We start from the raw sequence: 115,343 nt of genomic DNA, 5'->3' as shown, positions 1-115,343 counted from the left end.
ATGTTGGAAAATGCAAAGGAAAACTTAAAAAATAAAACCATTTTAGGAAATTTAAGCGCTAATTTGAAATTACCTTTTGGCTTTACTTATGACGTAAATATTTCTTATCAGAATAATCAAAACGTATACGGTGCATTTTACAACAGCATTTACACCTCAAGATATAATAACGTTAGAAATACACCAGACCCACCTGCAAACCCAACATTTGTATCACTGGTTGGCCAGAATGGTGTTGCCATCAGAAACGCTTATCAAAACACCAACAAAATTTTAGAAACCTACCTTACCTGGAATAAAAAATTCGGCGATCACGATATTAATGCCGTGGTAGGTTATTCCTATCAGCAATCACTAAATAATGATGGTTTTCAGTCTACCTCGACAAACTTTCCGGTTAATGATGTAGGCTACAATAACCTTAGTTTAGGAAACCCATATGCAGTGAGCGATTTTAGAGTGGATTTTAATCCGGGCGTTACTTATCAGGAAATTTTGATGATTTCTGATTTCGCAAGGGTAAATTATAATTATAAAAACAAATACCTCATTCAGGGATCGATCAGAAGAGATGGATCTAATGTATTTGGCAGAAACGAACAATGGGGTTATTTCCCATCAGTTGGTGCAGGCTGGAATATTGACCAGGAAAACTTCCTGAAAAATCAAAATGTGATTAGAACTTTAAAACTACGTGGAAGTTATGGTATTGCAGGAAACTCACTCGGTTTTGCACCTTTAACTACGAAGTTAATTTACGGACAGGTTGGTCAGTTTTATTACAATGGCTCGCCAAGAGAGGGCGCTTATGGTGCCATACAAAATGAAAACCCAGATTTACGCTGGGAGAAAACAGCAACTACCAATGTCGGCATTGATTTTGGTTTGTTAAATGGCAGATTAAGTGGATCGGTTGATTGGTATGATAAAAGAACTACAGACCTGATTATTGGTTTCGACGTAGATCAGGCGCTTTATCCATCAGGTTCGCTTACTGCAAATGTTGGAAAACTAAGTAACAGAGGTCTTGAATTTGTATTGAATGGTAGCGCGGTAATTACTGAAAACTTTAGCTGGACAACAGGCATCAACCTTGCTCATAATGTGAACAAAGTCATTACACTTTCAGACAGTCAGTTTAACATTGATAACAGGTTGACTATAACACCAGATGGTGCCGGACAAAGTGGTGCATCATTACAAATTTTAGCACCTGGCCAGGCAATAGGTACATTCTTTACATTTAAGTATGCAGGTAAAGATGCAAATGGTGTATCTCAATATTATGATGCCGCAGGTAATATTAAAACCCAGGGATTGTTAAACAGAACAGATTACTACATTCTTGGAAATGCACAGCCTAAGGCTTTAATCGGATGGTCAAACAACATCAGATACAAGAATTTTGACCTAAGTATTTTTATGAGAGCGGTATTAGGGAGCAAAATTATGAACGTAACCCGTGCTGATTTGTTCCGCCCGAATACGGCCCAATTCACCAATATTCCTGTAGAAGTTGAAAACGAATCTCCGAATGACTTTAACTCGTATAAATATTCAAGCAGATTTATCGAAAACGGAAGCTACCTGCGCCTGGATAATGCTACGCTGGGTTACACTTTTAAGAAGGGAATCATTCCTGGGGTAAATTCGTTACGCTTATACACAACAGCAAACAATTTATTTGTAATTACAGGTTACAAAGGCATCGACCCGGAGATCAACCAGGGCGGTACTGCCCCAGGTGTGGATACCAATAACTTTTACCCTAAAACCAGAACATTTTTATTCGGTTTAAACGTATCATTTAATTAAAAACTAACAAGATGAAAAATCTTATTCAATATATCGCAGGAGCAGCACTGACATTAGGTGTATTAACATCCTGCCATAAGCTGGATTTAAAAGTGGAAACACAGTTAACACCAGAAACATTTCCTCAAACCGCACAACATTTCGTTCAGTTAACTGGCCAGGTGTATGTACAATTACGCCAGGGATGGAGCACCGATTACTTTTTTATGCAAACTTTGAGTACTGATGAAGCGATTATGCCGGCCAGGGGCGGTAACTGGTATGACGGTGGTACCTACGAAGCACATCACAAGCACACTTGGAATAAAGATAACGGACATGTGAATAGTGGCTGGTCGTGGCTTTCGGGCGTAATTAGTAAAGCAAACCAAAGTTTATTTTTACTAAAAAATGCACCTGATTCTCCAGCAAAAACTACGGCTATAGCAGAACTACGGGCAACCAGAGCCCTGGCATTTTATATGATGATGGATCTTTGGGGAAACATTCCTGTTGTAACTACATTCGGAGAAACTACCTCACCAGAAACAAAGTCAAGAACAGAGGTATTTAATTTTATTGAAGCCGAACTTAAAGAGATATTGCCAGACCTGAGCATCACCACCGGAACTGCTATCTATGGCAGACCAAACAAATACACTGCTTACGCAATACTAGCAAAAATGTATCTCAATTCAGAAGTTTATACTGGTACTGCCCGTTACAATGAAGCCGTTGCCATGTGCGATGCCATTACCACAGCAACAGGCACACCTTATAGCTTAGAATCCGATTTCAAAAAAATGTTTTTTATTGATAATGGTCCTCAGATAAAGGAATTTATATTTGCCATTCCGTATGATCCGGGATATAGTAACGGATTTATGATTTATTCGAGATACTCGCTACCTAGATCTTTACAGCAAAAATATAGTTTAAAACATACTCCGAGTGCGCCGATGAGCACCTTGCCAGAATTTTATGCAAATTTTAATGATCCTAATGATAAAAGAAATGCGCAATGGATTAAGGGGTTACAGACTTTGAATGATGGCAGACCAGTAACAGTTGCAACAACCAAAAAAGGATATGATCAGTTTTATACAGGAGCTGATGCTTCGAATGCAATCACTTACCAGGTAGATATTACACCAAATGTAACACTTAGAGATGCATCAAGACCTTTTGATGCTGGAAATGATGAAATTGCCTGGAATATGGGGTATCGCAATAACAAATTTTATTGTGACAGCACATCATCAAACAGAAATCAGAATAATGATGTGCCGATATTTCGATTATCAGATATATTGTTAATGAAGGCTGAAGCGATACTTAGAGGTGCATCACCTACATTAGGTCAGACTGCATTGTCTTTGGTTAATCAACTAAGAGCGGTTCGTACCACCTCACCAGCCTGGACATCAGTAACGCTGGAAGATTTATATAAAGAACGCTGCAGAGAAATGTCGTGGGAATGCTGGCACCGGAACGATATGATTCGCTTTGGGAAATATGAAGACAAATGGGGCTTTAAAACCGATGCACAAACCTTCCATCGTTTGATGCCCATTCCAGCATCAGCTATGATCTTAAACCCTAAACTGAAACAAAATCCTGGTTACAACTAAAATTTAATTTTTGATAAAGAACTTTCTCTGAAAACTATTTAGAGAAAGTTCTTCTTCATTACAGCTTATCTCAGAAAAATTACCCAAATTCATCTCTATGATTAAACGATTACTTTTCTTTTTCCCACTACTTGCCCCTGCCTTATTGCAGGCACAGGTTTTAACAAAATCTCCGGCAGAAATCAATATCACAACCAAATCATTAATTAAAGAACCTGCTGCCTTAAACTTTATTGCCATGGGCGATTGGGGTCGTAATGGCGCCGATCATCAAAAACAGGTTGCTAAACAGATGGGTATGACCGCGGCTGATGTAAAAGCACAGTTTATCATCTCTACAGGTGATAATTTCTATCCCAGTGGTGTGATTAGTTCGCAGGATCCATCTTTTAAGTATTCATTTGAAGATATTTATACTGATTTTTCATTACAGTGGGACTGGTATGTAATTTTAGGTAATCATGATTATAAATCTAATCCGGACGCGCAGGTAGCTTATTCAAAAATCAGCCGGAGATGGAAAATGCCCGCCCGTTACTTTGCCAAAAAATTCCCAATTAATGGCGACCTCAACAGCCAGGTTTTAGTTGCGTTTATAGATACCAATCCCCTTATTCCGGAATTTTATAAAAACGCTGAGTATGGTCCTAATGTAAAAGGTCAGGATACCACTGCGCAAAAACGCTGGCTGGCTAAAACCCTGGAAGATAAAGATCCTTCTATTAAATGGAAAATAGTGGTTGGCCATCACCCCATGTATACCGGTGGTAGCAGGACAGATGGATATGACACCAAAGCCATCAGAAGTTCGCTTAAACCGATGTTGGATCGTTATGGCGTAGATGTTTATCTTACCGGTCATGAACATAGCTTGCAATACCTCAAACCAGAAGGCAAAACACATCACTTTATATCTGGTGCAGCATCTGAAAAAACTCCGGTAAAACTAATTCCAGATGCACAAATGGTGGCTTCAGAATATGGCTTCATGTTATTTTCGGTTACCAATAACCAATTACGGGTACAAGTAATTAACGATGAAGGTTATATCATCTACAATACCCTCATCAAGAAATAATAAATGGACACTTTACCAATCACCACAGCAGTATTACCTGATCAGAAAAGCAAACGGTTAATTTCACTGGATGCATTAAGGGGTTTTGACATGTTCTGGATTGTAAGTGGCGAAGGCATTTTTCATGGATTGGCAAATGGTGTAAAAGAAAAATACGCATTGGTGCAAAACCCTAAAGATTGGACCATCGCTACAAATGAGCACCTGTCTATGTTGGAGCGGATCTTAATTAATATCAGCAATCAGTTACACCATTCACCCTGGAATGGCTTTACCTTTTATGACCTTATTTTCCCGCTTTTTATTTTTATCTCGGGGGTATCCATGCCATTCTCTTATCAGAAATATTTTGACCAGAAGAAAGCAGGAAATCATTCATCAAAAGCCATCTACAAAGCTTTAATAAAGCGAACTCTGATTTTAATTTTATTGGGTATCATTGTAAATGGCCTATTTAAATGGAATGGATATGAAAATACCAGGTTTGCCAGTGTACTGGCCAGAATTGGCCTATCAACATTTTTTGCAGCATTAATTTACCTCAATTTTTCACTACCTAAGCAAATCATCTGGTTTTTTTCTATTCTTATAGCCTACTATTTGATTATGGTTTACGTGCCTGTACCGCATTTTGGCGGTGGCATTTTAACCCCAGAAGGTAATCTCTCCGCCTATATAGACAGGTTATTATTACCGGGTAAATTGCACCGGGTGGTTTATGATCCTGAAGGTTTGCTCAGTACCATCCCTGCAATCTGTTCTGCAATGATGGGTATTTTTGTTGGTACTTTTATCAAGTCTGCCTCTCCTCTTTTAAATACCTCCAAAAAGCTGGCAGGTTTATTTATTGCCGGTACTTTATGTTTAATTGCTGGCTTAGTCTGGGGATTATTCTTCCCTGTCAACAAAACCATGTGGACCAGTTCTTTTGTCCTTTTTGCAGGCGGTTGGAGTATTTTACTTTTCACCATTTTCTATTACATCATTGATGTAAAGTCACTAAAAACATGGAGTATGCCTTTTGTTTGGATAGGTACCAATTCCATTCTCATTTATATCTCTGCACATGGCCTTTTCAATTTTGAATCTACATCACAATTTCTTTTCGGAGGACTCATCAGCGATATACCAATGGCCTGGCAACAAGCGGGCTTATGGACAGGTGTTTTGCTTGTACAATTATTACTGTTAAAATTTCTTTACGATAAAAAGTGGTTCCTAAAAATCTAACATGAAATTAAAATTTATATTCGCTGCCTTACTTTTCATTCTGACTTCCCGCCAAGGTTGGTCGCAAAATGATGTTGAATCTGCTAAGCACTTAATTCAACGGGTACTACCTAAATTACAAAATTCCTTTATTACTGAAAGTATAGCTGCTAAGAACGGAATGGATGTTTTCGAAATAGAAAGCAGAAATAAGAAGATTATTTTAAGGGGAAGCAGTGGTGTAGCCCTGGCTTCTGCCTTTTATAATTACCTCACCGAATATGCACATTGCCAGATTACCTGGAATGGCACCAATATGAATATGCCCAAAACGCTTCCGATGGTTGCAAAAAAAGTAAGAAAAGAAACGCCTTACGAATATCGGTATTATTTGAACTACTGCACTTTTAATTACAGTATGAGCTGGTGGGATTGGGAAAGATGGGAAAAAGAAATTGACTGGATGGCCTTACACGGCATTAATATGCCATTGGCGATTACGGGTGAGGAATACACCTGGTATTTACTTTACAAAGAAATGGGATTTTCCGATGAAGAACTTAAAGGCTTTTTCACCGGGCCAGCTTATTTTTCGTGGTTTTGGATGGGTAATATAGATGGCTGGGGCGGTCCGCTTCCGGTATCGTGGATGAAGAGCCACTTCGAATTGCAAAAGAAAATTTTAAACAGAGAACGTTCATTGGGAATGAAACCTGTATTACCGGCATTTACCGGTCATGTACCAGCGGCGTTTAAAAATAAGTTCCCTAATGCTAAACTAAAGGCTACCAACTGGACCAATGGATTTGCTGACACGTACATTCTGGATTCGGAAGATCCGATGTTTGCGATGATTGGAAAAAAATTCCTGCAAAAACAAACAGAAATGTTAGGTACCGATCACCTCTACTCTGCAGATACTTTCAATGAAAATGAACCGCCATCTGCCGAACCTGAATTTTTGAGTAAGCTAAGCGCCAGAATATATGATGGCATGTCGGCAGCAGATCCGAAAGCTGTTTGGGTAATGCAGGGATGGCTTTTTTACAGTGATAGAAAATTTTGGAAAGAGGCACAAACAGAAGCACTCTTAAAAGCTGTTCCAAATGACAAGATGATTCTGCTTGATCTGGCAACAGAAATAGAACCGGTTTGGAAACGCACAGCAGGGTTTTATGGCAAGCCCTGGATCTGGAATATGCTCCATAATTTTGGTGGAAACACTAACCTGTTTGGTAGAATGGATGTAGTGGCCACTGCTCCGGCCCAGGCCCTAAATGATCCAAAGAGTGGAAAGATGAAGGGAATTGGCCTAACGATGGAAGGCATTGAGCAAAACCCTGTCCTGTATGAACTGATGATGGAAAATACCTGGCAATCCACTCCTATTGATTTGAATACCTGGTTACCAAAATTCGTGTTCAATAGATACGGAAACAAAAACCCCAATGCCTTAAAAGCCTGGGGAATTTTAAGAAAAACAGTATATACCGTTCCTGAAAATAAATACATCAGGGATGGTGCGGAATCCATTATCCAGGCCAGGCCGACTTTTGATTCACTTACGCGCTGGGCCAAAACCACACTCAATTATAATGAGCGTGATTTATTACCAGCCTGGGATGAGTTTGTAAAAGCAGCACCAACATGTAAACAAAGCGATGGTTTTCAATATGATATTGTGGATGTAACCCGCCAGGTAATGGCCAATTATGCTCTTTCAGTTCAAAGAAAAGTGGTTGATGCCTACCAGAACAAAGACCTTAAAAAGTTTAATGCGGAAAGCCAAAACTTTCTTCAGCTTATTACAGATATGGATAAACTACTCGCCACCAGAAAGGATTTCCTGCTTGGACCATGGGTAAGCGAAGCCAGAAAATGGGGTGCGAATCCGGAAGAAAAGGCACGGTATGAATTCAACGCTAAAGACTTGATCACGCTTTGGGGCGATAAGAAAAGTCCGCTTAATGAATACGCCTGCAGGCAATGGAGCGGATTATTAAAAGATTTCTATAAACCACGATGGGAACTTTTCTTTAACCGTACAGTAAAATCATTAAATGAAAAAACTACTTTAGACCTTAAAAAATTTAACGAAGAGGTAAGTGATTGGGAATGGAAATGGGTAAACCAGAGAAAAGATTATTCCGTTCAACCTATCGGTAACCCGGTAAATACTTCAATTGAAATGTACCAGAAATACCGTAAGTTAATGGCTATAGCACATCAATAACTTCATTTTCCTTTGTAACTTAACCCATTAAAAAAAGATACCGTATTGAATACCATGATAAAAAAACATCGCACTAAATACGGTATCAATATCCTTTTAATAGTTTTCTTACAGGTTATCTTGTTGAGCTATTTCTCTTATAGCCAAACGCCATCTCTTGTAAAGTATGTACAACCATTTTCAGGTACTTCAGCCAGTACCACATTGGCCAGTCAACATATCGAAGATAAAACGGAAAGGTTAGCGAATACCATACCCGCGGTTGCTCCTCCATTCGCCATGACCCAGTGGACGCCGCAAACACAGCTTACAGAAACCAAATGCCTTGCACCCTATTATTATAACAACAGGAAAATTTATGGATTCAGGGCTACACACTGGATTAGTGGTTCCTGTACACAAGATTATGGAAGTTTCACGATCATGCCCACCTCAGGCCGACTAAAAACCAGGTGGAATGAGGTGGCTGATAATTACAGCCATCAAAATGAAGTGGCTAGTCCTGATTATTACAGCATTATTTTGCCAAAACATCAGCTTAAAACCGAAATTACAGCTACGCTTCGCAGTGGCGTAATTAGGATTACCGCACTAAAAACTGACAGTGTTTATATTTTAATCAGCCCGAACAGTGATCAACATAAAGGATTTATTAAAATTGATCAGAAAAAAGGTGAAATCTCAGGTTATAATCCGGTGCACCGGATTTATCAGGGTTGGGGACAACCCGCCGGCTTCAGTGGATATTTCTTTATTCAGATTAAAAGGGCATTCACAGTAAGTGGTACCTATACTGAAGGAGCGGTTTCAAATCAGCCATCCATCGGCAATAAAAAAGATATTGGCGTATTCGCCGGGTTTAAACTTCAAAAGGGCGAAGAACTCTTAATCTATTCAGGAACCTCATTTACCGGCATTGCAGCGGCAAAGGCAAACCTCCAAAAAGAAATCAATTCTGCTGATTTTGAAGCAGTAAAAACAAACACCAAAGCAGTTTGGGAAAAATCTTTAGCGCAAGTTAAAATCAATGACAGCAATGAAAAAAAGAAGAGAATCTTTTATACGGCTTTGTATCATGCCCAGCAACATCCAAGGCTTTTTAATGATGTTGATGGCACCTATCCTCGCTTTGCAGGCAACTATCAGACAGAACAGCTAAATAAAGGCAGCTACTACGATGACTTTTCCATGTGGGATATTTACCGGGCACAATTACCGCTGGTTGAATTGCTCCATCCCGAACAGGCCAATTCTTTTGTCAATTCATTAATATTGAAGGGAAGTCAAGGCGGATGGCTTCCTATTTTTCCCTGCTGGAATAGCTATACTGCCGCCATGATCGGCGATCATAGCACGGCCTTTATTGCTTCGGCTTATCAAAAAGGGATCAGGGATTATGATGTAAAGGAAGCCTATCGTTTAATGCGGAAAAATGCTTTTGAAATGCCGGATTCTGCCGATTACCTGAATGGTAAAGGCCGACGCGGTATCAACAGCTATCTAAAATATGACTACATTCCAATGGAAGACAGTATTCCCCATGCTTTTCACAAAAAGGAGCAAGTAAGCAGAACACTGGAATATGCTTATAATGATTATGCACTTGCCACAATAGCGAAAGACTTAGGAAAGGTAAATGATTATAATTTACTGGCCAAAAGATCATTAAACTATCAAAATATTTTTGATAATAAGGTTGGAATGGTGAGAGGTAAATACAGTGATGGCAATTGGTACAAACCCTATCTTCCCGATCACCGTGAACCTTATATTACAGAAGGAACACCCAGGCAATACACCTTTTATGTACCTCATGATATGCCCGGATTAATCTCGCTGATGGGTGGCAAAAAAAGTTTAGAAAACGAACTGGATTCTATTTTTTTAAAGAAAGAATACTGGCACGGAAATGAACCCGGACATCAGATTCCGTTTTTATATAACTATACCTCTAGTCCCTGGAAAACACAGAAACAGGTGTCCAGGATTTTGGATGAAGAATATGATGAAGGTGCAGGCGGTTTAAGTGGAAATGATGATGCAGGACAAATGTCTGCATGGTATGTATTTGCATCATTGGGATTTTACCCTGTGGATCCGGTTTCCGGGATGTATCAAATCACCAGTCCTTCTTTTAATCAAATGATCATTTCCTTCGATACAGGTAAAAAATTAAATATTAAAACGGTAAGATCAACCCAAAATGCCATTTACATTTCGAAGATTATGTTAAATGGAAAAATCCTGCGCAAAAATGAGATCACGCATCAACAATTAGTAAGTGGAGGTCTCCTGACTTTTTACCTCCGGGAAAAGCCAACATTGTCGAAATAACGGATCAGTATTATTTATGGAATCAGGTGAATGAAATATTATGATCAGGTGCGATTATATTTCCAAAATCATTACTTTTGCAAAAAATACCCGAAATGAGTATAGGATTATCAGAACAAGAAATATTACGACGTGAATCATTAAAACAATTACGTCAGTTAGGTATAGAGCCTTATCCGGCAGAGGCTTACGACATTAATGTAACTGCCGCAGATATTTTAGCAAACTACGAAAAAGATAAAACTGCTTACAAGACGGTAAGTTTAGCTGGCCGGATTATGGGCCGTAATATCATGGGTGCCGCATCCTTCGCTGAAATACAGGATTCAACGGGCCGTATTCAGGTTTATTTAAAAAGAGACGAACTTTGTCCGGATGAGGATAAAACCTTATATAATACCGTATTTAAAAAGTTATTGGATATTGGAGATTTTATCGGTGTAAAAGGCTATGTGTTTACCACCCAAACCGGAGAAATTTCTATACACGTGACCGAATTTAAGGTTTTAGCTAAATCCTTGCGCCCATTACCGATTGTAAAACGTGATGATGCCGGAAACGTATACGATGGTTTCACCAATCCTGAATTACGTTACCGCATGCGCTACGTCGATTTAACGGTAAACCCGGATTACAAACAAATCTTCATCAAACGCAGCAAGGTGATTAACTCGATGCGTAATTATTTCGATAATCAAGGCTGGATGGAAGTGGAAACACCTATTTTACAGCCCATTCACGGTGGTGCTGCCGCACGTCCTTTTGCCACACACCACAATACTTTGGATATGCCGCTCTATTTGCGTATTGCAAATGAATTGTATTTAAAGAGATTAATTGTTGCTGGTTTTGATGGTGTTTATGAATTCGGGAAAATGTTCCGTAATGAAGGAATGGACCGCACACACAATCCAGAGTATACTTCTATGGAAATTTATGTAGCCTATAAGGATTATATCTGGATGATGGCTATGGTAGAAGAATGTTTAGAAAAAGTAGCTATTGCTACCAACGGATCTGCTATGGTTAAAGTGGGCGAAAATGACATCAACTTTGAAGGCCCATACGAGAAGCTTACCATGTATGAATCCATTCAGAAATATACCGGTATAGATGTTTCTGCCATGACGGAACATGAACTTATTCAAACCTGCAAAGATTTAGACATTGAAACTGATTCTACTATGGGTAGAGGCAAGTTAGTCGATGAAATTTTCAGTGCTAAGGTTGAGGCCAATTTAATTCAGCCAACCTTCATTACTGATTATCCTATTGAGATGACCCCGTTGGCTAAAAAACACCGTTCAGCTGAAGGTTTGGTAGAGCGTTTTGAGATATTTGTAAATGGTAAAGAAATTGGCAATGCCTATTCGGAATTAAATGATCCCATTGATCAGAGAGAACGTTTTGAGGATCAGTTAACACTTGCTGATCGTGGTGATGCTGAAGCCATGGCCATGGATGATGATTTTGTTCGTGCACTGGAATATGGGATGCCCCCTACCTCAGGTTTAGGTTTTGGTATCGATCGTATTGTGATGTTAATGACCAATCAGAGTACCATTCAGGAAGTATTGTTCTTCCCGCAAATGCGTCCGGAGAAAAAGAAAATTGAGATGACTGCTGAGGAAACAGAACTTTACTCACTGATCAATGAAGATGAGCAACATCTTTTAACAGATATTAAAAGTAAGTTAGCCGACTGGAGCAACAAGAAATGGGATACTACTTTAAAAGCATTAACTTCAAAAGGTATTTTAAAAGTGACTAAAACAGATGATGGTTTATTCCTTTCACATAAATAAACGTATACCATGAGGTAATGCATCTTAACAAAAACATAACATAAAATTAAAAGGCTTGCTAACAACTGTTTAGCAGGCCTTTTATATATTTACGGCAATTGATAACTAAATCACTGCCATATGAATACTTCAAGTTTAGAAATTAACGAAAGAGAATATTGCATCAAACTAAGTAAAGATGCATTTGATCTAACTTTGGTACGCCAACTGATCAAAAGAATCCAGGCTGAAGCCTTATTTTTCTCCAGAACACAGCATGACGATGACGATATCTTAAGCAAAAGATCTCAAAGAGAAGAGCTGGAAGGCTATGATAATCTAGATGATAAATAAGTTAAAGGTTTCGGGTTACAAGTTCTGGTTAAAATCTCAAAACATGAGCAGAACCTGAACGTGCACCTTTTAACCTTTAACTGTTAATGATTTTAGTTTTAGTCGATATCTAAAGATCCTTCTACTGAATCATCCATTGTTTTTCCGGTTACTACAGAGGCTGCCATTTTTAAGAAAGCAACAGCAGCACCGTTTTTCGTATCCCAATAATAACCTTCAGAAGGAATAACTTTGATCAGGGTAATATTTGGATCTTCTTTTCCACCCTGAAACCAGGTTTTGAGTAGCGGAGTCCATAACTCATCTATTTTCGCCTGGTCTCTGCTGATCTCTGAAATTCCGTAAATATTCACGAAGCCAGAATGTGCGCCAGCCTGAAATAAAAGGTGCGTAAACGGATCAGATGAAATTTCATCATTTTTATGACTATCCTTTAAACTCATGAACCAAAGGTTGCCTTCGTCGTCAACCTGTTGAATGGCCATAGGCCTTACTGATAAAGGCACCCCCGTTTTGATATTGGTACAGAAAAAACAACTCTCTGCCTTCTCTGCGAGGTTTTTAAGTTTTTCAACAGCTTCTTTTCCCCCTAAATCCTGAATGTTATCTTCTTCCTGAGTATGATTAGTACTTCCTTCTTGTGATGTTGCCATAGGTATATATTTTCTATAGACTACAAAATATTTTTTGATTTGGTTTTAACTATTTCAGAAATGAACTCGAATCAAAATCTTTTACATCCCCTCGCCCGTCCTCCTCATCTGGATTCAGAATCTTTTATCCGAAGGACATGTATACTCCTTTTAAAGAACAAGTAATTGCAGCAATCCGGGGATTTAGTGCCGTGAGTGAACGAGCATCCAAATCCCACAGGTTAGAGATACTTCATAACAGCAAACTTGTGCTAACAAGCTTTATGATATGAAATTGCAAATAGAATCTCAAATCCTTAACATCAAACACACTAAACCTCTTCCACAGAAAGCACTCTCTTAGCCAGTTTACCCACCGTTAAACCTTGCACAATAATAGAGAATACTACTACGAAATAAGTTATCCCTACCAACAAAGGCTTATACGGGCCTTCATCCATAGATAAAACCAAAGCAATGGAAACCCCTCCTCGCAAACCTCCCCAAACCAAAACCTTAATGGTACCGCTGCTAAATTTATTTTTAAACGGAATAAGCACCACCGGAATATAAATAGATAAGAACCTGGAAAACAACACAATGATGATACAACATAAACCAATTAACCAATAGTTGGTAATGTTATGAATAATCAGCAGTTCGAATCCGATAAACAGGAATAAAATGGCATTCAAAATCTCATCGATCAGTTCCCAGAATTTGTTCAGGTAATCTTTTGTAACGGCAGACATGGCGGTTCTCTTTCCATAGTTACCAATTACAATCCCAGCGGCAACCATGGTTAAAGGCCCTGAAATATGAATGGAATGGGCAATGAGGTAACCACCCATCACCACTGAAAGGGTGATTAATACCGAAACTTTATAATCATCAATTTTCCGCATGGCATTGGAAGCCCCTAAACCTAAAATAGTTCCTAAAGCAAAACCGCCCAAGGCTTCCTTAATTAATAACCATGAAATATTGGTTGCGCTGATATCAATATCACTGCCCTGTGCCAGTTGAAGGATTACAGCAAAAATCACTACAGCCACCCCGTCATTAAATAAAGATTCTCCAGCAACTTTTGTTTCCAGTGACTTACGTACATTGGCATCTTTAAGCACGCCCATTACGGCAATAGGATCAGTTGGGGAAATAAGCGCACCAAACAATAAGGAATAAATAAAAGGAATTTTAAAACCGAAGAATGGCGCAATATAAAAAACCAAAGCACCGACAGCAAAGGTTGAAATCACAACACTTACCGTTGAGAATATAATCACCGGTGCCCTTTGCTCCCTTAAATCAACCAGGTTAATATGAATGGCACCGGCAAATAGCAAAAAGTTTAACATTGCTCCCATTAACACCTCCGTGAAGTCAACATCCTGAAGCAATGTAGAAAAATGATCGAAAGTTTTTGGAAATAAACTACCTGTTAAAACCAATACAATTGAACTGATCATCGCAATGATCATAATTCCGATGGTAGATGGAAGTTTGAGGTATCGGAGATTTAGATAAGAAAAAAATGATGCTAAAACAATAAGCACCGAAAAGGAGTAATATAATTCCATAATTTGATTGAGTACCGGTAAAACCCCAAAATATTAAATAATTTCGACTCGTCTAAAATTATTTTTAGATTATGACATCAATAAGCCGTTTATAGACATAAAAAAAGGAGCCAAATACATTTGGCTCCCTTAATCTTGATATAATATCAATTAGCGATAACGAACTTGTTGTTGTTTGTCCATCATGCCCATCTGATCTTTCATTTGTTTAATCTGATCGGCCAATAACTTATTCTTATCAGCCTTTTTAGCTTCAGCAAGATAAAGTGTTGCTTCACGTTTATTACGTTTAGCCATCGCAATTCCGGCCAGGCTCAATTTAGCCAATGCAATGTTGTGATCCATCTGCATTCCTAAGCTTAAAGCTGTTTTAAAGTATTTTTCAGATTTCATTGGTGATGTTCTGCTTTCAATTAAACCCACCAATAAATTGTAATATCCATGCTGAACTTTAATTAACTGCCTTTCATAATTGGTAATCCGATCCAAAAACATTTTTGCTTTAGGCATATTGTCTTTTCTTAAAAACCATTGTGCCAATAACATGTTTTCATTAAAGAAATAAGTTACCAATACGATTAGGCCTAATAAAATAGAAACGATGCCCCAAGGCCAGAAACCGAAAACAAATAAAGCTACTGCGCCACCCAGTAAAGCAAACCCCGCAATTAATCTGATAATATTTGGCATAAATTTTATTCTAATTATTTTTTTTGCAAATATCGTTTTTAAATGGCAGAAATTAGTTTTTAAAATAATAATTTCATTAAAAATTTCACTCATACAACAATTCTCCTCTTTAACATGAAAAAACTCTTCACTATTATATTAATCGTATCCGCTATGAATATTTCCGCACAAGAAATAAATAAAAAAATACATGATCAGGTTCACAATAAAGATATTCTGATTAATGCCTGCACCCGGGATGGCATGGCTACGTTTCCGGAATTTAAAGAGATGTACGAACCATTGTATGCAGCATATACCCCAGACGCTGCTACCATGATTGAATTAAAAAAGCTGGTTAAAAAGGAAAAAATAAAAATCGTTTTTGGTACCTGGTGTGGAGACAGTAAAGTAAATGTTCCAAACTTTTTGAAGATCATGGATGCGTTACATGTTAAAGAAAAGAATATTGAATTTATTGCGGTTGACGGAAATAAGAAAGCTGAAAATGGAATCATAGATGGTTTGGATATTAAAATGGTTCCTACATTTATTATTTATGATCAAAAAGGAATAGAATTGGGCAGAATTGTTGAAGGTCCGAAAACAACACTCGAAGGAGATTTATTGGCTATTTACAAAAAGAAATCATAAACTATTTCAATCTGATTGGAGTTAATATCTTACTTAGATCAGCCTAAATTTAATTAATATATACATTATGTCTGCTGCATTAGAAACCGGTTGGTTAGCTGTTTTAGATCAAGAGTTTGAGAAAGATTACATGAAAAATCTAAAATCTTTTTTAAAGGAAGAAAAGGAAAAAGGTACAACGGTTTACCCAAAAGGTCAGGATATTTTTAGGGCCATGAATACCACTCCTTTTGACCAGGTTAAAGTGGTTATCTTAGGCCAGGATCCCTATCATGGAGTTGGTCAGGCGCACGGCCTCTCATTTTCTGTACAACGCGGCATGACCATCCCACCTTCTCTAAAAAACATTTACAAAGAATTAGAAACTGATATTGAAGGTTTTAAATCACCACCACACGGAAACTTAATGCATTGGGCAGAACAAGGTGTATTGCTCTTAAATGCCACACTGACTGTTCGTGCCGCCGAAGCCGGTTCACATCAGAATCGCGGATGGGAGATCTTTACCGATGAGATTATAAAATCCCTTTCTGAAAAGCGTGAACATCTTGTTTTTTTACTTTGGGGAAAATATGCGCAGCAAAAAGCTTCCTTAATCGATCAGAAAAAACACTATGTGCTCACTGCGGCTCACCCTTCTCCTTTTTCTGCTTATAATGGTTTCTTTGGGTCAAAACATTTTTCAAAGGCAAATCAGTTGCTGATCCAAAATAACTTAACACCTATTGACTGGAAATTGCCGGCTTAATGAACGCTTATCTTATTAGTGGTTTAGGTGCCGATAAAAGAATTTTCTCCAAAATTAAACTTGATGAACGGATTCATATCATTCATGTAGATTGGATCGTGCCATTAAAAAGAGAATCACTTCCAGATTATGCAAAACGATTGAGTGAAATTATAGACATCTCATCACCATTTATATTGGTTGGCGTTTCATTTGGAGGAATGATCGCTGTTGAAATTTCAAAGATTTTAAAGCCTTTAATGACAATAGCCATATCAAGTACAATATTAAGTAATGAATTACCTTTTCTTTACAGATTGGCTGGCAAACTCCATTTGATAAGATTAATTCCACCAAACTTAATGAAGTCGTCAAACAAGTTCAGTCAAAACTTCTTTTTTGGTATTAAATCTACTGAAGAAAAAAACTTATTAACCAAAATTATACAAGATACCGACCCTGTATTTTTAAAATGGGCAATCGCCAGTATTATAACCTGGAAAAACGATATTAGACCAGATAATCTGATTCAAATTCATGGTAATCATGATCGAATTTTGTATTCTAAAAGTGCCGCGGTTGATTTCACAATTGAATATGGAACACATTTTATGGTTTATCAAAACGCGAAGGAAATTTCAGAAATTATTGATGAATTAATCTCGGAGTTCCTTTAATTGATTTTGTCAATAAGAGGAGGAACGACGAAGATATTTGTTTTCAAGAATTAGATTGCTTCACTCCATTACTAAGTCCTACCCTTCGGTCCGCAATGACAAATCCACGAGATGATCGTCTTTGCGGGGAGGAACGACAGCCTGCCCCGACATTTCGGGGAAGCAATCTCTTTTCACGAATCAGATTGCTTCATTCCATTTGCTAAGCCATACCCTTCGGTTCGCAATGAAGACCAGCCATATTTAAGTTGCTTCGCTTAATGATTTGCAATTAAGTTTTTGGAGTTAATATTCCAAAGGCACAATAGGTTCCTTCTTTGTAGTCGACATGATCATCATCGTTTGAAAAGTTTTAACTACAGAAATTTTACTAATCTTCTCCATAATTAAACGCTCATACGATTTAATATCCTTCACATAAACTTTCAAAAGAAAATCTGCCTGCCCGGTAACGTGATGGCATTCCGTAATTTCCTTAATCTGATTCACTTCATCCAAAAAGATTTGAATCGTATTATTTTTATGAAAATCCAGTTGGATCTGAATAAAAGTTTTAATACCTAAACCAAGTTTCTCTTCATCTACCAGGGCATGATAGCTTTTGATAAAACCAGCCGTTTCCAATTTACGAACGCGTTCTAGTGTTGGCGCTGGAGACAATCCGATTTCCTGAGATAGTAGCAAATTCGTAATGCGGCCGTTCTCTTGTAAAATTCTTAAAATTTTAAAATCAATTTTATCTAATTCTGATGCCATATAAATTCAAAGGTATTGAGAACACAAACATAACCAAATTAAATTCTAAATTTTAACATAATTTATCTAATAAATTTTAATAAATTATTTTTAGATTTACCTAAAAATATAATTAGATAAATATAAATGCAAAGTTTCACTGAGGAGAATTACTTAAAGATAATTTACCACTTAGCAGAAAAAACCGGTAATGTTCAAACCAATGCCATTGCAGAGCAGATGCAAACCAAACCTGCATCTGTAACTGATATGATTAAGAAGTTAGCTGAAAAAGGCTTTGTAGATTACATCAAGTATCAGGGGGTTACCCTTACCGAAAAAGGAAAAAATGCTGCCATCGAGATTGTGCGCAAACACCGTTTATGGGAAGTTTTTTTAGTGGATAAGCTTAATTTTAAATGGGATGAAGTACATGATGTTGCTGAAGAACTTGAACATATTAAATCTACTGCGCTGATAGAAAGGCTTGATGAATTTTTAGGTTTTCCAAAGTCAGATCCACATGGCGATCCTATTCCAGATAAGAACGGACGCTTTGCGATAACACAATTTATCAAACTGATCGATTTAAAAGTTGGTGATCAAGGCACAATTACCGGCGTAAGTCAGCACAGTTCTGCTTTTTTAAAGCACCTGGAAAAATTGGGCTTAACCCTCGGCAAACAAATTGAGATCAGTGATGTTACCGATTTCGATGGTTCAGTAGAAATCCTGATCGCCGGGAAGCAAATCAACATCAGTAGAGAAGTAGCAAAACACATTTTAACAAGCAGTAATGGCAAAAACTGAATCGCTTAGCGAAGTACATCAGAGTGTAAATACCAGTAAAAGAAAAGGTTGGCGGCGAATTTTAGCATTTATTGGTCCTGCCTATCTAATTAGTGTTGGTTACATGGATCCTGGAAACTGGGCAACCGATCTGGCCGGAGGAAGTAAATTTGGTTACCAACTGATCTGGGTATTACTGATGTCCAATCTGATTGCGCTATTGCTTCAGTCACTCAGTGCAAGATTAGGCATTGTTAGGGGTTTGGATCTGGCACAGGCCTCTAAACAGGCTTATCCCCGCTGGGCAAATATTCCGCTATTTGGTTTGGCACAAACGGCCATCATTGCATGTGATTTAGCAGAAATCATCGGCATGGCTATCGGCCTACAATTGCTCTTCGGTCTGCCTTTAATCTGGGGAATTTCAATCACAATTTTTGACACCATATTACTATTATTCTTACTAAATAAAGGTATGCGGGCCATGGAAGGTTTTATCGTATCCATGGTTTTTATTGTGGGCATCTCTTTCCTGGTGGAAATGTTTATTGTAGAGCCTTCTTTAAAAGAAATTGCAAAAGGATTTGAACCTTCTGTCCTCAACGGAGATGCACTGTATATCGCCATCGGCATTATCGGGGCAACCGTTATGCCACATAATCTTTATTTACATTCCTCACTGGTTCAAACCAGAAAAATTGAGCGCAGTAATAAGGGCATTAAAGAAGCTTTGAAATTTAACCTGATTGATACGACCGTTGCCCTAAATCTGGCGTTCTTTGTAAATGCAGCCATCTTAATACTGGCAGCCGCCGCCTTTTATAAAAATGGATTACATGAGGTGGCAGAGATTCAGGATGCACATAAACTGCTTTCCAATATCTTCGGAAATATAGCCCCAACCCTGTTTGCAATTGCATTAATTGCCGCCGGACAAAGCTCAACTGTTACAGGTACACTGGCAGGTCAGATCATTATGGAAGGCCACATCAATCTTCGTATTCAGCCCTGGTTACGCAGATTGATTACCCGTTTATTGGCCATCATTCCGGCATTTTTTACCATTTTACATTATGGCGATGATGCACTTGGAGGCTTACTCGTATTAAGTCAGGTGGTGCTGAGTTTACAATTAGGTTTTGCCGTTATTCCTTTAATCCATTTCAATTCAGATAAAAAGCTGATGAAGGATTTCGCGATCAAAACCTGGGTAAAAGTTCTAGCCTGGGCCAGTGCGATAACCATTATTGCATTAAACGTAAAATTAGTTATAGAAGAAATAAGTGGTTGGGCAAAGAACGCAAACAACTGGTGGATTTATGTTATTGTCGTACCTGCATTAATTTTTATCGTATTTCTGCTTTTGTATGTATTCTTCCATCCTCTGATTGAAAAGAAAAATCGCGACAGGCAAATGGTGCCTCATGGCAATGCCCTTGACATTGGTAAAATTGAAAAAATCAGTTATAACAGAATTGGTATCGCCGTAGATTTTTCTAAAAATGATGGCAATACGATCAGGCATGCACTTATTCAGGGTGGTAAAGATGCACATTATTACCTGATCCATGTGGTGGAAACTGCTGCTGCCCGTTATCATGGCCAGGATGTGATGGATCATGAAACAGAGAGTGATGCCAGAAATCTGGAAAAATACAGGGTTAATCTGGAAGATTTGGGATTTGATTCCACACCGTTTATTGGCTTTGGAAGCACAGCAAAAGCCATTGCAGAAATCAGCAATAAAAATGAGCTGGAACTTTTAGTAATGGGTGCTCATGGACACAAGGGCCTGAAAGACCTGATTTTCGGAACCACGGTTGATTCAGTCAGACACAAAGTTAACATCCCTGTACTCATCATCAGATAAGGTTATTTATTAATTTCTTTCATGATTTTTTTAATGCCACCGTCACCAGCGTTATAAACCAATAATTTATTGGCAGGTGAATACAGGTACATGGCAGGATACATCTTAGGAAGAAATGCCGGAATAAACATATGGTTTTTATCCTGCATCACGGTAACATTGGGTTTCTTGTTTAATCCTTTTGCATAAGTATCAAAAAACTGAGGAATAATATAGGCTTCATCCAGGGTAATGAGATAAATGTTAGCCTTCTGGAACAGTTTATAATTGGCATTTAATGACTTCATTTCCCGCTGGCAATGCTCACATGTACAGTCAAAAAGAATAAATAAATTTTGCTTGCCCTGTTTTAAATCTTTATTAGAAAATGACTTACCATCTAATTTAAAGAAGGTAAACTGAGGCAGCAAAGTAGGCTGTTGCGCTTTAACCTGACAGGTAATGGCTATAAGAAGAACTAGAAGGAAGCTTTTAACTTTCATTTTTAACATTTAAATCCAAACTTAATTGATTTATGAGCAAGATAATCAAATTCCTTTCAGCTTTTACAAACAGATGAACATTCTAATTGTTAATTTAGCCGTTGACGAAATGGAATAATATCAAAATATCACATCAATTTTTAAGATATTTGCAACCCGGCAAATGAGTCTGGATAAATGTAGCGCCATTTGCTGCAAAAATTAATAACAATATCAGCTTTGAAAAACGACATTAATATAAAAAATAAAAGAGCCTATTTCGATTACAATTTACTGGATAAATATGTAGCCGGAATTGCACTTCTTGGAACTGAAATAAAAGCCATCAGGCAAGGTAAAGCCAATATGACTGATGCATTTTGCATGTTTATTGGTGGAAACCTTTATGTACGAAACCTCCATGTTTCTGAATATAGCCACAGCTCATTTTATCATCACGACATTAAAAGAGACCGTGCCTTGCTGCTGCAAAAAAAGGAAATCCGGAAGCTAAAATTAAAGGGCGAAGAAAAAGGCTATACGATTGTACCCCTTCGTATTTTTGTTAATGAACGGGGCTTCGCGAAAATCGAAATCGCTTTGGCACAGGGCAAAAAAGAATTTGACAAACGTGACAGCATTAAAGACAGAGATACCAAACGTGAACTGGACCGGGCGATGAAAAGATAGTTAGTTTTCAGTCTGGAGTCTTTAGTCCTGAGTCCAAATTGACTTAATACTGAGGGCTTTGGACTAAAGACTCAACTACTACCACGCCTGGTCGCCTACTAAAGGTACAAACCTGAAGGTATCCAGTACTATTTTTTCGTAATCTGTTTCGCTTACCCTGATTACCGTAACCATTTTTTGGGTTTTTTCATCACCTACCGGAATAACCAGAATCCCGCCGATTTTAAGTTGCTTTAACAAAATTTCAGGAACCAGTGGCGCTCCTGCGGTTACAATAATCTTATCATAAGGCGCATGTTCTGCCACTCCTTTTGAGCCGTCGCCACAACAAAAAACTGGTTTATAGCCCATGCCCGGCAAAACCCTAATGGTACGGTTATATATGTTTTGTTGCCTTTCTATCGTAACTACATTGGCCCCAAGTTCCATTAAAACACAAGTTTGGTAGCCAGAACCTGTTCCTATTTCTAATACCTGATCGCCTTTTTTAATGTGTAGCAATTCACTTTGATAAGCCACGGTGTAAGGCTGTGAAATGGTCTGCCCATCTCCTATCGGAAAGGCAATATCTTTATAAGCCTGGTTCCAGAACGTTTCATCAAAAAAGAAATGACGGGGAACCTTGCCCATTGCTCTTAATACATACTCATCCTCTATTCCGCGGGATCTTAACAGTTCTACCAGTTTCTTTCTCGCACCACGCTCTCGGTAATTATCAACAAATTTATAGGCCATGAAGTCTCAAAATTAACTTTTTTATATGGTGATGCAAGATAAAGAAATCCACATTAGCCTAAGTTGCAGAAAATCAAAAGCTAAATATACCATTGATAAGTTTGCTTGAATCATCATACTGAAGTGCGGAATTATTTCTACTTTTGGAATCAACAAATTTTAAAGAAAATCAGTATCATTATATCATATATGAAGAAAATCTTACTTAGTTTATTCGCACTGTTTATCTCCATCACCTCATTTGCACAAACAGGAGCAGATTATAATTATACCATAGGCTTCCGTGCCTTTAGTTTAATGCAACTGCCTAAAATATTAAATCAAACCAATACACAGGATTACACCAAGGCTTATGCAAATGGTGCTATGCTTAAGTTCAATGATAACCAGATCAGTTACCGGGTGAGCGGTTCCTATTACCGCAATGATATTCAGTTTGATAATACCTGTGCAACCTGTGAAATCGCTTATGGAAAGGTAACCGATTATTCTTTTAAAGTTGGTTTTGAAAAAAACTTTAACTATTCCAGGGTTCAGCCTTATTTTGGATTCGATCTAGGTTATCGTTCAAACCGCTTTACCGGAACCATAGCACAGCGAAACCAACAAACAAACAGTGTTACACAAACGGCTGATGCCAGTAAAAATGGTTTGGTTCTTACCCCATTAATCGGTTTAAAAGTAAACATCATTTCACAGCTAAACTTCTTTGCAGAAAGCAATCTGGATTTTTATTATTCTTACGAAAAGCAGGATATTACTGGAACTGGTGGTGTAGCCAGAACAGTTACCACCTATAAAAAATGGGAGTTTTTATTAAATCCGGTTTCCCTAGGCTTACAGTTTAGTTTAAATGGGAAAAACTAATAAGGATCTACATCAATCTGCATAAAAATACCTTTAAATTCTTTCGTGGCATTAAATTGTGTAAGGGTCTCGCGTAAAGCATCTTTAACCTTTTGAATGGCGGTATGTTTATCGGCCTTTATAATGATTTGCCTGATATAGAGATTCCGCACCCGGCTTACCAATGGTTGCTCCGGACCGAGTACACGTTTTCCAAATTTTGCTTTTAAAATATTGGCCAGCGAAAGAGCGGCATGATCAAGCACATGTGCATCTTTATGTTTGATGTAAAGAAATATCATTCTTGAAAACGGTGGGTACAGGAACCTCTCCCGTTCTGCAATTTCATCATGATACATACCCTCATAATCATTCTCCACCACCTGTTTAATAATCCGGTTTCCGGCATCGTAGGTTTGGATACATACACTTCCCTGGTCAGCTCTCCTGCCGGCCCTACCTGCTACCTGCGCGAGTAACTGGTAGCTTCTTTCATAAGCCCTGAAATCAGGATAACCTAACAATGTATCTGCATTAATTACGCCAATCAGGTTTAAATTATCAAAATCTAATCCTTTGGCTACCATTTGAGTGCCAATTAAGATATCTGTTTTCTTATCCTGAAAATCGTTCAAAATTTGTTGCAATCCGTTTTTTGTTCTGGTACTATCCATATCCAGCCTGGCAATGGAAATATCGGGATATAATAATTTTAACTCCTCTTCTATCCTTTCGGTACCGAAACCCTTTTGCTCAACATGTACTGAGCCACAAGCCGGACAAATATTTACACTGCTTTGCTGGTAGCCACAATAATGGCAATGTAGTTTGCCACTGCTTTTATGATAAGTTAAACTCACATCGCAATTCACACACTTTGGTGTATATCCGCACGTTGCACAAATCAGAATGGTTGCATATCCTCTTCTGTTTTGGAAGAGAACAATTTGCTCCTTTTTAGAAAGTGCCAGGTCAATATCTTTAATTAACACACTGGAGAAATAGGAAACCATAGTTTTTTTCTTGGTTTCTTCAGAAATACTCACCACCTGTTGGTTAGGCAATTGCACACCACCAAACCGCTCCTTCATTTCTACCAGGCCATATTTGCCTTGCAAAGCATTATAATAACTTTCAAGAGATGGAGTAGCTGACCCAAGGATAACCTTGGCCTGATGCAGGTGTGCCAGGTAAATAGAAGCATCCCTCGCCTGGTATCTCGGTGCCGGATCATATTGCTTGTATGAAGGCTCATGCTCTTCATCCACGACTATCAATTTCAAGTTTTGAAAGGGAAGAAAAACGGCAGAACGTGCGCCAAGAACAACCTTATAAGCACCTGTTCTAACCTTATTCCAGATTTCTACTCTTTCACTATTATTAAATTTTGAGTGGTAAACGCCAATAGCATTTCCAAAATAACGCTTAATTCGCTCAACAATCTGTGTGGTAAGGGCAATTTCCGGCAATAGAAATAGTACCTGACCATTTGTATTCTGAATAATTTTTTCAATCAGTTTAATATAAACCTGGGTTTTGCCAGATGCCGTAACGCCATGCAGCAATACCACATCTTTTTCCTTAAAGTGGCCGTTAATCTTCGAAAGTGCAAGTTCTTGGGCTTCGTTAAGCTTAAAATTTACACTAAATTCCTCATCATGTGCAGCCAAACGACTTACTGGTCGTTTAGTAATCACGAAAATATCTTTATCGGTGAGTGCTTTTAAAGCGCCTGCTCCGCAATTGCTCTCTTCTAAAAGTTGCTCCTTTGAAATTGGCAGATTTGTTTTTTGAAGCTTCAGATAAGCCAGCAAGGCATCCAGTTGTTTAGGCGCACGCTCCAAAACATTAAAAAGTTGTTTTAAATTTTCCTGGTCGCTGTAAAAATCGTTTAACTGAATGAACGATTTAAGTAATGGTTTATATTTCTGTACCACTTCTTCTGCCACCAGTATCAGGTCTTTTTCCAACAAATTATTAATAATGGGGTAAATTGTTTTCTGCCCCAGCAGTTTGGAAACTTCATTAACGGTTAACTTTCCCTGCCCTTTAAGCGCAGTAATGATCATTTCTTCTTTTTCATTGAGCACTACGTCCTCACTAAAACCTTCCGTAAGCATCAGGATGGTTTCACTGGCCAGCTTTAAGCTGGCTGGCAATGCCGCGGTCATAACATCGCCCTCATTACACATGTAATAGTTGGTCATCCAGGTCCAGAACTTGAGTTGCGTGGGCGTTACAACCGGTTCTGCATCAATCACATCAATGATATATTTAGCTTCGTAAGCTGCAGGTGGATTTTTAGATACGGCGCAAATTAATGCAGAATAAATTTTGTGCTTCCCGAACTGAACCACTACCCTTTTTCCTATCGCCACCTGATCATTCAAATCGAAAGGAATTCTGTAGGTGTAGTTTATCGCCAAAGATAAAGGCAAAATCACTTCCACAAAAAGTGTTTCTCTCTCTGTAAAAATATCGTTCTCAAAAATTTCCATTATTTATCTTTAAAGGCAGCAAAAAACAGCATGATCCAACCGAGTACAAATAATAATCCTCCGATGGGTGTTAAAGGGCCAATTAAATTTACAAAATCCAGTTGTAAAATACTTCGCGTAGCGAGTAAATAAAGCGAACCCGAAAACAGGATAATGCCGAAGGTAAAACAAAAATAAGCAATGTTGATGAGCTTATTCCTGTAGCGGGCGAAGGTTGATAAATATAACAGTGCAAAGGTATGATAGAACTGGTAACTCACACCTTTCTGCCAGATTTCCAGAGCTGACGCATCAACCAAAGCTTTTAATGCATGCGCACCGAATGCCCCTAGTAAAACAGCAACTAATCCAAAAAAAGACGCAGTAAGTATTATTCGTTTATTCATAGGTATTTTGCCCTAAGCAGTGGCTAAATTAATAAATTGGTCAAGAACTTCTCACTAATCAATGTAATAAATTAAATTTGTTGCCTAACAGATGAGAAAAATCATAATTTTAGTAAGCGTATTGTTATTGGGTGTGGCATCAATGTCCTATTTATACTTTTCTAAATTAGGGATTGAAAATGATGCCAAAGACCTGGCCCTCCAATCTGCAACCAACAATGCGGCCATCCTTTTTTCCTTTCAGAATGATAAAGCCTTTTATGAAATTATGGCAGGACAAGGCCTTTTACAGCAAGCTATTGGTGAAGAAAAAACAAACTTACTTAAACAACTGAAAGAAAGTTTTATCAATAAAAAGCTGATCAATAATTTTGTGCAGGACCAGGAGATTTACATCAGTTTACTGCCCGATACGAATCAAACCCTCAACTTTCTAATTACTGTACAGATCAGGCCAGATCAGGAACTCATCAATTTTCAAAACAAACTTCAATCGATCGTTAAGCCTGTAGTAAAAGAAAAAAATATTTATACGCTTCAAGTGAATGATAGCCTGAATGTATTTATGGGCATGCAGCATCAGGTTTTAACCGTATCAACTTCCTTAAAGTTAATCAAAAATGCCGCAATCAGGCTTAATGATAACCCTTTTACAGCCTATATTAAAGAATCAAGGCTGCTAAACAAAAACATTCTGGCACAACTGTACATTAATTTCAATCAGGAACCATTACTATTAAAGAATATTATTGCCGGAAGTATTAATGGCGAAATGGCCTTATTTAAAACACAAAACAGCTTTGCTACCTTGAATTATAATTTCAGCAAAGAGAAAATTTTGTTTAATGGCAATACAGAAATTAAGTCGGCAGATAACTACTTAAAATTGTTTGAGCGGATACCTGTTCAAAGCACCAATATTCAGAATATTATTCCCGATCGTACAGCCAGCTACACCGTATATGCCTATGATAATTACCAATCCTGGCAGCAAAAATTAGTCCGCTGGCAGACACTTAAAAACTTAACCGATAAAAGAAATGTATTGATCAAGAAGGTTAAAACAGAATACCGCACAGATTTAAACGCTATATTTCCGTTATATCTAAAAAATCAATTTATCACCTTTCAGTTAAATACCGGAGAAAAATTAGCTGCAATCTCATTGATTAACGGCGAAAAGGTAAAGCAACTTTTATTTGATGTAAGTGAGGACTATAGTGAAGAGATTAAACATTTTAAAACAGCTGATATTCTTTTTACTTACCTGGGTGAACCTTTTAAAAATTTTGTAAAGCCTTATTATGTTATTATTGATAATCAATTTGTTATCGCCAATAATGCAAGTACCGTTCAGTCTTTTTTAAATAGTTATAAAAACAATAAATTACTGATTCAGGAACCAGCCTATCTGGACGCCTTGAATCAGTTACCAAATACTTCAAATATTGGTTTTTATATTAACCTGAAAAACGCAAAGAATATCTTCAGAAGTCAGCTTCTGTTAAAGTATTACCAACATTTACAAGCAGATAGCGGATGGAAAGAATTCGACAGCTTTTATTATCAAATGAGTGCTGATCAAAACAAATTCATCACAAACATGCTTTTAAATAAATACATCAAGCCGAACCCGTCAGATTCGGCAAGTACCCGTTAAATAAGCGATAGCTAAAACCAATTTAAATGAAGAAATTTCTACTTACCATCACATTAATGGGCTGTGGCTATTTTGCTAACGCGCAACAATATGCCTTATTTGGAACCAGAACCATGTTTGATGCTTTCGAAAACGTTTCTCAAAAATCTTTCACTTTGGATTCTTCGCGAAAATTTTCATCAAATTTCTTTCTTCCAAATTTTGGTGCCAATTCAGCCAATATTGGCGAAGCAGCGTATTCCATCAGAAAGTTAACGCAGGAAGGTGTTAATGATACCAGAAATCTTCCGCTAGGTACAGGCGCTATCAATCACTTCTACTTAAATAGCAACGTTTATGTCGCAACTTTTCGCCTTTTCAAATCTTACAAATATCAGAAAGAAATAGGCTTAGCATGGCAGGTAAGAACAGATTCACATATTGATTACACTAACGAAACACTGGCCATATTTGATAATTATGATCGATTTCCTACAGCTACACCGCTAAATGGGATTTTTAACACAAAAGGTTATCAGCAATCTTATCATCAATTCAGTTTTACCTACAGAGAAAATTATAATAAACGGTTAGCCTTTGGATTAAAAGCAAGTGTATTGAGTGGCATTTTATACAACAAACTGGATATCACCAGTTCAAGCTTACGCGTAAATCCGGCATTAAACTCACTCGACATTACTTTTAATGGGAACTATGCGAGTAACTTTTCAGACACTGATGAAATAAACAAAAATACTTTTTTCCCAAATTTCAAAAACCCCGGTTTATCATTGAGCTTCGGCACAAATTATACCACAAAAAAGGGCTTGTTCCTAATGGCTAATGTTAAAGATTTAGGATTTATCTGGTGGAGAAGTGGCACCATCAATAATTCCATTAACAACCGGACAACAACGCTTAATGAGCTGAATGATGAATCATCTAACAACAATCAGGAAATAAGAGATATATTTTTAGGCGGACCAAGCGGAAAGTTTTTAGCAGCTACCAATGCCAAATTTGACCTCTATGTTTCCCGGCGATATGGCTTTTATAAGCCGGCATTGGTTGTTTCAAAAAATCTATTTTATAAAGGGGGTGATATTGCATTTGTCAACACCATTATCTATAATAATTTCTCCGCTAGCGTAACCCCGGTTTATAACCTGAACAACATCCTAATGATCGGGCTGCAAGGGAAGTATCAAACCCCAAACTTTGAACTTTTTGCAGGTACCGATAATTTATTTTCAACCTTTAACCAGGCCAGAGGGATTTACAACAAAACGGCAGATGTAGGAACAGGCCCTAACGGTGCTTCGGTTTATATGGGGGTAGGCATTAAGTTTGGCAATGTTGTTAACCATCCTCAATTTAGTGATGTAATACCCGGAATCAATGATCAGCAAGAAGGAAGTTTCTTTAAAAACCTGTTTTCTATCTTTAAAAGAAAATAATTAAACTTTTGGTTTAGGCTGGGTCACCACAAAATCTTTTAAATAAAAAGGCTCGAAGTAAGCTACATCCTCAAAGCAACTCTGATTAAAAGCATTAAAGGCTAAGGCCGACATATATTGGGCAGAATTAAAGTTGGATGGATGAAAAACTGCATTTGGATGATTCAGTGCTTCAGCACATTTTGCTGCACCATCACCCAAAAAGCTAACCTGATGTTGTGCCAGTAAATCTGCAAAACTGGTTTCATCAATAATTTTTGCGGAAGTAGGCTCCAGCAATTTTAAAGATGCATCAAATGTGGCCGCATAAACTTCCATTCTTCTGGCATCAATCATCGGACAAATCAGCGCCTCGTATGCAGGATTTTCCATCATAAAGCCGGCAGCCATCATTTCCAATGTTTCAATGGCAATTAAAGGTTTTTCGAGGGCATAGCATAAACCTTTTGCAGTGGAAACGCCAATTCTTAATCCGGTATATGATCCGGGTCCTTTACTAACAGCCACGGCATCCACATCCTGATAAGTTAAACCAGCTTTCCTGATTACTTTTTCAATAAAGAGCGTCAGATTAGCGGCATGTAGGTTTTGTCCGCTTTCCTCTTTCAGTACAATTGTTTTTCCATCAATTGATAAAGCCACTGAACAAACCTGCGTAGCAGTTTCTATCTGAAGTATTTTAGCCATATCGCAAAGGTATTAAAAAATGTAAGAAGGTGTTGAGTTTGGAATTTGGAGTCCAAAGTCTGAAGTCCTAAGTCAGAAGTTTGTGAATGAATAAACAACTAACCATTGACCAATAAACTCAGCTAAGGAACCGGATCATGGCCATGTTCTCCCCAGGGATGGCACCGGCCAATTCGCTTCAGAGCCATCCAGCCGCCTTTAAATGGCCCATGTTTGCGAATTGCTTCAATTCCATATTGCGAGCAAGTTGGCGTAAACCTGCAGTTTGCCCCAAGTATCGGGGATATGGCATATTGATAAATCCTGATCAGACCTAAGAATAGCCAGGCAAAAACTTTATTCAACAACTTCATTTGGCTGAATTAAAGTTTTAAAACGCTTGAAAGTAGCAATCAATTTCTTTTGAATGAAGGTAAACTCATATTTCTGTTTTCCTACATATTGAATAGAAAACAATAACAACCCTTTATCGGCTGACAATTGATTATAAAAATATTCCTGTTTATTCAGGCGATAAGCTTCGCGGATGCGTCGCTTAAGCAGGTTACGGTCTACCGCCCGTTTATATCTTTTCTTAGGAACATTGATAACCACCTGCGCAGGAACGCCTGCTGGTTCATCCAAAAAAAGATAAGAAATGCGAAAGGGGTATAATAAAAAAGAAGAACCGTTTTTAAACAGCAGATCTAAATGTTTTCTGCTGCATAACCGTTCTTCTTTCCTGAATGTGTACATATATTTTTGATTGATAATTGCAGATTTTGCTCTGCCGATTCCGAATCCGGAAAAGCAATCAAAAACTATGCTTTATGCTTGCGTTCGTCAGAAACTGTTAATCTTTTTCTTCCTTTAGCACGACGTGATGCTAATACTCGTCTGCCGTTAGCTGTTGCCATTCTTTCGCGGAAGCCGTGTTTGTTTCTTCTCTTTCTTTGCGAAGGTTGGTATGTTCTTTTCATGACTGTATATTATCTTATTAATTTCAAAATTAAGAGGTGCAAATATAAAGTGATTTCTCTACAAATGCAAGCGTGTTTAGTTTTTATTTTTAATTCCGTTTAAATCTTACCGTTTTTAAAAACATTTAAGATTTAATATATGCTAATTATAATCCCAAAGCTGCTTTCAGCTTCACATAACCCGTTTTACTTACCGGCAGCCAGATATCCGATTTCAGCAAGACCACGTAACTATCCTTTTCTTTCAATTCTATCTTAGTCACTTGCGCCAAGTTAATAATATAAGAACGGTGTATACGAATGAATTGACCGGCATCTAAAGTCTGCTCAAAATAGGCCATGGTTTTATTTTTATAGAAAATTCCATCCACCGTATTCATTTTCACATAATCATCATCGGCTTCCAGGTAATTAATATCAGCTGTTGGAATAATTTTGATTACACCATCTTTTTTAATCACCACCCTGTTGTTTTGCGCAGGACTCAAAGCTGCCGCATCTAAAACAGCTTCTGTATTTTGCTGTTGATTCAACCGGCCGGGAAGTTTTTTCATGGCTGCTTCAAACCTACCCTTATCAATAGGTTTAAGCAGATAATCAACAGCATTTACCTCAAAAGCTTTAATGGCAAATTCATCAAAGGCAGTGGTAAAAATTACTGCAGGTTTATCATCTACCAGTTCCAGCATTTCAAAGCCACTTATTTTAGGCATTTGGATATCCAGAAAAATAAGATCCGGCTGGTGCAGCGTAATGGCCTTTAATCCTTCAAATCCATCGCAACACTCTGCAACCACCTCTATTTCAGTATGATCAGAAAGATAAAACTTAACAATATCTCTGGCTAAAGGTTCATCATCAATGAGTATCGCTCTGATCATTTTTTTGTGGAATTTTTAAGGTGGTAATATATAAATTATTTGCCTCAATTTCTGTTTGCAATAAGTGCGGATTAGCAAATAAAAGATAAAGCCTCCGCTTGATGGCACTTAAGCCAAAACCCGTTCCGCCAGCGGCCTTCATTTCCGGATCGAATGGATTTTGCACCCTTAAGGATAAAACATGATTCGCTAAAGTAACATCTACCTTAATGGTGATTCCGGCTGATGTATTGTACAATCCAAATTTTATGGCATTTTCTACAATGGGCTGCAACAATGTTCCGGGCAGGCTTAAGTTTAACGTATCCTCGGCAACATTAACTTCTACATTCAAACGGTGGCTGAATCTCACTTTTTCTATATCAAGATAAAGTTGAATATATTCCATCTCCTCCTCCACCGTAACCCATAATTCATCATCACGCTTAAGCGTACCCCTGAGGAATGAAGCCAGTTTCGTAATCATTACACCTGCTTCCTTAGGATTAATCATCGTTAAAGCGAAAACAGAATTCAGGCTATTAAAAAGAAAGTGTGGCTGCAGCTGATGCCTTAGCTTATTTAATTCAGCTTCTTTGGCGAGGCTTTTGGCAGCCGTAAGGCGTTCGTGGGTTTCTGTTTGCTCTTCCAGCCGGTACCATAGAATATTGGCTATGGCGCACCATCCGAGGCACATAAATGTAATCAGTCCGCGGAAAGCAAAAGAAAAATTATAAAATTCCTTGTATTCCTTAAAATCGGCGAACAAATAAAGCAAGATATACTTTGCCGTGAAAATAACCACAAATGTTAAAGCCAGACTGACAATGAGCACATAAAGAATACGTTCATTTTTAGGCTGATAATAACCCAGCATATTGCTGATTCCGATACAGGCCGCTGCTAAAAGCACATTACTTACAGCGCTATCAGTAAAGGCGATTATCCATGAAAAGTGAATTACATAATGCAACCCTATGGCACACAATATAGTCCACGCTACAGCAAAGCTGAAGGAGATCTTTTGTATCTGCGGAATAGATAAAGGTCTGGTTGTCAAAACAGTTTGGTTTAGTTTAGTAATGATTAGTTTAATGCAATCGGCCCTGGTAAAAAGCCGAAAGTATGCGTTTATGATAAATGGTGGTAAATCACTTATCTTTGGTTCACTGTCAGATGTTATGCTTCAATACATTGAATCCCTTAAAAACTTTTAATTTCTATCCCGCCAAACATTGCTGTTCCATCTAAGATCAAGGTTTTTTGAATATCACCTGTAGGCGTTAAATGCGATCTTTTATCTTCTACACTACCAAAAATTGCTGTAACATTTGATTTAATGGCCCAGTTTTGTGGAACGATTAATTTTATCCCACCAAAAATTGCCGTAACATCTAAACTGGCCGTTTCAGCAAAATCTGCCTGAGTCATAATGATATCTGCACCGCCAAATACAGCTGAAATATCGCCACCCTTAAAATTTTTAGAATAAACCGTTTGATTGTTACCTCCAAACACAGCCACAACATCTATAACATCATGATCAAAAGCATGCTGATCCGCCGTTTTAAATTCTTCTTCATTTGTATCGGCAGTATTGAACTGATCTTTGAATTTAGCTTTCATTTTTCGTTTTACTTTAACGCGATCATTGGGTCTCATGATTAAAAAAGCACCAATAATCACCAAACCAAACCCCAGTGCATATTTTGAAAGGTCAAAATCAAAATCCATCCTATCAATGGTATTATACGTACCTATCAAAACTAGAATCAGCCAGCCTATACCTTTAAAATTCCGGCGAATACCTAAATATATCCCCAATACGATAAGCAGACTCCAGATGCTGAATATCCACCTCGGAAAATCCAGGCCAAGGTTATTTAATAAAAAAATGAAGCCAATTGCCGCGATGACGAGGCCGCCAACAACCCTACCCGAAGTATTCTGACGATTATTATGATTGATGTTTTCCATTTCGATTACTTACTATTTATACATCAAAGATGTTGATAAATTAAGTCCTTCAATATACCTGCACCATAAAAAATGGCTAAACAGCGGTGAACAGCCTTATTTTATCGGTAAAAATATTTCTTAATTTGAGCCCATGAAATATTTACTTGGCTTACTTTTTCTAACTGCTGCTATTGGATTGAAGGCACAAAACCTTAATTTGCCTTATAAAATATATGATGTAAGAAAACAAAAGGTAATCTCTGTTGATGATATTATTGCTGACATGAAAAATGCGGATGTGTTATTTTTCGGCGAAGAGCATAATGATTCAGTTGGTCATGATCTGGAAGCAAAGATTTTTGAGAAACTCAACAAAACCTACCCACAACAAGTAGCACTTAGTATGGAAATGTTCCATACTGATGTTCAGCCGATCATGAACGAATTCCTGGCTGGCTTAATTTCTGAAAAAAACTTTATTAAAGAAGGCAGGGCCTGGGAGAATTATAAGGATTATAAGCCTTTAATTGAATATTCAAAAGCAAATAAATTACAGGTTATTACAGGAAATGCTGCAGCCCGATACAGTAATGCCGTTACTAAAGAAGGCTTGGTTGTGCTTGAAAAATTTCCTGCAACATCATTAAGCTTTTTGCCGCCCTTACCAATAGATACTGCAACAGGCAGATATTATCAGAAATTTAACCAATTATTGGGTGGCCACGGCATGGGCACAATGAAAGTTTATCAAACGCAGAATTTCTGGGACGCTACCATGGCCTGGTCTGTTTCAAAATTTATCAATGCCAATAAAGGCATCAAAGTCTTTCACATTAACGGCCGTTTCCACAGTGACGAAAAATTGGGAACACTGGCGAAACTACAGCAATATTCGCCAAAAATTAAGATCCTGAATATATCTGCCTTTTCAGACCCTGCATTTGAAAAACCAGATTGGGCAAAATTTAACAACTTAGGCGATTACATCATCATCACTGATCCAAAATTGAAAAGAAGCTATTAACCTGAAGTTCAATAATTATTTACTGCTATTTATCCCCCTTTATGAAAGCGGGGTATTATATGCTGGCGATGAGCTCAGGGTAACATTTCAAATTTATGATATAGCCCTATGTATGTTAAGACTTTGCTTTAAGCAAGTCTCTGATTTCAGTTAACAGCATTTCTTCTTTTGGTGGAGCTACTGGTGCAGCAGCAACAGCCTCTTCCTTACGTTTCATTTTATTAATAGCCTTAATCATCATAAATATAACTAAAGCCAGTAATATGAAATTGATTGCTACTGTTATAAAATTACCATAGGCAAAAATTGCTGCCCCTTCAATTTTTTTCGCATCTGCTAAAGCAGTACCTTCTGGTACAGCCCCCCTTAATACCAGGTATAAATTGCTGAAATCTGGTTTCCCGATGATTCCGGCAACCAGCGGCATAATTAAATCATTAACCACACTGTCAATAATCTTTCCGAAAGCGCCTCCAATAATTACACCAACAGCCAGATCCATAACATTGCCTTTGATTGCAAATTCTTTAAATTCTTTTACAAAGCCCATTATATCTGTTTTAATTTATTTACTAAAGTAGCAAACATTAAACTCAATACAAACGTTTAGCGAATAATTTAATCCGTAACCAAGTCATTTGGTGTAATTCCAAAAAAATCTGAAATGATTTGTTTATTTTTGACGCCATTCTACTATATCATATGCTAAAGCAACACTTACAACAAAAATTATTACAAAAGTTATCACCACAACAAATCCAGTTTATAAAATTGTTGCAAGTACCAACCGTTGCTTTAGATACCAGGATTAAGGAAGAATTGGAAGAAAATCCTGCATTGGAAGATCCGAGTTTAATGACGCAGGAAGAACCAAAAGGTGAATATGATGACCTGAATGATGGTCCGGAAGAATTTGAAAGTCAGGCTGAAGATAATAATACGGATGAGTTTAATGTAGATGATTATCTGCAGGATGACAATACCAATGACTACAGCACCAATTACAATAATGGCGATGATGATGAGGAGAAAAAGGAAACACCTATTGCAATAGAAAGTACTTTTTTCGAAAGTCTTCAGGAACAATTAGACCTGGTTCCACTTTCAGATCAGGATTTTATTATCGGAAAACAGATTATTGGAAGTTTGGATGATGATGGTTATTTACGCCGTCCCTTAGGCTCGATGATTGATGATCTTGCATTTTCACAAAACGTAATGGTGGAAGAGGAAGATGTACTGGAAATGCTGAAGCTGATTCAAAGCTTTGATCCTCCGGGCATTGGTGCACGCGATTTAAAAGAATGCCTGCTGATCCAGTTAAAAAGGAAAGATCCGGCAAATCCGATCATCATAAAGGCAATGAATGTGGTTGAAAATTACCTGGATGAATTTACACGCAAACATTATGACAAACTGGAGAAAAGCCTGGGTTTGGATAGTGAGGAATTAAAAGAAGTTGTTAATGAAATTCTCCGCTTAAATCCAAAACCTGGAGATGCCAACCAGGTAACCACTAAGCAAATGCAAATCATTCCTGATTTTCACATCAGCAATAATGATGGCGTCCTTATTTTAACCCTGAACTCCAAAAATGCACCCGAACTTAAAGTAAGCCGCTCCTACCAGGAAATGTTTGAGCATTATGATAAAGCATCTTCAAAAGATAAAAAGCTAAAAGAAGCGGTTCAGTTTGTAAAGCAAAAATTAGATTCTGCCAAATGGTTTATTGATGCCATTAAGCAAAGACAACAGACGCTGCTTAAAACCATGAATGCCATTATGCACTATCAGTATGAATACTTTTTAACTGCTGATGAACGTAAAATGCGTCCGATGATTTTAAAAGATATTGCCGATAAAATCGACATGGATATCTCTACGGTATCCAGGGTAGCAAACTCTAAATATGTTCAAACCGAATTTGGTACATTTTTATTAAAATCATTTTTCTCTGAAGCCATTCAGACTGAAAATGGTGAAGAAGTTTCCAATAAGGAAGTTAAAAAAATTCTGGAAGATTGTATTGGGAATGAGGATAAACGCAAGCCCCTGGCCGATGAAAAGCTGACTGAGATCTTAAAAGAAAGGGGTTATAATATTGCCAGAAGAACTGTAGCCAAATACCGGGAACAGATGAACATTCCGGTGGCCAGGTTAAGGAAAGAATTATAGTTGTTTATTTGGGTATTGGTTAGAGACGATTTTTTTCCAGGCAAATACTAATAAAATACAGACATCATTATTTCGATTGGTGAGACACCCAACTGATAAATAATTGTTATTGACTCATCATTCTCATCCTGGTTGGTGTCTTGCCAGGTAGCTGCACTTTATTCATTAATCTGTCATATACAGGAATATAGACATGATTTTTCCATGTTAAGTGAATAATCGATAGGTAAATATTAGTTGCCGGTTTGATCTGACTGGTCACCACTGCCTAGTTTTTCTGAGAAATCTTTTGCCCGATCATCTGCAGCAGTATCGCCCTGTTTTTCTGGTTCTAAGTTTTCATCCAGGCGGTCATTCCAGTCATTTAAACCTGTAGAAGGATTTTCCTGGGCTTGCTTAAAAAATGTTGATTTTTCCTGATCTTTGTTTTGATTTTCCATTGCGGTGAGTTTACATTCATAACACCCCAATAGTAGAAAAGTTTATTTCGTGCTGATTATTTGTGAGCAGGCTCATCCTTCGCATTTTTAAACGCTTTCACACTTCTGCCGATTCCGCGCATCAGTTCCGGCAACTTTTTACCGCCAAAAAGTAACAGGATTATAACACCAATTAATATGATTTCTATAGCCGACATAAATTATTTTTAAACAAGATACGCTAAAATAAGTAATATTGTTTTTGAAATATGACTTATACTAAACCAATAACGCTTTTAATGCCCTATCTTTAATCACAGGAACTTTGCCATGCCTGATAAATTCTGCAAGTCCACGCAATTGTTTGATGGATTTTATGGCTTCATACCCTTCATATGTTGTTCTGATTTTATTCAGCAATAGTGTATCCGTTTTAAACATATCACTTTTGGTAAGTAATCCTTTTTTTAAGAAGAGTTTAATCAGTTCAGTCATTTTTCCATTTGCATAGAGATGAACCGGGAGTTTAAATACATCATCATTTAATTTTTTAAATGTCTCATTGATCCATTGCACTTCAGCATCATTATTTACGGCAATTATACCATTACTCAGCACCACCGCATTTAAAAACTGCTTAGCCCGCTGGCGGGTAATAATTTCCCCATGAATGCCATCACGCAACGTATAATCCAAACGATCTGCACAAAGCGATGGCATCGGCTGTTCTAAAATATTAAAAACACCATGAATAATCTGATTAGCAGTATAGCCATATTTAAGCAGCACATCAGGAATTTCAGATTTATAGATCACCTCAGCGAAAACCTGCTCATGGTAATCCTCTTCAACATACTCAAATACATAATCACCTACATGGGAAAAAGCCGTATGCGAAACATCATGTAGCAATCCGGCAATTTGTTCAAGTTCAGTGCCTCCCATTTTCTTGATCAGCATGGCTACTCCTATTGCATGTTCTAAACGTGAATGGCAAATAGATGGATTAACCAGGAAAATTGCTCCGCTCTGGTGTATGCCAGCTAAACGCTTTAAAGCATCTGTTTGCAAAAGCGCTTCAAATACCTTTGGAAATTCCATATTTCCGTATAAAAAATCATTCAGCTGAATCATATTGATGAGAATAAATACCAAAGCACAATTATACTAATTTATTTAGCATATAAACTAAAAATATTTTCTCTTGATTTTCAATCTGCTATTTAAATTAGTCAAAAAAACAACTTTCAAATATTTTGAAAGCTATTATTACAAAATAATGATCTACAATTAAAAAGATATAAAACAAGCAAATTAATAAAACGTTATATTGTAAATAAACGATAATATGGCAACTGCTCAACAGATTAGAAAAGCATATATAGATTATGTTTTAACCCATGATGAAAAACCAAAAACGGTTTATTCTTTTGCAAAGAAGATTAAAATTACCGAAGCTGAATTTTATCAGTTTTTTTCTTCTTTTGAAAGTATAGAGAAGACCATTTGGTTTGAATTCACTTTTGAAACCATTCGTAAAATAAAGGAGCAGGAAGTTTGGCTACAATATACTTCGCGTGAGAAAATGCTTTCTTTTTTTTACAGCTTTCTGGAAAATCTGAAAAGCGAACGAAGCTTTGTTATTTATAGTTTAAAAAATTACAGGGGTAAATTTTCCACACCTGATATATTGGCGGGTGTAAAGCCAATTTTCGAGAACTTTGCACAGGAAATTATTGATGACGGCCTGGAAAGTGGCGAATTGGCTGAACGTAAATTTTTAACTAAACGTTATAAGGATGCCCTTTGGATTCAGTTTTCATTTATCCTTAATTTTTGGATTAATGATGACAGTGACGGCTTTGAGAAAAGTGATGAGGCCATTGAAAAGGGAATCAACGTTACGTTCGATCTTTTTCAGCATTCACCTATTGATAACCTGATTGATTATGGAAAGTTTCTTTCCAGAAACGGGAAGTTTAAAGAAAAAATGGGATTATAATCATTAATGAAGACACAACAGAGTATTCCAACTACAAAAGTAGAGCGCTCGGCAAAATTTGTGAAAACAGGTTTTCAGATTGGCGGAAACTATATCAAGCATTATTCAAAGAAATTGTTTAATCCGGATATGGATAGAGATCAGTTAAATGAAGATAATGCAACTGATATTTATAAATCGCTGAGCGAACTTAAGGGCAGTGCCTTAAAAATAGCGCAGATGTTAAGTATGGATAAAAATATCCTGCCAAAATCATATGTAGATAAATTTACCCAGTCGCAATACAATGCACCTCCCCTTTCAGGGCCTTTAATTATGCGTACATTTACCAAAAACTTTGGCAAAACACCTGAGCAGATTTTTGACACCTTTAATCTAAATTCCAGCAATGCTGCATCTATCGGACAAGTACATCAGGCTACGCTCAATGGTAAAAAGCTTGCCGTTAAAATTCAATATCTGGGTGTTGGCGACAGTATTTCATCAGATTTAAAACTGGTAAAGCCATTTGCTTTCCGCCTATTGGGAATGTCTGAGCGGGAATTAAATATTTATATTAAAGAGGTTGAAGAACGCTTACTGGAAGAAACGGATTATGAGCTTGAGGTAAGGAGGTCTATCCAGTTCTCTGAAGACTGCAAAAACCTTGATCACGTAGTTTTTCCGAAATACTATCCTGAGTTATCTGGTAAGCGAATCATTACCATGGATTGGCTGGATGGATTACATTTAAAAGAGTTTTTAAAAACTAATCCTTCTCAGGAACTGAGAAATAAAATTGGCCAGGCTCTTTGGGATTTCTATAACTTCCAGCAACATGAGCTTCGTGCTGTGCATGCAGATCCGCATCCCGGCAACTTTATGATCACGCCAGATGAAGACCTGGGTGTCATTGATTTTGGATGCATTAAAGAATTGCCCAATGATTTCTATTACCCTTTCTTCTCGCTCATTTCTACAGATGTAATCAACGATAAAACCAAAACGATTGATGCCTTTAGAAAACTAGACATGATTCATACCGATGATACTGAAGAGCAGGTAGAATTCTACTATAAAGCATATAAGGAAATGATCAGTCTCTTTGCAAAACCTTATATCAGCAAGGTGTTTGATTTCAGTAAAACAGAATTTTTTGAGCAACTATATCTTTATGGTGAGAAGATTTCAAAAATGCCTGAATTTAAACAGGCCAGAGGTGTAAAACATTTCATTTATGTGAACCGCACAAACTTTGGTTTATATCAAATTTTACACGAATTAAAAGCAATGGTGAATACAGACACTTATGAGCCAACCTTAAACCGGTAATTAACAGTTTTTTTTCACCACATTAATCATGTGATCAATGTCAAACGGTTTTTCAATATAATCATCCGCTTTGCATTCCTTTGCTTCTTCTGGCAATTTATTGGATGTGGAAGTTAGCACTGCAGATACATCTTCTGTTTCCGGGTCAGATTTTAAGTCCTTAATAACTTCTGACCCTTTCTTTTCACCTTTAATGTGGTCATCCACAACTACTACATCAGGGTCAATCTCATCTATTTTTTCAACCGGATCGGTCGTTAATGATGCCGTAACATCAAATCCCTCCTCCTCCAGCACCTGGTCCATTATTTCAAGAATTTCTTTATTATCCTGAATAAGCACAACCTTTTTCTTCATATTGACTGTAAGAATATTTTTTTAAATATAGGAAAAAGGAAGTATTCAAAATCCAATTGCCCGTTTTTTTACAATCCGTTAAAGGAAGCACAAAATTTCGTCTTGAATTAAAGCCCGTTCGTCGAGAATTTTACAGCAATGGTATAAAAGCGAGAAATGGTCTGCAACGTTTTGGTGTCCGTTACGTCTTATCTACAAACAAATAAATTACTTAAATAATTCAATAACAATTAATTAACATTAAATTATTAAACAAAAGATATTATGAAAACTTCAATCAAAACCCTGATTGCAACAACATTAACAGCCATCGTTTTATCAACAGCTGTATTTTCAACAAGCGTTTCTGCTTCAGAAACTCATCCTTTAAAAGTTTCGGCTGTTAATGGCTTTAAAAAAGTTTCTGTGAAAGGAAATGTTGAAGTTATCTTAATTCAAAGGGCAAACAGCGGCGTGGCTTATGCAGAAGATAATACCGGCACCGCAAAAATTTTACAAAGCGGCGATATGCTCCGCATCACTTCAACTGATGGAACTTTTGCAAAATTAATTGTATATGTAACAGATATTTATAGAATTGAAGCTACAGATAATGCAGTAGTTAAAACTGAAGGCAAGTTAAATTCACTGTATCTTCAAATCTTTTTAAAAGGAAACGCACATGCTGAAATCAATACCATTTCAAAAGGCTTATACACCGTAATTCAGGATGATGCCGATTTAAAATTAAGTGGCTCAACAGATACTCATACTTTAGTGATGGGCAACACACAAAAACTTACCATTGATAAATTTGCTGCACTGAAAACCAATATCAAATCCACTGAAATTACAGCTACAGGTAAAGAAATTGCCGCTGTATATTAACCAAAAAATACCAACATAAAAATGGCTTTCTGACTTTCCAGAAAGCCATTTTTTTTGAACATTCAGACAATCTTCAGAATTGAAGGGTATCTTGCGCAAATTATTAACCCAATGAACCACTTAATCAAAGGCCGGTATTCAATTCTGTTAAGCTTTATTGCCTATTTTTTAACCTGCTCTTTTGTTATCCGCACCATCCTGCTTATCTTATCTTTTTCACATGCAGATTTCAGTTTTTTCGAAATCCTGAGGTGCTATGCTGTTGGTTTATTTTTTGATGCCGGAACAGCCTTGATCATGACCTCATGCTATGCCTTATATTTATTGCTTCTTCCTGATCGCCTTTACAGGCAGAAATGGAATAGCATTTTAACGCTTTCCATATTTTTTATCTTCGTCATACTAACACTTTTTTCGTTCTTCGCCGAAATCACCTTTTGGCAGGAATTTGAAAGCAGATTTAATTTTATAGCTGTTGATTACCTCATCTATACCTATGAGGTGGTCCACAACATTAATGAATCTTATCCGCTTCCCTATTTAATTTCTGGTATTCTCGCTATTGCCTTAATCATTACCTACCTGTTTAACAGGTTAAAAATTTTCAGCTTAAATGCTGAAAGTAAAATGCCTTTCAAAAAACGCCTTGTTTATACTGTTTCGCTGATGCTGACAGCTATATTGTTCTCACTCTTTGTAAAAAACAGTGCTGCAGAACAGGGCAATAACCGCTATGCCAATGAACTGGGTAAAGCTGGTATTTATTCCTTTTTTGCGGCATTTAAAAATAATGAATTAAATTACCATGAATTTTATCAGCTTATTGATGGCCAAAAGGCTTTTGCCATCGTCAGAAACCAACTGGCACAAAATGGTACAAGCTTTAAAAACGGACTGACGATTTCTAGGAATATTAAGGGTACAGATTCCACTTACCGTCCAAATGTAATCATGATTACGGTGGAAAGCCTGAGTGCTGAATTTTTAGCGCACTATGGTAACAAACAGCAACTTACTCCCCGCATAGATGCCCTGGCAGACAGCAGCATTTTCTTTAGTAATATGTATGCAACCGGAACCAGGACAGTGAGGGGAATGGAAGCACTTACATTATCCATCCCACCAACTCCCGGCAGCAGCATTATCAGGCGAAATGACAACGAAAACTTGTTTACCGTTGGCCATGTCTTTAAAGATAAAGGTTATATCAATACCTTCTTTTATGGTGGAGATGGTTATTTTGACAATATGAACCATTTCTTTGGCAACAATGGTTATAATATTGTAGACCGCGGAAGAAAATTACTGGATGAAACCTATCAGGGCAGCCGGACATTAATTGCCGACCAGGAAGTAACCTTTGAAAATGCCTGGGGGATTTGTGATGAAGATATTTTTAATGTGGCGATAAAGGATGCCGACGAAAAATATAAGCAGCACCAGCTATTTAATGATTTCATCATGACCACCTCCAACCACAGGCCTTTTACTTTTCCGGCAAATAAAATTAACCTACCCGTAGGAACAAGAGAAGCCGCCGTACGGTATACAGATTATGCCATTGGAAAATTCATCGACAAGATAAAAACACGACCTTATTTTAAAAATACGGTGATCATTATTGTTGCAGATCATTGCGCCAGCAGTGCCGGAAAAAACGAGGTTGATATTTCTAAATATCAGATTCCCTGTATGATTTTAAATTTAAGCCACCAGCCGAATAGGAATATCAGTAAAATGACTTCGCAGATTGATTTATTCCCAACACTCTGGTATTTATTAGGCTGGAGTTATGATAGTGAATTTTATGGTCAGAATGTCCTGGCAGATCATTATCAGCCCAGGGCATTTTTAGGTACTTACCAAAAACTCGCCTACCTCAAAGGCGATAGTTTGCTTTTGCTCAGTCCGCACCGAAAGATTGATACTTATTTGTATAATCCATTGAAAAATACACAAAAACCGCATCAGCTATCTAAACAAATGATAAATGAAGGCATTGCCAATTATCAAACAGCTTTTGATTTGTTCAAAGATGGTAAATTGAAACTATAATAAAAGGTAGACAGTTAGAATTTAGCTTTCCATTATGGAAGCAATCTCTTTCTCCATAGATTCCAGTTCTTTCGCCTTTAATTTTTTTACGGTTTCCTTTTTAGGTTCAACGTATTTAACCCCAACACGCAATGCCCTTAAACCGGAAACACCTTGCAACTCTTCGAGGTCAAGTTGTTCTAAATCATCATTAAAATAGCCCTGAACCTGCATGTATTTGATGTACTCCATATATTCTTTGGCTTCATCCGGATTAAAATAAACCATTGAAATTTTATCCGGCTGGGTCAGGCGTTCATTCTTTCCTTTGATTAATACTTTATCAATCCGTTTCTTCACCACTTCATAACGGATATTATAGGCACCCTCTACATCGAATCTTCGCTCATCGTTCCTGAAACTAATGTCGATGGGGTTTGAATGAATAAAAATTAACTGAGTCGTTTCCAGCGGAAAAGGGATTTCTCCGATTAAACCCTTGGACAGCCTGGCGATCTCCACCATTGAAGTCAGCTGCCATAAGCGGATATTTTTTAAGTATAATAAATCAAAAGGTTTCTGCGGCGCAATTTCCTGCCCGATATAAATGTCATACTCCACCCCGTCTGTTCTAAACTTGGCAAAATAACAAGGATAAGATTCCTGCAGGTTGGCTTGCGATTTTTCCAGGTACTGGCTTACCTCGGTATTGATCATCTGCATGGAAACTTCCAGCTTTCTGCGGTTAGAATAAGCACTCCCGGTTTCAGGAATAATGACCTTAAAATAATCATCTACAATTTCAGCCGTTTGCGGATAGTTGGCCTTGATAATGGAAAGGAAAGGGTAAACCTCAGCAGCAAGGAATTCGTTAAGCTGACTCTCTTCATTCGAAGAAGTCAGATGATCTATCCTTTTAGTCCAGTCTTTACAGTTAAACAAAATTTTCTCTGTAATTTCAAGGGAAACAACTTTCCTGATTGCTTTCAATGCCTGTATTAGACTCTCCAGCAGCACACTCAAATCATCCTTTAAAGCTTTATTCCGCTCAATGGTGGAGTTACGGATATCAATGGCACCAAATAATGGATACATGTGTTTAAATGTAACCGTTTCAATTTCTTTAATCTTGTTTTTACTGCTGTTCTTTTGAAGAAAGTGCCATACGGCCTCATTAAATTTCCACTGTACAGAAGGTTGTAAGGCCGTGAATTTATCCATCAGCACTTCATCCATTTTAGCATTAAAATCCTCGATATTATATTGGAAAAGTTGCCCGATCAAAGGCATAGCCGGGCGCAATCTCGACAATAACCTATCATCAATAATTACTTCATTATCAGAATAAACCTCCAGTACACCGGCCAGCTGGGTATTATAATAAACCGGTAACACAGAATAAGAACATACCCCCGCCTCTTTCAATACCTTTAAGAAAGGATCTTTCAAAATCAGCTCATCATTAATGGAACTTACAAAAATGGCTTTGGGGTTTTCCATATATTTATCAACCAGGGAGTAGAACACCTCTTCTTCTACATAGGAAGCTTTTGCCGAATTGATCAGCTTGCTTTGAGAAAATTCCAGGTGATCAAAAACCAGTTTGTTATTTACCGTTAAAAATGGCATTAATCCAAATTCCAGGTTGCCATCGCCACTTAAGCTTTTCAGTGCCTGGATAACGTGCGTATAAGCATCATTCTGATAATCATGATTAACGAGGGCATCACGAATACCATCAATAGCATGCTGTAGCGTTACATCGGTGATGGAAATGATACTGAATCCATCGAAAGAAAAATCATTTAGTGGCAAATGCTTCAGCAGGTATTCCAGTTCATTATCCTCCTGAAAATATTTTCCGAGTTCTTCAAAATTAAGTTCAGGAAGTTCTCCTTTATACTGGATGTCTACAAACTTGGTATCCGTTTGAATGTTGTAATATTGCGTAAGCTTGGTTTTCTCATTTACATGTCCATAAATAACTTCATTTTTAATTACAGAGGTAAAGTTGTAAAAGCGCAATAAAATAATATTATAAATAAACTTAAGCTGTTTCTTTTCAACCGGTTCGCTATCCTTGGTAATCTTATTTTTAGGATCGTGATCCTTAAAAAAATTGTAAAATGCATTTGTACTGAAGAAAATTTCATCCGGAACCGGGGTACTCAAGGCCCAGAACAAATCATCCTCATTATCCATCAATGGTGTAAGGATGGTAAAAATAAGTTCTAAAGTATCTTTATATTGAACCAGATCTTTTGCCTTGATATTATTTAGGAGTAACTTCTCTTTCTCAATTTTTTCCAGCAGAAACCTGTAAAACTCAGATTTTACGGATTTCTCCGTTTTCAACCTTCCTTTTAAATACTCCACCAGCGGGCGAAAGGAAAGCGACGAATCTATCTGATGCTTGAAACATTCGTTTTTATGTATTTGAATTACGTTGGTATTCATGACGGATTTCCTTTCTTGGAATATTTACAGTTATCTTATTCAGTACAAAGATATTACCTCTTCTTTAATAATAGGTCTTTATAACGTAATACTTGGAGATGGTCCCCTGACTAAAGCTTTACAAATTTAATACCTAAAGTTTAAAGAAACGTATGGGTACCATCCTTCTGAAGAATGTCCCATTACAAATCGTACAACTGTGAGTGATGCCGGTGCAAAATACAAGCCACCACCTACACCGTGATGCCAGGTGGTAGACACTTCATTCCGTTGCCAAACCCGGCCAACATCATAGAAGCCCAGCAAGCCAATTTGTCCGGGTAAAACATAACTGACCAAATCACCCAGTTTCGCCCTTAACTCTAAATTATTGTAAAAAATATGTTCACCGGCAAACCTGAACTGCCGGTAACCCTGAAGATTACCCTGCCCACCAAGGTATAAGGCCTGATAAAATGCCGGTTTTCCAACCGTTACACCACCACCAAAACGATCCGCCAGAATAAAATTTTTCCTGCCGTCTAAATTTTTATATAAGGCAATACTTGCTGTTAACTGCCCGAAAGAATTTGAATATTGGTTAACACCCTTATAGCCAAGCAATTTAAAATCTACAAAACTTCCCAAGGTAGGTAGGAGGTCATTATCCCTGGTGTTATTGGTGAAATTTACAATCGCCCCGGCAAACATTTTTTCGTTACGCACCGTTAAGCTATCTGCAGAGTGCAACTGATCAGCATTGAGGATAAAACGGCCTTCGTTATCTTCGCGGTTGAACTTATAATACTGATAAGAGGGTCCTACAGAAAAGGTTGATTTGGGTTTACGCCACCTGATGGCTGCATCTACCTGGTACAGGTTAAACCTGGCCCTGTAGTAGCGGATATCATCACCATGTTCATCAAAATGAGTATCATTACCTAAACCGAAGAAATTCTGGTTATTATTGGGGGCAAAAGCATAACCGTTTACCAATAAATCTCCCTTACCCAATGCTTTTAACCATTCGCCCTTATAATTAAAACGGAATGCCCTGGTAGAGAAAGAATGCAAAAATGAAACCGTTTGTGAATTGCCCCAGGGTTGCTTACGGAACCCCGGATTGGTTTGCTTGTAAATTAAACCCAGTAAAATCCCATCATCCCTGTTGTAACCTGCGTTTAAATTATATGATCTCCGCACATACATATCTTTAGGGATGTAACTGAAGTTTGCCGTATCATTGGAAATAATTTTGTTGATTTTATTCTGATCATTACCAGCGTAAGTTGCCTTATCTGTACGACCGTATAATTTTACCCTGCCACTGCTATTTGCAAAATCGTAATATTTCTCCCCCTTACCTCCAATTATCCGGATTTTAATGGCAGAATTTTTATTGTCGAGAATTAAGCTGTCATTCCCATTATGCATATACACCCGAATTTCCTTCGTCACTTTGGGGTCGAACTTCCGGTCAAACAATTCATCTTTGATATTGCCTTCTTTTGATATTTTATTAATCTTCACCCGCAAACCATTTTCCTTGGTATCGCTGATTTTAATGCGTTCATTTTTATTGGTTACTTCTATATCAACGATGCGGTTAAAGAAATGATAGTAATCATTCATCAGTTTAGGCAAACTGGCTACCCGCTCACGCAACCTTTTTAAAAATTCGTCATGATGTAATGAATAGCTCGGCTCAGGAAGTTTCCGCAAGGCCTTTTCAAAAACGGCATCATTGTAATTGGCGCAGAAATCTTTCACTATCTGGTTAAATTCATCTTCCGTTATATTTGCGGTCCAGCGGCTGCTGATTTCCCTGCCTTCCCATAAAAACCAGTTAATATTTTGTATGGGCCGTTCGTAGCCCTGCATCATTGGGAGCAAAGAGGATGATTGTGTAAAACGTTGTAAAAAACCATCTGAACGGAAAAAAACCTGGTCGCGGTCTCTTGGTACAGGTGTATAATTTGAGCCATCTTTGGTTTTGGTTTCCTTCCAGCGCCACTGGTCTTCATGCCTGTCCCAATCGCCAAGCAATACATCAAGTGATCTTGCCTTTACCCAGGCCGGGCCATCTAATTTATTATCGTTGTCATCCGTTAATTTTTTATCCATTTTCGGTGAACTGTCTGATTCTCCTACAGGCTCGCGCTCCTCAAATAAGCATAGTGTATTGGCAAAAGCAGATTCAAACTCGCCTAAACCATCATCAGGAGAAACCCAGCCGATAACCGGATTGGTATGTGGAATTTTAGCTGCATCTGCCAGGTCAGGAACAACCAAAGCTGAGAAGGGATGCTGGGCAGACATGTTATCTTTAATCACGTCTTTTGCAAAGGTATTCCGCAAGGCCTCAGGCAGCAGAACCTCCGGGTATTTTTCTATGCTACGCAACACATATTCCTTCCCGTCTTTATCTTCCAGTCTTAAAGAGCGCGACTGGTTACCTCCTCCGCGTTGAGTGGCTTTAAGGCCACCTTTCATTTTTGAGACATGCAACACCGGAACTTTAGTTCTTTCGGCATATTCCTTCCGGTAATTTTCACCAAAAACATACCGATGAAAACGCCCTACGCTATCGTACTCCGGTTTAATGCGTACAAAAATACTATCGGCTGTAAGCGGCTTATCCCTGTTTCTAATTTTTGAAGGAATTTCTGCAAACTTTTTAATATAGCTGTAAACCTGTTTAACGCTGGTATCCGAATAAATGTAATACGCATAGCGCATATCATTATTTTTCAACTGATCAGCAATGACATAGCCCTGCTGCATTTCCTGAAATAAGGAATTTTTGCCCTTTTTATTCGGCGAAACCTTTGATCCGGAACCACTGATAATCTGCAGTTGTTTCCCTTTAATCATTTGTAAACCATGCTCATGCCCGGCCACATAAGTTACATTCGGATAATCGCCAAAAACACCATTTACAGATTTGATCATGTCTTTATATGCCGGATGATTTAAATCTTCAGGACTTAAAAGCGTAGATCTTAACAAAGGATAAACCGAGCCCAAAACCGGCATCGGGATATATAAATTCTTATTTAGGGAAGTCAATGGAAAAAGGTGATTTCTTAAATTAAAATAGCCGCCATGTGGCCCATAACTCTGAAATGGATGGTGTGAAGCCAATAAGATCACCTTGTTTTTATTTTGTTCCAGCAGTTCTTCCATGCGTACCAGCACTTCATCTTTGGTATTGCAATCACATTCACCTGCCGGATTTGATTTTTTATATGGAAATAGCCACCACTCACTATCATAAGCAATGATGGTGAGTTTATCGGTGAGGTTGATGGCTACCGGATCAGGACACCCGTTCGCAGGAATTAATTTAAGCAATGGATCGTTCTGCGCTTTTAAATAATCATCCTGTGCTTTGATTTTCGCCAAACCATCTGGTCCGGATTTATCCCAGTCATGATTACCCGGAATGAAATAAACACTTGCGCCCATACTGCGCATGGGTTCAAATTGTGACCGTAATATTTTTTTTGTCTCCTCTTCTTCAATACTTCCAGGCAAACCCATTCCTGTGGGATAAATGTTATCGCCAAGATAAACCACAGTGGTTTTTTTTGGAATAATCTGCTTGGCGGCATTTTTTAAATCCTGCATCTGGGCAGCATTCATTTCTCCGGCATCGCCGAAAAGAATTACACGGTATTTAACATCATCCTGAGCGAAAGAATTAAAAACAAATAAAAAAAAGAAGGCAATAAATAGGGTAAACGTTTTGATCATCGCTTAGGGGTTATTTCAGATAAAGATAATTAATTTTAATAAAGCCTATCTGACCTTAAACATTAAAATATTTCCTGCAGCTAAAGACCCACCTTCATTTGAAATATAAAGATTATTATCCCGATCAAACGCAATGCCTTCAGGTTGGTTAAAAGCATCTCCTTTTAAGGCTTGAGTTGATTTTATCTTAAAGTCGGCGTCAGTTATCACCAATAACTTATTCATGGAAGAAAGGATATACCACTCTCCTGTTTTCGGGTTTTTGGCCAATGCCGAAGGGCGGAAATTCATTTTAGATGTACCTGCCGCAGCAGCAATTTCCTGATGAGAAAGTTTAAAAGTTCCTGCAGGCGTAAAAGTGCCTTCATTAAATTTAAAAGCAAATATTTCGGTATCCGACTTTTTACCTTTTTTCACTTCTTTGGTTAAAATATAAACCATACCAGCCTTCTCATCTGAAGCTAAACCTTCATATTCAGCTTTTGGCACCAGGTCTTTTGTTTTAATAACGTCAGCTACTTCCGGAGTATTAATTTTTGAAATGGGAAAAGTATGCAGTTCTCCATTACTCTTAAGCACAATTACCTGATCATTAATGATCGCCAGGTCTTCATAATCACCTTTCCCTCCAAATTTGGTAAATTGTGCATCTTTATCATTTAAGCCCAAATGAAATAAATCACCATCTTCATCCTGAATGGCAAAAACCTGTTTCGGATCTCCATGATGAAAAGTAATGCCCGAAATTTCAAATAAATTCTGTGGCATATTATATTTTACCGGATTAGCCAGATCATAAGGAAAATCTGCTTTTTCAATAGTGGAAACAGCATTTTCAGTCGTCATTTTATCCTTCTTCTTTCCCTCATCATCATGTTTTCCGTTTACACATGAAACCCCGATAAATGCTACGGTGAAAAGTGTAATAATAGCGGTTAGTTTTGTTTTATTCTTATTCATAAAATGAAAATTTAATACTTGTTTTTTAAAAATTGATAGATGGCCTGTTGTGAAGCAATGGCAGGTTCACCAGTTTGAACGGGAACATTTTCCATTTGATCATTTATTATAACAGCCTGCATGTTATCCTGTTTTTGAATCTCGATAATTTCCAGGATTTCCTTTTTAATTTGCTCGTCATAAATAGGAAAGCAAACTTCTATCCTGCGGTAAATATTCCGGTTCATCCAGTCGGCAGACCCCAGATAAACATCGTTTTTACCTTCGTTATGGAAGATAAAAATCCGTCCGTGCTCCAGGTAACGGTCTACAATTCTGGTGACTGTAATATTTTCGCTCATTCCCTTCACCCCCGGAATCAACCTGCAGATGCTCCGCACAAACATGTTTATCTTTACCCCACTTTGCGATGCCTCGTATAGTTTATTGATTAAAACCTTTTCTTCGAGGTTATTCATTTTAATGGTGATGGTTGCCGGTTTACCTTGTCTTGCATGTTCAATTTCCCGCTCAATCAACTGAAGAAAAGCCTGCTGCAGGTTAAACTGAGCCACCAGCAAATGCTGAAAAGGAATGAGATCAGCAGAAGTAGGCTTTATGCGTTTTGCCAGAAAAATAAACAATAACTCCACTTCGCGCAGCATTTCTTTATGGGCGGTCATTAAGATATGGTCTGTATAAAAAGAAGCCGTGCTTTCATTAAAATTTCCTGTAGCAAACAATCCCAGATAATGCATCCGGCCCGCTATTTCACGTTTTACCAGTGCTACCTTTGCATGCACCTTAAGGGCTGTTACGCTGTAAATAATGTCGACTCCAACCGATTTCATTTTTTTAGCCCACTTGATGTTATTGGCTTCATCAAACCTAGCCTTCAACTCCACCAGAACGGTTACTTTCTTCCCGTTTTTAGCGGCACTGATTAATGCATTCACAATTTTTGAATCGCTCGCTACCCGGTAAAGTGTTACATAAATCTCCTTGACATTTTCATCTATAGCGGCTTCATTGAAGAACCGCAGCACGCTATCATAACTTTGAAAGGGTGTATGAATGATGATATCCTTTTTGGTAATGGCTGCTGTAAGTGTCTTTTCTACGAAATCAGTATTGCAGATTTTGCGCCATGATGCATTTAAGAGCTGATCATTTTTCACCGGAAAAGCCATCAGGTCTTTCAGGTTATGGTATTGACCACCTTCTACCCTGTTTGCTTTTTTAAGGTTGAAGAGCTTTTTCATCTCCTCAAAAACATTTGGAGGAATGCCCGGCTGATGCAGAAAACGGGTGGCTAAACCCAAATCCCGCTTCATCAGCTGCTTCTCCAGCTGATCGGATAAATTTCCGGAATACTCATCCTTCAGGTCAATCTCCGCATCTCTTGTAATTTTAAAACTAAAGCAACCCAGTACCTCATCTCCCGGAAATACCCTATCCAGGTGAAACCTTACGATATCATCAAGAAACACCACGAAAGTTTCATTTTCCCCTTCTGTTTTATAAAACCGCGGCAACTCATTGGACGGGATATTTAAAATTACCGACTTGGTTTCATGCTCATTTTTTAAAGTAATGAGGAAATACAGCTCATTATTTGCAGGAAAAAAATTGGTCTCCTGATCCAGGTAAACCGGTTGAAGAAAGGCCATCACCTGGCTCAAAAAATATCTGGTAACTGGTTTTTGAATCTCCGGTGGAAATGGCTGTCCGTAAAGCAGGTTAATCTGCTTTTCTTTTAACTGCGGAATAATCTCCAGCTGCAGGATTCTGCCATATTGCTGCTGCTGACGGGTAATTAAATGATTGGCACTTCTCAGCAGGTCTTCTTCAATATGAATATCATTGTTTTCCTTATTGCTTAATTTTTCGAGTGCCAGTAATACAGGCATCCTGACGCGATAAAACTCGTCGAGATTGGAGGAAAAAATGGAAAGAAATTTAATCCGCTCCAGTAATGGAACCGTGCTGCGTCCTGCTTCTGTTAAAATTCGTTCATTAAATTTCAGCCAGCTCAGATCTCTGTTGAAAAAAGCAGTTTCTGTAGTTTGCGCCATTAAAGTTTACCGTAAGCTGCGTATGCAATAACAAAAGCCAATACCGCCGCAATCAACCCAAACATAAAAATATTATAAGCCAGGCGGATCAGTTTATATTTCCGACCTAAAACTACCCCCTGAGAATAGACATCTGTGATCAATGTGCCATACAAAAAATCCTTATCATTCATGACCTGAATCATGCCATCAGTATAGCGGGGTAAGCTCATTTTATAAAAATTACCGAAAAACAAGAGGTTAACTTTTTTATTGTCCATGTCTTCCTGGGTAAACTCTCCCTGTGGAATTGACGGGCGGGTAGATAAGATAGATACCACCACACAGGTTAAACTCACCATGAGCAGGATAAACGTGGGGATAATCAGGTTTCCGTGGTCTTCCAGTCTCCTGAGCAACAAACTTACAATCAGTGAAAGCATGATGGAATTTACCGTTATCAGGATGTGTGCTTTATTATCTGCCATATCGCTTAAGCGTTGGTTGTTGGCCGAGGTAATCCTGAACATGGTTTCAATTCCTTTATCCGGCCGGTCGCCTTTGCCTTTCTTTTTACCCTCTTTATCATCCAGCACCAATGAAGGTGCAAAATTTTTAGGTTCCTCCTGTTCGGTGGCGATTTCTTCCTGTGCAGTCAGCTTGCTTTTAAGCTTACTGATATTCGCCTGTTTCTGATCGTTGAGCAACAGGGCGGCATAGTCGGTTTGGTAATGGTGCGACTCCATAAACTGGATGTCTCTTTTTCGCCAATCCAGTTTGCTGATTTTTTTTTTGTATATCAGTTCAACTTCTTTGTGCATCAGCTTTCCTTTCTTACGGAAATCAGGCAGGCCAAGGTGAAATAAATCAGCATCGCAAATGATTTTGTCGAGCTGACTTTTAGGGTTTTGTGGAATCCTGGTGGATAAAATCGCATTTTTAACCTTTTCTTTGATGTCTTCCCCCACCTGGTGTTCGCTTAAGAATTTTTCGGCCAGCTCTGCTCCTTTTTCCTCATGTTTCAATGCATCATCGAAATAGCCGGTATCATGAAAATAAGCCGCAACAGTAATGGTGAAAAAATCCGCTTCATTTAACTGGTAGTGATTGGCAATTTGCTGCGCAGCATTGACCACTTCACGGGTGTGTTCCAGGTTATGATAAACCAGGCGTGGATCATGATGGGTATGAAAATAATTACTAACCTGTTTTTCTACCTCAAGTTGCAATTGTTTATAGTCTTGGGACATAGTGCTCTAATGTGATCTTTTTTTATGGTTCACTCACGCAGTTTTCTGCTTCTTGAAAACAAAAAAAAATGACGGGTGATACCGGATATAAAACTACGTTAAATTTAAATAAAATCAAGCCTTTAAACATTTAACAAAATCCGGACCTGGTGGATTATGCTCCCTGTTTCTTACTCAATCAGGTGAGTCCTGAAAGTTATCAATACAATCACCTGAAAATTAGATTGATGACACATTTACGTTATTTTTTGAAAAAAAGTTTTTTAAAAGCGGATGCAAATTTGTAACATTGCACTCGCAAAAAACAAATGTTTTTTCGGGGCCTATAGCTCAGTTGGTTAGAGTAGAAGACTCATAATCTTTTGGTCGCTGGTTCGAGCCCAGCTGGGCCCACAAACCCTCTTTACAATCCGTAAAGAGGGTTTTGTTTTTTAGTTAAAAAATTAATCTGCTTTAATATTAGTTTAAATGCTGTTTTTTGAAATGTACAGCCTTGAGTTTTGCAGTTGGTGAGCTACCAACCTAGATTTCGCCTGTAGTGGTGCCGGTGCATAAACGGTAAGCCGAATAGAGGCCGGACATACCCGCCCCTACTATGGCTACATCCGGATCCGCATCTTTCCATAACCTGTATTGAGGTTGATCTTTCATAATAACAGTAGGATCATCAGTTTGGTAATACAATTGATCTGTATAGCTGCAAATTGTCAAACTTATAATTGCGGAACGCCCGGAGTGTCTATTACATTCTCAGCGGCAGAAGCTTTCAGGCTTTCCACAGCTCCTAATTCGGATACGGCCTGCATGCGCTTCAGTGTGCTCACGGTGATATGCGGCCAAATGATAGGTTCAACCGTGCCGGTGGCCGGAAATACCAGGTTAATGGTTTGAGTGTATTGCAGAAGTTCCGTTTCGCTGCCGCCGGTGATGTTTTCAATCCAAAAAATTGCATCCATGGATGTTGCTGTAACATTGGTTTGAATAAACGGGATGTTCAGAATTCCACCCGTGGCATCAGGGTGTTTGGTAGACATCGGAAGAACCGTCATATCGGTAATGGAGCCTTTTCCTACGATGCCATCAAGTGTTGTTTTCAGGAAGCTATTCGGATCAGATTGTGCAAAGCCAGGGAACTGAGGAACACCGATGATCTTATCATTATACCCAAGCGCCGTAATCGGGCTGCCATCAAGATGCGTGCATTCTGCAGAGGCCACTTCGAAGAAATTCGTATCCGGCGCAGGTACTGTTAAAGCTTTACCAAGCGCCAATACCGCGTTACCATGAGGGATGGTACCTAAGCGGGCAATATCAAAGCCGCCGTTAAAATTTGTTATAAAAAGCATTAAACCTGTTTCAGCATGTATGATCTGGCCATTGCCAAAGCCCCTGGTGTTGCAAAAGTCGGTATCGCATACGCTGATGATCTGCTGCTCATAAAACAGGCCGAATATCTGCTGATCAAATTCCTTTCCATTCAGAACAGGCCCCCTGTTCCCTGCGCTAACAGCCACGGTGGAGAATTTCAGGTTTTCTTTATAAGGTATCACCTCAAAAATAAATCCGTCAGGGTGCGGTACGGATATTACATTCCATCCACTTGGTGTAACGCCGCCGGTTCCATTTATGACTACGCTTTCCCATTCGCCTACCAATTGTTTTAAAGGGCCAAGTTCTGCAAGCCCGAGTGCTTCAGCAGGCACAAATTGTGCACCCATGCCGAAACGGTTTAATTTCTCTGTCATATCTTGTTTGTTTAAGGTTTATACGATTAAAATGCATTCCCACCCCCTCTGTCTTATCCTTTGTCGGTTTACATTTAATGTTTACACAAGGGGGTTGTAAAGGTGGTTAATTAAATCTATTCATATAGTTTTAAATTCCTATTAAATATTTAAAAAACAGGTGATTATACGTAAATAAAGCAGGTGATTTTACCCTGTTCAAGTAGCATTGTTTGTGCCGGCCAGTTGATTCCGAACACCTGTACCTATGGATCACTACACTAAATTATTATTGAGGAATTTAAAATTGCCTTTCTGATGACCTCTTTGATTGTTGAGGAATAGACTTGAATACTTTTCTTTTGGACGCTGGTTCGAGCCCGGCTAGCACATAAAATCTTCAATAATACTGGTTTTTGAGAAGTGCGGAATTTTCTATGCAGACAATTTTAGACTGAAGCGGCCAATTTCGAAGAGAAACAAATTCAGGAGAAACTTTTTTTTGTTTCTCGTAAAATTGTTTCTCCTACCCGAAACGTTCTTTTCCGAAACTTTTTTTTGTTTCGGAAAAAAACGTTTCGCTTTCTGTCCGGCGAATATGGAAAGTATTTTTAAAAAGATTAATTTGCTGTTTGATTTCTCACCCATCAACCTAAGTTTTATCTCGTCAATCTGTTCATATCCATTGATGTATAGCCATGAGTTTTTAGGTTGATGAGCGGCCAACTGATAGATGAATAGCAATTCTTGAAGCAAAGAAGAGTATTATCAGAAAAAGCAGGAGACGCAAGGAAACGTTAAAAAATCAGTTTTTTTCCATCTTCTTCTGTGGAAGTTTATTGTTTAAGTTTCACAGGTCTGGAGAGTTTAGAAAATGTGAGAGAACCCATAATCCACTTGCCATTTTTTCTGATGTATACTTCTGTTACCATGAAAGGATTGATCACCTCATTATTACCCAAGGCAGCTATCAAATCGATGTCGTTTAATAGAATGGCAGTATTGTCGATGATTTTAACCGAAGCCGAATAGACCTCTGCTTTTTTGTAGTGAATGCCTCCTGATTTAATGATATTCAGTTCCTGAGTTGTTCCCCAACTGCCTCCCATGTGTACGAACATGGCTTTTGGATCAAATAACAGTGCAAGTGAATCTACATTTTTATCTGCCATCCAAAGCCATTTCTTTCTGGAAAGGTCCAGTAGTTCCTGTTCAACTTTTGTGGGCGTAGTTACATTTACGGTTGACGCTTGTGCATGAGCGTACTGAACACCTCCGAAGAGGATAAACAATGCATAAACTAGTTTTTTCATGATCTGTGCTTTAATTGAGGGTTCTATATTCAGCCGGGGTACTGCCCACGCGCTTTTTAAACAATCTGATGAAGTGCTGCGGATACTTGAATCCTAAATCGTAAGCGATTTCATTTACCGTCTTACTGCTGTCAAAGATTTTATTTTTAGCCACTTCAATGATCTTGGCCTGGATAAATTCCTGGGCAGACTTACCTGTTTCTTTTTTGATAAGATCCCCAAAATAATTGGCAGAAAGGTGTAGTTCATCGGCGCAATAAGCCACACTGGGTAGTCCGATAGTGTAAGGCTTTTCTGAATTGAAATAGCCATTCAGCAATCCTTCGAATTTTTCGAGCATTCCTTTATTCACCGTATCCCTGGTAATAAACTGCCTGTCGTAAAATCGCTCACAATAACTCAAAAGTAATTCAATCCCCGAGGCAATCACTTTTTTACTATGCTTGTCGATGGTTTGATGCAATTCGCTGTGTAGCTTAGCAAATAAATCAAGCACCAGTTTACGCTCCTTTGCTGAAAGATGCAGTGCTTCATTGGTGTAGTAACTAAAAAAATTGTAATCACTGATGCTTTTCCCCAATGAAGTGCCCAGCAGCAGATCAGGATGGAAAACTAAGCCGTGTCCCATTGGCTGGTATTCGTCTACCTTGTTTTCAACGTCAACCACCTGGCCCGGCGAGATGAACACCAGCGTTCCTTCCTGGTAATCGTAATGCTGACGACCATATTTCAAATCGCCGCATTTTACGTCTTTCAAAAAAATGCAATACAGTTCAAAGTGCATTTTTGATCCTGTTCTTTTCGCTGCCTTTGAAAAATCAATAACACTCACCAAAGGATGACCGGTTTCATGATTATTGAAATCATTGTATTCGCTGACCGTCTGAAAGTTAAATTCCCTTTCCATACATTTTTCAAATTTGTTGATCAAAGTTAATCATTACTGCCACGTTAATTTACCATCAGCAGCCCGATCTGTAATATTGGTAGTATAAGCAGTAATTTATCTACCTGTTTGGGGTTTCTAAGACACGAACTTTGTACCTGATAATGGGTTTAGTTATTAAAAACAACTTATGATGTATTGTCATTAATAATGAATGTTATGAATCATGTAAAATTAAATAATGGACTGCAAATGCCTGTTTTAGGATTTGGCGTATTTCAGATAACTGACTTGAATGAATGTGAGAGAAGTGTTTTACAGGCAATTGAGGCAGGATACCGTTTAATTGATACTGCGGCCATCTATGGAAATGAAGAAGCTGTAGGCAAGGCCATAAAGGAAAGCGGAATTGCCAGGGAAGAACTTTTTATCACCACTAAATTATGGGTTTCAGATGCGGGTTATGAAAAAGCTAAGCTGGCCTTTGAAAGATCACTAAAAAAACTTCAGCTGGATTACCTCGATCTTTACCTGATCCATCAGCCTTACGGCGATGTGCATGGGGCATGGCGGGCAATGGAAGAAATTTATGCGTCTGGAAAAATAAAGGCTATTGGTGTAAGTAACTTCCATCCTGACCGGGTTATGGATTTAATTATACACAACAAAGTGGTACCGGCAGTGAACCAGGTAGAAACACATCCCTTTAACCAGCAAACAGATACACAAGCTTTTTTAAAAGAAAATGGCGTGCAGCTTGAGTCCTGGGGACCGTTTGCAGAAGGCAAGAACGAAATATTCAGCCATCCGTTGCTATCCTCCATTGCAGGTAAACATAACAAAAGTGTCGCCCAGGTCATACTTCGCTGGATGATTCAGCGCGACGTTGTTGTTATTCCGAAATCAGTTCGAAAGGAAAGGATCAATGAAAATTTTGATGTTTTTAATTTCAGGTTAAGCGAAGAGGATATGCAAGAAATCGCTACGCTGGATACCGGGAAAAGTTTGTTTTTTGACCATCGCGATCCCGCTATGGTTAAATGGCTTGGTGAAAGAAAAGTAGGTGAATAAAATTTAATCATTAGAGATTATGCAAAAGAGAATATTAGGTGGAAGTGGATTGGAAGTATCAGCATTAGGATTAGGTTGCATGGGATTGAGCTTTGGCTACGGCCCGGCTGCCGATAAAAGTAAGGCGATCGAATTGATCCAAAAGGCATTTCAGCTTGGAGTGACCTTTTTTGATACCGCAGAAGTTTACGGACCATATACCAATGAAGAACTTCTCGGTGAAGCACTTGCACCCTTTCGTGATGAAGTGGTTATCGCGACTAAATTTGGTTTTAAAAATGCCAGCACCAGCGAAGGATTGGATAGTCGTCCAGAAACAATAAGAGCGGTAGCAGAAGCGTCCTTAACCCGGCTAAAAACAGATCGTATTGATTTATTTTACCAGCATCGCGTAGATCCGAACGTACCCATTGAAGAGGTGGCGGGAACAGTTAAAGAGCTGATTGCTGAGGGCAAAGTAAAACACTTCGGACTTTCTGAAGCTGGTGCGGGGTCAATTCGTAAGGCACATGCTGTTCAGCCAATAGCGGCATTGCAAAGTGAATATTCATTATGGTGGCGTGAACCCGAAAAAGAGATAATCCCTCTTCTGGAAGAACTTGGAATTGGCTTTGTTCCGTTTAGTCCGCTTGGCAAAGGATTTTTAACTGGCAGGATTGATGAAAACACCAGGTTCGATACCACTGACTTCCGAAACACCGTACCACGTTTTTCTGAGGAAAACCGCAAAGCCAATCAGACATTGGTAAACCTGCTGGGAAGTATCGCATCAAAACAAAACGCCAGTCCTGCACAAATCTCACTTGCCTGGTTACTGGCACAAAAGCCATGGATAGTGCCAATTCCCGGAACAACCAAATTACACCGACTGGAAGAGAATCTTGCTGCGGCAACCATCAGTCTTACTAAAAACGAACTTACTGAAATACAGGCTGCTTTGAATCAGATTGAAATACATGGACATCGCTACCCGGCGCAGAGTCAAAAAATGGTAGGTGGGTAATTTTAATAAACAGAACAAATTATGCGTAGACTTTAAAATAAGAAAATGAATAAAAAATTATATGTACTGATCATGCTGGCAATAGCAGGTATTACAGTTAAAGCACAGCAAACGCCGATATTTCCGAAAGGAGAAAAGGCGCCAAATGTCCATCATGTAGGTAATGTCTGGCTTACGGAGCTTCAGCCGGCAGACAGCGTTTTCAGCTATGGTACTTCTGTGGCCATATTTGATCCCGGTGCCAGATTGGATTGGCATACTCACCCCGGAGGACAGATTTTAATTATTACTGAAGGAGTGGGTTATTACATGGAAAGAGGCAAAACCAAACAAACAGTGCGCAAAGGACAGGTCATCCGTTGTATGCCCGGAGTTGAACACTGGCATGGAGCAACTTCTGAAACCGGGGTAACCTATATTGCCACTTCACCTACTGAAAAAGGGAAAACCGCTTGGCTTGAACGGGTATCTGATGTGGTATACAAAGAAAAAAAATAGTCGTAAACACGATAAAAAATAAAAATCAATCAACGATGAAAATGAAGGCAGGAAATATCAGGATAAAGGTCGGATTAACAGTGGTGATAACATCGGTAATATTGTCAGCATGTACTATTATAAATGCCGGAGTTGATCATAATGAGTTAGTCATTCGCCAACAAGGAAGTTTTGCCATTGGCGGCATAAAGGTTTCACAGCCTGGTCAGTTTGAGTTAGCTAATGCACTAAAGCCGCAGGGACAAACTTTTCATGGAGACCATGCTTATGTTTTTTATCAAATTCCTGTGAAGGCACACAAATATCCCCTGGTATTTCTGCATGGTGCGGGTCAGTCTAAGAGAACATGGGAAACCACCCCCGACGGAAGGGAGGGTTTTCAAAATATTTTCCTGCGCAGAGGCTATGGTATTTACTTATTGGATCAGCCCCGGCGCGGAGAAGCCGGTAAAAGCACTGTCGCTGCTGAGGTAAAGCCAACCGCTGATGAGCAGTTCTGGTTTACCCAGTTCAGAATAGGCAACTATCCGGATTATTTTCCCGGCGTTCAATTCCCTAAGGACAATGGCTCGCTGGAGCAGTTTTACAGGCAGATGACCCCGAACACCGGCGCTTTCGATGGCAATGTTGTTGCTGATGCGGTTTCACAATTATTTAACAAAATCGGCGATGGGATTTTAGTCACCCATTCCCAGGGAGGTGGCCCCGGTTGGACAACAGCCATTAAAAATGATAAAGTTAAGGCCATCATAGCCTACGAACCCTATAGCGGTTTTGTGTTTCCGGCAGGAGAACTGCCAGATCCCATCAAATCTGCAGGACTTTTTGGGGAACTGAAAGGAGTAGAAATACCGAAGTCAGACTTTGATAAACTGACTAAAATACCGATTGTAATGTACTATGGTGATAACATCGCCGCTGAGCCAACTCCAGTTTGGAACATGGATCATTGGCGTTCAGGATTGGAAATGGCAAAACGCTGGGCAGCGGCCATAAACAAGCATGGAGGTGATGCGCAGGTCATACATCTACCTGAAATTGGAATTAAAGGCAATACCCATTTCCCATTTTCTGATCTTAATAATGTGCAAGTAGCGGATGAGCTGTCCAAATGGCTAAAGGATAAGAAATTGGATCAGTAATGTTGGTCATCATCTCCGTAACCCGTCTACTTCTATCCGATCAATCTTTCGGATCTTTACATCGTTAAAAGATTGATTATGAAATAATAATTTACCTATGAAGCTATTTAAAATAATACCGGCATTAACCTCACTGATGATCTCGGTACTTATATCCACTGCTGTAAATGCCCAAACAAAAGCCGGGCAGACTTTAAACGGTCAACAGCAGGCAATTGTCCGTATTTCGGCACTCACCGGCAAGGGGGAGTTAGAGAAACTTAAACCGGCACTGAATGCAGGGCTGGATCAGGGATTGACGATCAAGGAGATCAGAGAGATAATTGTTCATGTTTATGCGTATGCCGGATTTCCCAGAAGTATCAGGGGATTACAAACATTCATGACTGTGCTGGATGAGCGTAAAGCCAAAGGAATTCATGATGTACCTGGAAGAGAAGCTTCAGCGATCAAAGACGGGCGCAGCAAATATGACCGGGGCAAAGCCATTTTAGATACACTTTTAGACGCCCCGCAAGGCTCCACCCAATCCGGTTACGCTGCATTTGCCCCTATCATAGAGGTATTTCTGAAAGAACATCTGTTTTCAGATATTTTTGAAAGGGATGTCATCAACTATATGCAGCGGGAGTTAGCGACAATTTCTGTACTAGCTGGTATCGGAGGTGTTGAACCAATGCTGCAGTCGCACCTGAAAATTTGTCTCAATATGGGACTAAGCGACGGTCAGCTACAGCATTTTACTGAAGTCATCAAGAAAGAATTGGGTAAAAATGAAGCCACCGAGGTACAACAGGTATTGAGCGAAGTGCTAAAAAGTAAGAACTAAACTGAGTAGGAAGACGATGAAAAAAATAACATCAATAATCGCAATGGCCATTTCAGTGGGCGCTACGGATGTAGTATGTGCTCAATCCGGTCAAAAGGGAAAACAGCAAAACCACTACATGCTGGTATACGAGGGAGCGATTACAAAAAATGAAAAGGGAAAAGTAAATGTTCATCCGGTGAAATATAAATTGAACGGTATTGAAATAGCTGCGAACGTTTATACACCTGCCAATTATGATGCATCAAAAAAATATCCGGCAGTTGCGGTGGCTCATCCAAATGGTGGGATTAAAGAACAAACGGCAGGTTTATATGCGCAGCAATTGGCAGAGGCAGGCTATATCACCATTGCGGCAGACGCCGCTTACCAGGGTGCAAGTGGTGGCGAACCACGTCATACAGATAAACCAGCTTCCAGGATGGAAGACATTCATGGCATGGCAGATTTTATCACCCGGTATCCAGGTGTTGATGCGAGCCGCCTGGGTGTTTTGGGGATCTGTGGAGGTGGCGGCTATACGCTGAAGGCTGTCCAGTCTGACAAACGATTCAGGGCGGTGGCGACTCTAAGTATGTTTAATTCGGGTGAAGTAAGGCGTAATGGCTTTCAGAACTCTCAGGTTGCCACTATCCAGGAGCGTTTGTTGAAAGCTTCACATGCACGTGCAGCGGAAGCTGCCGGAAAAAAAATAACTTATGCCGGAGTAGCAAGCATCACAGACGAAGAAATTGCCAAAATACCAACTGACCTCTACCGGGAAGGATATGAATATTATTATCGCACGCATGCACATCCAAATTCTACCTTTTTGTATACCACGAGCAGTCTGCTTGACTTAATGACCTGGGATGCTACATCCAATATGGATCTGATTGAGCAGCCCCTACTCATGATCGTTGGAAGCAAGGCAGATACAAAGTACATGACAGATGAGGCATTTCCTAAAGCAACAAAAGCGAAAAACAAGGAGCTTTTTGTTATCGAAGGCGCTACTCACATACAAAGCTATTGGAAACCGCAATATGTATCACAGGCCGTAAATAAATTGACTGAATTTTACCAGGCCAACCTTTAAATAGAATGAATATGAAACATCATCTGAAATACATCCTGCCATTGGTGGTCATCTTTCTGGTAGCTTGTAACGGCAATAAAAAAGCAGAAAGCATAAGTCAGAAAAATGAACTTCTCTTTCCCCGGGGCGATAAAAATACAACTTATAATTTTGAAGGAGATGTATGGGTAAAATCCCTTGTAGATGCAGACAGCATAAATCAAACAGCAGTTGGTAATGTGACCTTTGCTCCGGGAGCAAGGAGTAAATGGCACATCCATCCAGCCGGACAAATTCTATTAGCGACGGATGGCGTGGGCTATTATCAGGAAAAAGGTAAATCAAAAATTATCCTTCGCAAGGGTGATGTAGTAAAATGCCCGCCAAACATTCCTCACTGGCATGGTGCCAGCCCGGATACGGCATTTGTTCAGGTTGCCCTTACAGGCAGGGAAAAAGGAGCCACGGTATGGTTGGATGCTGTTGGTGATGATGATTATGCCGAACGGGCGGCCAGAAAGAAAATATTATAATTAAGGTAGGGTTGAATCTGTTTGGTTTATAATTGTCACATGCATTCCTAAAAAATATTTCTTCATAACCTATTGTCATAAACTTATGCCATTGTTCAAATCAAAATTTTGGTTTTTGATGATGAGTTTTCGATCAGTTGCATTCAGAAACAAGAACTGTTAAATATCGACTCTGAACAATCACATTTAAAAAGAAATCCTCCGTGAATAAGGTAACGTAAAGCAGCCACTTCAACATTATTTTTATATATCCTGTTATACGTTTGAAAATTAGTGCCCGGCCATATCCATTCGGATAACATTTTCACTGAGTATCGGTTATTTTATATTGATGAGAATACTCATAGCGACTGACAGGAAAGATTTTATCCCTAATTCGTAGACATAAAACAGTACGTTGAAAATAGTGGAAAATTGAACAAGTGATGTGCGTGTATTCAAACACTCAGGGGGATGTACCTCCTGTTGTGGAAGAAGCCCATTTTGCTTGCGCCAAATACCTGATCTCAAATCAGTTCTAAAGTACGGTAAGTAGATAGATCCTCACCATATGGCCTTGCAGTATTCCACCAGCTAACCGTTCTACCCTTTTTTTTCCCCTCCTGGTATGCACCACCTGGCTGCTCACTCAGGAATGAAAATAAAAAAAGATGGTGCTCAGGGAAAGCAATTTCCTCGTCCTTGATACAAGGGACTTCCTTTAATTGCTTGCTGATGTACATCACCAATTGCGTCGGGTCTGAAGCAAAAAGGGGCATACCCTGAAAATGAAGCCGTTTCGCCCTGTCGTCAGCAAAAACCTCCACCAATTGATTGCCTTTATATTCCAGTGATATTCCTGAATCCATGAACACCCTCGAGATATCATCCCGGCTATCTCCGACCACCTGCATTGCTTCAAGTACATTATTTAAATCCTCCTGACTGAAAAATTCACTGAACTGATTAAAGGTATCATATAGTTGCTGTTGCTGCTCCTGCAAATTTTCGTTTTTTTCTGCCGTGATCGATCCGAGTTCTTCGTGATGTGTCTGCAGCACTGATTTATCCGTCAAAAACCGTATCGGTCCCAGGCCTTTAAGCGGCAATAGTTCCCAAAATGACGAATGTAGGTTAAGGTTACACATATCACGAAATTAAGTATTATTTGAAGGAAAACCACAGGCATAAATGGGGCATTACTTTAAGAAAGAATAACTAAACCCTTTATTACGTTAGATGATCTGGATTTTATAATTATTCCAGCAAAAATGACTTTGGGCAATTTATTTTTCCAAAATTTGTTTTGGCAGAAAAGGGAATTATGACTAGAAGTAATAAACAGGAAAGACATAGAATTAGCGCCTATCCACCATGGGACAATGTGATAAAAAGCCGCTTAAATTTAATGTTGCAGGATTTATTTCTAGATTTGGCATATAGAAAATACCTCATATTATAGACTATCGGCATAAGTTGTACAGCATTTAAAAAAATGACCATCACAGATCAAGAAATACAAGCTGATTATCAAAATCGAATTAACCGGGTGTTTGAATTTATTGATGAAAACCTGGATGCTGATTTGTCATTAAATAAAATTGCAGAAATTGCTTTTTTCTCTCCTTTCCACTTTCATAGGATTTTCAAATTTATTACAGGTGAGACATTGAACGAATACGTAAACAGACAGAAGATAGAAAAATCAACTTTGGCCCTGTTGCATAAAAATATAACAACATCTGAGATAGCACATCGATACGGATTTAGTGATAATTCTTCATTTTCAAGAGCTTTTAAAAAGTATTTCGGAATAAGTCCAACAGAATTTAAACTGCAAAATCCGAATAGACATAGCAAGATTTGTCAACTTGAAAGCAAGGACGGACAAGCCTATCCCAGCTATGAAAAATACATTTGCATCATTGATAACCTTAAAAAATGGATCAACATGAATGCAAAAATTGAAATTAAAGAAATGCCAAAAATGGATTTGGCTTATGTGTCAAGTATTGGAACACAGAACCTTGAATCTGCCTATCAAACATTAATGAAATGGGCTACACCTCAAGGTTTGATAAATGCGCAAACTAAAATGGTTACGATTTACCACAACAGTTTTAAGGTTACAGAAGCCAGCAAAGTAAGAAGGAGTGCTTCAATTTTGCTAAATAAACCGGTTGAAGTAAAGGGCGAAATTGGATTAACTTCAATTCAAAAAGGAAAATTTATTGTAGGTAGTTTTGAAATTGGCCTGAATGAATTTGAGAAATCATGGACGGGATTGTTTTTATGGATGAACGAAAATGGATATAAAAAAGCGGATAAAAAGCCTTTTGAGATTTATCACAACAACTTTAATGACCATCCGGAAAGAAAGGCAATTGTTGACTTTTGCATACCAATTGAATAATAGAAAAGCGGTACAGTGTGTATAGTTAACGGCGGTTTTGTGCTAATTAAAGGTTTTTAACATCTAATAATCTTCTCGTTAAACAAAAAGTAAAGTACTTATAAATCCGCCACCTAACTATACACAAACCGTTAAACCATGCCTCTTATTTCATGATTTAAATACAGCCTAGTTTTGCTTTCCTATGCATGCCTCTGCTGAAATGCCATTGCAGCACCGATCATCATGATATTGGCAAAAAAGTGTCGTTCCAAAATGTGCTGATATGATAAATTGATTATCTTGGCAAACGATATGTTACCTTTCCTTTCTGATCTAAAAAATTCAACTGTGCATTACCATTTGAATCAACCTGCATTTGTAAACGCGGTCTACCCATGCGGTCAGCCAAAGTAACCATCACTGTTTTTTCATTATCTTTGCCAATAAATACCCGTTGCGCATATGCCCTGTGGCCTGCTTTGGGCTCAATCAATTTTTTAAGCAGTGCTTCCTTTTCCTTACCCTCCGGAAGTTTTTGAGCCTTCTTGTACGCCGTTCGCCAATCCCAAAAATCAGGTAAATTTTGCCAATCATCGATATGCAGCCCAGTATTTTGACTACCATTCGTATCTGAGTATTGAAGGTAAATTACCTGATTCTGGTTATATTGATCAAATGACAAATGGCCTGTAGCATTGTAATTTCCAATACTATCCTTACCACCCATAAATACTAACACGCCATTCTCCGTACCCTCATCATTAAAAAAAATTAAGCCCGGTCTTAATCCACCTGGTATAGGAGGCGTCAAACCTTTTCCATAAGCAAGAAACTCTGGTGACCGGCTTTTATTGGAAAGCACCATCCTTAACTTACCTTCTTTTTCAAATATATTGATTCTTTCTACTGATATCTCTTCAAAATGTTTAACTCCTGAAGGCGTAAAAGAAAAAACAATGCACCGATAAAAGTAGTGTAATGCCTAAAGCATACCACTTTAGCAGCCTCAAATCTTTTTGCATTTTTATAATCCGTTCGTCCATATAGTTGAAGCTGTATTTTTTATTTTATGAATTAGTTTTGCAAAAAAAACAGTTATTGAGTGAATAATTTTCCCTAAACTTTTTATTACATTTTTGTAAATTAAGCTACAAATAAAACTTCCTGGTATAACCAGGGATTGAAATTAATGTTGTGTTAATTGCCAAATCAAAACACCTCAGTTATTCCATATCAGCGTTTATAGGGAAACTCCTATTTTTGTTTATTCAGTGAGATACAATACCATGAAGAAGATAGCATTTTTAACGGATACACATTTGGGGCAACAGGTTTTCCTGATAAATGAAGGGTCTGGTTCAGAAAAAATGGTTTACCGTGAAGCGGCTGATGCGCATCAGGAAAATTTACGGACTGTTCTGAATGACATTGTAAAAAAAGGAATCTCTGAAGTGGTATTCGGTGGCGATATCGGTTCCGAAAAATCCAATCAGCACTTCTTTGATCTCATGAATACATATAGGCTTAAACCCAGGATTATTCTGGGAAACCATGATACTCATGCAATAGTTTCAACATATTATCGCCATGAGGATACAGATGATACACAAGAACTGAAATATGCACAGGAAGATGAACATTACAAGTACATCTATCTGGATACTTCTTCAAATTCCATTAGCGGCAGACAATTGGCCTGGTTTAAAAACGAATTGAGGACAGAGAAAAAAGTGATTATCTTCATTCATCATCCAATTTTAGGAATCACCACGCCCATAGATCATTTTGGCGCAGCACTGGGCAGACGTGACGAATTAAAACAGGTGTTGCTGGCCTTTAAAAATGAGGTAACTATCTTTTGCGGGCACTATCATATGGAAGATAGATGTACCGAACAAAATATTATCCAGTATTCAACTCCTGCATGCGCCTATCAAATAGAAAAGGCGGTTCCATCCATTATGATTAATGACCGGATATTCGGCTATAGAATCATCACTATTGAAGATAATCAGATCGGCACAATGCTGGTCAATATTGATAAATGAGATATTAGCTCTGGCATGTTTACGGACGTCCGGAAGTGCCACGTAATCAAGTATTTTTCAAAACTCAAGTGTATTCGAAGAATACATGACCATCTCCGCAAATACCCATTTTCTGGAAATTTATCTGGCAATACAGTTCCATTTATTCCTGTCTATAATTGCTATGCTATATACACTAAGGCTAAAGATCATATGATAATGGATTGGTTCTGAGAATGTCTGGAATACCTCTTCTTCATTTGCTGGCAAAAACTGAAGATAATTTTTTCCTGATGGATTTGGATGCAACAGTTTTCTTTACAAAAAATGGCGATGGAACAGTCAATTCCGTTTTTATAAAAGATGGTGAAAATATAATTAAATGCCTTAAGGTTATTGATGTAGTCAACGGCACGGCGGCGCTGTTTATTTACATCTGCAACTATTCGAATTGTAATCAATCATTTCCTTTCTTATCGCCCGCACCACTCCACAAACCGTCACGAATACTCAGCTGAATTTTCCCTTCAGCAGTAGTGCTGAATATCAAACTCATATTAGCATCCTCAATAAAAAACCTGCTGGCACTTTCGGCAAGCATCTTTACCGGCGGCTTATGGTTGGTTGCAATGAAAAGCTGATTGTCTTTTAAACTAATGGTAGTGATATACTCATCAGAAATATCATACTTCCCGACGTACTTCGCTACCTGGTCAGTGGTAAGTGCGATCGCCTGTTTTGGTTTGGGTAGGCTATATTTTTGGCCATATAACAAGGCGATAACTTTTGAACCAATGCTTTCTATAGTCGTACTGGTTTGGTTAATCAACATGATAATACAAATATCATCTTCCGGGATCCGGCAAAAGTAGCTTGTTGAACCTTCCACATTACCTGCATGATAGGCCATCTTCCGATGTGCCACGCTATCTATAAACCATCCATATCCATAATCTCCTTTTACTGACGTGTAAGATTTGTTGAGGCTGGCGGCAGAAATCAGTTTATTTTCTTTGAGTGCCCTATTCCATACCGCTAAATCTCTGGCGTTGCTATACAATCCGCCAGAAGAATAGGTTGTACTGGCATCCCATACTTTTGCAGGGACAATGCGGGTGGAAGAAATGTAGGCATAACCTTTTGTTTTTAAGCTGCTTTTTAGTTGAGCATAATCAAAACCACTATGGCTCATGCCCAATGGCTTAAAAACAGATTGGTACATGGCTGCTCCGTATGACATTCCCGTCAGCTTTTCAATAACCATTCCTAAAAGATTATAACCTGAATTGCTATAAGAGAATTCAGTTCCAGGTTCAAAATCCAGCGGTTCGGCAGCATAAAGGCCGAGCATTTCCTGTTTGCTTACACGCTGGCCGGATAATACTTTAGCACGGAATTCTGCATTCCGCAGCTCTTCGCGGATCCCCGATGTATGGTTCAGCAGTTGTGCTATGGTGATTTCCTTTTCGGGATGGACTGCGGGAAAAAATGTGATAATCCTGGTGTTTAAACTGAGTTTCTTTTCTTCCACAAGCTTCATAATCAAAACAGCAGTAAAGCTTTTTGTCAGCGAACCTAACTGGAAGATATCATTTGTTGTTGCCTTAATGTGTTTTTCCGCATTGCGGTATCCATATGCCTTTTCAAAAATAGTGTGTCCGGATTTCGTAATTAAAATGGTGCCGTTGAACTTATTGAGCTTTGCATAAGTACTGATGAGGGTATCTATTTTTTGTGGTAAAGTTTGGGATTTGCTAAGGGTGCTGCTGAAAAGGAAAAGAATCGGCAAAAAGTATCTCATGAAATTGTTGAATGAATTTCCTTTTAGATAGAAATTGCAGATAAAGTTACAGGTTTAGGTTTGGTCTATGTTCAATTAAAATTATATTCTTCTACATCCATTTAAATAGCATCCCACCTGACTTTGGCAGGTCATCTTCTTCTTTATCAAATCACCACTGGGTTCTGGTGGAACGTAAAACCATCCTCTTCGCCACGGCTATTGTAAAGTCAAATCATAGATAAGATTATTTCCGTATCTCATATCCTCTATTTTAAAGCATCCAATACCGAATTTTATCGAAAAAGTTTTTACAGCTGGGCAGAACAAAATTAGTTGTCTTTCCCTGATAGGTAGAAAAGTATTTTGAACTTCCCTAAGATACTGCCATGCTATACACTACATCTTTCTGTATTATTGGCTTTAGGCATACGGTGATTTGCCTTCGCCTCAACTTCCTGTTTAAATGCCGCTGAAATCAAAAATAATTCTGAAAAATTTATGCTTCCAGCCCGGCAAACCTCATAAAATTCTGGCATAAGGGTTAAATCACCCCAGATTTCCGGAATAATCATGGAAAATTCACAAGTGATTGATTGTGAACGCTAACAACATCAATTTTGTGAAGCTAAAATAAGTTTAACATAAACTTCCCATAATGAACCAAATTGCATACCTAGATAACGCGGCTACGACTCAGCTTGACCCAAAGGTTCTCGAATCGATGATCCCTTATATGGAGGAATATTACGGAAATCCATCATCCATATATGCTTTGGGCAGACAGAGCAGGCTGGCAATTGAATCCTCAAGAAAACAGGTTGCAGAAATGCTTGGTGTTAAAGCCACTTCTATTTATTTTACAAGCGGAGGGACAGAAAGCAATAATACAGCAATTGCAGCTGCAGTTAATGAACTGGGCTGCACACACATCATTACGTCACCGATAGAACATCATGCTGTGCTCCATACTGTTGAACACTACTGTCAGTACAATAAACTCAGCTGTTCTTTGGTTAAGCTCAATGCGATGGGAGAAGTTGACCTCCCGGATCTGGAAAATCAACTGGCAGCATATACCAAACAAGGTCATAAATGCCTGGTTAGCCTGATGCATGCGAACAATGAGATAGGTGTTTTGCTGGAAATTGAGGCGGTTGGCGTTATTGCCCGCCGGCATGGTGCAATTTTTCATTCAGACTGCGTACAAACCATAGGACATTACCCCATCAACCTGATTGACTATGGCGTTCATTTTGCTTCGGCATCAGGGCATAAGTTTCATGGTCCTAAGGGGACAGGCATTCTTTATGTTAGCGATGGAACAAAGTTCGGTGCGCTTATTCATGGCGGAAGCCAGGAGCGTAAGAAACGGGCTGGCACAGAAAATGTTCATGGAATTATAGGTTTTACAAAAGCACTTGCCTTGGCTATGGATAACTTTTTACATGATCATTCATACATCAAATCTCTTAACAAAAGAATGAGGCTTGGACTTAAAGCTATCTCGAAAAATATCAGCTTCAACAGTTCAGAAAATTCACTTTATACGGTTCTGAGTGTCAATTTTCCTGCCGGAACTCATACCGATTTAATGCTGGCATTGATGGACAGGAAAGGAATTTACGCATCTGGCGGGAGTGCCTGCAGTAGCGGCGATGATGGTGGAAGTCACGTGATCACCGCCTTAAAGAAGGATCTTCCAGGTGCAACCATCCGGTTTTCATTTAGTAAAATGACCAGTGTGGAGGCTATCGACTTCACGCTTGAATCCATCAGCAGTATGTTGTTACCGAAGGATCAGGCTGTCATCTTATAATGGATATGGATACAGGCAATTCATCCATAACAGGAATGCGGCAGTGCTGGCGAATAATGACATTAAAAGGATCAAAAAAACATCCAGCCGGTAAAATTTTGAAATTCAATAGATAGTTGATTCATCCGAAGAGTATTTGGTATATTGCGGTGATGGATAACGGTTCATACGTTTCATGTTAATAATGAATTGGGCCGGATACAACAGAAGCATAAAATGTACCGGAGATTCCGTGCCATTCGATCATTGCAAAAATAATCCGGCATTTATCCTTTTAAACAGATCAATAATCATATGACAGAGCTAGATGTAACAGATAAAGAAATTCTAAGAATTCTCCAAGTGGATGCGAGCATTACCCACAAGCAGCTTTCAGGCCAGCTGTATAAATCAGTAGCCACTATTCATGAAAGAATCAGAAGGCTAAAGAAGTTAGGCTACATCAAGCGGACGGTCGTGATTCTGGATAGACGAAAGATCGAAAGAAACCTGATCGCATACAGTCAGGTACTGTTAAATGACCATGCCGCGGAAACACTTAAAGGCTTCGAAGATGAAGTCGTAAAATTTCCGGAAGTAATGGAGTGCCTTCAAATGACCGGAAGCTTCGATTTTGTATTGAAAATTGCCACCCGTGATATGGATGCCTATCACGACTTCTATCGTCAAAAACTGGCAACATTGCCTAATATAACCACTGTACAAAGTTTTTTCGTGCTCTCTGAAGCCAAAAGCGATACTGCCTATCCGATCTCATAAACGACCGGATTTACCTCGAATATAACTGGCTTTACCCTATTGACTACGCCATATGAATGGATGTTTGCGCCGGTACCTGATTAGCTGAAAAAACTTAAAAGCTGGCAGGTAAATCATTGAATTGAATATCGATCTCACCTGTATCAAAGATTTATATCCTGAACATTCTTCATTTCAGCAGGCTTCGACGTTAATAAGTGGCAAGCCATCCAGCTTGCCCCCTTATTCATCATTAACTAACTAAAAATGCTGGCTTAACTTCTACAAAACGCCAGTTTAACTTTCCGGTACGCCTATAATCCGGCTTTCAGGAATTTGATATAATTTTCAACATAACCGGCACCCTGCGGGCTGATCATGGCTTGCTCGTTCTTGGATCCAAAAGCACTTAAAACGGCGGTGAATTGGAATTGAATTTAACAGTCTGAAGGTTAGACCAAAGATGGCAAACCGGCTGCCTTAACACAATGGACCCCCTTAACTTCCATAAAAGATTGCCTAAATAAACGTTAATGCCAGAAAATTTTTGCTTTCAGACGAAAGAAAGGCAACCATCCTGAAAAAAGAGCAAGTTGTTCTTAAAGCTAGTGGTGCATTTGAAGGCTTTTAAATTACATAGGCCTAACCTGGCATCACGATACGCAAGATTACCCTTAGCAAGGTCTCTATATTTTTTTGCTCGATCTGCGATTGAAAGCGAAATTACAAAGGAAAGGATTAGAGCAGTACATGGCTTGGATCAAAAACCCATAGCATTTGTTTTCCTAAAAAAAGAAGCACTGCTTTCCCCCACCTGAAACAGCAGCTAAGTGCTTTTGCCTTTCTTTCTGTTGTACCAGATCAAAAAACCAGTTAAGGGTAAAGATGCAGAAATCAGTGATCCCAGGAAAGCAAGTATTTTACCGGGTAAACCCAGAATATTTCCGGTATGGATATCATAATTCATTGCGCTGAATCGCTCACCGATACGTTCGTCTTCAAACCTACTGGTTTCTAACAATTGCCCTGAAAGCACGTCGTAACGGTTCGTAACTGTTTTAAAAGTCTGATCATAGCTGGCAAGCACCATTACTGTTGACAGCTGCTTAGCCGGAAAATAAAAATGGTAGGCCTTTGCTGTAGGATATTTCTTTTTGATCTCCTTAAAAATAAGATCTAAACCCTTACTTTCAGCCTTTTCAGGCAATGGATGTACCATCGCTACTTTTGTCTTTTTCGAATTTTCACTCAGATTGAGTACCTTCTGCAGTCCCCTATCCAGCATCGGAAATGCCCACATCATTCCGGTGAGGGCAATGACCAGCCCCAGGCTCATCACGTAGAAACCAAGAATATTGTGGAGATCATAGTTCCTGCGTTTTAAACCGGTATTCTTCTTCCACTTAAACCAAAACCGAACCCGCCGGGCCTTTTTATTTTTTGGCCACCACAAATAAAGGCCGGTGAGCAAGGAAATAACATACAGCAGGGTGACCACGCCAACAACAGGCTGACCCAGTTCTGTTTTTAATAACAAACTCCAGTGTAAATACAAGATAATCCTGAAAAATTCAAATTCAGACTGTTCATGAAAAACCAATTCACCGGTATAAGGGTTCATAAACAACGATTCATAGAACTTTTTCTCATGCCAATACCAATTTCCAACATTGATATTGTTTTCCCGGTAAGCCCTGAAATGCCATGTTTGCATGGGATCATTATCAATCTCTAAGGCCGATACCGGCTTATCTTTACCCCAGATCTCATGCGCCTTCTGCATCATTACAGTCATAGATAACGGTTCGCCGGATGCTGGGGAAACCTGCATTCGGTCTGCATAAACCAGGGGCTTGATTTCATCGACAAAAACAAGGATACAGCCCGTTAATCCCAATATCATCACAACCAGCCCTGAAAGTAGCCCGATCCATAAGTGGATGGCAATTAATCTTTTTCTTAAATCCATATACTAATCAGGCAACCAGGGAATTAAACCTTGGTTGCCTATTCACGCATTTAAAATCGGAAGGAAAGGTTCGCCGCTAAATTTGCCGGTGCCTGCGCATTTGCCCAACTGTCCCAATATTTTTTATTAAAAACGTTGTTGGCTTTAACCTGTATGCCCCAGGCCTGCCTATTGTAAAATACTACGGCATTAACCAGGGTGTATGACGGAATAAAAAATTTGTTATCTGAAGCTTTGTACATTTTATCTACATAATTCATTCCTGCACCAAATCCCAGTCCCTTAAATTGATTCTGAAAAGCATATGAAGCCCAGAAATTCGCTACATTTTCAGGTGCATTTGCAGCTTTATTTCCATCAATATTAGCATCCAGAGCTGCTTTAATGATACGATTATCATTATAAGCATATCCCGCCAAAATGTTCAGACCGGCAACGGGTTGCGTAATCAGTTCCAGATCTAAGCCCTTACTTAATTGCTTCCCATCTTGTATGGTAAATAACTCCTCATTCAAACGGGTAGCATTATCAATATTGATCCGGTAATAACTGGCGGTAAAGCTGAGTTTCTTTTCGAAAAGCTCTGTTTTGATCCCACCTTCTGCCTGGGTAGCGAATAAGGGATCTAAAACCTGCCGGCTGCCATTCGGCTGCGATACCGGGGCAACATTCTGGAAACCACTCATGTAATTGGCAAAAAGTGAAACTGATTTAGGCAGCAATTCATAAACCAGACCAAATTTAGGTGCATAAGAAGTTTGATTATAACCATCTTCATCACCTTCAACGGCCTGCCTTTTATAACGATCCAAACGCAGTGATAACATGGCCGAAAGACGCGGTAACAGGTTAATCATGTCTGATGCATAAACACTGGCCGTTTGCTGCGTTGGGGAAGGAAAAGGTGCAAAGCTTACCAGTTTATCAATTTGCTGGCTAACAATTGGCTTGAAGGCTTTTGTAACATCAATCTGATCAATGGGCTGGATATCCGCAAATAGAAAACTTGAAGTATAATGACGGTAATTTGCACCAATTAAAAGATTATGGGTAAAACTCCCTGTTTTAAACTTGCCATTAAAATTCTGCTGGATATTTGTGTATCCGTTATAAACCGGACCATACACATAGGAAGCCCGGGTTACATTACTGGGAGAAGACCAAATCACCAAACGCTGATAACTGTGATCTACATTTTCAGAAACAAAAGAAAACAGTGTAGTGGACTTAAAGTTATCTGATAGTTTATACACCCCTTCAGCAAATATACGTGTCGCATAATTTTGAACATCAACATTGTCATGAAACAATGTTTTCCGGTAGTCCAGTAATAAATCGCTCGGTTGTTTAATGGCTGCAGATCGGAATACATAGTTCATCGGCTGCGTATTATGTACCTGCAACAACTCTGCATCAACATTTAATGACAGCCTTTCATTGACGTGATAGGTAATGCTTGGTGCCAGTAAAAAAGTGTTGTTAAAACCATAATCCAGAAAACTCCTCTCCCGATTCAGGGCAGAATTTACCCGGAAAAGCACCTTTTTTTCCTGATCAAGCGGTGTATTAATATCTAGTGTAAGGCGGTTTAAGCCAAAACTCCCCGAAGTATAGCTAAATTCCGTACGTTTTGCTTCTATCGGTTTTTTTGTCACCACATTCACAACCCCGCCAAAGGACGAAACCGACGCACCAAATAAAGTACCTGAAGGTCCCTTCATCACTTCAATGCGTTCGATGTTCGCTAAATCTACAGCAGAGCGGTCTGAAGTAGATTCCATGCCGTTACGGGCATTAATTCCGGTTCCAAATCCCCTGAAATATGCGCTGACACCGCCAGAAGGGTTGGTGATAGAAACGGCACCCCCGGCATTGCGTATGGCATCTGCTACGGTTACCACCACCTGTTCCTGCATCAGCTGTTTGGTTATTACGCTATACACCTGTGGATTTTCCAGGTTTGTTAAGGGTAAACGGGAAACATATTCAGTCGTTTTGTTTGCAAATCTATTTACGCGCTCGCCATTCACAACCACTTCCTGCAGTGCCCGCATATCCTCATATAAAGTGAATAAAACTTCCACTGTAGCATTTGCAGTAACCTGAACGCGCTGTTCCTGCTCCTTTAACCCAACATACCTGGCTGTGATGGTATAGCTTCCAACTTCTACGTTATTAAAACTAAAAAGACCATTTTCATCTGCCTGAATTTTGCTGCCGCCCATATCGATGTTAACATATGCCGCAGCCAGGCCGTCGCTCGTGATCACCCGCCCTTTAATCGTTCCCTTACCATTTGAAGGCTGAAGGTTAATCTGGTTTCCTTTTACCTCTATTCTCCTGATCTCTTTTTCAAAAATTCCATGAAGAATAGATTCTACAGTGGCATTTTGATAAGTTAAGTTCACTTTTCTATTTGCATTCAACAAATCCGGACTATAAATAAAACTGCAACCTGCCTTGGTTTCTATTTCTTGCAAAGCCTGGGCGATAGAGACATTGTTAAGCTGAATGCTGATTCTTTTTTTCAAAGCTGTGGTTTGTGCCATAGCTGAGTTTGTAATCAAAATGGTGAGTAAAATTAAAATGATTGTTTTCCCCATGCGTGAAAAAAATCTTGTGCTAAATAGCAAAAAGTTCATATTTTTGATTTGAAGTAATGTGATTGATTATAGTGCATTGCTTATACCCGGTGAACAACTTTAGCGACGCGTACACCGGGTATTTATGTTAAAAATCTACTTATCTGGACAATGTGACCTCCTTATCTTTTATGTTGTATTTTATATTAAGTGCAAAACTGATATCCTGAAGTACATCAGTCAGTGAGGGATTATCAAATCGGGCCTTTACCCTATAATGAAGCAAAGCCGGATCATGAAGGTGAACTTTAACGCCATACCAGCGTTCCAGCTCAGCCGCAACTTCGCTTAATTTACGATCATTAAAAATCATGATACCTTTGGTCCAGGCCACGATATGCGCACTGTTAATCGTGGTTTGCTTTAGTGAATGACCATTAAATGTGCCCTGCATATTGGGATATAAAATCAGCGTATCCATACATCCGGCAGCTGTTAACTGTACCCTGCCCTCTTCTACAGCCAATTGATCAAAAGAGCCTTCCCAGCTCTGAAGATTGAAGCGGGTGCCCAGCACGCGTGTAGTGGTATGTTGAGTTTGAACGTAGAACGGTTTGTCTGGATTTTTAGTCACCTCAAAAAAGGCTTCTCCTTTCAGAAACACTCTTCGCTCCGTTTTTGAAAAATGATCGGGATATTTCAACCTGCTTCCTGCATTAAGGTACACCAGGGTGCCATCAGCTAAGGTAATCCTGGCTTTTTTTCCATATGGAAGCATTACTTCCCTATAAGTGAATGAAGCACCGGCAGGTGATTGTTTGTTTGACAGATATAAGCCCAAGCCTGCCAGTAAAATAAATATTGCCGCTATCGATATTCTTTTATACCATACCGGCATTCGAATAACCTTGTCCGGTTCATCATAGCCTTTTACTTCCGGATGCGCTCCTGCAATACGTTGCCACAACTGCTCCTTTATTTTTAATTCTTCTTCTGAGGACCGAAGTTCATAAGGCTTTTCGGGACTTCCATCCAGCATCCATTGTTCTACGATCTTCCTTTCCACAGGGCTACATAAACCCGCCCAATATTTTTCTAACAAATGATGATCTACCGACATGAACTGCTTTTAGAATACAAGTCGGAGATCGGGAGATTTACCCTTAGTTAAAAAAAAATATTTTTGCTATTGCTTAAAGCCTGTTTAAAATAAAACTTATTTCGTATGTCAGTATGAGTGTATTCGAAGACCATTTCAACGCATTAATAAAGCAATCGACCAAGGCTACCATTGACAGACTCCAAAAAAAACTCGTCATTTCGAGGAGGAACGAGGAAGCAGTCTTTATAGCAAGGATTACCAGCATGATAGATTACTTTGTTGGCTGAAAAAGTCTTCCCTCAATGACGATCCCTCCAGGAGATATTTTCATTAAATTCTACTGTCATTGATTTTTACACAATAAATTATCCCTCCTGTGACAACAAAAGGCTATTTATTCCTGTTATAAAAAATTAAAACAGGCACTTAATGTAAATGAGTTTTGAGAAAACGCAATGCTTTGGTTAAATGTGCTTCTACCGTTTTTTCTGAAAGCTCAAGCTGTTCTGCAATTTCTGGTATAGTCAAACCACTGTTGCGACTTAACGTGTACACCTGTTTGCACCGGCAGGGCAGCCTGTTTACAAGTCCATCGACAAAATGATCCAGATCCTTAAAAAGAATAGTTTCTTCTGTATTGTTGATGCTTTCGCAGAAATTTTCTAACAGACACTGGTTCTGGCTTTCCCTTTTAAATTTTTCACGATAGTAGTCACTGATTTTAATCCGTGCTGCCCGAAATAAATAGTATTCCATCCGGGTTTCCACATGAAGAGCATCTTTACGCCGCCAGAGAGAACAAAAGATATCCTGAACAATATCCATCGCCACTTCATCATCATGGATATGGTGCTGACAAAATGCAAGTAAGGGTTTCCAGAACTGTTCAAATAAGGTGCGAAAACTTGAATCATCAATTTGATTCAGTAATTGACCATTTTTATTACCCTTAAAAATTTTCACAAATGCGCTTGTTGCTTATACAGAATGGCAAATATAAACCATTATATTTAATAAGTCTAAATAGTTTAAAGATAATTCATTCGGATCATCTTCCAATGCTCCCGTGAGAGAAGTATTCAGATTAAAAGTGATTTGATATTTTACTGCTTAAATAATTCTTCAACTGTACCGGGAATCAACTTCAAGCCGATATCCCTTTCCGCGTATCACCACAATTTTGAGATCAGGATCTGATTCCAGTTTTTTTCTGAGTTTTGAAATGAACATATCCAGACTTCGGCCTACTATAATACCTTCATCTTCCCAGATCTCTTTCTGCAACCGGCTTCTCTCTATGGTCTCGTTCGGAGACAAGGCAAAAATGCGCAATAAACGGTTTTCTGTTCCGGTCAGGTCTATGGTGTTTCCATGTATCGCGAGCTTCCGGTTTCTCGCATCAAATAACATGGTGCCTAAAGTAATCATTTCATCATGATCACGGTGAGTTAAAACCCGAAGCGGCTTAACGGCGCTCAAAAAGATAAACCCAAAAAAGGCTAAAAATGGCAGACTGCTGAGCAGGTATACATGCTTTGTTGTACGTATTCCTTCCGGTTTGAATGTAATATTGATCATATAATATGCTTTGGGTTGCCTTCTTCCGATACAGGCTACTATTTCATCTTTTTTATTTTTGGATATCGCATATCCATAGGCCACGCTTGAGTTGCCACGATTCAGTACATTCACCACATAATCACCGGCCAGCGGATCTTTATCCAGCCAACGCCGGCTGATATTCACCAGAGCATCTGTTTGAAAACTAAGCGCATGTTCAAACCTGATCTGGTAATTATTTTCTCCGGTTCTCTTTACCGGAAGCACCCTGGATGTACTGTCGCCTGACTGCAGAAGCAGTTCATGTCCGATTTTGCGGAGTAAAATTTCCCTTCTGGCGAAGTCGAAGCTATCATTCCCCATTACACTTAAAGCGGCACAGAGCACAGCAATAAATGATATAAATATTCCTGCGAACAGGTATTTGCGTTTTCCGGAAGGGGGTTTTAGACTAAGTTGCATATTGTCAAGCCTTTATTTACAAAGTTTACATTTTTATTTACAATCCTGATGCTGCCGACGGAAAGATACCAAAGTAATTTCGCTGAATCAATTTTAACAGGGGATAAACCATCATCTACAAACAATCATATAGATTGCCAGTGATGGCTTCATCCCGCAAAAAAAATTATATCAAGATGAAAAATAACAGAAACTTTTGTTACAGCCTGCTGATCATTCTGGCAGGCGGAATTTATTTACCAGTACAGGCCCAGCAAAAAAAAGATGCTCAGGATGTCATTGAAACCAAAGTGCTAAACATTTCTCATGCCCCAAACAGCATCGTTCGTACCATCAAACAAGATCGCCATGGAAACATCTGGATGGCCTCATGGGCGGGTGTTATTAAATACGATGGAAAATCTTTCAGCAATATCACCGGTAAGGTTAGCCCGGCACGCTTTTTTTCTATCCTCGAAGATAGAATGGGAAATTTTTGGTTTGCTTCTGTTGGTTCAGGAGTTTATCACTATGATGGAAAATCTTTTCGAAATTACACCACCAGAGACGGACTTGCCAATGATCGGGTAACTAATATTTATGAAGATAAAACCGGTCAGATCTGGTTTGGTACTGAAGGTGGTGCAAGTCTTTATAATGGAAAATCCTTTCGCAATTTTAAAATGAATGAGGCTCCTCCCTTTAAAGCGGCTGATTCTGTCCATGTTTCTGTTTACCAAAAGTCACTTCCTGAAGTGAGCTGGATGAATCATGATGTGAATGCCGTCATTGAAGACAATACCGGAAAATTTTGGCTGGCTACAAGGGGCCATAGCTACTGGTATGATGGGAAAACATTCACCAAGATCAACAATAACGAGGGCAAACCCTTTTCAAATGTTCGTTCGATCATCAAAGATCAAAAAGGCCGTATCTGGCTTGGTGGTGCCGATGGACTTTGGCGCTATGACGGCAAAACATTTACCAATTTTACCCAAAAATTTGTGGGTTATATTTACGAAGATAGAAAAGGTAATATATGGACCAGTTCAGAAAGTGCGAAGAGTCAGAATTGGGTACTTTCCCGTTATGATGAAAAGTCTTTATTAAATAAAAAACCGATGGTCACCGAAATAAAAACAAATGATAAAATGCTTTTCGGAATTTTAGAAGCTAAGGATGGCAATATCTGGTTTGGCGGTTTGAAGGGGGTGTACCGTTATGATCCCAGCCTGCCTGACGGACAGCAAAAATCAATTACGCACTTTAAGGGCAAAGAAGCTGAGCAATAATTGTATATAAAATTGGTATCACCAGGCTGGAGTTTGGTCGGGATGCTAAATTTGAAATGTCATCCTGAGCTTGTCGAAAGACTTGTAAAGCCATCTCGTTAACAGTGTTTCGATAAGCTCAACATCAAATTTAATCTACATGAATGATGATGCCGCTTTGTATTAAAAGTAAATAAGTAGAACTTGATATGTGCAGGTTTTGTGCATCTCTTCACTTAAAAATATTTTTTTTCGATTTTTAATTTTCGCTGGTCGCCTTTTTTAGATTTTATGGTTACCGTTGCCTGTTCTTTCCCCTCAAGAATTGGCTTGTTAGTAAGCAGATTACATAGATCAACATCTTTAAAGAAAGTACCGTCAATTTCGACAATTTGTTCCCCAGGTGCTACGCTCTCCCCTGCTTCCTGCCAAACGATACCTACAACCATTTTGTTGTTACTAAATGCCGGCTGAAAAGGCCATTGCTTTTCGGCCAGGTCTATTTCTTTGTCGTCACCTTTATAATAAAACCTCCGGTTGATAAAGTCAATCGTCACAATGCCATAATTGAGTATTTTGGAGCCCATTCTTCCTCCTGAACCTTTACCGGTTACAGTGAATACATTTCTTAAATGTATTTCATCGATGTCAAGGACCGGAAATTTCAATAAAAATTTTTGATTATTTTTTTCCATGCCAAATGCTCCTATCTGATTGGCGCCGTAGCCCTTTGTTATTGATTCATAAACTTTTGCTTTTTTAAGCTGCTCCATTAATGTTTCAGAAAGAGAAAGCAAGCCGTTATCTCCTGTATCAAAATGGACCGGCATGGTTGATTTGTCTGATAGCTGCACATTAAATACAGGATAACTTTGGATGGTATCCAAAGAAAGGCTGATTCCGGTCCTTTGACCAAGTTGAAGTTTTCCAATCTGATCAGTAATGACGATGGTTTTTTTCTGGCTGTTCATTTCAATGATCGAATGCCTGAGCAAATTGCTCCCTATAATGCCATCAACATTCCAGCATCGAAAAAAATCCGGCACCCCTGTAACAGCGGGTATATCATTAAAGTTAAGATGGCCTAAAGCAATATCCTTAATAATTACGGCCTGGCTAGATACCTGCTTTCCATTTATATCGTTTACCTGATCACGCTTACCTTTCTCAATACCTATCGCATTCAGGATCTTCGGACTGATGCAAGTCGGAGCCCCTGTATCGAACAGAAAATTATAATCGACCTGATTGATCGTTACTTTTACTATTATTTTGCCATTTACATCTTGATAAGGAATTTCTTCGAAGTAATTTGTTGCTTTTGTTCCACCTTTATTATAGGTAAGATGCTGGGAAAAACCATCCTTCGACAGGATCAAAAAAAACAAGAGAAAAATTAATTTATACATGTATATCATTTAAAACTGAAACTTGTTCAAAATAGCTAAATAGAAAAACATATGAAGATATTTAACAGCATTCATTAGCACAGCTGTTGATCATATCTTAACTGAACAACTGACAAGATATTGGGAACGTGTTAAATGAACTCAATCTGGGTTTTGAAGTTTACAAATTCAACCGAAGTTCCTGCAACTTCCTCAGCACATACGCTTTATAGTTCGGGCCAATGGGTATCGTTTTGTTACCGATCGCAATATCATTGGCAGTAAAAGAGGTCATCTTAGCCATATTGACAATAAACGACCGGTGAACGCGCAACAGCGAAAATAACCTGATATCCGTTTCCAGATCGCTGATCTTGTATTTAATGTTGATCGAACTGTTCTCATAAACCACCCGTATATCATCCTTAATACTTTCAATATATAAAATATCAGCCATATTTAATCGGTGACTTCTCAATCCTGATTTTAAAAATAAATAAGAATTTTGTGTTGCGACAGCAGCTACAGGATTTTCAGCATTCCGCGACCGCAGATACCGGTCAACAGCCTTAAAAAACCGCTCGAACGTAATGGGTTTTAGCAGATAGTCGATGATGTCCAGGTCATAACCATCAATGGCGTATTCGCGATATGCGGTTGTGATGATCACTGCTGGCGGATCCTTTAAGCCTTTTAAAAAGTCAATACCTTTTATTTGGGGCATTTCAATATCCAGAAACATCAGATCTACCGCAAGAGTTCTCAGCAGCTCCAGGGCCTTTATTGCCGTAGAACAGGTAGCCACCACTTCAAAAGCATCCATTTGCGCAAGGTGATTCTGTAACAACTTAATCGCCAGCGGTTCATCGTCAACCAAAAGACATTTTATTTTCATAGCGTTAAAGCAATTAGGTTATACATCTACAAGATCAATTTCCAATTCCACATCATAAGTATGGTTGATCATTTTTATATTTAATTTATACCGCGAAGGATAAAGCAGATCAAGCTGCCGCGTAACATTGTTCAGGCCGAGTCCATTCCCACCTGTTGCGGGCTTCTCTTCCACAATACTGTTAGTCACCTTAAAACGGAAGCGGTTATTTTTCAGGTGGAGATCAATATCAATAAAGGGATTGCCGGCATCCATACCCGCACCATGTTTAAATGCATTTTCCACAAATGATAATAAAATCAATGGTGCGATAATGGCCGATTTGTCGGTAACATAATCAAAACTTATCCTTAGCCGTTCATCATATCTGAGCTTTTCCAATGCAAGATAATTCTCAATCAGTTTAATTTCTGATAACAGCGGAACATAAGCCGTATTACACCTGTAAAGTACATGATCCAGTATCTCGGATAATCCGGCAATCGATTTTGAAACAACCGGAGCATTCATGAGCGACAGCGAATAAATGTTGTTTAAGGTATTGAATAAAAAATGCGGATTGAGCTGGCTTCTCAAGGCTTTAAGTTCCGTTTCTGCCTTTTCTTTCTCCAACATCAATGAACGTTGCTGAACCACGTACTGGTCTCGGATCAGTTTGACAAAAGCGAATACCCATGCCGCAGAGAATGACAGGGTAAAGTAATGCGTTACTAATTTGGGGATATCGGATAGGATCTGCCATAGTGATTCCTGTGCGAAAGGTGGTGTTCTGATGAGTGGTTCCAGGAGATATATTACCGCAGCACGTGAGCAGGCAGAAATGAGGTAAGCACCTGCAATAAAAAAGACGACCACTTCAAAATAGTTTTTTGAGCGCATTAATTTTGGAATGATCAGGTAGGCCAGAAAATAAGAGGCCAGCATGGTCACGGAGATATAATAAATCTGACGGTACATAATGTTGTCGAATTGCTTATATTCTTCCATATCATACCGGTTCATAAAAAGCAATGCGACGATCAGCCAAAAGATGACATGAGTTTGAAAACGGTGAGTCAGGCTGAACTTAACAATTCTTTCAATCAATGGCATAACCAAAGATAACACATAGGCCGCTTATCCTGAATAAACACGACGGAATAACCGAAAACCAGCCTGAAAATGGCAAATACACAGATGAAATGGAATATTTCGCTAAATAACAGTTTCTATACATCATTTTGGCTTTTGCGGCAGGGCCATGTTGCAGACCAATTATTTTGTTCGATTTTCAGCTAAATTTTCAAAAATCATCAGAATGAGATCACAAATTTATATTATTTCCCTGCTGCTAGGCATGCTCATAAGTGCCACCGCCTGCGGGCAGCAGATTGAGCAATTACCCTTAAAATCCACCAATGCAATTGATAGTGTTATCCTGAAAAAAATGAGTGATGCGCAACTCGTAGGCCTGGGTGCAGCCATTATCATCGACAAAAAACTTGCCTGGTCTAAAGGCTACGGTTATGCCGACCGGGAGAACAAGATACCATTCACCACATCGACCGTCATGAATATAGCCTCTGTATCCAAAACCATTACCGGGGCCTGCCTGATGAAAGCCGTGGAGCAGGGAAAACTTTCCCTTGATGAAGATATCAATACCTACCTGCCCTTTAAAATTCATCACCCATTCTTTCCAAAAGAGAAAATCACTTTGCGTCACCTGGCTACCCACACCTCCGGTCTGAATGACAGGTTCCCTTTTTATAACTCCGACAGTTTATATGTTAACGGAAAAGATTCGCCGGAGAAGCTGGCAGATTTTCTGCGCAATTATTTTTTGCCTGGCGGAACACATTATGCTAAAGAAAATTTTATCAATCACAGGCCGGGTACATTTCGGGAGTATTCCAATATCGCGACCGCCCTGGCAGGTTACATTATCGAAGTGCAGACAGGTAAAAAGCTGAACGACTACAGCCGGGAATATCTATTCAAGCCATTGAAAATGAATGACACAGGATGGTTCCTGTCTGAGATCAACCTGAAAAAGCACGCCAGGCTTTATCAGAAACAGGCGGATAGCAGTATTAAAAGAATACCACTTTACGGACTGACCACTTATCCCGATGGTGGCGTACGTACATCGGTCAATGACCTGTCCCATTTCTTTATCTGCTTGTTAAATGGCGGAAAATTTCAAAACAGACAGGTGCTCAGGGAGAAAACGGTGCAGGAGATGCTCCGGTTTCAGTTTGATGACGCGCATAAGCCTGAAAATATAGCACCAGCTCAACTTAACTCCGGTATTTTCTGGTCTACCAAGATGGGTGGAAAAAGGATCGGGCACAACGGCTCCGACTTTGGTGTAAGGACTTTCATGCTTTCTGATCTTAAAAAGGAAGTGGCAGTGATCATGTTCATCAATACCTCACTGCTGGAAACAGAGGAGGCCCAATTCTTTGGTATCTACAACGAACTCTATCAATATGGCGTTAAAATCAGAAATGGTGATCATTAATAGCAATTATGTTGATCACCATTCAGCCAGCCGGGCAGCAATAAAAAATATACCCACATGGCATTTGAAAGTGCGAATGGACCAATTGAAACTATCCTTAAACTAAGCTCTCAAACACTGATGATAATAAATTTCTTAGCATATTTCATCAAACATTCAGGTACCGGTAACCTGCATGCTTTGTTCAAATGCTGATAAAAATTTGCTGACATGTATGCCATCGCAAAGTGCGTGGTGTACATGTACAGAAACAGGCAACAGCACTTGCCCGTCTTTAAATAAGAGTTTACCAAAAACGATTTTAGGAACATGATCACCCGCTTTAAGCATTTGTGCATGTTGCATGCTGGTGAAATTTATGCCTGGCAGAATAGAATAATGTATCATATTCATCACATCCGGCTTTAAGGTCAGTCCAACCGCAGCTTTTTCCAGCATGATCACATTCCTGGTCTCCTGACTAAAAATTTTAAAATCCCGGTGGTAATTAAAATAAGCAAAACCAAATGTTTCATCATTTCTTAACACGGTAATGGAGCCTGAAATCAAGCTATACTCAACAACTTCATCAGCCTCAATTCTGTACCGAAACTCTTTAATGTGGTTTGCGGCCAAAAGTGATTTATGCAGGTAGTACAAAAAGAATGGTATTTGGTATGCTTTACAAAACTGGTATGCTTCTGTACAATTTATCAAACTCGTTACGCAAAAAAAAGGCTGATCAAACGTGCTGAAAAAATTATAGTGCGCCTTGCGTTTCCAGGTACTGATATCTATTATATCTTTGGTAGGTATTTCCATGTCAGCAATTTGCGGCTTATGATTTTAATGCGATATACCAAAAAGGATTAAGAATATACCAAAACGGATTATGTACCAATTATCAGGAAATGAGTTTAAAAACTTAGTTAAAAGAGAATTTACTACGGATATCATGACAACAGATTCATCAGTAACGCTGCCTGATGTTTTTAGCTGTCAAACGAAAAGTTTGAGGACCACAGATTTCGACCTATTAAATTTCTATGGTACTTTTAATGAAGATACCCGGGTAAACCATTTTCAGGATAACACACATGTAAGCCTGCACTTTCAACTCGCAGGTAGTTCTGGTGCCTTCATTTCAGGCATGCCAAAGGATCAGTCCATGCGGCAAGGACAATTCAATGTTTTAAATTGTATAAATCCAACCAGTTCCTTTATTTTCCCTAAACAACAGCAGTATGAATATATGTGCATTGGATTAAAAACTTCTTTCTTTAATGAAGTATTGCATGAATGCGGTACTCCATACCAGGAATTAATAGCCCGGGGCGAAGACATGAAAAGCTTTGCGGTTTTTGATTCACCTATGCATACCAATGCTTTCCAATTGTCGGCCCTACGACTTTTACAAAACCCGCCAATAGCCAATAACCTGAAAGAAAACTATCTGAAATCGAAAGTGAAGGAGTTGATTTTACTTTGCATGAATGCCTACTCCACAAACAGTAACCAACCTGTTAAATCACTAAACAACGTAGACATTGATAAGTTGAAAGCTGTGAAAAACTACCTGTCCATAAATTACTTATCTGCTTTGACCCTGGAAGGCATCAGTAGGGAATTCCTCCTGAATGAATTTAAGTTAAAGAAAGGCTTCAAACAAATTTTCGGGTTGACGGTGTTCAGCTATATTCATGAATTAAGGATGCTGCATGCTGATTCCTTAATCAGGGATGCTAAGCTTAATATTGGAGAGATCGCTGCCATTTTGGGTTACACATCCGATTCCTCATTTATCCGGGCATTCAAGTTATTCTATGGTCAATCACCTGGAAAGAGGATAGCCTCGCAGATAAAATAGCTTGGATAAGGGAAATCAGAGCACGATTACGGCTTAATAAGCTATCGGTTGCAACCGCGATGCAATACTCAATTTTTTTTCTTTTAACTGCAGCTTGATTATAAATTAAGTATTTCCACCACCTTAAAATGATAGTCCTCATGAAATGATACAAACACGGCCAAATAAATGCCTGACTATGGAATTTCATCATTACCCCCTATTATGCGCCATAAAAATTCTGTAATTTGAAGCCATGGATACCAATCAATATACTATTAACACCAGTTTCCTGGATTTCGCAGCGTCGCTGGCCAACCTGGAAGAGGATGCAAAAGCTGCCCTGACCTTCAGATTGTATAAAAAGCAATATGACAAAGGAGAATTGATCCTGGAAAAAGGAACTGTCTGCAACCGAATTTACTTTGTAGACAGCGGCCTGCTCAAGACCTTTTTTTATACGGAAACGCGCGAATTTATCATGCGCTTTTTTCCTGAAGGAAATATGTTTACCGTGTTGGATAGTTTCCTGACCCGGCAACCTTCCTCCTATTCTATCTTAAGCCTAGAAGCTACAACACTTACCTGCCTGAACCACGATGATTTGGAAGCACTTTGCGCCCGCTACCATTCGGTAGAAACATTTTTCAGAAAACTGGTGTCGTTGGCTGCCGTAAATATGATGGACAGGATCAGCAGCACCCTGGAAGAAAAAGCACAGGGCGCTTATCAGAACTTCCTAAAGGAACACGGAAGATTATTGCAAAGGATCAGCCTGGCAGACCTTGCCGCCTATCTGGGAATTACGCAGGTTTCGTTAAGCAGAATCAGGGGAATAAAGTAGTTTTTATCATTTGATAAATGCAGAACTAGCTTAGCAATGTACCTTTCACGCATATTAAACATCGTGATGAAAAATCCTCTTTCCCTTCCTCAGACAATAAGCCTTTTAGCAGCATGTCTTTTTACAGTTGTTGCTCCGGTTATGGGTTATCTATCCATTGGTCTGGCTCCCGTAATAATTGTGGGAGGCTCCGCCTTCATAGGACTAATCTGCTGGTACAAAACCTATCTGAAAAACCCTGTTGAACCTGGGGTGATCCTTCCGCTTTTTATTCTTACCGTAGCCGGTTTACAGATCCACATTGTAGAAGAGTACCTGATGGGCTTTGCACCGGCCATGAGCCGTCTATTTGGTATTTCCTGGAGTGAAAAAAGCTTTTTGATGGTCTTTGCACTGGTGGGTCCAGTCATTTATACCCTTACATCACTCGGATTGTACTATAAAGTTCATATCGCGGGATTTGTGGCCTGGTTTATCTTTATCGGTCCCGGCGTTGCAGAATTTACTCATTTTATTTTTCCACTCCTTTCACCGGAAATATTGCCGCATGATCCTCATTCCATTACGACTGTCATTAATGGAAACTCAATCCCGCAAATGCCTAATTTCTATTTCAAAACCACAGGACATTATTATTTTCCGGGAATGTGGACCGCAATCCTTCCCATGATTCCTGGTTGTATTGCCATCTATCGGCTGCTGATTAGAAAAAATTATCACGTAAACATCCTATATTAAAATACGCTTGCTTAACATCTTAATTCCGGATAAGTACCTCAGGAAAAGGCTGCAGATGAACTGAAAACCATTTTTTTGATCATTTAAGTTGATTTTTCAGTTGCCTGGGTTTCCCCTCCATACTGCATCAAAGTTCGAGGATATTTAACACAACTCACGTTTTAGCATTGAGTGGCCGGAAACCTTTTGACATAAAATTACGATGATATTATTGTGCTGGTAAGTTTAGCCATGTAGGTCTGCAATAAACCTGATGGCTTCCTGATTTTTTCTATGTCAATCAAATTTTTGATACCAATCGCCATTTTCGAAACAAAATTATTGGAAACATTTTTTTGTTTCGGGAAAAATTGTTTCGAAAACTTGAAACATTTTTCACGGAAACTTTTTTTTGTTTCAGCAAAAACGTTTCAAATTGCGCATAAAAGCATATTTACATCAATTTAAAAAGAAAAGGAAAATATTGGATCGAACTAAAATCACTTTCTATCACAGATTAAATTTTTACCCGAACCCAATTGTAGCTTTAATTATACAAACTAAATATATTGTATTTTCAGTCTTGTTTTACTAACCTGAAGCCTATTATTTACAATTAAATCTTTACAAAAAGTTTTTCCTTTATACCAGTATTTTATTCAGGAATATTATATTTGATAGTTAACCAAATATCTATGATGAATAACAAAACGGTTTATGATGCGATAGTTGTTGGCTCCGGCATTAGTGGTGGATGGGCTGCGAAAGAGCTAACTGAAAAGGGAATGAAAGTATTGCTTTTGGAACGTGGAAGGAATTTCGAACACATCAAAGACTACAAGTCTGCGCAAGGTGATCCTTTTTCATTTCCGCATCGCGGTAAAACAACTGTAGCACAACAAAAAAATTATCCTGTTATCCATCGTGGATGGGCAGCACATGAGCCGATCATGGATTATTGGGCAAATGAAAAAGATAGTCCTTATGTAGAAACCAAGCCCTTTACCTGGTGGCGCAGTTATCAGATGGGTGGCCGCTCCGTGCTTTGGGGCCGCCAGAGCTATCGTTTGAGTGATCTCGACTTTGAAGCCAATCAAAAAGATGGCATCGCTGTCGACTGGCCCATCCGTTATAAAGATATAGCCCCCTGGTATGATTATGTAGAAAAGTTTGCAGGAATCAGCGGTTCCAAAGAAGGCCTCGCACATTTACCGGATGGCATGTTCCTCCCACCTATGGATTTGAATTGTGTGGAAAAGGACGTAGCAGCACGACTAAAAGCACATTATAAAGATGAACGGCATTTAATTATCGGCCGCGTGGCAAACCTTACCGCAGCCATTCCGGGCAGAACCAAATGCCAGTTCAGAAACCGTTGCTGGGAAGGATGCATTTTTGGCGGCTATTTCAGTACGCAATCTTCTACTTTGCCTGCAGCTTTAAAAACCGGTAATTTAACCATCAGGCCCTTTTCGATCGTTACGCAGATCCTCTATGATCAAGACAATAAAAAGGCCAGGGGTGTAGAGGTGCTTGATGCCGAAACCAATCAAACCTATACGTTTAATTCTAAAATTGTATTTCTCTGTGCTTCCGCATTAAACAGTGCCTGGGTATTAATGAATTCGGCAAAGGATATCTGGCCGGGCGGCCTGGGCAGCAGCAGTAATGAGCTTGGCCATAATGTAATGGACCATCACTATAACCTCGGTTGTTCAGGAACCGTTGAGGGTTTTGAGGATAAATATTATTACGGAAACCGTGCCAATGGATTTTACATCCCCCGGTTTGTGAATCTGGGTGATGATAAACGGGATTACCTGAGGGGTTTTGGTTTTCAGGGCAGTGCAAGCAGAACTGGCTGGAGCAGCAACATACCCGAGCTGGGCATAGGCAGTGCCTTCAAAGAGGCCCTTACCGAACCCGGAGGATGGTCGATTGGTGCCACCGGCTTTGGTGAAATTTTACCCGACCACCGCAATAAAATATCTTTGGACCAGCAGGTAAAAGATAAATGGGGACTTCCCGTTTTAAACATGGATGCCGAACTGCAGGAAAATGAGATTAAAATGCGTAAAGATATTTTGAAAGAGCTCAAAGCCATGTTCGAAGCTGCCGGTATTAAAAACATCAGCAGCTGGGATAGCGGCCACGCCATGGGGCATGGCATACATGAAATGGGTACGGCAAGAATGGGCCTTTCGGAAAAGACATCCGTATTGAACAGTCAGAACCAGGTATGGGATTGCAAGAACGTATTTGTAACCGATGGCGCTTGTATGACATCATCTGCCTGCCAGAATCCATCGTTAACTTATATGGCCCTTACCGCAAGGGCTGCAGATTTTGCGGTAAGGGAATTGAAAAAAGGAAACCTTTAAGGAAACGAACATGGACAGAAGAGATTTATTAAAATCAATCGCCATATTAACAGGCGGAACTTTGATCGGTGCAGATGCCTTGCTTAGTAGCTTTACTTACCCAAACAGTACAGCCATTGGCATATTATCCCAAAACCAGATCAGTTTGCTCAATGAACTTGGTGAAACCATTTTACCTGGAACTGCTAAATCTCAGGGTGCCAGGGCTGCTAATGTGGGTGCCTTAATTAATACCATCGTATCTGATTGTTATACCAAAGCACAACAAACCACATTTTTAACAAACCTGACACAAGTTAATGCTGATATTTTAAAAAGCTTTAAAAAGCCATTCTTAAGTGCCAGTAAAGCAGAAAAACACAATTTTTTAACAGTATTGGATCAGCAGGCCTATAATTTTCAAAAAGAGAAACAGCAGAAAGACAGGGAAAGCAAAAAAGATAATGAGAAGTTTGTTGCCACCCCAAACCATTACTTTACCGGTTTAAAACAACTGATCCTCTGGGCTTATTTCAATTCAGAGATTGGCGCAACTGAAGCACTGCGGTTTGTTTCGGTTCCTACCCGCTATGAGGGTTGTGTACCCTATCACAAAGGTGACCGTGCGTGGTATTAACATGCAGATCAGAAATGTGATATATCTTTTAAATGCATCTTAAATTCACGATAAAAGTGTAACCTTTTAAGGAAGTTCACTAGAGAAATGACCAACATCAGTAGGCCTAACATGGAATTAAATACCATGATACATTGGTTCATGGTGTTTTCGTGCACAAAAGTGCCGGCATATTTCATACAAATGCGTAAAAAACAAGGCATACCAATAACAAAAACGTATTAATAATCAGTCATTTAAATCAAAACCAAATAATTTTTTCAGAAAAATTTTGTAGATTATCATATAAATTTCCATTTTTGGCGACCAAACAAAATAATTCATGCGCCCTCACACCTCTAAATTGCAGTTTTCTGCAATTGGTAAATTACATGCTATCATTATAGGTATAGCTATTCTTTTTGCATCATTCAATACTGTTAACGCCCAAAATAAAATTGATACCACTAAAATTCAGACCAATACATCCAAATTTGAGATCGGTGTGGCTGGTGGATTAACAGTAAATAAATTTAGCAATGGTCAGCCTCACACCGGAACCCATACCGGGTATACTGCCGGCCTTTTATTCACCTATAATGTTTATCAGCAATTGAGTATCCAGCTGGAGACAAACTTTATCCAACAAGGTGGCCAGCTATTGAGCTTTAAAGATGATACCAGATATGGTTTACCCGAGGATTTTAGCACCAAAAATGTAAAGAACAGTTCAGTATATTTAAATAGCCTGAATATTCCCTTACTGTTAAAATACACGATTCCATTAAACAAAGACTGGCAACCTGCCCTATATGCTGGTGGAAGTTATGCCTATAACTTTAATGTCACAGAGCATTATCAAAAAACCGGCAACTTGCTTCCCGGAGAAGATGTCATCACCACTGTTACAGATTCAGAGCATGTTACCGGCAGGTATAAGCGGGATAGGCTAAACCTGATTATTGGGGCAGATTTGCGTTTACCCCTGTTTAGCAAGGTGAAATTACTCTTCGACTTTAGATATGAAGCCGGTGCAACTCCTGCAAGAGAAAATTATTCTTACATGGAGAAGGTAGGTTTCGGAAGCAACATCAGATCCAACTCTTTTATATCCAAACTAGGCCTGATCATTCCGGTACAGTAGCCAAAAATTCTTAATCAAGAACCAATTATATGAAATTAAAATTTACCAGACTATTTTTAGTTGTCCTGGCGCTTTATGCTACAGGCTGTTCAAAAGATGAGTTTTCAGAAGCAGATGCCATTGCTGCACAGAAAGAATTATTAAACCTGAAGTATCAGCATGAGCTGGATTTAGAAACCCTAAAACAAAAAGGTGCAAGCGCATTGCAACAACTTATAAATACCGCTGCGCTTCAACAACTTAAAATGAACGACAGTCTGGCCCGTGCAAGTGCCGTTGCCGCTGCTAAACAGGATTATAGCGTAGCTGTTACTGATGTAGTAACCAATGCACCAGTTGTTGATGCTGAGGTGATTGTCTCATCAGAAGGCAAACTCTTTTCCAGCAAAACCAATGCACAGGGTATCGCAACGTTTTCTTCTTTGTATTTGTTTCCTACCAGTACATTCTTAATTACCAAAACCGGCTATGCTGCCACGCAAATTATGCGCAAGGACATCACTTTAGGGACAGCAAAATTGTGGAATACTGCAGAACTTTCGAACGAAATTTCAGGGACATTATACATCGAAACCGATTTAACCAATACCACACCTGAAAAGGTTGGCGGAAATGTATTGGTTACAGCTTCCACATCTGTTCCTAACGGCTTTAATGGTTCCTATAGTGTACAATTTCCAACTTATACCACAGCAACGGGTGCTTATTCCTTAAAATTACCAGCTGCGCCAGGCGCTTATACCTTTAGTTTTGCACAGGTTGAAGCTGATCAGAAATTATACATCTATGGCACAGAAGACAGTACCGTCGCAGTTCCTTATCAATTACCTTATTTAGCTACTGTTAAAACCTATTTTAATGTTAATGCTTCCAATGTAAATATTCCTAGTGTTGTTGGCCCTGTCTTTCTGAAATTTCCAAAAGATAAGCTGGGAAGGGAACTTTATATTCCGGTAAACGGATATACAAACAGTACTGTTTATTTAAGTGCTGTTACAGATGGCTTTCAGGTGGAACGCCTTAACGTAAATGCTTACAACTACTATAATGGAGTGTATTACGACCTGAATCAAAGCACGTTTGATGCCAATACAAAATTAGATGTTACAATGGTTGATATTATCGGTAATATTATCAAAAGTCAGCCACTGCTAAGCGCCACCACCAACAGTGCCGGAAAAATTGCAATGACCAGTTCTGCAGAAGGCGGATACGGGTCTGTGCATTTAAGAAGAGATGCTACCGGGAAGTTAGTAGCAAATGCCAAAGGTTTATTTTCAAAAGCCGCGGTATATGATGTTAGCCAAAACTCATATATTTTAAATTATAGTTCAAATTTAAATTTCGCTTCAAATTTGATTACGGGCTTAAACTACTCGTTGCCTAACAAGGGTGATAAAAAGATCATTAACTTTTACTACGGTTCAGGCGAAAGCAGGGTAAAGAAAGTTTACTAATTATATTTTCTCTCCATAAAATTTTAAGAACCCCTGCAAGTCTTTTCTTGCAGGGGTTCTTTGTTTTATGAATTAAGTTTTTATTGTGCTAACGAAGCAGTACACTGTTATTTCAATTCTGATTCGTATATTGACGGTGTAACCAAAAAAAGATATAGCCTCATCTATAAACCTACCGGATATGAAAAAATTAATATTGAATTTCCTCCTCTTCACCTCCCTCGGCGCTTATGCCCAGGAGAATTTAAACTTCAACAACCAGAAAGAAATTACATCACCAGAAATCCATGCAGATAAAAGTGTGACATTCAGACTCTCAGCGCCTCAGGCAAAAAAACTTGAATTACAGGGCGATTTATTGGCTGCACCTGGAATTGCTACGATGAAAAAACAGGCAGATGGCCTGTGGACCTACACCACTTCGCCACTTAAGCCGGAATTATACAGCTATTCTTTTATAGTAGATGGCTTAAAAATCAGAGATGCCAGCAATGTATACCAGATCAGGGATGTAGCTTCAGTAGTAAATGTTTTAATTGTGGGCGGTGGCAAGTCCGATAATTATTTAGTGGCTGATGTGCCACATGGTACTGTGGCCAAAAGGTGGTACAATTCTCCTGGCAATGGAATAGAAAGACGAGTGACGATCTACACCCCGCCAGGATATGAAACCGGTAAAACCAAATATCCGGTACTGTATTTATTGCATGGCATGGGCGGCGATGAAGAAGCCTGGGCCGCACTTGGCCGTACCCCTCAGATTTTAGATAACCTGATTGCAGCAGGTAAAGCAAAGCCCATGATTGTAGTGATGCCAAATGGCAATGTAGCCCAGCAGGCTGCACCAGGCGAAGATATAAAGGGTTTCTATAAACCTACGATGCAATTGCCTCATACCATGGATGGCAAAATGGAAGAAACATTTCCCGATATTATCAAATTTGTAGAAAGCAATTACCGCGTAAATGCAAAGCCATCACAACGGGCAATCGCAGGCTTATCAATGGGTGGATTTCATTCCCTGCATACCTCCAGGTTTTACCCAAAAACCTTCGATTATGTTGGCCTGTTTTCTCCGGCCATCATGCCATTTGGTAAAACAGAATCACCTGTTTATGCCAATGTGGATGCAACACTACAGAACCAGTTTAAAAACGGTGTAAAATTGTATTGGATCGGTATTGGTAAAACTGATTTCCTGTATCAGGCGGTAAGTGATTACAGAAAAAAACTCGACGGAATAAATGCAAAATATACCTATGTAGAAAGCGAAGGCGGTCATACCTGGTCGAACTGGCGCGATTACCTGGTACTTTTTGCTCCTCAACTTTTTCAATAAGGTAACCTCTAGCAAATACTTGTTAAAATCTAATCTCTTGCCTGATCCAGCAACATTTTAAATATCATCAACCTTTTAAATTTTAGTTCCCTGTCGTACTTTAGACGGGGAACTGATGTTTACCTGCTCAGCAATATTAGCACGACAAACCTTTTCATTTCCCAGCCAGCAAGCCACTGATGCTCAAAACGTAAGCATCCGTAATTGTTTTTATTTTTTAGGTCATTCTGAAAAACCAATCCACCCTCCTATCGGTTGTAACAGGTATCAGATCATCATTAACAGAAAACCTAAAATCACTACCATGAAAACAAAATTTAACCTGATTGCCTTAGCAGGATGCATGCTGATGGCCGCTGCCTGTTCAAAGGATCCGGAAACAGGCTCCGTAATTGGCCCTGGTGTAGAAACCAACCCGCCCAATACCAGTTACACACCAGCTTTTGCAGGCCAAACCAGAATCACAGCTGTAAGTACCGGTACTTCCATTCAGGGTACGGCTATATCCACGGCGCTCACTGCACCATGGGGCATCACCGCACTACCTGATGGAAGGTTATTAATTACCCAAAAGGCAGGTACCTTGCGTATCGCCACCACAAGCGGAACATTAAGTAGTGCCATCACCGGACTTCCGGCGGTAAATGCCAACGGACAAGGAGGGCTGTTAGGGCTTTGCATCGACCCCCAGTTCAGCACCAACAGAATGGTTTATTGGGTATTCTCCGAAAATGTTGCAGGGGGTAACCAAACTTCAGTAGCCAAGGGCAGATTAGCACAAAATGAACAAAGCATTGAAAATGCAACCGTTATATACCGTGCGGGGCCAGCCTATAACGGTACACTTCATTATGGTGGACGTATTCTTTTTGATCGCACAGGCAACCTGATTGTCAGTACCGGCGAACGCTCAGACCTGGCTACCAGGCCACTGGCACAATCTGTTACTGCCGGACTCGGAAAAATAATCCGCATTAATACCAATGGACAAGCAGCAACAGGAAACCCTGTTTTTTCAACGGGTGGAGCACTTCCTGAGCTGTATAGTATCGGTCACCGAAACCCTCAGGGATTGGCAGTTCATCCGGTTACGGGAGACATCTGGCAGAGCGAACACGGCCCGCGTGGCGGGGATGAACTCAACAGGTTACAAGGTGGACGAAACTATGGCTGGCCAACCATCACCTATGGTATTGAATACAGCGGTGCTGCCATTGGTGCTGCCATCCAGCAACAAAACGGATTGGAACAGCCCGTGTATTACTGGGATCCGGTTATTTCGCCAAGTGGAATGGTTTTTTATACCGGCAGCCGCATCGCCGAATGGCAAAATAACCTGTTTATCTGCTCCCTATCTGCTACACATATTGCAAGGCTTGTTATTAAAGATAATGTAGTTACCGGTGAGGAAAGGTTGCTTGCCAGCGAAGGACAGCGTTTCAGAGACATTACGCAGGGTACAGATAATGCCTTATATGCGGTAACGGATGGCGGAAGGTTATACCGGATTGACAGAAATTAATCTTTAAATTAATAAAAGGATTCTAACCAGCTTCTTAACACAAAAAGCGCACAAGAATAACAATCCTGTGCGCTTTTATCATCTTCAGACCAATTAAAAGCCTTATTAATGGATTTTCTGATTTAATTCCTCTTCCAGTTCTTTGATTAATTCATCATAACCTTTTCTATCAAAAAATGATGCCGGGCGATAGGCATCCCCGGGCTGATGCTTTTTATGAAGTTCGAACTGACTGGCATGAGAAGCAAGCCAGATATCGAAATGCAATTTTTTCATTGCGGCCAGGGTATAAACATAGTCCTGAGTAATGTTTGGGTAATCCGTAATTTCAGAAAATTTCTTTTCAGTAACAATGGTCGGCATATTGGCAATTAATACCTTATAACTCCTTTCTTTATCTTTAACATCAAATAAAAAACTGCATGAACCCTTGGTATGTCCGGGGTGATGCAGCATTACCAGTTGCATGCTACCCAGACGCACGACATCACCATTATGCAATAAGCGATCGGCTTTAATGGGCTGAAAGGCTGTGCCATGACCTCCCAATGCATAATCCGAACGTCCGCCATCTGCAGCAACAGAAGCATCTTTTTCATCCACCATAAATTGAGCACCCGTAATTTTTTTAATCCTGGCCATGGCTCCCATATGGTCATAATGCGCCTGCGTGGTCAGCAGGATTTTAATATCCTTAAATTTAAACCCCAGCGTTTCTACATTCGATTGAATTAAAGGCAGTGAAGCCGCTAGCCCGGTATTGATGAGGATATTACCCTTTGGTGTAGTAATCAGGTAGCAAGCCAGATCGGCTGTCCCCACATAATATAAATTACCTGCAATGCGGAAAGGCTGGTAAGGTTCGGACCATTCTGCAGGGATATTTTTAGGTTCTTCCACTTCTTGTGCCTTTACCAGAATAAAACTGAAGAGTAAACAAAAAGCCATTAAAATACGATTGAAGCAATGTCTAAGCATAAAATAAGTCATAAAATAATGGCGTAATAATAGTGATTTTTTGCAACATGTTATTGATCATGGATAAGGTAGTTTTTACCTCTGATTCATTCATTATGCTATCGGATAACAATATGTTTAAGCACCTGCCACTTTCTTTTTAACTACTTATTTTGCAGCAATACCGCTAAATAAGGAATACTTTCACATCAGCCTACCTCTTTTACAGCATATCATCGGATTTTTAACGAAGATGAATCGGGTGCGATTGTCATAGTTACGTATAACGTCCGAAGGAAATCCGTATTAAGTCCGTGATAATGCTTAGGATCGGCACTGTTTGTTATCCCCGAATAATACGCTATTTTGTTTATGGTCTAATTACTTCTTATTCTGCTAATGAGCTGGGTCTAAATTGATAAGAAATTTAAACACCAGTCACAGGCTGGCACCAGCAAACCGACCAAACACATCATTGAACAGCGGTGAGCTTTCGCTAAATAAATAGCAAAGCCCGACATCTCTGCCTGGCCTTACTACAATTTTATTTATCTCTCCCTCGCGATATGCATGCACCAGCTTAGGTACCTTTCTAAAAAGAAAGATACCTAAAGGGCGGGGTTGCAAAAAATGAAATAAACTAAATATAGATTTTATACTAATTAGATACCAGTGTAGTTACGCTTGAAGCAGCCAGGTTAATCCCAAAATTTCCACCTGAAACAGTGAGGCTGTTAGAAGCCAGATTGGAAGTACTGGTGGTAACATAACGGTTAAATCCGCTAACGCTTATTCCGCTGTAACCAAATGTCTGGTAGGTGACGGCGTTATTTTGGTTTACGATTACAATAACCAGTTTAGATCCGCTTTTGTAGGCCGTTACGTAAACCCCTGGTGTTGGATTAGAAGTGCAGGAAATTTTGCTGTATCCCGGACGCACATAACGGGCATAATGTGCCATCACATAACCTACTTTCTGGATGTTTCCGCTCTCACTCATTGGCCCGTAACTTCTTCTGATGTACCACCATACATAGGCGCTCCAGCCGGCATTCATACAATCGTGTATTTCTTTGGCAGCATTCATGGCATTCGCCCAGTCATCACCGCTGATGCTGGAATTGGTATAATGTTCTGTCATCCAAACCGGTTTGCCCACATTCCCTAAGTTGTAAGGCGTTTTACCATAGATGTGGCCGCATACAAAACTGGTTTTCGATTTTGCAGTGGCATTGCTGAGATAGGTATTGATGTAGCTTTGATTCATTTGAAAAGGTTCTGGTGCCATAATAGGGGCGCCACAATTGCTACCTTGAGCAGCTACGAAATCGGCAACTTCTGACGCAGTTAGTTCCATTGATTCATAGTTGACCTTATAATCTGGCTCATTGGTAGGACTAATGGCTGCGAGACCGCCAACGGCACTGTTAAAAGCACTTAAATGTGCCGCATAAGCACCATAAGAACCGGTATTAATTTTACCACCAATAATGCTGCCATTTGTTTTCATGGAAGCGGGTGCAGACCATGCTGATGCAATAGCCGATCCGCCAAATGATTTACAGGCATCGATAGTTGCTTTTTCAGCAGCAAACTCTGAACTGGAATTAGGCACACGTACACGAACAATACTTAAACCGATACCGTTTGTTGGTGAAAACGCAGTAGTTCTCTGCGCGCTGGTCAGATCTCCTGTCCAGGCCACAATATTAGCCCCGCCAAAACCCTTAATGGTTTGCTGTACTGCTGATGCATCAATAGATGCGTTTCCTTCTGCCGTAGCCTTTTTTGAGGAATCTGCCTGAACATTGACATTTTTATTCGATAGATCTTGTGGCTTTACGTTGTCAATATCATTTTTTGAACAACCTGCCATGATAAGTGCAATGGCAAATACACTGAATAGTTTTTTTTTCATGTAATTTTTTTTTGGTTAGATAAACATTTAATTCATATAAAATTAGCCAATCCACTATTTCATAAATGGATCGATTAACTAATTTTCTAGCAAATATGTTTACCTCCTAAAGGTTGTTCGGCTTACAATTTTGTACATTTCTAATGAGTAAATGATTAAATGAATTCATTGTATCATCATAAGAGGCAAATTCCCATCCTCATTCCACGCCAGGCATGAAGCTTCACAATCAAATATTAATCATACATTTAATTACTAAAAAACAAATACATAAAATAAAAATTAAGCTTACAAAAATTTATTTAAGCTTTGAGTAATTACATTTCAAGCCTGAATATTTATTGGTTTCATTAACGGGAAAGCGCAATGATATAACGGGCTTTTAGATTGATCATTATATTTGATGCCGGTTAATTTATTTGCAAGCGAAAATGTAATATAGTCAAGAATGAGGAGCCAGGCGGCCTCATTAGGTTGATCAATTGATCTTCATTGAGCCAGTGTGCCCATATCAATAAGTCAGTCTTTTTATCTGTTATTATTTTCGAAATCTTTTTTTTACCTTATCAGTTTATGGATAAACTTATGCGCTTTCTGATCAGACTTTAGAATTTGGGATCAAAATTAAAGTAAATTGGATTAGACAAGCTTACCATTTTCTCGCTTAATGCCATTGATTTAGGAACTTCAGGATAATCATTTACTTTACCTTCTACCATTACCCGATAATACGTTCTTCCCTTTAAATCAGGAACATCTGTAAAGGTAGTAACCGGAGCGTCCCCCTTTATTTGATAGGTATTAAATGTCTTTCCATTTTTGATCACCGTAACCGAATAGGTTTCACCAGGTATAGTGTTTCCCATCAACTGAATCTGAAATTTTACTGGCTTGCCCGTTGAAACGGTGTTGTCTCCCATCATCATGTCGAATTTACCGGTTCCAGTAACATCGGCATAAAAAGCTATATGTGGCGAATTTGGATTTGCACTCACAGCTACCCTTCCATGGTTTAAGGCATCAACAATGGCACTCAAACTTCGTGTCTTAGCATATACCCAGGTAGTTGGCGTTCCAATATAATTATAGGCTGCCTGATAGGTATTTTGGCTTGGTTTTTCTGAAGCGGTTGGCGTTCCGTGGTGTGCATCACTTCCTCCTCTACCCGTCATCATCCTGCATGAAGAAAGCATATCATCCCAGATCATCATGGCATTTGCATTTTTAGTCCACATGGCCGAGTTCCATACTTCAATTGATTGCACCAAATCGTAAGAAAACCCAAAATTATCTTTACCGCTCGGGTGGTTGGCTGATAAATGGATATTTAAAGATTTTTTAACCTTGCCGATATTGACATCACGTTGATCTCTTACATCAAACAGTCGCTGATGATCATATGGCTTTGCTGAAAATACATTTCCATGGCCCCTGGTGGTGGTCCATTCGGCACCATACAGCAATAACAAAGTATCTGATTTAAATTCCGGATCGGTCCAGGTATGGTGCGCTACATCGCCATTGACATGGTTATCATGATCCGTGATGCACACATAATCCATTTTTACAGCTTTCGAAAAGTTGATAATTTTCGCTACTGCGTTATTGGAAGATTCTGTACTGTGCCTGGAATGGACATGCAAATCACCTTTTAACCAAATGCCGGCACCCGAATCAATTAATTTCGATTTATTGTTTTCTTGCCCGCTTGCATCATTAAAGTTTAGCAACAGCATAACAAAGCCAATTGACAAGGTGTGCTTTAAATTATAGATCATGATAAATTTAAGGGTAAATAATAGCAAAAAGAGCCTGTATCATAAATCCGAAATATCATCCTGAGCTTGCCGAAGGACTTATAACAAATGTCCCTCATGATGTTTTGACAAGCTTAACATCACAGATCTTAATGGAAATTATGGATTATGATACAGTCTCCTGATATTTGAATGTATTATATTTTTAAGCTTTTACTAAAAATGTTTCCGGCATTTCTGCTGCTTTAAGCATGAAATTATGAAGTTCATAATTTTTAACAAAAGGTTTCAGGTTTTCAGATCCGGGACCAAACATCGTTAACTCCACATAATCTCCGGTATGGTTCATTCCCGCCCACTGTACATCCGTATATTTGCTTAGAATTTTTCCATATTCATAGAACGGAAGGTTTGATTCGTTATAAAGCTGCCCCGGAACAATATCTTTAAAATGCACCAGCAGCGATTTCACATCATCAGCTTTCATCTCGAAACCCTGGTTTTCTTTAATTAAATCGATAATTTTTTGCTCGCTAAAAGATTGATTCAGCTGTGCTAAAAGCCAGGTATTGCTGTGTTTAAAGTGCTGCAGGGTATCGAATTTCTTATTGGCTTCATCGGCATAAAATAGACCCGGATTCGCGTTGCCATGATCTGTGGTGATGATCACCAAGGTTTCGCCATCCTTTTCAGCAAATTCAATTACCTTTCCAACAGCTTCATCAAAAGCCAGCTGGTCAAAAATCAATCCACTCAAATCATTGGCATGAGCAGCCCAGTCTACCTTACCACCTTCTACCTGTAATGCAAAACCAGCTTTATTATTTTTCATCAGTTCAATGGCTTTAACCGTCATCTCTGCTAATGTAGGGGTACTTTTAATCAGTTCCTGATCGTGTTTGCGATCGACTTCGTATGGCATTCCATCTTCAGCAAACAGGCCCAGAACCGGCTTGTCCGACCCTAAAGCCAACATTTCAGCACGGTTTTCTGCAACCTGATATCCCTGGGTAAGGTATTTAGGAATCAGGTTACCACCTTCCCTTTTCTCACTAAAATATTTATGCCCGCCGCCCATCATCACATCGAATTTCAGCCCCAGGTACATTTCAGCAATAATATCCTGTCCTCCACGGTTATTAATATTAATGCAAAATCCCGCTGGTGTGGCATGGGTAATGGGCACCGTTGTTACACAGCCTACCTTTTTACCCTGCTCTTTAAATTTTTGCAGAATGGGCTGTGGTTTTTCACCATTCATCCCCACATTAAGGGAACCATTTTTCACCCGCATTCCCCCGCCCCATGAGGAGCTTGCCGCGGCTGAATCGGTAACCATTGAGCTGGCAGAAGCCGTATCCATTAAAGCCCTCACCGCCTTATTGTCGCGATACAAACCCAGCCATCTGCTGCTTTTACCAAAGGCACGACTGGCATATAAATCTGCCATGTTCAGGGTACCTATACTCATGCCATCACTGACCATCATAATGATGTTCTTCGCTTTTTTACCGCCAATCAATGGTTTGGCTACCACATCTTTTAATCCTACAAGAGGTAAGCCCAAACCGGTGAGCAAACCTCCTTTTAATAATGATCTTCTGTTCATATCTTTTCTGGCCTTTTAAAACAAGGGATTTCTTCTAAAGTACTTTCCGCCCGGAAAGCTGATTGCGTATGTAGATGTGAAATGTGTACTTTTTTGATAATAATCTGTCGTGATAATTTGTGCACCTGACTGGCAGGCCGCTTCAAAATCACTGTAATCGTTTTTTCTGGCCTGCTTCGTATCCGCATCTGCCCTGGTTCTGATGATGTATCCTTTCTTCACCAATTCAGGAATTTGTTTATCCTTCGGGTTATTTCTAATCATCATTGCGGCTTCAGGTGTTCCGGGGTCTGCATTGGCAAACATCACCCGCCCGGTTAAGGAAGCATGGTTAGCGATATAGGTTGACCGCTTTCTTCCGGCAGCATCTAAAACAAACATAAATTTACCTGTTGCCTTGCTCAACAAAGGCCAGTTCTGGTGTAACACAGCCGCTTCTAAAGTTTTGTATTTCCCTCTCACATCTGCAGGTGTAATTACCTTATCAGGACCTAAATTTTCGAGAATAGCCGCATCCAGCTGATCAAAAGTTTTACTTGTAAATACTTCAGGAATAGTAAATCCTTTACTCCTGATGGTATCATCCTTTGCTTCTAAAGTGATAAAAACCGGTGTATGCCCTGGATGTGCCAGCGACCATTTTTTTAATTGCTGTAATGCGGTTTTGAAGGTAAGCGCAGATGACCTGAAATCTAAATCCGGAACATGTAAAACTTTAAAACCAGGTGCATTCATTTCCCCTTGCTGATCAAAAGCTGGCTGACCTTTTACTTGCTCAAAACCTTTTGGATGTGCGTATTTACCGCCCTTTTCATCAGCATACACATCAATCTCTAAGTTTCTTAAACCCAGATCCAACTGTGCCGGCATTGGGATATGTTCGTAATCCAACGCATTGGCCGCAGTAGTATCCTGAGATTTAAACACTTTAAACAATGCCGGATTAATGGCTTGTTTATAACTGTTATGAGAACCGATTACCTGAATCTGATTAATCGGTAAATCTTCTTTTTTAGTCATCAGGCCTATTGCAGGCAACACCATCAATAAACCAACACAGGTAACCAGTCTCATATTTATAAAATTATATATTAATTAATAACCAGGATTTTGTTTCAAATTGGTATTAAGCTTTAGCTCATTTGCAGGAATGGGATAAATCCTCCTGGTGATGTCTTTATTCATAAAAAGCACATCATTCGGGAGCGGATATTCGGTTTCAAATTGTCCGAAACGGATTAAATCGTTCCTTCTCCAGGCTTCCCAGCTAAACTCGCGTGCCCTTTCATCAAGCAAAGTGCTTAAGGTTACATCCGTAGCTGCTGAAGCGCCGGCACGACTTCTTATTTTATTCACCAGTAACAAGGGCGTTTGCAATTCGCCATTTACGGCGGTGACTGTTGCGCCTCTTAAAATAGCCTCTGCCTTCATCAGCATCACATCAGCTAAACGTAAAACCGGCATATCGTTTCCGTTTAAACGGGTAGCCTGAATGGCATTTACATCCGGCCAGTATTTTACAGAACGCACCCCCTTTGCCTGATCGGCCACGGTATTGCCCAAATCCATTGGTTTACCTGGCTTAAGAATTAAATCTGGTGTAATTTCAATTTGGGTAGTGGTACCTGCCACAAAGATTGGTTTTGACAAATCTGGCTTACGGTTGGCATCAGGTGCATATTGTTTACCAATTAACCAGAAGCTATTGCGGATATCATTGGTTAAATTAAACCGTTTGTAGTATTCCGGCGTGGTGCTCATGGAAATACTGAAACCTACATTGATACCATAAGCTGCGGCCAATGCCGGATAGAAACCAAACCGTGTCATCTGGTTGCCCGGAATCTGCTGGTCGTAAGGAATGGCGAAAATGGTTTCGTTTACCTGTGGCCCATTATTGACGTCAAAAATATCACTGTACTTCGCATCAAGTGCATAATTGTTGTTTTTCAAGATTTGATCGGCCATGGTTACGGCATCATTGTATCTTGCCTTTCCGGTATATACTTCTGCATTCAGGTACATTTTTTCCAGTAAGGCATAAACCATTGCCTGCGTTGGCCGGCCATAAACCAACACACGGTTATTATTGTCTTTTACCGGCAATTGTGCCACAACGGCTAAAAGTTCCTTTTCAATAAATTCAAATACCTTTTCACGGCTCTGATTTCCAGGAAGTGTACTCACCGGGAAAGTATCAATAATGGGTATATTCCCGTATAAATCCATCATGAAGTAATAATATAAAGCCCTCATGGCTTTCACTTCAGCTAAACTTGCCGTTTTTGAAGCCGCAGAAACGGCAGATTCATTGGTAAGGTTAATTAAACGGTTGCAATTGTTAATGCCACCGAAACCCCATTGCCAAATGTCGCGAACATTTGGATGATCGATGGTCCAGGTGTGATAATGCAACTGGCGATACTGACCACCGTCATCAAAATTCCCATCACGTGCCGGGAGAATAGCTGCGTCAGTAGAAAGCTCCTGCATCCTCCAGTAAGGCACACCATACTGAGAGGATAAATTAGAATACATGGTACCAAAAAGTGCTGCATAATCAGAATTGGTAACCGGAAAATTATCCTTCACATATTGCGACTCTACATCGACATCTAGTTTGCTGCATGATTCCAGCACCACCAGGCAGGCAAAAATATTAAATAGGATGATAAACTTTTTCATTTTTATAATTTTTAGAATGATGCACTTACACCAAAGCTGAATGTTCTTGTTTTTGGATAATAATTGTTATTGTCTATGCCCGGCGTTAATCCTCCGATGTTAATTTCAGGATCTATTCCAGTGTAATTGGTAATGACAAAAAGATTGTTTGCGGTCACATATAACCTGATGGCTTTAACAGAAGGTGTTTTAGGTTTAATGGTATATCCCACTGTGGCGTTATCCAAACGCAGGTAAGAACCACTTTCCAGGTAACGATCGGAAATGAGGTAGGCATTGATATCGTTAAAAGATTCACCTAAGGTACTGCGTGGGATATTCTGCAATTTTGCATCAGCCGGGTTATTTAAAGACGCTGCTGTAGCATTTAAAATTTTATTCCCCAACACGCCGCGAACAAGGAAATTCAGATCCCAGTTTTTGTAATTGAAGGTATTTGCCCAGCCATAAATTAATTTGGGTTGTGCATCACCGGCTATTTTTGCATCAGTGGTTAAAGGCTGGGTGGCGATGGTTTGTCCGGCTGCATTAATGTAAGTACTTACACCAGCGGCATTTTTACCCGCGTAATTCCATAGGTTAAAGGTACCCAGAGCATAACCTGGCTGAATGAGCTGACTGAAATTTCCGGATTGGCCCTTACCGCCCAACTGTGCTGTTGGTATGGAAGATATTTTATAAAAATCATCTGATAAGGTGACGATTCTGTTTTTATTGGTGGCGAGGTTTGGTGAGGTGGTCCACTTAAAATTGTTTGTTTTAACCGCCACTGCGTTCAATGTTAACTCTACCCCTGTGTTTTTGATTTTACCTGCATTTGCGGTAATGGTAGGTAGAAAAAACTGAGTCGTTGAGACTGAATAATCGTTGTAAATTAAATCCGAAGTTTCCTTGATGTAAAAATCAACCGAACCTGAAATCCGGTCTTTAAACAAGCCAAAATCTAAACCAATATTGGTGGTGGCTGTACTTTCCCATTTTAAATCAGGATTTTCATTTCTCACCGGGCCGATGGCATTACTAACGTTGCCATTGTTTAAAAATTTATTACTTCCAGATGGTGTTCCATAAATAAGTAACGCAGTGAAGGCATCAAAGCCTAAACTGTTACCCGAAACACCATAACCGGCACGCAGTTTTAAATCACTGATTACAGGAACAGCCTTCATAAAGTCTTCGCTGATAATCCTCCATCCTGCAGAAACAGCCGGGAATAATCCCCAACGGTTGTTTCTTCCAAAGCCTGATGAGCCATCATTTCTTAATGAAGCCTGCAACAAATATTTTTCGTTGTAATTGTATTGAACCCTTCCATAGTAAGAAATTAACCTCAAAGTAGAAATTGGAACATTGGCAAAAGTAATCTGCGATAACGTGCTGGGATTGGAAAGAAACAAATTATTATAACGCAAATTATCATTAGAGAAGTTCTGCGTAGTTACGCCAAAACCATCATTGGTTCTGTCTTCCTGCCATGAATAACCACCCAGTAATTTCAGACTGTGTTTTCCAAAAGTTTTATCATAATTAAAATAGCCTTCCAATACCTGACTTTTATTTAAAACATCAAGTTTTATTGCCTGACCATTTACACCCCTGGCCAAACCAGACTGGCTGTTCAGGTAAGTACTAGAATTGTTCTGATCTCTTTGCGATGATACACTTGCTGTAAACTTTAATCCATCGATAATGTTTAGCTGTGCCATTCCATTAATCAGCGTTTTGTTGTTCAGGTTATCAATTTCATTATTATCTACAATAGAGAGCGGATTACGGGTACCACTTCCGGTACGGTTATAATTTTCTTTATAAGTACCGTCGGTACTAAAGGGACTCACCGTTGGCAGATAAAACAGCATGTTAGACAAGGCCTGCGATTGGTAGATATCTGAACTTTTTGAATTGCTATTGGTAATGGTTAAACCGAGTTTCAGCCTGTCATTAAAAAATTTCTGATTCAGGTATCCCCTTACAATTGTCCGCTTTAATGAAGAGTTTTTTAAAATCCCCTGATTGTCCAGGTAATTTACGCTGGCGCCATAATCTGAAGCCTGACCCGAACCACCAATGGAAACATTATGATTTTGAGAATAACCAGTTCTTTCCAATAAGGATTGCCAGTTGGTATCAGAACCATCATCATCAATCGGGTTTAAGGTCTGCTTATTATCTGCCAGATATTTTCTCAATTCTGGCGCAGAAAGCATGTCATATTTTTTGGATACCTTTTCTACCGCAGCGTAGCCATTATAAGAAAGTCTTGCCTGACCATTTTTAGACCTCTTCGTTGTCACGATGATTACGCCGTTTGCTGCTCTTGAGCCATAAATCGCCGTGGAAGAAGCATCTTTCAAGATGTCGATATTTTCGATATCAGATGGGGCCAATAAATCAATTGATGCTCCAGGCACGCCATCTATAACATAAAATGGTTCTAGTGCGGCACCTTCTCTTAATGTAGATGGACCTCGGAGAATGGTAGAAGGCTTGGTATTTGGATCGCCACTTTTGGTTACATTCAGTCCGGCTACCTTTCCTTGTAAAAGTTGTGCCGGATTCACCATTACCCCCTGATTAAATTCTTCAGATTTAATGGAAGTCACTGCCCCGGTCACATCTTTTTTATTTGCCGTGCCGTAACCGATCACCACTACATCTTTCAGGCTCTGGTTATCCGGCATAATGGTTACATTAATCTTGGTTTGATTACCAACATTTACTTCCCTGGTGATGCCGCCAAGCATGGAAAAAACCAGCATATCAGTACTTTTAGCCTGGATATTGTAAAGTCCGTCAGAATTGGTAGATGTGCCTGTGTTACCGCCTTTAATTCTGATGGTAACACCAGGGATGGGTTGATTGGTTTCATCTATAACCTTACCTGTAATCAGTTTATTACTTTGGGAAAAGCTATTTAAGTTGAAAAGTAGCATTAACATTGCAAAACACTGCCACCTCACGGAAAAAAGCAAAGAAATGAATTTGTAATTTGATTTCATGAATGAATGAATAGTTATGATTTGTTGGTTTTTAACCCATCAGACTACCTGAATCAGGTGCTTGTTAGGTGCCACAAAGATGGAATCACAGCATTAGGAATTTGGTTAGTCAGGGTTATATTATTGTTAACATATAGCGCGCTATTTTAACATAATATAAAATTTTGCTCCTTTGTAAATCCTTTTAGCTGATCAAATAGCAGTTTTTTTTAAGGATATAAACCTTTCAAGGTTAGAGGATACGCATAAATGCTTCAAATCCATTATATATGCGATTAATAGTTATTGATAAGATAACATCAACTGCGTAATAAGTTAAAGAGACTTTACGTGCTTTGCGATGATTTAAATAGAATCTGAATATGCAAAATACGTCTTCAAAAATCAGTGCCGATCTTCAGGCCTTCATCAACAAATTTGAGCCTTCTAAATTTAAGGTCATGTCTAAAGGCATAGAAATCCGCGGGATTAACGATATACACCGAAATATTACTCATGCAAAAGAGATTATTGAAATGCTGGAGCTCAACCTTGAGGTTTCTCACAATGCGGAAATGTTAAGTTATAAGGGTTTTGAAGTGAATAACCTTCAGATAACTTTATAAAGCATTACTGCAGACATTACCAAAAAAAATTAGTCGTTCTGCTCGTAAAACCTTTGCTTCTTTCGAGATGTTGTTTGAGTATACAAAGCTAAAATAACAGCAATTTATGATGGAAGAAAATAATCTACAGCAAATCGTCTTTCGTGATAATTTCTAATTGCGTTCTTATTCCTACTTTTTTTAAGATTAATTATATAATATCGTTCTTACTTTTTGCAAAGATGAATTTATTTTGGCTTCAGAATGATTTTGCAGGATTATTATGGTTTTGTCATTGTCCAAATGCCTTTCAATATAAGTAGAATACCCTGGCCAACCTCCGGTATGATATACGATTTTGCCATTTTTTGTTGAATTCCCTACGAACCACCCAAATCCATAATGAGTTTCTTTGCCATCTTTGGTTTTTACAGAATTAAATATGAGTTCTTTATCTTTTGAATCTATCAATTTATCGGTATAAAGTGCTCTGTCCCATTTAAATAAATCCTCTGTTGTAGCGTTTACGGTTCCGTCACCTACGATTCCATCTAGATAATAAGTGTAAAATTCTTTTCCAAAACTATCAGGAAGCACTTTGTATCCTAAGCTATCTGTAACATAACCAAGAGCATAATTCTCTATTTCTTTTGGTTCAAATCTACGTCTATAGATAAACGTATTTCTCATTTTTAATGGTTGAAAGATGTTTTCACTTAAAAATTGTCCAAATGTCTTATCTGATACTTTTTCTATTATCAATGCTAATAAAGTATAACCTGTATCGCTGTACTGGTATTTTTCGCCAGGCTGAAAAATAACTTTTGGCCTGTATTTCGCAAAAACATTTACAATATCCTGATTGGTAGCAAATTTTGTTCTATCCCACTTTTCTTCAAAAATCTCTATATAGTCAGGAAGCCCGCCAGTGTGGTTAAGTAAATTTCTTATGCTGATGTTTCCGTAGAATGCCAGTTCGGGAATATATTTAGAAATTTTGTCGTCATAGTTCAGTTTTCCTTGTTTTTCCAACAAAACAATTCCCATAGCAGTAAATTGTTTGGAAACAGATGCCAACTCAAATATGGTTTGGTTATTATTTTTTTGCTCGGTTTTCTCATTGGCAAAGCCATAACTTTTTTCAAATATGATTTTCCCTTGGTCTGCAATCAGCACATTTCCATTAAACATTTTCTGCTTAAAAAGAGCATTAAATAAGCTGTCAAGTTGCTTATATTTCACTGATTGACCAAATGTGAAATTAAATACCAACAGCCCAATTGTAATCAGTAAAAATGTTCTTCTCATGGTATCTTCTTTAGAATTGCCTTAACGGGGCAGTTATTGCCGAAGGACGGGATATGGTCCCCTCAGTTCAGTAAATATAAAAATTTTTGATAGAAGCACAAAAGTTCAACTTAACACTTCAATCCGTCTTTTGGTTATGTCTCAGTACAGACAGGCAACATTATCCCAAAAGATAGATACTAATCAAAAAATCCCTTCGAGTGCCAACATCACGCCCGCTGTAAGCAACGTATTCAAAAAATTAACCGCATTATTTCCGATCAACCCTTTCCGCTCCAGCAAAGCCCCCAATACAGAATCGGTCATGTTACCTATTGTTCCTGAAAGCACGATAAACAAAACGCTGATGCCCCAACCCCATCCAAGCGCATAAATGCCGGCTATTATGCTACTTCCCAAAATACCGATCAGGGTACCTTCCAGACTGATCACACCATCCTTACCGCAAGTGTCAGGCTTAAAAGAAATAATATTAAAAAATTTTCTTCCGTAAACCATCCCCAGCTCAGAGGAGAGCGTATCTGCTGTTGCGGAGGCAAAAGCAGCAGCCACCGCAGGCAATAACAGATGGGCTAGCTGGGGACACAAAATAACCACCAGACCTGCAAGCCCAGCCGTACCAGCATTGGCCAGCACCTGTAGCATACTGCGGCCTTTTTCGGTTCCCTCACCGCCGTCAAAAACCATTTTCTGATGCTTTTGCCAGGATGTGGCGGCAGAACCCAAGATAAAAAATGTAGTCATCATGGCTAGTCCGGTATAACCGGCAGCACTAAAAATAATAATGGCCAGTAAGGCGCCGGTAAAAGCAGCTGAAACAGTCAGCTTTCTGGCTAGAATACTGTAGGCCATACCGGATACAATGATGATAGGCATCAAGATGCCGCTATTAAACATAGTGCAAATATATCCGAATTTGTATTCAGGCAAAAAACCATAAGCATATTTAAGTCTTAACCAATAAATCGTGATAAACGTTTTGCGTTAATCAAACTTCCAAACCCACTGTTTAAAGCCAGTTAAACCATTAATATTTTTCAATAAAAGTTTGTCTGCGATCAGCCAGTATACTCCCTTATTTTTTTCAGATCAGATTTTTTTACCACAATTTACAGCATTTCGAAACAAAATTATTCGAAACTTTTTTTTGTTTCGGGAAAAATTGTTTCAAGATCTATAAACAATTTTTTCCAGAGACTATTTTTTGTTTCGAAAAAAACGTTTCCAATTACATAAAAATACATATTATGCCTTTTTATCAGAAATAAATTTCAGACAGGCTTAATTGAAATGAAAATTTACGGGATATAAGATCTACAGAAATTTTTATTTGTACACATAATCATACAATTTAAAATTTGTAAATAATAATGCTACAAACGGGATTACAATGGTTTCCTATTCATACCTGATGGCCTGCATTTGATTGACGCTATCACTTCACTTCTGTCTCCCTTTTAATAAATGCCCCTTATTACTCCTTTAAAATTCAGCTTACCGGCACCTGCTTGCCTCTCCTTCATGTAGGGCTCCACCTTTAATGATGATGAAGTGTGCAACCAATAAATTAGGAATCCACGATAACCAGGCTACCATAAGATAAGCGGTACCATAATGGCCGATAATCACAATAAGAACAGGCAACCATATTCTCAGTGTTACAGCAGCAAAACAGGCGGCATAGCTATAGATCATCATATGTTGATGTTTTAAAATTTGTTTTTTCCTGATAGTCAGGTAAGCGATCAAAGTAACACAAAACCAAATGATGGCCAGGCAGCAAAAACCAAGCGAAGCCCAAAATCCCTGGTCTGCAAACAACGCAATATAAAAGCCCGAAAAAGAACTCATTAAAGCGGATACCACATAAATTTTGCCAATAAACTGATGAATACGAGGTTTATTGTGCCTGAGCTTTGCATTAAACTGGAATCCATCCAATTAATAAAGCTACTCCACCAAAAACAATATGGCTATAAAAGGAAAATTGCCAGACCTCACTATGCAGCAGCCAATCTGGCTTGCCACTTAATATTCCTGTTTTCCCATGATTTAATAAATATTTAAGCGGATATAATCCGATCAGAATAGCGAATACAGCGAACAGCAACTGGAAAATCTTTTTTTTCATTTTAATTCATCATTGAAAACCAAACGGGCCATCCATCATCTGCCCGGTATGATGCACAAAAATGCATGATAGTGGCCTTTAAATGGTTCCACTATGTAAGGTGGCACTCATTTCTTGATCAAACTGTGCCTGAAGTTCAATCTTATGTTGTTTTAAATAGGTTGTGGGTGATAATCCCGTTATTTTTTTGAAATTCCTGTTAAAGGATGTTTTAGAATTAAAGCCCACCTCATAAGCCAGTGACAGCAAGGTGAACTTTTGGTTTTCAGGAAAAGCGACAATTGTTTTAAATTCATCAATCCTTAACGCGTTGACATAATCATAAAAATTTTTATGCTCTAATCTATTGATGACCTGAGATAAGCTATTGGAATGAACGTTCAACTGCCTGGCCAGCTCGCTTAAAGATAGTGCTGGATCTTTAAAAAGTTTTTTTTGATCCATGAGTGTTAAAAGCTCCAAGTGTATCTCTGATAAGTGCCCTTCCCCTATTGCAGATTTCTGATATTTAACCG

At 39.0% G+C, this 115,343-nt stretch carries 100 protein-coding genes and 1 tRNA gene (2 of these 101 only partly in view); 48 read left to right on the top strand and 53 right to left on the bottom strand.

What is annotated here, in order from left to right; genetic code table 11:
- From OQ267_RS16465 to OQ267_RS16430, 8 genes are all read left to right on the top strand, one after another.
- Positions 1 to 1,815, top strand: the 3' portion of a protein-coding gene (locus OQ267_RS16465) for a SusC/RagA family TonB-linked outer membrane protein (RefSeq protein WP_265836951.1). It extends 1,227 nt beyond the left edge of the window; 1,815 of the gene's 3,042 nt are visible here — the last part of the coding sequence; its start codon lies beyond the left edge, outside the window; its stop codon occupies positions 1,813 to 1,815.
- 11 nt (positions 1,816 to 1,826) lie between these two features.
- Positions 1,827 to 3,425, top strand: coding sequence for a RagB/SusD family nutrient uptake outer membrane protein (locus tag OQ267_RS16460; protein ID WP_265836949.1), 1,599 nt, complete (start codon positions 1,827 to 1,829; stop codon positions 3,423 to 3,425).
- A gap of 97 nt (positions 3,426 to 3,522) precedes the next feature.
- On the top strand, positions 3,523 to 4,503 hold the full coding sequence (locus tag OQ267_RS16455; RefSeq protein WP_265836948.1) for a purple acid phosphatase family protein: 981 nt from the start codon (positions 3,523 to 3,525) through the stop codon (positions 4,501 to 4,503).
- 3 nt (positions 4,504 to 4,506) lie between these two features.
- Positions 4,507 to 5,733, top strand: coding sequence for an acyltransferase family protein (locus OQ267_RS16450; RefSeq protein WP_265836946.1), 1,227 nt, complete (start codon positions 4,507 to 4,509; stop codon positions 5,731 to 5,733).
- 1 nt (position 5,734) lies between these two features.
- The gene (locus OQ267_RS16445; RefSeq protein WP_265836944.1) at positions 5,735 to 7,945 is read left to right on the top strand and encodes an alpha-N-acetylglucosaminidase; all 2,211 of its coding nucleotides are present in this window, start codon (positions 5,735 to 5,737) and stop codon (positions 7,943 to 7,945) included.
- A gap of 54 nt (positions 7,946 to 7,999) precedes the next feature.
- A complete protein-coding gene (locus tag OQ267_RS16440) occupies positions 8,000 to 10,279 on the top strand; it encodes a GH92 family glycosyl hydrolase (protein WP_265836942.1) in 2,280 nt (759 codons plus the stop codon).
- Between the two features lie 95 nt (positions 10,280 to 10,374).
- A complete protein-coding gene (lysS, locus tag OQ267_RS16435) occupies positions 10,375 to 12,084 on the top strand; it encodes a lysine--tRNA ligase (RefSeq protein WP_265836940.1) in 1,710 nt (569 codons plus the stop codon).
- Between the two features lie 120 nt (positions 12,085 to 12,204).
- Positions 12,205 to 12,417 (top strand): hypothetical protein, encoded by a 213-nt coding sequence (locus OQ267_RS16430; RefSeq protein WP_088300536.1) that lies wholly within the window; start codon positions 12,205 to 12,207, stop codon positions 12,415 to 12,417.
- Positions 12,418 to 12,515: 98 nt separating this feature from the next.
- On the opposite strand, the gene OQ267_RS16425 is transcribed toward OQ267_RS16430, so the two are convergent.
- The 3 genes from OQ267_RS16425 to OQ267_RS16415 all read right to left on the bottom strand — a co-directional run bounded on the left by OQ267_RS16425 (position 12,516) and on the right by OQ267_RS16415 (position 15,319).
- Entirely contained in the window at positions 12,516 to 13,070 is a 555-nt protein-coding gene (locus OQ267_RS16425) for a pyridoxamine 5'-phosphate oxidase family protein (protein ID WP_265836939.1), read from the bottom strand.
- A gap of 311 nt (positions 13,071 to 13,381) precedes the next feature.
- Positions 13,382 to 14,629 (bottom strand): cation:proton antiporter, encoded by a 1,248-nt coding sequence (locus OQ267_RS16420; RefSeq protein WP_265836937.1) that lies wholly within the window; start codon positions 14,627 to 14,629, stop codon positions 13,382 to 13,384.
- A 150-nt stretch (positions 14,630 to 14,779) separates the two neighbouring features.
- Positions 14,780 to 15,319 carry a DUF2892 domain-containing protein gene (locus OQ267_RS16415; RefSeq protein ID WP_088300538.1) on the bottom strand — a complete coding sequence of 180 codons (540 nt, stop codon included), beginning with the start codon at positions 15,317 to 15,319 and terminating at the stop codon, positions 14,780 to 14,782.
- Positions 15,320 to 15,433: 114 nt separating this feature from the next.
- Here OQ267_RS16415 and OQ267_RS16410 point away from each other — a divergent pair, with 114 nt between their 5' ends.
- The 3 genes from OQ267_RS16410 (at position 15,434) to OQ267_RS16400 (ending at position 17,356) form a co-directional block, all read left to right on the top strand.
- Positions 15,434 to 15,952 carry a TlpA family protein disulfide reductase gene (locus tag OQ267_RS16410; protein WP_265836935.1) on the top strand — a complete coding sequence of 173 codons (519 nt, stop codon included), beginning with the start codon at positions 15,434 to 15,436 and terminating at the stop codon, positions 15,950 to 15,952.
- Between the two features lie 67 nt (positions 15,953 to 16,019).
- A complete protein-coding gene (ung, locus tag OQ267_RS16405) occupies positions 16,020 to 16,700 on the top strand; it encodes a uracil-DNA glycosylase (protein ID WP_265836934.1) in 681 nt (226 codons plus the stop codon).
- Positions 16,700 to 17,356: an alpha/beta hydrolase gene (locus OQ267_RS16400; protein WP_265836933.1), complete on the top strand. Its 657-nt coding sequence runs from the start codon at positions 16,700 to 16,702 to the stop codon at positions 17,354 to 17,356. Before ung ends, OQ267_RS16400 begins: the two co-directional genes overlap by 1 nt.
- Positions 17,357 to 17,641: 285 nt before the next feature.
- On the opposite strand, the gene OQ267_RS16395 is transcribed toward OQ267_RS16400, so the two are convergent.
- The gene (locus tag OQ267_RS16395; protein WP_029284374.1) at positions 17,642 to 18,112 is read right to left on the bottom strand and encodes an Lrp/AsnC family transcriptional regulator; all 471 of its coding nucleotides are present in this window, start codon (positions 18,110 to 18,112) and stop codon (positions 17,642 to 17,644) included.
- Between the two features lie 126 nt (positions 18,113 to 18,238).
- Between OQ267_RS16395 and OQ267_RS16390 the strand changes: the two genes are divergently transcribed.
- Positions 18,239 to 18,901, top strand: coding sequence for a metal-dependent transcriptional regulator (locus tag OQ267_RS16390; protein ID WP_088300542.1), 663 nt, complete (start codon positions 18,239 to 18,241; stop codon positions 18,899 to 18,901).
- A complete protein-coding gene (locus tag OQ267_RS16385) occupies positions 18,888 to 20,750 on the top strand; it encodes an Nramp family divalent metal transporter (RefSeq protein ID WP_265836932.1) in 1,863 nt (620 codons plus the stop codon). The genes OQ267_RS16390 and OQ267_RS16385 overlap by 14 nt, the downstream gene beginning before the upstream one ends.
- 2 nt (positions 20,751 to 20,752) lie before the next feature.
- Here OQ267_RS16385 and OQ267_RS16380 read toward each other — a convergent pair whose 3' ends face one another.
- Positions 20,753 to 21,232, bottom strand: a complete 480-nt coding sequence (locus OQ267_RS16380) for a TlpA family protein disulfide reductase (protein ID WP_265836931.1) — start codon at positions 21,230 to 21,232, stop codon at positions 20,753 to 20,755.
- Positions 21,233 to 21,451: 219 nt separating this feature from the next.
- Between OQ267_RS16380 and smpB the strand changes: the two genes are divergently transcribed.
- A complete protein-coding gene (gene smpB, locus OQ267_RS16375) occupies positions 21,452 to 21,901 on the top strand; it encodes an SsrA-binding protein (RefSeq protein WP_029284382.1) in 450 nt (149 codons plus the stop codon).
- A 78-nt stretch (positions 21,902 to 21,979) separates the two neighbouring features.
- On the opposite strand, the gene OQ267_RS16370 is transcribed toward smpB, so the two are convergent.
- Positions 21,980 to 22,636 (bottom strand): protein-L-isoaspartate(D-aspartate) O-methyltransferase, encoded by a 657-nt coding sequence (locus OQ267_RS16370; protein WP_265836930.1) that lies wholly within the window; start codon positions 22,634 to 22,636, stop codon positions 21,980 to 21,982.
- Between the two features lie 189 nt (positions 22,637 to 22,825).
- On the opposite strand from OQ267_RS16370, the gene OQ267_RS16365 reads away from it, so the two are divergent.
- On the top strand, positions 22,826 to 23,503 hold the full coding sequence (locus tag OQ267_RS16365) for a hypothetical protein (RefSeq protein WP_265836928.1): 678 nt from the start codon (positions 22,826 to 22,828) through the stop codon (positions 23,501 to 23,503).
- Here OQ267_RS16365 and priA read toward each other — a convergent pair.
- Positions 23,500 to 25,980: a replication restart helicase PriA gene (gene priA / locus OQ267_RS16360; RefSeq protein WP_265836927.1), complete on the bottom strand. Its 2,481-nt coding sequence runs from the start codon at positions 25,978 to 25,980 to the stop codon at positions 23,500 to 23,502. The genes OQ267_RS16365 and priA overlap by 4 nt on opposite strands.
- Positions 25,980 to 26,366: a DUF423 domain-containing protein gene (locus tag OQ267_RS16355; protein ID WP_088300548.1), complete on the bottom strand. Its 387-nt coding sequence runs from the start codon at positions 26,364 to 26,366 to the stop codon at positions 25,980 to 25,982. The genes priA and OQ267_RS16355 overlap by 1 nt, the downstream gene beginning before the upstream one ends.
- Before the next feature lie 91 nt (positions 26,367 to 26,457).
- Between OQ267_RS16355 and OQ267_RS16350 the strand changes: the two genes are divergently transcribed.
- Positions 26,458 to 28,026 carry a hypothetical protein gene (locus OQ267_RS16350; protein WP_265836925.1) on the top strand — a complete coding sequence of 523 codons (1,569 nt, stop codon included), beginning with the start codon at positions 26,458 to 26,460 and terminating at the stop codon, positions 28,024 to 28,026.
- Between the two features lie 26 nt (positions 28,027 to 28,052).
- A complete protein-coding gene (locus tag OQ267_RS16345) occupies positions 28,053 to 29,462 on the top strand; it encodes a DUF5723 family protein (RefSeq protein WP_265836923.1) in 1,410 nt (469 codons plus the stop codon).
- On the opposite strand, the gene tsaB is transcribed toward OQ267_RS16345, so the two are convergent.
- The 7 genes from tsaB to OQ267_RS16310 all read right to left on the bottom strand — a co-directional run bounded on the left by tsaB (position 29,463) and on the right by OQ267_RS16310 (position 33,945).
- Complete coding sequence (gene tsaB, locus OQ267_RS16340; protein ID WP_265836921.1) at positions 29,463 to 30,149, bottom strand: tRNA (adenosine(37)-N6)-threonylcarbamoyltransferase complex dimerization subunit type 1 TsaB; 687 nt, start codon at positions 30,147 to 30,149, stop codon at positions 29,463 to 29,465.
- 122 nt (positions 30,150 to 30,271) lie between these two features.
- Complete coding sequence (gene yidD, locus OQ267_RS16335) at positions 30,272 to 30,502, bottom strand: membrane protein insertion efficiency factor YidD (protein ID WP_265836919.1); 231 nt, start codon at positions 30,500 to 30,502, stop codon at positions 30,272 to 30,274.
- Positions 30,486 to 30,884, bottom strand: coding sequence for a ribonuclease P protein component (locus tag OQ267_RS16330; protein WP_265817600.1), 399 nt, complete (start codon positions 30,882 to 30,884; stop codon positions 30,486 to 30,488). The genes yidD and OQ267_RS16330 overlap by 17 nt, the downstream gene beginning before the upstream one ends.
- 65 nt (positions 30,885 to 30,949) lie before the next feature.
- Entirely contained in the window at positions 30,950 to 31,108 is a 159-nt protein-coding gene (rpmH, locus tag OQ267_RS22490) for a 50S ribosomal protein L34 (RefSeq protein WP_010601723.1), read from the bottom strand.
- 146 nt (positions 31,109 to 31,254) lie between these two features.
- The gene (locus OQ267_RS16320; RefSeq protein ID WP_088300554.1) at positions 31,255 to 31,989 is read right to left on the bottom strand and encodes a LytR/AlgR family response regulator transcription factor; all 735 of its coding nucleotides are present in this window, start codon (positions 31,987 to 31,989) and stop codon (positions 31,255 to 31,257) included.
- Positions 31,967 to 33,028, bottom strand: a complete 1,062-nt coding sequence (locus OQ267_RS16315; RefSeq protein WP_265836917.1) for a sensor histidine kinase — start codon at positions 33,026 to 33,028, stop codon at positions 31,967 to 31,969. The genes OQ267_RS16320 and OQ267_RS16315 overlap by 23 nt, the downstream gene beginning before the upstream one ends.
- 143 nt (positions 33,029 to 33,171) lie before the next feature.
- Complete coding sequence (locus OQ267_RS16310; RefSeq protein ID WP_088300555.1) at positions 33,172 to 33,945, bottom strand: LiaF transmembrane domain-containing protein; 774 nt, start codon at positions 33,943 to 33,945, stop codon at positions 33,172 to 33,174.
- A gap of 133 nt (positions 33,946 to 34,078) precedes the next feature.
- Between OQ267_RS16310 and OQ267_RS16305 the strand changes: the two genes are divergently transcribed.
- Positions 34,079 to 34,951 (top strand): ChaN family lipoprotein, encoded by an 873-nt coding sequence (locus OQ267_RS16305; RefSeq protein WP_265836916.1) that lies wholly within the window; start codon positions 34,079 to 34,081, stop codon positions 34,949 to 34,951.
- Between the two features lie 115 nt (positions 34,952 to 35,066).
- Here OQ267_RS16305 and mscL read toward each other — a convergent pair whose 3' ends face one another.
- On the bottom strand, positions 35,067 to 35,501 hold the full coding sequence (mscL, locus tag OQ267_RS16300; RefSeq protein WP_088300557.1) for a large conductance mechanosensitive channel protein MscL: 435 nt from the start codon (positions 35,499 to 35,501) through the stop codon (positions 35,067 to 35,069).
- 152 nt (positions 35,502 to 35,653) lie between these two features.
- Here mscL and rpoN point away from each other — a divergent pair, with 152 nt between their 5' ends.
- Complete coding sequence (gene rpoN / locus OQ267_RS16295; protein WP_088300558.1) at positions 35,654 to 37,126, top strand: RNA polymerase factor sigma-54; 1,473 nt, start codon at positions 35,654 to 35,656, stop codon at positions 37,124 to 37,126.
- Between the two features lie 233 nt (positions 37,127 to 37,359).
- Here rpoN and OQ267_RS16290 read toward each other — a convergent pair whose 3' ends face one another.
- From OQ267_RS16290 to OQ267_RS16280, 3 genes are all read right to left on the bottom strand, one after another.
- On the bottom strand, positions 37,360 to 37,566 hold the full coding sequence (locus tag OQ267_RS16290) for a hypothetical protein (RefSeq protein ID WP_265836915.1): 207 nt from the start codon (positions 37,564 to 37,566) through the stop codon (positions 37,360 to 37,362).
- Positions 37,567 to 37,622: 56 nt separating this feature from the next.
- A complete protein-coding gene (gene tatA, locus OQ267_RS16285; protein ID WP_265817596.1) occupies positions 37,623 to 37,763 on the bottom strand; it encodes a twin-arginine translocase TatA/TatE family subunit in 141 nt (46 codons plus the stop codon).
- A gap of 61 nt (positions 37,764 to 37,824) precedes the next feature.
- Positions 37,825 to 38,679 (bottom strand): HD domain-containing protein, encoded by an 855-nt coding sequence (locus OQ267_RS16280; RefSeq protein WP_265836913.1) that lies wholly within the window; start codon positions 38,677 to 38,679, stop codon positions 37,825 to 37,827.
- Positions 38,680 to 38,893: 214 nt separating this feature from the next.
- Between OQ267_RS16280 and OQ267_RS16275 the strand changes: the two genes are divergently transcribed.
- Both OQ267_RS16275 and OQ267_RS16270 read left to right on the top strand, forming a co-directional pair.
- Positions 38,894 to 39,547, top strand: coding sequence for a TetR family transcriptional regulator C-terminal domain-containing protein (locus OQ267_RS16275; protein WP_265817594.1), 654 nt, complete (start codon positions 38,894 to 38,896; stop codon positions 39,545 to 39,547).
- A gap of 6 nt (positions 39,548 to 39,553) precedes the next feature.
- Positions 39,554 to 40,858 carry an ABC1 kinase family protein gene (locus OQ267_RS16270; RefSeq protein WP_265836912.1) on the top strand — a complete coding sequence of 435 codons (1,305 nt, stop codon included), beginning with the start codon at positions 39,554 to 39,556 and terminating at the stop codon, positions 40,856 to 40,858.
- Here the strand turns inward: OQ267_RS16270 and OQ267_RS16265 are convergent, their stop codons facing one another.
- Positions 40,859 to 41,215 (bottom strand): response regulator, encoded by a 357-nt coding sequence (locus OQ267_RS16265; RefSeq protein WP_088300564.1) that lies wholly within the window; start codon positions 41,213 to 41,215, stop codon positions 40,859 to 40,861. It abuts the gene before it with no gap.
- Between the two features lie 264 nt (positions 41,216 to 41,479).
- On the opposite strand from OQ267_RS16265, the gene OQ267_RS16260 reads away from it, so the two are divergent.
- A complete protein-coding gene (locus OQ267_RS16260; RefSeq protein WP_265817592.1) occupies positions 41,480 to 42,082 on the top strand; it encodes a GIN domain-containing protein in 603 nt (200 codons plus the stop codon).
- 111 nt (positions 42,083 to 42,193) lie between these two features.
- A complete protein-coding gene (locus OQ267_RS16255; RefSeq protein WP_265817591.1) occupies positions 42,194 to 44,137 on the top strand; it encodes an LTA synthase family protein in 1,944 nt (647 codons plus the stop codon).
- Positions 44,138 to 44,158: 21 nt separating this feature from the next.
- Here the strand turns inward: OQ267_RS16255 and OQ267_RS16250 are convergent, their stop codons facing one another.
- The 5 genes from OQ267_RS16250 to OQ267_RS16230 all read right to left on the bottom strand — a co-directional run bounded on the left by OQ267_RS16250 (position 44,159) and on the right by OQ267_RS16230 (position 54,551).
- Complete coding sequence (locus OQ267_RS16250; protein WP_265836910.1) at positions 44,159 to 46,573, bottom strand: GAF domain-containing protein; 2,415 nt, start codon at positions 46,571 to 46,573, stop codon at positions 44,159 to 44,161.
- 126 nt (positions 46,574 to 46,699) lie between these two features.
- A complete protein-coding gene (locus tag OQ267_RS16245) occupies positions 46,700 to 50,308 on the bottom strand; it encodes a BamA/TamA family outer membrane protein (protein WP_265836908.1) in 3,609 nt (1,202 codons plus the stop codon).
- A 45-nt stretch (positions 50,309 to 50,353) separates the two neighbouring features.
- On the bottom strand, positions 50,354 to 51,268 hold the full coding sequence (locus tag OQ267_RS16240) for an SdiA-regulated domain-containing protein (RefSeq protein WP_265817588.1): 915 nt from the start codon (positions 51,266 to 51,268) through the stop codon (positions 50,354 to 50,356).
- Between the two features lie 11 nt (positions 51,269 to 51,279).
- On the bottom strand, positions 51,280 to 53,322 hold the full coding sequence (gene ppk1 / locus OQ267_RS16235) for a polyphosphate kinase 1 (protein WP_265836906.1): 2,043 nt from the start codon (positions 53,320 to 53,322) through the stop codon (positions 51,280 to 51,282).
- On the bottom strand, positions 53,322 to 54,551 hold the full coding sequence (locus OQ267_RS16230) for a Pycsar system effector family protein (protein WP_265836905.1): 1,230 nt from the start codon (positions 54,549 to 54,551) through the stop codon (positions 53,322 to 53,324). The genes ppk1 and OQ267_RS16230 overlap by 1 nt, the downstream gene beginning before the upstream one ends.
- A gap of 319 nt (positions 54,552 to 54,870) precedes the next feature.
- Between OQ267_RS16230 and OQ267_RS16225 the strand changes: the two genes are divergently transcribed.
- Positions 54,871 to 54,944, top strand: a tRNA-Ile gene (locus OQ267_RS16225).
- 129 nt (positions 54,945 to 55,073) lie between these two features.
- Here OQ267_RS16225 and OQ267_RS16220 read toward each other — a convergent pair.
- The 4 genes from OQ267_RS16220 to OQ267_RS16205 all read right to left on the bottom strand — a co-directional run bounded on the left by OQ267_RS16220 (position 55,074) and on the right by OQ267_RS16205 (position 58,495).
- Positions 55,074 to 55,202 carry a hypothetical protein gene (locus tag OQ267_RS16220; protein WP_265836904.1) on the bottom strand — a complete coding sequence of 43 codons (129 nt, stop codon included), beginning with the start codon at positions 55,200 to 55,202 and terminating at the stop codon, positions 55,074 to 55,076.
- Positions 55,203 to 55,264: 62 nt separating this feature from the next.
- Positions 55,265 to 56,296: a heme-binding protein gene (locus OQ267_RS16215; RefSeq protein WP_265836903.1), complete on the bottom strand. Its 1,032-nt coding sequence runs from the start codon at positions 56,294 to 56,296 to the stop codon at positions 55,265 to 55,267.
- Between the two features lie 815 nt (positions 56,297 to 57,111).
- Entirely contained in the window at positions 57,112 to 57,588 is a 477-nt protein-coding gene (locus tag OQ267_RS16210; RefSeq protein WP_265836901.1) for a nuclear transport factor 2 family protein, read from the bottom strand.
- Between the two features lie 10 nt (positions 57,589 to 57,598).
- Positions 57,599 to 58,495 (bottom strand): helix-turn-helix domain-containing protein, encoded by an 897-nt coding sequence (locus tag OQ267_RS16205; RefSeq protein ID WP_265836900.1) that lies wholly within the window; start codon positions 58,493 to 58,495, stop codon positions 57,599 to 57,601.
- 198 nt (positions 58,496 to 58,693) lie between these two features.
- Here OQ267_RS16205 and OQ267_RS16200 point away from each other — a divergent pair, with 198 nt between their 5' ends.
- From OQ267_RS16200 to OQ267_RS16170, 7 genes are all read left to right on the top strand, one after another.
- A complete protein-coding gene (locus tag OQ267_RS16200; protein WP_265836899.1) occupies positions 58,694 to 59,545 on the top strand; it encodes an aldo/keto reductase in 852 nt (283 codons plus the stop codon).
- A gap of 19 nt (positions 59,546 to 59,564) precedes the next feature.
- Positions 59,565 to 60,548, top strand: coding sequence for an aldo/keto reductase (locus OQ267_RS16195; RefSeq protein WP_265836897.1), 984 nt, complete (start codon positions 59,565 to 59,567; stop codon positions 60,546 to 60,548).
- Between the two features lie 45 nt (positions 60,549 to 60,593).
- Positions 60,594 to 61,046: a cupin domain-containing protein gene (locus tag OQ267_RS16190; protein WP_265836895.1), complete on the top strand. Its 453-nt coding sequence runs from the start codon at positions 60,594 to 60,596 to the stop codon at positions 61,044 to 61,046.
- 35 nt (positions 61,047 to 61,081) lie between these two features.
- On the top strand, positions 61,082 to 62,188 hold the full coding sequence (locus tag OQ267_RS16185) for an alpha/beta hydrolase (RefSeq protein WP_265836894.1): 1,107 nt from the start codon (positions 61,082 to 61,084) through the stop codon (positions 62,186 to 62,188).
- A 97-nt stretch (positions 62,189 to 62,285) separates the two neighbouring features.
- Positions 62,286 to 63,017, top strand: coding sequence for a carboxymuconolactone decarboxylase family protein (locus tag OQ267_RS16180; RefSeq protein WP_265836892.1), 732 nt, complete (start codon positions 62,286 to 62,288; stop codon positions 63,015 to 63,017).
- A 16-nt stretch (positions 63,018 to 63,033) separates the two neighbouring features.
- Entirely contained in the window at positions 63,034 to 64,095 is a 1,062-nt protein-coding gene (locus tag OQ267_RS16175) for an alpha/beta hydrolase (protein ID WP_265836891.1), read from the top strand.
- 11 nt (positions 64,096 to 64,106) lie between these two features.
- A complete protein-coding gene (locus OQ267_RS16170) occupies positions 64,107 to 64,607 on the top strand; it encodes a cupin domain-containing protein (protein WP_088301312.1) in 501 nt (166 codons plus the stop codon).
- Positions 64,608 to 65,113: 506 nt separating this feature from the next.
- Here the strand turns inward: OQ267_RS16170 and OQ267_RS16165 are convergent.
- Positions 65,114 to 65,734 carry a hypothetical protein gene (locus tag OQ267_RS16165; RefSeq protein WP_265836889.1) on the bottom strand — a complete coding sequence of 207 codons (621 nt, stop codon included), beginning with the start codon at positions 65,732 to 65,734 and terminating at the stop codon, positions 65,114 to 65,116.
- Between the two features lie 158 nt (positions 65,735 to 65,892).
- Here OQ267_RS16165 and OQ267_RS22485 point away from each other — a divergent pair, with 158 nt between their 5' ends.
- Both OQ267_RS22485 and OQ267_RS16155 read left to right on the top strand, forming a co-directional pair.
- Positions 65,893 to 66,048: a hypothetical protein gene (locus tag OQ267_RS22485; RefSeq protein ID WP_265836888.1), complete on the top strand. Its 156-nt coding sequence runs from the start codon at positions 65,893 to 65,895 to the stop codon at positions 66,046 to 66,048.
- Positions 66,049 to 66,081: 33 nt separating this feature from the next.
- Positions 66,082 to 66,999 (top strand): AraC family transcriptional regulator, encoded by a 918-nt coding sequence (locus tag OQ267_RS16155; RefSeq protein WP_265836887.1) that lies wholly within the window; start codon positions 66,082 to 66,084, stop codon positions 66,997 to 66,999.
- Positions 67,000 to 67,276: 277 nt separating this feature from the next.
- Here OQ267_RS16155 and OQ267_RS16150 read toward each other — a convergent pair whose 3' ends face one another.
- On the bottom strand, positions 67,277 to 67,846 hold the full coding sequence (locus tag OQ267_RS16150) for a hypothetical protein (RefSeq protein ID WP_265836886.1): 570 nt from the start codon (positions 67,844 to 67,846) through the stop codon (positions 67,277 to 67,279).
- Between the two features lie 421 nt (positions 67,847 to 68,267).
- Here OQ267_RS16150 and OQ267_RS16145 point away from each other — a divergent pair, with 421 nt between their 5' ends.
- The gene (locus OQ267_RS16145; protein WP_265836884.1) at positions 68,268 to 69,029 is read left to right on the top strand and encodes a metallophosphoesterase family protein; all 762 of its coding nucleotides are present in this window, start codon (positions 68,268 to 68,270) and stop codon (positions 69,027 to 69,029) included.
- Positions 69,030 to 69,465: 436 nt separating this feature from the next.
- Here OQ267_RS16145 and OQ267_RS16140 read toward each other — a convergent pair whose 3' ends face one another.
- Positions 69,466 to 70,809, bottom strand: a complete 1,344-nt coding sequence (locus OQ267_RS16140; RefSeq protein ID WP_265836882.1) for a serine hydrolase — start codon at positions 70,807 to 70,809, stop codon at positions 69,466 to 69,468.
- Positions 70,810 to 71,446: 637 nt separating this feature from the next.
- On the opposite strand from OQ267_RS16140, the gene OQ267_RS16135 reads away from it, so the two are divergent.
- On the top strand, positions 71,447 to 72,607 hold the full coding sequence (locus OQ267_RS16135; protein ID WP_265836881.1) for a cysteine desulfurase family protein: 1,161 nt from the start codon (positions 71,447 to 71,449) through the stop codon (positions 72,605 to 72,607).
- A 294-nt stretch (positions 72,608 to 72,901) separates the two neighbouring features.
- Positions 72,902 to 73,366, top strand: a complete 465-nt coding sequence (locus tag OQ267_RS16130; RefSeq protein WP_088300587.1) for an Lrp/AsnC family transcriptional regulator — start codon at positions 72,902 to 72,904, stop codon at positions 73,364 to 73,366.
- Between the two features lie 805 nt (positions 73,367 to 74,171).
- On the opposite strand, the gene OQ267_RS16125 is transcribed toward OQ267_RS16130, so the two are convergent.
- The 5 genes from OQ267_RS16125 to OQ267_RS16105 all read right to left on the bottom strand — a co-directional run bounded on the left by OQ267_RS16125 (position 74,172) and on the right by OQ267_RS16105 (position 81,020).
- Entirely contained in the window at positions 74,172 to 75,314 is a 1,143-nt protein-coding gene (locus OQ267_RS16125; RefSeq protein WP_265836879.1) for a PepSY-associated TM helix domain-containing protein, read from the bottom strand.
- 50 nt (positions 75,315 to 75,364) lie between these two features.
- Complete coding sequence (locus OQ267_RS16120; protein ID WP_265836878.1) at positions 75,365 to 77,863, bottom strand: TonB-dependent receptor; 2,499 nt, start codon at positions 77,861 to 77,863, stop codon at positions 75,365 to 75,367.
- A gap of 193 nt (positions 77,864 to 78,056) precedes the next feature.
- Positions 78,057 to 79,016, bottom strand: coding sequence for a FecR family protein (locus OQ267_RS16115; protein WP_265836877.1), 960 nt, complete (start codon positions 79,014 to 79,016; stop codon positions 78,057 to 78,059).
- A 408-nt stretch (positions 79,017 to 79,424) separates the two neighbouring features.
- Entirely contained in the window at positions 79,425 to 79,961 is a 537-nt protein-coding gene (locus tag OQ267_RS16110; RefSeq protein WP_265817377.1) for an RNA polymerase sigma-70 factor, read from the bottom strand.
- A gap of 159 nt (positions 79,962 to 80,120) precedes the next feature.
- Positions 80,121 to 81,020: a winged helix-turn-helix domain-containing protein gene (locus OQ267_RS16105; RefSeq protein WP_265836875.1), complete on the bottom strand. Its 900-nt coding sequence runs from the start codon at positions 81,018 to 81,020 to the stop codon at positions 80,121 to 80,123.
- Between the two features lie 176 nt (positions 81,021 to 81,196).
- Here OQ267_RS16105 and OQ267_RS16100 point away from each other — a divergent pair, with 176 nt between their 5' ends.
- Complete coding sequence (locus OQ267_RS16100; RefSeq protein WP_265836873.1) at positions 81,197 to 82,291, top strand: ligand-binding sensor domain-containing protein; 1,095 nt, start codon at positions 81,197 to 81,199, stop codon at positions 82,289 to 82,291.
- A 215-nt stretch (positions 82,292 to 82,506) separates the two neighbouring features.
- Here OQ267_RS16100 and OQ267_RS16095 read toward each other — a convergent pair whose 3' ends face one another.
- From OQ267_RS16095 to OQ267_RS16085, 3 genes are all read right to left on the bottom strand, one after another.
- Positions 82,507 to 83,679: a retropepsin-like aspartic protease gene (locus OQ267_RS16095; RefSeq protein WP_265836871.1), complete on the bottom strand. Its 1,173-nt coding sequence runs from the start codon at positions 83,677 to 83,679 to the stop codon at positions 82,507 to 82,509.
- Positions 83,680 to 83,839: 160 nt separating this feature from the next.
- Entirely contained in the window at positions 83,840 to 84,553 is a 714-nt protein-coding gene (locus OQ267_RS16090; RefSeq protein ID WP_265836869.1) for a LytR/AlgR family response regulator transcription factor, read from the bottom strand.
- 18 nt (positions 84,554 to 84,571) lie between these two features.
- Positions 84,572 to 85,645 (bottom strand): sensor histidine kinase, encoded by a 1,074-nt coding sequence (locus OQ267_RS16085; protein ID WP_265836867.1) that lies wholly within the window; start codon positions 85,643 to 85,645, stop codon positions 84,572 to 84,574.
- A gap of 205 nt (positions 85,646 to 85,850) precedes the next feature.
- Between OQ267_RS16085 and OQ267_RS16080 the strand changes: the two genes are divergently transcribed.
- Positions 85,851 to 87,056: a serine hydrolase domain-containing protein gene (locus tag OQ267_RS16080; protein WP_265836866.1), complete on the top strand. Its 1,206-nt coding sequence runs from the start codon at positions 85,851 to 85,853 to the stop codon at positions 87,054 to 87,056.
- Between the two features lie 156 nt (positions 87,057 to 87,212).
- Here the strand turns inward: OQ267_RS16080 and OQ267_RS16075 are convergent, their stop codons facing one another.
- Complete coding sequence (locus tag OQ267_RS16075; protein WP_265836865.1) at positions 87,213 to 87,857, bottom strand: chloramphenicol acetyltransferase; 645 nt, start codon at positions 87,855 to 87,857, stop codon at positions 87,213 to 87,215.
- A 70-nt stretch (positions 87,858 to 87,927) separates the two neighbouring features.
- Between OQ267_RS16075 and OQ267_RS16070 the strand changes: the two genes are divergently transcribed.
- The 9 genes from OQ267_RS16070 (at position 87,928) to OQ267_RS16030 (ending at position 98,880) form a co-directional block, all read left to right on the top strand.
- Entirely contained in the window at positions 87,928 to 88,902 is a 975-nt protein-coding gene (locus OQ267_RS16070) for a helix-turn-helix transcriptional regulator (protein ID WP_265836863.1), read from the top strand.
- 235 nt (positions 88,903 to 89,137) lie between these two features.
- Positions 89,138 to 89,725 carry a Crp/Fnr family transcriptional regulator gene (locus OQ267_RS16065; protein ID WP_265836861.1) on the top strand — a complete coding sequence of 196 codons (588 nt, stop codon included), beginning with the start codon at positions 89,138 to 89,140 and terminating at the stop codon, positions 89,723 to 89,725.
- A gap of 66 nt (positions 89,726 to 89,791) precedes the next feature.
- A complete protein-coding gene (locus OQ267_RS16060) occupies positions 89,792 to 90,463 on the top strand; it encodes a hypothetical protein (protein WP_265836860.1) in 672 nt (223 codons plus the stop codon).
- 674 nt (positions 90,464 to 91,137) lie between these two features.
- On the top strand, positions 91,138 to 92,823 hold the full coding sequence (locus OQ267_RS16055) for a GMC oxidoreductase (RefSeq protein WP_265836859.1): 1,686 nt from the start codon (positions 91,138 to 91,140) through the stop codon (positions 92,821 to 92,823).
- Between the two features lie 10 nt (positions 92,824 to 92,833).
- The gene (locus OQ267_RS16050) at positions 92,834 to 93,439 is read left to right on the top strand and encodes a gluconate 2-dehydrogenase subunit 3 family protein (protein ID WP_265836857.1); all 606 of its coding nucleotides are present in this window, start codon (positions 92,834 to 92,836) and stop codon (positions 93,437 to 93,439) included.
- A 322-nt stretch (positions 93,440 to 93,761) separates the two neighbouring features.
- Positions 93,762 to 94,562, top strand: a complete 801-nt coding sequence (locus tag OQ267_RS16045) for a porin family protein (protein WP_265836856.1) — start codon at positions 93,762 to 93,764, stop codon at positions 94,560 to 94,562.
- 29 nt (positions 94,563 to 94,591) lie between these two features.
- Positions 94,592 to 96,019 (top strand): hypothetical protein, encoded by a 1,428-nt coding sequence (locus OQ267_RS16040; RefSeq protein WP_088300601.1) that lies wholly within the window; start codon positions 94,592 to 94,594, stop codon positions 96,017 to 96,019.
- 181 nt (positions 96,020 to 96,200) lie between these two features.
- Positions 96,201 to 97,358 carry an esterase gene (locus tag OQ267_RS16035; protein WP_265836854.1) on the top strand — a complete coding sequence of 386 codons (1,158 nt, stop codon included), beginning with the start codon at positions 96,201 to 96,203 and terminating at the stop codon, positions 97,356 to 97,358.
- Positions 97,359 to 97,662: 304 nt separating this feature from the next.
- On the top strand, positions 97,663 to 98,880 hold the full coding sequence (locus OQ267_RS16030) for a PQQ-dependent sugar dehydrogenase (protein WP_088301319.1): 1,218 nt from the start codon (positions 97,663 to 97,665) through the stop codon (positions 98,878 to 98,880).
- A gap of 105 nt (positions 98,881 to 98,985) precedes the next feature.
- On the opposite strand, the gene bla is transcribed toward OQ267_RS16030, so the two are convergent.
- The 7 genes from bla to OQ267_RS15995 all read right to left on the bottom strand — a co-directional run bounded on the left by bla (position 98,986) and on the right by OQ267_RS15995 (position 110,739).
- Positions 98,986 to 99,870, bottom strand: a complete 885-nt coding sequence (gene bla / locus OQ267_RS16025; protein ID WP_416348667.1) for a subclass B3 metallo-beta-lactamase — start codon at positions 99,868 to 99,870, stop codon at positions 98,986 to 98,988.
- Positions 99,871 to 100,495: 625 nt separating this feature from the next.
- Positions 100,496 to 101,755, bottom strand: coding sequence for a glucuronoxylanase (locus tag OQ267_RS16020; RefSeq protein WP_265836850.1), 1,260 nt, complete (start codon positions 101,753 to 101,755; stop codon positions 100,496 to 100,498).
- Positions 101,756 to 102,360: 605 nt separating this feature from the next.
- Positions 102,361 to 103,533, bottom strand: coding sequence for a CehA/McbA family metallohydrolase (locus tag OQ267_RS16015; RefSeq protein WP_265836849.1), 1,173 nt, complete (start codon positions 103,531 to 103,533; stop codon positions 102,361 to 102,363).
- A gap of 184 nt (positions 103,534 to 103,717) precedes the next feature.
- The gene (locus OQ267_RS16010) at positions 103,718 to 105,121 is read right to left on the bottom strand and encodes an alkaline phosphatase (RefSeq protein ID WP_265836847.1); all 1,404 of its coding nucleotides are present in this window, start codon (positions 105,119 to 105,121) and stop codon (positions 103,718 to 103,720) included.
- A 15-nt stretch (positions 105,122 to 105,136) separates the two neighbouring features.
- Positions 105,137 to 106,195, bottom strand: a complete 1,059-nt coding sequence (locus OQ267_RS16005) for a phosphatidylinositol-specific phospholipase C1-like protein (protein ID WP_088300605.1) — start codon at positions 106,193 to 106,195, stop codon at positions 105,137 to 105,139.
- A gap of 21 nt (positions 106,196 to 106,216) precedes the next feature.
- Positions 106,217 to 107,806, bottom strand: a complete 1,590-nt coding sequence (locus tag OQ267_RS16000; protein WP_265836846.1) for a RagB/SusD family nutrient uptake outer membrane protein — start codon at positions 107,804 to 107,806, stop codon at positions 106,217 to 106,219.
- Positions 107,807 to 107,817: 11 nt separating this feature from the next.
- Positions 107,818 to 110,739 (bottom strand): SusC/RagA family TonB-linked outer membrane protein, encoded by a 2,922-nt coding sequence (locus OQ267_RS15995; protein WP_265836844.1) that lies wholly within the window; start codon positions 110,737 to 110,739, stop codon positions 107,818 to 107,820.
- 428 nt (positions 110,740 to 111,167) lie between these two features.
- On the opposite strand from OQ267_RS15995, the gene OQ267_RS15990 reads away from it, so the two are divergent.
- Complete coding sequence (locus OQ267_RS15990; protein WP_088300608.1) at positions 111,168 to 111,410, top strand: hypothetical protein; 243 nt, start codon at positions 111,168 to 111,170, stop codon at positions 111,408 to 111,410.
- Positions 111,411 to 111,596: 186 nt separating this feature from the next.
- Here OQ267_RS15990 and OQ267_RS15985 read toward each other — a convergent pair whose 3' ends face one another.
- The 5 genes from OQ267_RS15985 to OQ267_RS15965 form a co-directional block, all read right to left on the bottom strand.
- A complete protein-coding gene (locus OQ267_RS15985; RefSeq protein WP_088301470.1) occupies positions 111,597 to 112,697 on the bottom strand; it encodes a serine hydrolase domain-containing protein in 1,101 nt (366 codons plus the stop codon).
- A gap of 183 nt (positions 112,698 to 112,880) precedes the next feature.
- Complete coding sequence (locus OQ267_RS15980) at positions 112,881 to 113,573, bottom strand: DUF92 domain-containing protein (RefSeq protein ID WP_265836842.1); 693 nt, start codon at positions 113,571 to 113,573, stop codon at positions 112,881 to 112,883.
- Between the two features lie 618 nt (positions 113,574 to 114,191).
- Positions 114,192 to 114,638 (bottom strand): DUF2306 domain-containing protein, encoded by a 447-nt coding sequence (locus OQ267_RS15975; RefSeq protein WP_265836840.1) that lies wholly within the window; start codon positions 114,636 to 114,638, stop codon positions 114,192 to 114,194.
- Positions 114,619 to 114,828: a hypothetical protein gene (locus tag OQ267_RS15970; protein WP_265836839.1), complete on the bottom strand. Its 210-nt coding sequence runs from the start codon at positions 114,826 to 114,828 to the stop codon at positions 114,619 to 114,621. Before OQ267_RS15970 ends, OQ267_RS15975 begins: the two co-directional genes overlap by 20 nt.
- A gap of 78 nt (positions 114,829 to 114,906) precedes the next feature.
- A protein-coding gene (locus OQ267_RS15965) for an AraC family transcriptional regulator (protein WP_265836838.1) crosses the window boundary here: on the bottom strand, positions 114,907 to 115,343 show its 3' end. The gene runs 703 nt beyond the window's last position; the window shows 437 of its 1,140 coding nt (coding positions 704-1,140); its start codon lies off the right edge, out of view — the gene reads right to left on this strand; it ends in the stop codon at positions 114,907 to 114,909.

Origin of the sequence: Pedobacter sp. MR22-3 (assembly GCF_026240075.1) — a bacterium.
In the GTDB taxonomy this organism is placed as follows: Bacteria; Bacteroidota; Bacteroidia; order Sphingobacteriales; family Sphingobacteriaceae; genus Pedobacter.
This window is presented reverse-complemented; position numbering and strand designations above follow the sequence as displayed.

Excerpts from the sequence above, each read along its gene's own strand:
- OQ267_RS16460 (WP_265836949.1), top strand. The coding sequence starts at position 1,827 with ATGAAAAATCTTATTCAATATATCGCAGGAGCAGCACTGACATTAGGT.
- OQ267_RS16455 (WP_265836948.1), top strand. The coding sequence starts at position 3,523 with ATGATTAAACGATTACTTTTCTTTTTCCCACTACTTGCCCCTGCCTTA.
- OQ267_RS16450 (WP_265836946.1), top strand. The coding sequence starts at position 4,507 with ATGGACACTTTACCAATCACCACAGCAGTATTACCTGATCAGAAAAGC.
- OQ267_RS16445 (WP_265836944.1), top strand. The coding sequence starts at position 5,735 with ATGAAATTAAAATTTATATTCGCTGCCTTACTTTTCATTCTGACTTCC.
- OQ267_RS16440 (WP_265836942.1), top strand. The coding sequence starts at position 8,000 with ATGATAAAAAAACATCGCACTAAATACGGTATCAATATCCTTTTAATA.
- lysS (WP_265836940.1), top strand. The coding sequence starts at position 10,375 with ATGAGTATAGGATTATCAGAACAAGAAATATTACGACGTGAATCATTA.
- OQ267_RS16430 (WP_088300536.1), top strand. The coding sequence starts at position 12,205 with ATGAATACTTCAAGTTTAGAAATTAACGAAAGAGAATATTGCATCAAA.
- OQ267_RS16425 (WP_265836939.1), bottom strand. The coding sequence starts at position 13,070 with ATGGCAACATCACAAGAAGGAAGTACTAATCATACTCAGGAAGAAGAT.
- OQ267_RS16420 (WP_265836937.1), bottom strand. The coding sequence starts at position 14,629 with ATGGAATTATATTACTCCTTTTCGGTGCTTATTGTTTTAGCATCATTT.
- OQ267_RS16415 (WP_088300538.1), bottom strand. The coding sequence starts at position 15,319 with ATGCCAAATATTATCAGATTAATTGCGGGGTTTGCTTTACTGGGTGGC.
- OQ267_RS16410 (WP_265836935.1), top strand. The coding sequence starts at position 15,434 with ATGAAAAAACTCTTCACTATTATATTAATCGTATCCGCTATGAATATT.
- ung (WP_265836934.1), top strand. The coding sequence starts at position 16,020 with ATGTCTGCTGCATTAGAAACCGGTTGGTTAGCTGTTTTAGATCAAGAG.
- OQ267_RS16400 (WP_265836933.1), top strand. The coding sequence starts at position 16,700 with ATGAACGCTTATCTTATTAGTGGTTTAGGTGCCGATAAAAGAATTTTC.
- OQ267_RS16395 (WP_029284374.1), bottom strand. The coding sequence starts at position 18,112 with ATGGCATCAGAATTAGATAAAATTGATTTTAAAATTTTAAGAATTTTA.
- OQ267_RS16390 (WP_088300542.1), top strand. The coding sequence starts at position 18,239 with ATGCAAAGTTTCACTGAGGAGAATTACTTAAAGATAATTTACCACTTA.
- OQ267_RS16385 (WP_265836932.1), top strand. The coding sequence starts at position 18,888 with ATGGCAAAAACTGAATCGCTTAGCGAAGTACATCAGAGTGTAAATACC.
- OQ267_RS16380 (WP_265836931.1), bottom strand. The coding sequence starts at position 21,232 with ATGAAAGTTAAAAGCTTCCTTCTAGTTCTTCTTATAGCCATTACCTGT.
- OQ267_RS16370 (WP_265836930.1), bottom strand. The coding sequence starts at position 22,636 with ATGGCCTATAAATTTGTTGATAATTACCGAGAGCGTGGTGCGAGAAAG.
- OQ267_RS16365 (WP_265836928.1), top strand. The coding sequence starts at position 22,826 with ATGAAGAAAATCTTACTTAGTTTATTCGCACTGTTTATCTCCATCACC.
- priA (WP_265836927.1), bottom strand. The coding sequence starts at position 25,980 with ATGGAAATTTTTGAGAACGATATTTTTACAGAGAGAGAAACACTTTTT.
- OQ267_RS16355 (WP_088300548.1), bottom strand. The coding sequence starts at position 26,366 with ATGAATAAACGAATAATACTTACTGCGTCTTTTTTTGGATTAGTTGCT.
- OQ267_RS16350 (WP_265836925.1), top strand. The coding sequence starts at position 26,458 with ATGAGAAAAATCATAATTTTAGTAAGCGTATTGTTATTGGGTGTGGCA.
- OQ267_RS16345 (WP_265836923.1), top strand. The coding sequence starts at position 28,053 with ATGAAGAAATTTCTACTTACCATCACATTAATGGGCTGTGGCTATTTT.
- tsaB (WP_265836921.1), bottom strand. The coding sequence starts at position 30,149 with ATGGCTAAAATACTTCAGATAGAAACTGCTACGCAGGTTTGTTCAGTG.
- yidD (WP_265836919.1), bottom strand. The coding sequence starts at position 30,502 with ATGAAGTTGTTGAATAAAGTTTTTGCCTGGCTATTCTTAGGTCTGATC.
- OQ267_RS16330 (WP_265817600.1), bottom strand. The coding sequence starts at position 30,884 with ATGTACACATTCAGGAAAGAAGAACGGTTATGCAGCAGAAAACATTTA.
- rpmH (WP_010601723.1), bottom strand. The coding sequence starts at position 31,108 with ATGAAAAGAACATACCAACCTTCGCAAAGAAAGAGAAGAAACAAACAC.
- OQ267_RS16320 (WP_088300554.1), bottom strand. The coding sequence starts at position 31,989 with ATGATCAGAGCGATACTCATTGATGATGAACCTTTAGCCAGAGATATT.
- OQ267_RS16310 (WP_088300555.1), bottom strand. The coding sequence starts at position 33,945 with ATGGAAAACATCAATCATAATAATCGTCAGAATACTTCGGGTAGGGTT.
- OQ267_RS16305 (WP_265836916.1), top strand. The coding sequence starts at position 34,079 with ATGAAATATTTACTTGGCTTACTTTTTCTAACTGCTGCTATTGGATTG.
- mscL (WP_088300557.1), bottom strand. The coding sequence starts at position 35,501 with ATGGGCTTTGTAAAAGAATTTAAAGAATTTGCAATCAAAGGCAATGTT.
- rpoN (WP_088300558.1), top strand. The coding sequence starts at position 35,654 with ATGCTAAAGCAACACTTACAACAAAAATTATTACAAAAGTTATCACCA.
- OQ267_RS16290 (WP_265836915.1), bottom strand. The coding sequence starts at position 37,566 with ATGGAAAATCAAAACAAAGATCAGGAAAAATCAACATTTTTTAAGCAA.
- tatA (WP_265817596.1), bottom strand. The coding sequence starts at position 37,763 with ATGTCGGCTATAGAAATCATATTAATTGGTGTTATAATCCTGTTACTT.
- OQ267_RS16280 (WP_265836913.1), bottom strand. The coding sequence starts at position 38,679 with ATGATTCAGCTGAATGATTTTTTATACGGAAATATGGAATTTCCAAAG.
- OQ267_RS16275 (WP_265817594.1), top strand. The coding sequence starts at position 38,894 with ATGGCAACTGCTCAACAGATTAGAAAAGCATATATAGATTATGTTTTA.
- OQ267_RS16270 (WP_265836912.1), top strand. The coding sequence starts at position 39,554 with ATGAAGACACAACAGAGTATTCCAACTACAAAAGTAGAGCGCTCGGCA.
- OQ267_RS16265 (WP_088300564.1), bottom strand. The coding sequence starts at position 41,215 with ATGAAGAAAAAGGTTGTGCTTATTCAGGATAATAAAGAAATTCTTGAA.
- OQ267_RS16260 (WP_265817592.1), top strand. The coding sequence starts at position 41,480 with ATGAAAACTTCAATCAAAACCCTGATTGCAACAACATTAACAGCCATC.
- OQ267_RS16255 (WP_265817591.1), top strand. The coding sequence starts at position 42,194 with ATGAACCACTTAATCAAAGGCCGGTATTCAATTCTGTTAAGCTTTATT.
- OQ267_RS16250 (WP_265836910.1), bottom strand. The coding sequence starts at position 46,573 with ATGAATACCAACGTAATTCAAATACATAAAAACGAATGTTTCAAGCAT.
- OQ267_RS16245 (WP_265836908.1), bottom strand. The coding sequence starts at position 50,308 with ATGATCAAAACGTTTACCCTATTTATTGCCTTCTTTTTTTTATTTGTT.
- OQ267_RS16240 (WP_265817588.1), bottom strand. The coding sequence starts at position 51,268 with ATGAATAAGAATAAAACAAAACTAACCGCTATTATTACACTTTTCACC.
- ppk1 (WP_265836906.1), bottom strand. The coding sequence starts at position 53,322 with ATGGCGCAAACTACAGAAACTGCTTTTTTCAACAGAGATCTGAGCTGG.
- OQ267_RS16230 (WP_265836905.1), bottom strand. The coding sequence starts at position 54,551 with ATGTCCCAAGACTATAAACAATTGCAACTTGAGGTAGAAAAACAGGTT.
- OQ267_RS16220 (WP_265836904.1), bottom strand. The coding sequence starts at position 55,202 with ATGAAAGATCAACCTCAATACAGGTTATGGAAAGATGCGGATCCGGAT.
- OQ267_RS16215 (WP_265836903.1), bottom strand. The coding sequence starts at position 56,296 with ATGACAGAGAAATTAAACCGTTTCGGCATGGGTGCACAATTTGTGCCT.
- OQ267_RS16210 (WP_265836901.1), bottom strand. The coding sequence starts at position 57,588 with ATGAAAAAACTAGTTTATGCATTGTTTATCCTCTTCGGAGGTGTTCAG.
- OQ267_RS16205 (WP_265836900.1), bottom strand. The coding sequence starts at position 58,495 with ATGGAAAGGGAATTTAACTTTCAGACGGTCAGCGAATACAATGATTTC.
- OQ267_RS16200 (WP_265836899.1), top strand. The coding sequence starts at position 58,694 with ATGAATCATGTAAAATTAAATAATGGACTGCAAATGCCTGTTTTAGGA.
- OQ267_RS16195 (WP_265836897.1), top strand. The coding sequence starts at position 59,565 with ATGCAAAAGAGAATATTAGGTGGAAGTGGATTGGAAGTATCAGCATTA.
- OQ267_RS16190 (WP_265836895.1), top strand. The coding sequence starts at position 60,594 with ATGAATAAAAAATTATATGTACTGATCATGCTGGCAATAGCAGGTATT.
- OQ267_RS16185 (WP_265836894.1), top strand. The coding sequence starts at position 61,082 with ATGAAAATGAAGGCAGGAAATATCAGGATAAAGGTCGGATTAACAGTG.
- OQ267_RS16180 (WP_265836892.1), top strand. The coding sequence starts at position 62,286 with ATGAAGCTATTTAAAATAATACCGGCATTAACCTCACTGATGATCTCG.
- OQ267_RS16175 (WP_265836891.1), top strand. The coding sequence starts at position 63,034 with ATGAAAAAAATAACATCAATAATCGCAATGGCCATTTCAGTGGGCGCT.
- OQ267_RS16170 (WP_088301312.1), top strand. The coding sequence starts at position 64,107 with ATGAAACATCATCTGAAATACATCCTGCCATTGGTGGTCATCTTTCTG.
- OQ267_RS16165 (WP_265836889.1), bottom strand. The coding sequence starts at position 65,734 with ATGTGTAACCTTAACCTACATTCGTCATTTTGGGAACTATTGCCGCTT.
- OQ267_RS16155 (WP_265836887.1), top strand. The coding sequence starts at position 66,082 with ATGACCATCACAGATCAAGAAATACAAGCTGATTATCAAAATCGAATT.
- OQ267_RS16150 (WP_265836886.1), bottom strand. The coding sequence starts at position 67,846 with ATGGTGCTTTCCAATAAAAGCCGGTCACCAGAGTTTCTTGCTTATGGA.
- OQ267_RS16145 (WP_265836884.1), top strand. The coding sequence starts at position 68,268 with ATGAAGAAGATAGCATTTTTAACGGATACACATTTGGGGCAACAGGTT.
- OQ267_RS16140 (WP_265836882.1), bottom strand. The coding sequence starts at position 70,809 with ATGAGATACTTTTTGCCGATTCTTTTCCTTTTCAGCAGCACCCTTAGC.
- OQ267_RS16135 (WP_265836881.1), top strand. The coding sequence starts at position 71,447 with ATGAACCAAATTGCATACCTAGATAACGCGGCTACGACTCAGCTTGAC.
- OQ267_RS16130 (WP_088300587.1), top strand. The coding sequence starts at position 72,902 with ATGACAGAGCTAGATGTAACAGATAAAGAAATTCTAAGAATTCTCCAA.
- OQ267_RS16125 (WP_265836879.1), bottom strand. The coding sequence starts at position 75,314 with ATGGATTTAAGAAAAAGATTAATTGCCATCCACTTATGGATCGGGCTA.
- OQ267_RS16120 (WP_265836878.1), bottom strand. The coding sequence starts at position 77,863 with ATGGCACAAACCACAGCTTTGAAAAAAAGAATCAGCATTCAGCTTAAC.
- OQ267_RS16115 (WP_265836877.1), bottom strand. The coding sequence starts at position 79,016 with ATGTCGGTAGATCATCATTTGTTAGAAAAATATTGGGCGGGTTTATGT.
- OQ267_RS16105 (WP_265836875.1), bottom strand. The coding sequence starts at position 81,020 with ATGCAACTTAGTCTAAAACCCCCTTCCGGAAAACGCAAATACCTGTTC.
- OQ267_RS16100 (WP_265836873.1), top strand. The coding sequence starts at position 81,197 with ATGAAAAATAACAGAAACTTTTGTTACAGCCTGCTGATCATTCTGGCA.
- OQ267_RS16095 (WP_265836871.1), bottom strand. The coding sequence starts at position 83,679 with ATGTATAAATTAATTTTTCTCTTGTTTTTTTTGATCCTGTCGAAGGAT.
- OQ267_RS16090 (WP_265836869.1), bottom strand. The coding sequence starts at position 84,553 with ATGAAAATAAAATGTCTTTTGGTTGACGATGAACCGCTGGCGATTAAG.
- OQ267_RS16085 (WP_265836867.1), bottom strand. The coding sequence starts at position 85,645 with ATGCCATTGATTGAAAGAATTGTTAAGTTCAGCCTGACTCACCGTTTT.
- OQ267_RS16080 (WP_265836866.1), top strand. The coding sequence starts at position 85,851 with ATGAGATCACAAATTTATATTATTTCCCTGCTGCTAGGCATGCTCATA.
- OQ267_RS16075 (WP_265836865.1), bottom strand. The coding sequence starts at position 87,857 with ATGGAAATACCTACCAAAGATATAATAGATATCAGTACCTGGAAACGC.
- OQ267_RS16070 (WP_265836863.1), top strand. The coding sequence starts at position 87,928 with ATGTACCAATTATCAGGAAATGAGTTTAAAAACTTAGTTAAAAGAGAA.
- OQ267_RS16065 (WP_265836861.1), top strand. The coding sequence starts at position 89,138 with ATGGATACCAATCAATATACTATTAACACCAGTTTCCTGGATTTCGCA.
- OQ267_RS16060 (WP_265836860.1), top strand. The coding sequence starts at position 89,792 with ATGAAAAATCCTCTTTCCCTTCCTCAGACAATAAGCCTTTTAGCAGCA.
- OQ267_RS16055 (WP_265836859.1), top strand. The coding sequence starts at position 91,138 with ATGATGAATAACAAAACGGTTTATGATGCGATAGTTGTTGGCTCCGGC.
- OQ267_RS16050 (WP_265836857.1), top strand. The coding sequence starts at position 92,834 with ATGGACAGAAGAGATTTATTAAAATCAATCGCCATATTAACAGGCGGA.
- OQ267_RS16045 (WP_265836856.1), top strand. The coding sequence starts at position 93,762 with ATGCGCCCTCACACCTCTAAATTGCAGTTTTCTGCAATTGGTAAATTA.
- OQ267_RS16040 (WP_088300601.1), top strand. The coding sequence starts at position 94,592 with ATGAAATTAAAATTTACCAGACTATTTTTAGTTGTCCTGGCGCTTTAT.
- OQ267_RS16035 (WP_265836854.1), top strand. The coding sequence starts at position 96,201 with ATGAAAAAATTAATATTGAATTTCCTCCTCTTCACCTCCCTCGGCGCT.
- OQ267_RS16030 (WP_088301319.1), top strand. The coding sequence starts at position 97,663 with ATGAAAACAAAATTTAACCTGATTGCCTTAGCAGGATGCATGCTGATG.
- bla (WP_416348667.1), bottom strand. The coding sequence starts at position 99,870 with ATGACTTATTTTATGCTTAGACATTGCTTCAATCGTATTTTAATGGCT.
- OQ267_RS16020 (WP_265836850.1), bottom strand. The coding sequence starts at position 101,755 with ATGAAAAAAAAACTATTCAGTGTATTTGCCATTGCACTTATCATGGCA.
- OQ267_RS16015 (WP_265836849.1), bottom strand. The coding sequence starts at position 103,533 with ATGATCTATAATTTAAAGCACACCTTGTCAATTGGCTTTGTTATGCTG.
- OQ267_RS16010 (WP_265836847.1), bottom strand. The coding sequence starts at position 105,121 with ATGAACAGAAGATCATTATTAAAAGGAGGTTTGCTCACCGGTTTGGGC.
- OQ267_RS16005 (WP_088300605.1), bottom strand. The coding sequence starts at position 106,195 with ATGAGACTGGTTACCTGTGTTGGTTTATTGATGGTGTTGCCTGCAATA.
- OQ267_RS16000 (WP_265836846.1), bottom strand. The coding sequence starts at position 107,806 with ATGAAAAAGTTTATCATCCTATTTAATATTTTTGCCTGCCTGGTGGTG.
- OQ267_RS15995 (WP_265836844.1), bottom strand. The coding sequence starts at position 110,739 with ATGCTACTTTTCAACTTAAATAGCTTTTCCCAAAGTAATAAACTGATT.
- OQ267_RS15990 (WP_088300608.1), top strand. The coding sequence starts at position 111,168 with ATGCAAAATACGTCTTCAAAAATCAGTGCCGATCTTCAGGCCTTCATC.
- OQ267_RS15985 (WP_088301470.1), bottom strand. The coding sequence starts at position 112,697 with ATGAGAAGAACATTTTTACTGATTACAATTGGGCTGTTGGTATTTAAT.
- OQ267_RS15980 (WP_265836842.1), bottom strand. The coding sequence starts at position 113,573 with ATGCCTATCATCATTGTATCCGGTATGGCCTACAGTATTCTAGCCAGA.
- OQ267_RS15970 (WP_265836839.1), bottom strand. The coding sequence starts at position 114,828 with ATGAAAAAAAAGATTTTCCAGTTGCTGTTCGCTGTATTCGCTATTCTG.